This window comes from Rhizobium laguerreae (assembly GCF_002008165.1).
Lineage (GTDB): Bacteria > Pseudomonadota > Alphaproteobacteria > Rhizobiales > Rhizobiaceae > Rhizobium > Rhizobium laguerreae.
The window spans coordinates 56,336-171,678 of sequence record NZ_MRDM01000009.1; the positions used below are offsets into that span (position 1 = coordinate 56,336).

The 115,343-nt window shown below is 61.2% G+C and carries 104 protein-coding genes and 1 pseudogene (2 of these 105 running past the window's edge); 53 read left to right on the forward strand and 52 right to left on the reverse strand.

Going from position 1 to position 115,343, the window contains the following annotated elements; genetic code table 11:
• The 6 genes from BS630_RS06560 to BS630_RS06585 form a co-directional block, all read left to right on the forward strand.
• Positions 1-26, forward strand: partial view of an ArdC family protein gene (locus BS630_RS06560; protein ID WP_077976752.1) — the 3' portion only. The gene continues 895 nt to the left of window position 1, outside the view; the window shows 26 of its 921 coding nt (coding positions 896-921); its start codon lies off the left edge, out of view; the stop codon is at positions 24-26.
• Between the two features lie 207 nt (positions 27-233).
• Positions 234-713: a hypothetical protein gene (locus BS630_RS06565; RefSeq protein ID WP_077976753.1), complete on the forward strand. Its 480-nt coding sequence runs from the start codon at positions 234-236 to the stop codon at positions 711-713.
• Positions 714-1,776: 1,063 nt separating this feature from the next.
• Positions 1,777-3,225 (forward strand): hypothetical protein, encoded by a 1,449-nt coding sequence (locus tag BS630_RS06570; RefSeq protein ID WP_077976754.1) that lies wholly within the window; start codon positions 1,777-1,779, stop codon positions 3,223-3,225.
• A complete protein-coding gene (locus BS630_RS06575; RefSeq protein WP_077976755.1) occupies positions 3,203-4,027 on the forward strand; it encodes a hypothetical protein in 825 nt (274 codons plus the stop codon). The genes BS630_RS06570 and BS630_RS06575 overlap by 23 nt, the downstream gene beginning before the upstream one ends.
• Positions 4,027-5,229, forward strand: coding sequence for a hypothetical protein (locus BS630_RS06580; protein ID WP_077976756.1), 1,203 nt, complete (start codon positions 4,027-4,029; stop codon positions 5,227-5,229). Before BS630_RS06575 ends, BS630_RS06580 begins: the two co-directional genes overlap by 1 nt.
• Positions 5,214-6,188: an OmpA family protein gene (locus BS630_RS06585; protein WP_077976757.1), complete on the forward strand. Its 975-nt coding sequence runs from the start codon at positions 5,214-5,216 to the stop codon at positions 6,186-6,188. The genes BS630_RS06580 and BS630_RS06585 overlap by 16 nt, the downstream gene beginning before the upstream one ends.
• A gap of 537 nt (positions 6,189-6,725) precedes the next feature.
• On the opposite strand, the gene BS630_RS06590 is transcribed toward BS630_RS06585, so the two are convergent.
• On the reverse strand, positions 6,726-7,916 hold the full coding sequence (locus tag BS630_RS06590) for a DUF1173 domain-containing protein (protein WP_077976758.1): 1,191 nt from the start codon (positions 7,914-7,916) through the stop codon (positions 6,726-6,728).
• Positions 7,917-8,523: 607 nt separating this feature from the next.
• Here BS630_RS06590 and BS630_RS06595 point away from each other — a divergent pair.
• From BS630_RS06595 to BS630_RS37890, 4 genes are all read left to right on the forward strand, one after another.
• Entirely contained in the window at positions 8,524-8,739 is a 216-nt protein-coding gene (locus tag BS630_RS06595) for a hypothetical protein (RefSeq protein WP_077976759.1), read from the forward strand.
• Positions 8,740-9,067: 328 nt separating this feature from the next.
• Positions 9,068-9,640: a hypothetical protein gene (locus BS630_RS06605; RefSeq protein ID WP_077976760.1), complete on the forward strand. Its 573-nt coding sequence runs from the start codon at positions 9,068-9,070 to the stop codon at positions 9,638-9,640.
• 95 nt (positions 9,641-9,735) lie between these two features.
• Positions 9,736-10,110, forward strand: a complete 375-nt coding sequence (locus BS630_RS37885; RefSeq protein ID WP_245310395.1) for a hypothetical protein — start codon at positions 9,736-9,738, stop codon at positions 10,108-10,110.
• A 44-nt stretch (positions 10,111-10,154) separates the two neighbouring features.
• A complete protein-coding gene (locus BS630_RS37890; protein ID WP_245310396.1) occupies positions 10,155-10,913 on the forward strand; it encodes a hypothetical protein in 759 nt (252 codons plus the stop codon).
• A gap of 155 nt (positions 10,914-11,068) precedes the next feature.
• Here the strand turns inward: BS630_RS37890 and BS630_RS06615 are convergent, their stop codons facing one another.
• The 8 genes from BS630_RS06615 to BS630_RS06650 all read right to left on the reverse strand — a co-directional run bounded on the left by BS630_RS06615 (position 11,069) and on the right by BS630_RS06650 (position 19,641).
• The gene (locus tag BS630_RS06615) at positions 11,069-12,514 is read right to left on the reverse strand and encodes an aldehyde dehydrogenase (protein WP_077976761.1); all 1,446 of its coding nucleotides are present in this window, start codon (positions 12,512-12,514) and stop codon (positions 11,069-11,071) included.
• 23 nt (positions 12,515-12,537) lie between these two features.
• A complete protein-coding gene (locus BS630_RS06620) occupies positions 12,538-13,323 on the reverse strand; it encodes a coniferyl-alcohol dehydrogenase (protein WP_077976762.1) in 786 nt (261 codons plus the stop codon).
• A 40-nt stretch (positions 13,324-13,363) separates the two neighbouring features.
• A complete protein-coding gene (locus BS630_RS06625) occupies positions 13,364-14,401 on the reverse strand; it encodes a branched-chain amino acid ABC transporter permease (RefSeq protein WP_077976763.1) in 1,038 nt (345 codons plus the stop codon).
• Positions 14,398-15,306, reverse strand: coding sequence for a branched-chain amino acid ABC transporter permease (locus BS630_RS06630; protein ID WP_077976764.1), 909 nt, complete (start codon positions 15,304-15,306; stop codon positions 14,398-14,400). The genes BS630_RS06625 and BS630_RS06630 overlap by 4 nt, the downstream gene beginning before the upstream one ends.
• Positions 15,303-16,031 carry an ABC transporter ATP-binding protein gene (locus BS630_RS06635; RefSeq protein WP_077976765.1) on the reverse strand — a complete coding sequence of 243 codons (729 nt, stop codon included), beginning with the start codon at positions 16,029-16,031 and terminating at the stop codon, positions 15,303-15,305. Before BS630_RS06635 ends, BS630_RS06630 begins: the two co-directional genes overlap by 4 nt.
• Positions 16,028-16,783, reverse strand: coding sequence for an ABC transporter ATP-binding protein (locus BS630_RS06640; protein WP_183594537.1), 756 nt, complete (start codon positions 16,781-16,783; stop codon positions 16,028-16,030). The genes BS630_RS06635 and BS630_RS06640 overlap by 4 nt, the downstream gene beginning before the upstream one ends.
• 6 nt (positions 16,784-16,789) lie before the next feature.
• Positions 16,790-18,109 (reverse strand): ABC transporter substrate-binding protein, encoded by a 1,320-nt coding sequence (locus BS630_RS06645; RefSeq protein ID WP_077976766.1) that lies wholly within the window; start codon positions 18,107-18,109, stop codon positions 16,790-16,792.
• 68 nt (positions 18,110-18,177) lie between these two features.
• Complete coding sequence (locus tag BS630_RS06650; RefSeq protein WP_077976767.1) at positions 18,178-19,641, reverse strand: aldehyde dehydrogenase; 1,464 nt, start codon at positions 19,639-19,641, stop codon at positions 18,178-18,180.
• A 238-nt stretch (positions 19,642-19,879) separates the two neighbouring features.
• On the opposite strand from BS630_RS06650, the gene BS630_RS06655 reads away from it, so the two are divergent.
• The gene (locus tag BS630_RS06655; RefSeq protein ID WP_077976768.1) at positions 19,880-20,779 is read left to right on the forward strand and encodes a helix-turn-helix transcriptional regulator; all 900 of its coding nucleotides are present in this window, start codon (positions 19,880-19,882) and stop codon (positions 20,777-20,779) included.
• Positions 20,780-20,960: 181 nt separating this feature from the next.
• Here BS630_RS06655 and BS630_RS06660 read toward each other — a convergent pair whose 3' ends face one another.
• The 6 genes from BS630_RS06660 to BS630_RS06685 form a co-directional block, all read right to left on the reverse strand.
• On the reverse strand, positions 20,961-21,143 hold the full coding sequence (locus BS630_RS06660) for a hypothetical protein (RefSeq protein WP_020047375.1): 183 nt from the start codon (positions 21,141-21,143) through the stop codon (positions 20,961-20,963).
• Positions 21,144-21,177: 34 nt separating this feature from the next.
• On the reverse strand, positions 21,178-22,605 hold the full coding sequence (locus tag BS630_RS06665; RefSeq protein ID WP_077976769.1) for a TRAP transporter large permease: 1,428 nt from the start codon (positions 22,603-22,605) through the stop codon (positions 21,178-21,180).
• Complete coding sequence (locus BS630_RS06670; RefSeq protein WP_017959442.1) at positions 22,602-23,249, reverse strand: TRAP transporter small permease subunit; 648 nt, start codon at positions 23,247-23,249, stop codon at positions 22,602-22,604. The genes BS630_RS06665 and BS630_RS06670 overlap by 4 nt, the downstream gene beginning before the upstream one ends.
• 59 nt (positions 23,250-23,308) lie before the next feature.
• Positions 23,309-24,439, reverse strand: coding sequence for a TRAP transporter substrate-binding protein (locus BS630_RS06675; protein WP_077976770.1), 1,131 nt, complete (start codon positions 24,437-24,439; stop codon positions 23,309-23,311).
• A gap of 552 nt (positions 24,440-24,991) precedes the next feature.
• Positions 24,992-26,398: an adenylate/guanylate cyclase domain-containing protein gene (locus tag BS630_RS06680; protein WP_025397037.1), complete on the reverse strand. Its 1,407-nt coding sequence runs from the start codon at positions 26,396-26,398 to the stop codon at positions 24,992-24,994.
• A 121-nt stretch (positions 26,399-26,519) separates the two neighbouring features.
• Positions 26,520-27,005 (reverse strand): MarR family winged helix-turn-helix transcriptional regulator, encoded by a 486-nt coding sequence (locus BS630_RS06685; RefSeq protein ID WP_077976771.1) that lies wholly within the window; start codon positions 27,003-27,005, stop codon positions 26,520-26,522.
• 200 nt (positions 27,006-27,205) lie between these two features.
• Between BS630_RS06685 and BS630_RS06690 the strand changes: the two genes are divergently transcribed.
• From BS630_RS06690 to BS630_RS06720, 7 genes are all read left to right on the forward strand, one after another.
• Positions 27,206-28,795 (forward strand): AMP-binding protein, encoded by a 1,590-nt coding sequence (locus BS630_RS06690; protein ID WP_077976772.1) that lies wholly within the window; start codon positions 27,206-27,208, stop codon positions 28,793-28,795.
• A 43-nt stretch (positions 28,796-28,838) separates the two neighbouring features.
• Positions 28,839-29,663 carry a p-hydroxycinnamoyl CoA hydratase/lyase gene (locus tag BS630_RS06695; RefSeq protein WP_077976773.1) on the forward strand — a complete coding sequence of 275 codons (825 nt, stop codon included), beginning with the start codon at positions 28,839-28,841 and terminating at the stop codon, positions 29,661-29,663.
• A 56-nt stretch (positions 29,664-29,719) separates the two neighbouring features.
• Positions 29,720-30,826, forward strand: coding sequence for an NAD(P)-dependent alcohol dehydrogenase (locus BS630_RS06700; RefSeq protein WP_077976774.1), 1,107 nt, complete (start codon positions 29,720-29,722; stop codon positions 30,824-30,826).
• A gap of 21 nt (positions 30,827-30,847) precedes the next feature.
• Complete coding sequence (locus BS630_RS06705) at positions 30,848-32,287, forward strand: coniferyl aldehyde dehydrogenase (protein WP_077976775.1); 1,440 nt, start codon at positions 30,848-30,850, stop codon at positions 32,285-32,287.
• A gap of 320 nt (positions 32,288-32,607) precedes the next feature.
• Positions 32,608-34,536 carry a diguanylate cyclase gene (locus tag BS630_RS06710; RefSeq protein WP_077976776.1) on the forward strand — a complete coding sequence of 643 codons (1,929 nt, stop codon included), beginning with the start codon at positions 32,608-32,610 and terminating at the stop codon, positions 34,534-34,536.
• 76 nt (positions 34,537-34,612) lie between these two features.
• On the forward strand, positions 34,613-36,907 hold the full coding sequence (locus tag BS630_RS06715) for an FdhF/YdeP family oxidoreductase (RefSeq protein ID WP_077976777.1): 2,295 nt from the start codon (positions 34,613-34,615) through the stop codon (positions 36,905-36,907).
• Positions 36,904-37,188, forward strand: coding sequence for a hypothetical protein (locus BS630_RS06720; protein ID WP_077976778.1), 285 nt, complete (start codon positions 36,904-36,906; stop codon positions 37,186-37,188). Before BS630_RS06715 ends, BS630_RS06720 begins: the two co-directional genes overlap by 4 nt.
• Positions 37,189-37,240: 52 nt before the next feature.
• On the opposite strand, the gene BS630_RS06725 is transcribed toward BS630_RS06720, so the two are convergent.
• The 7 genes and pseudogenes from BS630_RS06725 to BS630_RS06765 form a co-directional block, all read right to left on the reverse strand.
• Positions 37,241-38,239 (reverse strand): AraC family transcriptional regulator, encoded by a 999-nt coding sequence (locus BS630_RS06725; protein WP_077976779.1) that lies wholly within the window; start codon positions 38,237-38,239, stop codon positions 37,241-37,243.
• A gap of 1,022 nt (positions 38,240-39,261) precedes the next feature.
• Positions 39,262-40,265, reverse strand: a pseudogene (locus tag BS630_RS06740) (Ldh family oxidoreductase).
• A gap of 219 nt (positions 40,266-40,484) precedes the next feature.
• Positions 40,485-41,564 (reverse strand): quaternary amine ABC transporter ATP-binding protein, encoded by a 1,080-nt coding sequence (locus BS630_RS06745; RefSeq protein ID WP_077976780.1) that lies wholly within the window; start codon positions 41,562-41,564, stop codon positions 40,485-40,487.
• Positions 41,557-42,444, reverse strand: coding sequence for an ABC transporter permease (locus tag BS630_RS06750; RefSeq protein WP_064246514.1), 888 nt, complete (start codon positions 42,442-42,444; stop codon positions 41,557-41,559). Before BS630_RS06750 ends, BS630_RS06745 begins: the two co-directional genes overlap by 8 nt.
• Before the next feature lie 94 nt (positions 42,445-42,538).
• Complete coding sequence (locus BS630_RS06755) at positions 42,539-43,540, reverse strand: ABC transporter substrate-binding protein (RefSeq protein ID WP_077976781.1); 1,002 nt, start codon at positions 43,538-43,540, stop codon at positions 42,539-42,541.
• 67 nt (positions 43,541-43,607) lie between these two features.
• Positions 43,608-44,402: a pyrroline-5-carboxylate reductase family protein gene (locus BS630_RS06760; protein ID WP_077976782.1), complete on the reverse strand. Its 795-nt coding sequence runs from the start codon at positions 44,400-44,402 to the stop codon at positions 43,608-43,610.
• An 11-nt stretch (positions 44,403-44,413) separates the two neighbouring features.
• Complete coding sequence (locus BS630_RS06765; RefSeq protein ID WP_011649280.1) at positions 44,414-45,043, reverse strand: TetR/AcrR family transcriptional regulator; 630 nt, start codon at positions 45,041-45,043, stop codon at positions 44,414-44,416.
• A 147-nt stretch (positions 45,044-45,190) separates the two neighbouring features.
• Here BS630_RS06765 and BS630_RS06770 point away from each other — a divergent pair, with 147 nt between their 5' ends.
• From BS630_RS06770 to BS630_RS06810, 9 genes are all read left to right on the forward strand, one after another.
• On the forward strand, positions 45,191-47,227 hold the full coding sequence (locus tag BS630_RS06770; protein ID WP_077976783.1) for an NADH:flavin oxidoreductase: 2,037 nt from the start codon (positions 45,191-45,193) through the stop codon (positions 47,225-47,227).
• Positions 47,228-47,275: 48 nt separating this feature from the next.
• On the forward strand, positions 47,276-47,881 hold the full coding sequence (locus BS630_RS06775) for a dimethylsulfoniopropionate lyase (protein ID WP_077976784.1): 606 nt from the start codon (positions 47,276-47,278) through the stop codon (positions 47,879-47,881).
• Between the two features lie 19 nt (positions 47,882-47,900).
• On the forward strand, positions 47,901-48,650 hold the full coding sequence (locus BS630_RS06780) for an electron transfer flavoprotein subunit beta/FixA family protein (protein ID WP_077976785.1): 750 nt from the start codon (positions 47,901-47,903) through the stop codon (positions 48,648-48,650).
• A 25-nt stretch (positions 48,651-48,675) separates the two neighbouring features.
• Entirely contained in the window at positions 48,676-49,617 is a 942-nt protein-coding gene (locus BS630_RS06785; RefSeq protein ID WP_077976786.1) for an electron transfer flavoprotein subunit alpha/FixB family protein, read from the forward strand.
• Positions 49,618-49,632: 15 nt separating this feature from the next.
• Positions 49,633-50,328: a dimethylsulfonioproprionate lyase family protein gene (locus BS630_RS06790; protein WP_077976787.1), complete on the forward strand. Its 696-nt coding sequence runs from the start codon at positions 49,633-49,635 to the stop codon at positions 50,326-50,328.
• Positions 50,329-50,478: 150 nt separating this feature from the next.
• A complete protein-coding gene (locus BS630_RS06795) occupies positions 50,479-51,606 on the forward strand; it encodes an S-(hydroxymethyl)glutathione dehydrogenase/class III alcohol dehydrogenase (protein WP_025397058.1) in 1,128 nt (375 codons plus the stop codon).
• Between the two features lie 3 nt (positions 51,607-51,609).
• Positions 51,610-52,446: an S-formylglutathione hydrolase gene (gene fghA, locus BS630_RS06800; RefSeq protein WP_077976788.1), complete on the forward strand. Its 837-nt coding sequence runs from the start codon at positions 51,610-51,612 to the stop codon at positions 52,444-52,446.
• Between the two features lie 54 nt (positions 52,447-52,500).
• Entirely contained in the window at positions 52,501-53,073 is a 573-nt protein-coding gene (gene gfa / locus BS630_RS06805; protein ID WP_077976789.1) for an S-(hydroxymethyl)glutathione synthase, read from the forward strand.
• 226 nt (positions 53,074-53,299) lie between these two features.
• Positions 53,300-54,310, forward strand: a complete 1,011-nt coding sequence (locus tag BS630_RS06810; RefSeq protein ID WP_077976790.1) for a GlxA family transcriptional regulator — start codon at positions 53,300-53,302, stop codon at positions 54,308-54,310.
• Between the two features lie 114 nt (positions 54,311-54,424).
• Here BS630_RS06810 and BS630_RS06815 read toward each other — a convergent pair whose 3' ends face one another.
• From BS630_RS06815 to BS630_RS06825, 3 genes are read right to left on the reverse strand one after another with little or no spacing between them, the layout of a single operon-like run.
• On the reverse strand, positions 54,425-55,705 hold the full coding sequence (locus BS630_RS06815; protein ID WP_077976791.1) for a M24 family metallopeptidase: 1,281 nt from the start codon (positions 55,703-55,705) through the stop codon (positions 54,425-54,427).
• Positions 55,706-55,745: 40 nt separating this feature from the next.
• The gene (locus BS630_RS06820) at positions 55,746-56,816 is read right to left on the reverse strand and encodes an FAD-binding oxidoreductase (protein ID WP_143529412.1); all 1,071 of its coding nucleotides are present in this window, start codon (positions 56,814-56,816) and stop codon (positions 55,746-55,748) included.
• A gap of 10 nt (positions 56,817-56,826) precedes the next feature.
• On the reverse strand, positions 56,827-58,080 hold the full coding sequence (locus BS630_RS06825) for an aromatic ring-hydroxylating oxygenase subunit alpha (RefSeq protein ID WP_077976793.1): 1,254 nt from the start codon (positions 58,078-58,080) through the stop codon (positions 56,827-56,829).
• 111 nt (positions 58,081-58,191) lie between these two features.
• On the opposite strand from BS630_RS06825, the gene BS630_RS06830 reads away from it, so the two are divergent.
• On the forward strand, positions 58,192-59,079 hold the full coding sequence (locus tag BS630_RS06830) for a LysR substrate-binding domain-containing protein (protein ID WP_077976794.1): 888 nt from the start codon (positions 58,192-58,194) through the stop codon (positions 59,077-59,079).
• A gap of 11 nt (positions 59,080-59,090) precedes the next feature.
• Here BS630_RS06830 and BS630_RS06835 read toward each other — a convergent pair whose 3' ends face one another.
• Entirely contained in the window at positions 59,091-60,722 is a 1,632-nt protein-coding gene (locus tag BS630_RS06835; RefSeq protein WP_077976795.1) for an acyltransferase, read from the reverse strand.
• Between the two features lie 284 nt (positions 60,723-61,006).
• The gene (locus BS630_RS06845; protein WP_077976796.1) at positions 61,007-63,004 is read right to left on the reverse strand and encodes a putative bifunctional diguanylate cyclase/phosphodiesterase; all 1,998 of its coding nucleotides are present in this window, start codon (positions 63,002-63,004) and stop codon (positions 61,007-61,009) included.
• Between the two features lie 180 nt (positions 63,005-63,184).
• Between BS630_RS06845 and BS630_RS06850 the strand changes: the two genes are divergently transcribed.
• A complete protein-coding gene (locus BS630_RS06850) occupies positions 63,185-64,222 on the forward strand; it encodes a class I SAM-dependent methyltransferase (protein ID WP_077976797.1) in 1,038 nt (345 codons plus the stop codon).
• A 164-nt stretch (positions 64,223-64,386) separates the two neighbouring features.
• Here the strand turns inward: BS630_RS06850 and BS630_RS06855 are convergent, their stop codons facing one another.
• The gene (locus tag BS630_RS06855; RefSeq protein ID WP_077976798.1) at positions 64,387-65,244 is read right to left on the reverse strand and encodes an NmrA family NAD(P)-binding protein; all 858 of its coding nucleotides are present in this window, start codon (positions 65,242-65,244) and stop codon (positions 64,387-64,389) included.
• Between the two features lie 128 nt (positions 65,245-65,372).
• Here BS630_RS06855 and BS630_RS06860 point away from each other — a divergent pair, with 128 nt between their 5' ends.
• Positions 65,373-66,269 carry a LysR family transcriptional regulator gene (locus BS630_RS06860; RefSeq protein ID WP_077976799.1) on the forward strand — a complete coding sequence of 299 codons (897 nt, stop codon included), beginning with the start codon at positions 65,373-65,375 and terminating at the stop codon, positions 66,267-66,269.
• Between the two features lie 134 nt (positions 66,270-66,403).
• Here the strand turns inward: BS630_RS06860 and BS630_RS06865 are convergent, their stop codons facing one another.
• The 3 genes from BS630_RS06865 to BS630_RS06875 are packed head-to-tail and all read right to left on the reverse strand — an operon-like array spanning position 66,404 to position 68,853.
• Positions 66,404-66,874 carry a cyclophilin-like fold protein gene (locus tag BS630_RS06865; protein ID WP_077976800.1) on the reverse strand — a complete coding sequence of 157 codons (471 nt, stop codon included), beginning with the start codon at positions 66,872-66,874 and terminating at the stop codon, positions 66,404-66,406.
• A gap of 13 nt (positions 66,875-66,887) precedes the next feature.
• Positions 66,888-67,634 (reverse strand): SDR family oxidoreductase, encoded by a 747-nt coding sequence (locus BS630_RS06870; protein ID WP_077976801.1) that lies wholly within the window; start codon positions 67,632-67,634, stop codon positions 66,888-66,890.
• Between the two features lie 31 nt (positions 67,635-67,665).
• On the reverse strand, positions 67,666-68,853 hold the full coding sequence (locus BS630_RS06875; protein WP_077976802.1) for an MFS transporter: 1,188 nt from the start codon (positions 68,851-68,853) through the stop codon (positions 67,666-67,668).
• A gap of 94 nt (positions 68,854-68,947) precedes the next feature.
• On the opposite strand from BS630_RS06875, the gene BS630_RS06880 reads away from it, so the two are divergent.
• Complete coding sequence (locus BS630_RS06880) at positions 68,948-69,844, forward strand: LysR family transcriptional regulator (RefSeq protein WP_077976803.1); 897 nt, start codon at positions 68,948-68,950, stop codon at positions 69,842-69,844.
• Between the two features lie 56 nt (positions 69,845-69,900).
• On the opposite strand, the gene BS630_RS06885 is transcribed toward BS630_RS06880, so the two are convergent.
• Together BS630_RS06885 and BS630_RS06890 are read right to left on the reverse strand one after the other, a co-directional pair.
• Positions 69,901-70,647, reverse strand: a complete 747-nt coding sequence (locus BS630_RS06885) for an SDR family NAD(P)-dependent oxidoreductase (protein ID WP_077976804.1) — start codon at positions 70,645-70,647, stop codon at positions 69,901-69,903.
• Between the two features lie 40 nt (positions 70,648-70,687).
• Positions 70,688-71,080 (reverse strand): DoxX family protein, encoded by a 393-nt coding sequence (locus BS630_RS06890; RefSeq protein ID WP_077977040.1) that lies wholly within the window; start codon positions 71,078-71,080, stop codon positions 70,688-70,690.
• Between the two features lie 157 nt (positions 71,081-71,237).
• Here BS630_RS06890 and BS630_RS06895 point away from each other — a divergent pair, with 157 nt between their 5' ends.
• Positions 71,238-71,618: a winged helix-turn-helix transcriptional regulator gene (locus tag BS630_RS06895; protein WP_077976805.1), complete on the forward strand. Its 381-nt coding sequence runs from the start codon at positions 71,238-71,240 to the stop codon at positions 71,616-71,618.
• A gap of 30 nt (positions 71,619-71,648) precedes the next feature.
• Here BS630_RS06895 and BS630_RS06900 read toward each other — a convergent pair whose 3' ends face one another.
• A complete protein-coding gene (locus BS630_RS06900; protein ID WP_077976806.1) occupies positions 71,649-72,143 on the reverse strand; it encodes an Lrp/AsnC family transcriptional regulator in 495 nt (164 codons plus the stop codon).
• A gap of 150 nt (positions 72,144-72,293) precedes the next feature.
• On the opposite strand from BS630_RS06900, the gene BS630_RS06905 reads away from it, so the two are divergent.
• The 8 genes from BS630_RS06905 (at position 72,294) to BS630_RS06940 (ending at position 83,423) form a co-directional block, all read left to right on the forward strand.
• On the forward strand, positions 72,294-72,500 hold the full coding sequence (locus BS630_RS06905; protein ID WP_077977041.1) for a hypothetical protein: 207 nt from the start codon (positions 72,294-72,296) through the stop codon (positions 72,498-72,500).
• 27 nt (positions 72,501-72,527) lie between these two features.
• On the forward strand, positions 72,528-76,235 hold the full coding sequence (gene putA, locus BS630_RS06910) for a trifunctional transcriptional regulator/proline dehydrogenase/L-glutamate gamma-semialdehyde dehydrogenase (protein ID WP_077976807.1): 3,708 nt from the start codon (positions 72,528-72,530) through the stop codon (positions 76,233-76,235).
• A 186-nt stretch (positions 76,236-76,421) separates the two neighbouring features.
• On the forward strand, positions 76,422-77,432 hold the full coding sequence (locus BS630_RS06915; RefSeq protein ID WP_077976808.1) for a LacI family DNA-binding transcriptional regulator: 1,011 nt from the start codon (positions 76,422-76,424) through the stop codon (positions 77,430-77,432).
• Between the two features lie 43 nt (positions 77,433-77,475).
• On the forward strand, positions 77,476-78,768 hold the full coding sequence (locus BS630_RS06920) for an ABC transporter substrate-binding protein (RefSeq protein WP_077977042.1): 1,293 nt from the start codon (positions 77,476-77,478) through the stop codon (positions 78,766-78,768).
• Positions 78,769-78,841: 73 nt separating this feature from the next.
• Positions 78,842-79,774, forward strand: coding sequence for a carbohydrate ABC transporter permease (locus tag BS630_RS06925; RefSeq protein WP_077976809.1), 933 nt, complete (start codon positions 78,842-78,844; stop codon positions 79,772-79,774).
• Entirely contained in the window at positions 79,767-80,660 is an 894-nt protein-coding gene (locus BS630_RS06930; protein ID WP_077976810.1) for a carbohydrate ABC transporter permease, read from the forward strand. Before BS630_RS06925 ends, BS630_RS06930 begins: the two co-directional genes overlap by 8 nt.
• Positions 80,661-80,662: 2 nt before the next feature.
• Positions 80,663-82,363 carry a beta-fructofuranosidase gene (locus BS630_RS06935; protein ID WP_077976811.1) on the forward strand — a complete coding sequence of 567 codons (1,701 nt, stop codon included), beginning with the start codon at positions 80,663-80,665 and terminating at the stop codon, positions 82,361-82,363.
• 13 nt (positions 82,364-82,376) lie between these two features.
• Positions 82,377-83,423, forward strand: a complete 1,047-nt coding sequence (locus tag BS630_RS06940) for an ABC transporter ATP-binding protein (protein WP_077976812.1) — start codon at positions 82,377-82,379, stop codon at positions 83,421-83,423.
• 179 nt (positions 83,424-83,602) lie between these two features.
• Here BS630_RS06940 and BS630_RS06945 read toward each other — a convergent pair whose 3' ends face one another.
• On the reverse strand, positions 83,603-84,454 hold the full coding sequence (locus BS630_RS06945; RefSeq protein ID WP_077977043.1) for a sugar phosphate isomerase/epimerase family protein: 852 nt from the start codon (positions 84,452-84,454) through the stop codon (positions 83,603-83,605).
• 344 nt (positions 84,455-84,798) lie between these two features.
• Between BS630_RS06945 and BS630_RS06950 the strand changes: the two genes are divergently transcribed.
• Genes BS630_RS06950 through BS630_RS06965 form a run of 4 tightly spaced genes read left to right on the forward strand, consistent with a single transcriptional unit; the run spans position 84,799 to position 88,606 of the window.
• Complete coding sequence (locus BS630_RS06950; RefSeq protein WP_077976813.1) at positions 84,799-85,686, forward strand: sugar phosphate isomerase/epimerase family protein; 888 nt, start codon at positions 84,799-84,801, stop codon at positions 85,684-85,686.
• A 59-nt stretch (positions 85,687-85,745) separates the two neighbouring features.
• A complete protein-coding gene (locus tag BS630_RS06955; protein ID WP_077977044.1) occupies positions 85,746-86,915 on the forward strand; it encodes a mandelate racemase/muconate lactonizing enzyme family protein in 1,170 nt (389 codons plus the stop codon).
• 2 nt (positions 86,916-86,917) lie between these two features.
• A complete protein-coding gene (locus tag BS630_RS06960) occupies positions 86,918-87,610 on the forward strand; it encodes a FadR/GntR family transcriptional regulator (protein ID WP_131662633.1) in 693 nt (230 codons plus the stop codon).
• Positions 87,611-87,631: 21 nt separating this feature from the next.
• Positions 87,632-88,606, forward strand: a complete 975-nt coding sequence (locus BS630_RS06965) for an NAD(P)-dependent oxidoreductase (protein WP_077976815.1) — start codon at positions 87,632-87,634, stop codon at positions 88,604-88,606.
• A gap of 79 nt (positions 88,607-88,685) precedes the next feature.
• Here the strand turns inward: BS630_RS06965 and BS630_RS06970 are convergent, their stop codons facing one another.
• The 7 genes from BS630_RS06970 to BS630_RS07000 form a co-directional block, all read right to left on the reverse strand.
• A complete protein-coding gene (locus BS630_RS06970; RefSeq protein WP_077976816.1) occupies positions 88,686-89,762 on the reverse strand; it encodes an ABC transporter ATP-binding protein in 1,077 nt (358 codons plus the stop codon).
• A complete protein-coding gene (locus BS630_RS06975) occupies positions 89,762-90,871 on the reverse strand; it encodes an ABC transporter ATP-binding protein (protein ID WP_077976817.1) in 1,110 nt (369 codons plus the stop codon). Before BS630_RS06975 ends, BS630_RS06970 begins: the two co-directional genes overlap by 1 nt.
• On the reverse strand, positions 90,868-91,071 hold the full coding sequence (locus BS630_RS06980; RefSeq protein ID WP_077976818.1) for a hypothetical protein: 204 nt from the start codon (positions 91,069-91,071) through the stop codon (positions 90,868-90,870). The genes BS630_RS06975 and BS630_RS06980 overlap by 4 nt, the downstream gene beginning before the upstream one ends.
• Complete coding sequence (locus tag BS630_RS06985; protein ID WP_077976819.1) at positions 91,068-92,027, reverse strand: carbohydrate ABC transporter permease; 960 nt, start codon at positions 92,025-92,027, stop codon at positions 91,068-91,070. Before BS630_RS06985 ends, BS630_RS06980 begins: the two co-directional genes overlap by 4 nt.
• Before the next feature lies 1 nt (position 92,028).
• Positions 92,029-92,934: a carbohydrate ABC transporter permease gene (locus BS630_RS06990; protein WP_077976820.1), complete on the reverse strand. Its 906-nt coding sequence runs from the start codon at positions 92,932-92,934 to the stop codon at positions 92,029-92,031.
• A gap of 157 nt (positions 92,935-93,091) precedes the next feature.
• Positions 93,092-94,402: an ABC transporter substrate-binding protein gene (locus BS630_RS06995; protein ID WP_017956805.1), complete on the reverse strand. Its 1,311-nt coding sequence runs from the start codon at positions 94,400-94,402 to the stop codon at positions 93,092-93,094.
• Between the two features lie 355 nt (positions 94,403-94,757).
• Positions 94,758-95,396 (reverse strand): TetR/AcrR family transcriptional regulator, encoded by a 639-nt coding sequence (locus tag BS630_RS07000; protein WP_077976821.1) that lies wholly within the window; start codon positions 95,394-95,396, stop codon positions 94,758-94,760.
• A 100-nt stretch (positions 95,397-95,496) separates the two neighbouring features.
• Between BS630_RS07000 and BS630_RS07005 the strand changes: the two genes are divergently transcribed.
• Genes BS630_RS07005 through BS630_RS07020 form a run of 4 tightly spaced genes read left to right on the forward strand, consistent with a single transcriptional unit; the run spans position 95,497 to position 99,209 of the window.
• Positions 95,497-96,693: a Tm-1-like ATP-binding domain-containing protein gene (locus BS630_RS07005; RefSeq protein WP_077976822.1), complete on the forward strand. Its 1,197-nt coding sequence runs from the start codon at positions 95,497-95,499 to the stop codon at positions 96,691-96,693.
• Positions 96,694-96,704: 11 nt separating this feature from the next.
• Positions 96,705-97,547 carry a phosphoenolpyruvate hydrolase family protein gene (locus tag BS630_RS07010; protein WP_077976823.1) on the forward strand — a complete coding sequence of 281 codons (843 nt, stop codon included), beginning with the start codon at positions 96,705-96,707 and terminating at the stop codon, positions 97,545-97,547.
• A gap of 25 nt (positions 97,548-97,572) precedes the next feature.
• Complete coding sequence (locus BS630_RS07015) at positions 97,573-97,986, forward strand: cupin domain-containing protein (protein ID WP_025397095.1); 414 nt, start codon at positions 97,573-97,575, stop codon at positions 97,984-97,986.
• A 32-nt stretch (positions 97,987-98,018) separates the two neighbouring features.
• Positions 98,019-99,209 (forward strand): M24 family metallopeptidase, encoded by a 1,191-nt coding sequence (locus BS630_RS07020; protein WP_077976824.1) that lies wholly within the window; start codon positions 98,019-98,021, stop codon positions 99,207-99,209.
• 69 nt (positions 99,210-99,278) lie between these two features.
• Here BS630_RS07020 and BS630_RS07025 read toward each other — a convergent pair whose 3' ends face one another.
• Positions 99,279-99,872: a DJ-1/PfpI family protein gene (locus BS630_RS07025; RefSeq protein WP_025397097.1), complete on the reverse strand. Its 594-nt coding sequence runs from the start codon at positions 99,870-99,872 to the stop codon at positions 99,279-99,281.
• 55 nt (positions 99,873-99,927) lie between these two features.
• On the reverse strand, positions 99,928-100,626 hold the full coding sequence (locus BS630_RS07030; RefSeq protein ID WP_027664640.1) for a GntR family transcriptional regulator: 699 nt from the start codon (positions 100,624-100,626) through the stop codon (positions 99,928-99,930).
• A gap of 96 nt (positions 100,627-100,722) precedes the next feature.
• Between BS630_RS07030 and BS630_RS07035 the strand changes: the two genes are divergently transcribed.
• Genes BS630_RS07035 through BS630_RS07050 form a run of 4 tightly spaced genes read left to right on the forward strand, consistent with a single transcriptional unit; the run spans position 100,723 to position 105,347 of the window.
• Complete coding sequence (locus BS630_RS07035; RefSeq protein WP_077976825.1) at positions 100,723-101,757, forward strand: Ldh family oxidoreductase; 1,035 nt, start codon at positions 100,723-100,725, stop codon at positions 101,755-101,757.
• A complete protein-coding gene (locus BS630_RS07040; RefSeq protein WP_077976826.1) occupies positions 101,754-102,983 on the forward strand; it encodes an iron-containing alcohol dehydrogenase in 1,230 nt (409 codons plus the stop codon). The genes BS630_RS07035 and BS630_RS07040 overlap by 4 nt, the downstream gene beginning before the upstream one ends.
• Before the next feature lie 13 nt (positions 102,984-102,996).
• A complete protein-coding gene (locus BS630_RS07045) occupies positions 102,997-104,484 on the forward strand; it encodes an NAD-dependent succinate-semialdehyde dehydrogenase (protein WP_077977045.1) in 1,488 nt (495 codons plus the stop codon).
• Positions 104,485-104,495: 11 nt separating this feature from the next.
• On the forward strand, positions 104,496-105,347 hold the full coding sequence (locus BS630_RS07050; RefSeq protein WP_077976827.1) for an alpha/beta hydrolase: 852 nt from the start codon (positions 104,496-104,498) through the stop codon (positions 105,345-105,347).
• 110 nt (positions 105,348-105,457) lie between these two features.
• Here BS630_RS07050 and BS630_RS07055 read toward each other — a convergent pair whose 3' ends face one another.
• Entirely contained in the window at positions 105,458-106,783 is a 1,326-nt protein-coding gene (locus BS630_RS07055) for an NAD(P)/FAD-dependent oxidoreductase (RefSeq protein ID WP_077976828.1), read from the reverse strand.
• A gap of 230 nt (positions 106,784-107,013) precedes the next feature.
• On the opposite strand from BS630_RS07055, the gene BS630_RS07060 reads away from it, so the two are divergent.
• Positions 107,014-107,490: an Lrp/AsnC family transcriptional regulator gene (locus tag BS630_RS07060; protein ID WP_025397104.1), complete on the forward strand. Its 477-nt coding sequence runs from the start codon at positions 107,014-107,016 to the stop codon at positions 107,488-107,490.
• 274 nt (positions 107,491-107,764) lie between these two features.
• Here the strand turns inward: BS630_RS07060 and BS630_RS07065 are convergent, their stop codons facing one another.
• From BS630_RS07065 to BS630_RS07095, 7 genes are all read right to left on the reverse strand, one after another.
• The gene (locus BS630_RS07065; protein ID WP_077976829.1) at positions 107,765-109,420 is read right to left on the reverse strand and encodes an ABC transporter ATP-binding protein; all 1,656 of its coding nucleotides are present in this window, start codon (positions 109,418-109,420) and stop codon (positions 107,765-107,767) included.
• Positions 109,417-110,283 (reverse strand): ABC transporter permease, encoded by an 867-nt coding sequence (locus BS630_RS07070; protein WP_077976830.1) that lies wholly within the window; start codon positions 110,281-110,283, stop codon positions 109,417-109,419. Before BS630_RS07070 ends, BS630_RS07065 begins: the two co-directional genes overlap by 4 nt.
• The gene (locus BS630_RS07075) at positions 110,280-111,230 is read right to left on the reverse strand and encodes an ABC transporter permease (RefSeq protein ID WP_017956789.1); all 951 of its coding nucleotides are present in this window, start codon (positions 111,228-111,230) and stop codon (positions 110,280-110,282) included. Before BS630_RS07075 ends, BS630_RS07070 begins: the two co-directional genes overlap by 4 nt.
• A 90-nt stretch (positions 111,231-111,320) precedes the next feature.
• On the reverse strand, positions 111,321-112,931 hold the full coding sequence (locus tag BS630_RS07080) for an ABC transporter substrate-binding protein (RefSeq protein ID WP_077976831.1): 1,611 nt from the start codon (positions 112,929-112,931) through the stop codon (positions 111,321-111,323).
• A gap of 63 nt (positions 112,932-112,994) precedes the next feature.
• The gene (locus BS630_RS07085; RefSeq protein ID WP_077976832.1) at positions 112,995-113,708 is read right to left on the reverse strand and encodes an HAD-IA family hydrolase; all 714 of its coding nucleotides are present in this window, start codon (positions 113,706-113,708) and stop codon (positions 112,995-112,997) included.
• 223 nt (positions 113,709-113,931) lie between these two features.
• Positions 113,932-115,308 (reverse strand): aspartate aminotransferase family protein, encoded by a 1,377-nt coding sequence (locus tag BS630_RS07090; RefSeq protein ID WP_077976833.1) that lies wholly within the window; start codon positions 115,306-115,308, stop codon positions 113,932-113,934.
• A 13-nt stretch (positions 115,309-115,321) separates the two neighbouring features.
• Positions 115,322-115,343: the 3' end of a GNAT family N-acetyltransferase gene (locus BS630_RS07095; protein ID WP_077976834.1), read on the reverse strand. The gene runs 815 nt beyond the window's last position; 22 of the gene's 837 nt are visible here — the last part of the coding sequence; the start codon falls outside the window, past its right edge; its stop codon occupies positions 115,322-115,324.

The following is a 115,343-nucleotide window of genomic DNA, read 5'->3' on the forward strand; positions in this document are numbered from 1 at the left end:
AACTCGAAGAGGAGGAGGCGGCGTAAGCCGTCTCTTCCTTGGCTGACGAATGCCTGCATGACCAGGCCGCCCTGGGCGTCGCACCCCCCCGCAGTGAAAACCTACGCGCGGCTCTGCAGCCCTGTCGCGCCGCCGACGATGAGTTGTCAGCCGTCATTGCCTTTCCGGCAGACCGATCCCGCCCTATCATTCAGAGGCGGCCAGCACGAAAGTCACTGAGATGGGAGAGAGCGATGCGGAATTGTTTTGGCCAGTTAGCGGCAGGAGTCTTTTTCCTCCAGCCATCCTGCATCGCCAACGCGCAAGTACCGAATGCCCTGGAGAGGGCCATCGAAGACGCGCAGCCATGCAGGTCGTTGAAGACCAAGGTATCGAGCTTCGGTATCAGTGTGGAGGTAGGCGTCGACAAGCTCGATTCGGTGAAGATCGAAAACCTGCAATTGTCGGTCAATGGCAACACCGCGGAGGCGAGCGCCCGCGGCACGCTTGCTTGCAAGACCTCGGACGAAGCGCTGGTAAAAGGAGGGTTTTCAGCGACCGCTGAGGTTCGGCTGAAGGTCGACCTTACGACCTGCAAGATGACCGAGACCTCCATCGAGATCGTGAAGACCGGTGGCCGGTTCGGCGACATCGTCAAAGGACTTGAGACTGAAATCTCTGGCGCCCTTCGACGAAGTCTAGCGAAGAACTTGGCCAAGCTTTGCGAGAAGTGACAGCAGATCGACGCCGACCGGTCTGTTGGCGGTCGTCGGAGGCAAGAAAAGTGCGGCATCGCACGACTTATCCACCCAGGGCCGTTCGACACAGTTTTGGATTGACGCCCCGGTCGAAACACTCAGGCCTAGTAACCGCCAATGTCGCCGCGAACTGGGCCAATTCCCTGCGGCTGCGCATAGGTTGTGTTGTCAGATCCACTTGTTGCGCATCCAGAGAGAGACATCAAGACGATTGCTGCTGCGGCCAGAATGTTTTTCAGAGGCACGGCGGTCTCCGATCATGGCAAGCTGCTCAGGCCTTAAGGGCCACGCTGAGGATTTTCGGTTAAATCGCACAGAATGGCAAGCGCCTGATCAACTGGCGGTAAGTGGCGACCCGTCTGTTCAAGCGTCCCGATGGTCGGATGGTGGCGGGGCGAGGGATCTCCAAGCGCTAACATTGATATGCTTGCTGCGGCGCCACGACCGCGACTATATGGTCCGAATTGAAGAGGCGGACATGTCGTTATTGCCCACGCATTGGAATTGCGCCAGTTTCACCGTGACGTCTTGATGGAACGGCTTGCCGGGAGCAGTCGGTCCCGGGTTCCGCTCGTTTCGAGCGGCGCTTTGCTAACCCTCCTGCGGCTGCCCTTTTAACCGGTCAAGCCGTGCGCGAACGGGCGCCGGCGCGGGCGCGCCTTTGCCTGGTATGCTCATTGTTTGGAGGGGCGCCTTGCCATGGGACCCATGGCGGCGCCTTTGAGCTTGGGCATGCGGCCGCGTCGCCTGCCACAATGCTATTCGCGAATTTTCTGCCGCCACGTGGTCAATCGCAAGCCATCCACTCGGTCGCCCCACAAGTGTTCGCCGACCTACAACGATCGGCGACTTTGCAAAGGCCGCGAACTAGCCGCGATCTGCCGTGGACGCAAGCTTTTGGTGCAGGTTCGAGAAAAATCTCGATTAACCGTATATCTCGATTAGTATTCGCGAAGGAAGCGGACGCTGGACCACGTACAACCGCTGCGATATCGAGTTCATCAGCATCATTTGGTAAACAAACCACTAAGGGTTTCGCGTGCGCTTTGAAGCATTGAACAGGCTCTGGGAGGGCGTTCGGGAATCCAGCCACGACTTCCGTGCCTCGACCGACATCTTCCCTTCGCTCGATATTGAGAAGATCAGTTCCACGCTCGATCTGCGAGCAAAGGGTGCCGAGAACGGCAAGCTCAATCGGCCCTTGCCAACCGCCGCGTCGCTGGACGAGGTCGAGCAGAGGACGGTCGGTCGTATCGAGGAGGAGAAGGCCTCCTCCTATCAGGTTCTTGAAGATCAATTTCAAACCTTCGAGGGTCGCCTGCGCAATCTCGACTTCGAGGGACAGTTTGGGCTGATCCGGCAAGCCAACGCGTCCAGCGTATCCGATTTCAAGGCCGAGGTGGCGAGTGGCGTCGACGAACTGCACGGACTGCGTCGCGATCTGAAAGCGGCCGAGGACGAGATGTCATCCTTCAAGGCGAAACACAATCTCGATCGCGCCGCGAAGATTTCGACCGCCGCCGCGCAGGCGTTCAAGATAGCCCTGATCATTTTCCTCGTGCTCTTCGAAATGATCATGAATGGAAGCTTCCTGGCGAAGGGAAGCGAGCAGGGGATCGTCGGCGGCGTGACCGAGGCGATCGCCTTCGCCGTCCTCAACATCGGATCGGCTCTGCTTTTCTCGGTCTGTTGCGTTCGCTTCCTCGTCCATCGTTCCCTGTTGTTCAAGCTGCTCGGGTTCTGTGGGCTGGTCGCCTATATCTGTATCGCCCTGGGCGTCAATCTTGCCCTTGCCCATTATCGGGAGGTGTCATCGACCGTTCTTTCCGGAGCGGGGGCGGACGTTATCTCTAGGCTCAGGAACGCGCCGCTGGACCTTGCCGAACTGAACTCCTGGATGCTCTTCGCCGTAGGGCTGTTTTTTTCAATCTTGGCCTTCATCGACGGCTGCTACTTGACGGATCCCTATCCGGGCTTTGCCGGTGTGAGGAAACGGTTGGACAGCGCGCGATCCAACTACATCGACAGAAAGCTCGAGCTCATCGACAATCTCCGTGACATAAGAGACGATCACAACGCGAAGATCGAGGAGATCGTGCGCGATCTCAGCGGGCGGCGCCAGGAATGCGCGGCCATCATCGCTCACCGGACGCGGACCGTGGGACTGTTCGCGGAGCATCAGAGCAATCTCGAGCGCGCCGCGAACGCGCTGCTGACGATCTATCGCGACGCGAACCGCGCGGCACGGACGGAACCCGAGCCCAGCTATTTTTCTCAACCCTACAAGCTCGAGCGCCTGACACCGGTGCTGCGGACCAGCGAGGAATGGGATGACGCGGTCTTGAGTGGCCGAATTCAGGCGGCTCAGGCGGAACTGTCTGAGCAAATTCGCAAGATCGGTGCCGAGTTCGAAGCTGCTGTCGAAAATTATCACAAGCTGGACAATATATTCCCGGAGGCTGGCCTTGGCGCGATCCAGCAGGCGTAGCCGCAGGCGGGGTGGCAATTCCGCCGGGCTGATTGTCGGCGCCATTGCCCTTGGCTTGGTGTCTGTCGCGATTATCGGTGCGTTCGGGTGGCTCAAATACAGGGCAAGTGGCACCGTGGTGGTCGACAAGGCCTCCCTTTGCCCGGTCACCGGCGCGACGTCCGAAACCGCTATCCTGCTTGACGTCACCGATCCCATTTCCGACACGACGGCGCTCGATCTCAAGAACCAGTTTCAGCAAATCGTGGCCAGGGTTCCAATCGGCGGTGCCATCGATATCTATTCGCTCACCGAGAAGGAAGGAAAGCCGGAGCGAACGTTCCATGGCTGCAATCCAGGCAGCGGCGAACTCGCCGATGAATGGACCAGCAATCCACGACTGATCCAGGACCGCTGGGAAAAGGGCTTTCAAAAGCCCCTGGAGGAAATCGCTGACAGGCTGGCGTCCGGCAAGGCAGGCGATGCCTCGCCGATCATGGCCGGAATTCAGCGGATCAACCTCGAGGTGTTCTCGAGCCTCCCCGCCGGAACGCCCAAGGTCCTCTTCGTCGCCTCCGACATGATCGAACACACGCCGGCCTTTTCGAATTACCGCGACGGTGTCGCCTATTCGAAATTTCAGAAAAGCGAGGCGCGTGATAAGTTCAGGACGTCTCTCGACGGGGTGTCGGTGAAGATCCTCGCGTTTCAGCGTCCAAACCTGAAATTCTCCGCCGAGGAACTGGCCGAATTCTGGAAAGAGTGGATCACGAACAATAACGGCCACTTCGACGGTTTCATCCGTCTGGAAGGAAAACGCTGATGACCTCGAGAGAGGTGACAAAGTCTGCGATCCGCGACTATGGGCCGCTGGTGCTGTTTGCGCTCACGACCATCGGCGGCATGGTGTTCATCTGGACGGCCAAGCTATGGGGATGGTCGACGGCGGTCGTCACTGTCGTGCCATTGCTGCTGATGGCGACCTACTTTCTCGCTTCTCTGCTATTGGCGGGATTCCGGCTGCTTAACGAGCAGGCCGGCGACAATCTCTACTATATGGGCTTTCTGTTCACGCTCTCGAGCCTTGGTGTGTCGCTCTATCTGTTTGCCGGTGAGACCTCCATCGACACGATCGTGCGAAACTTCGGTATCGCGGTGACGTCGACGATCGCCGGGGTGACGCTCCGGATCCTGTTCAACCAGATGCGCCGCGATCCGTTGGACATCGAGCGCAGTGCGAGGCACGAACTTGCCGAGATGACCAGGCGCGTCAGAACCGAGCTCGATTCCTCCGCGCGGGAGTTTTCGAACTACCGCAGGGTCAGCAATCAGATGCTGTCGGAGGGGTTCGACGAGATCGCCCGCCAGGCCGAGAAGAATGGCGAGGATATTCGCAAGGCGATCGAATCCCTGTCGAAAGAGGCGATCAAGCCCATTCAGGAGGCGGCGCAGCAGCTTTCTGCCATCATCGAATCCCACAACAAGACCATCAACGACAGCAACAACAACGCGGCCGCGAAATTGACTGAAACGACCGGTCAGCTCTCGACGATCATCGACAGGTTCGGCGGCGCCGTGGAAAGCGTGGGCGCACGGCTTGGCGAGATACGCGCCCCAGAAGATGTCATCAAGATCGAACTCACGCCGGTCATCGAGTCCATCAGGGAGATGACCGAGGTTCATTTAAAGCGCATGGAGGCGGATACGGAGCGGGGGCGTTCTCATATCGAACAGACAAGGCAAGCGCTCCAGCCGCTGCAGACCCTTGAAGAAAAGCTCGATCGTATCGCCAACGCTCTCGAGAAGCCCCCGATGCCGTTGCCACCTGAGACAGGCCCGATCCGGAGCACTTACGCGGAGCGTCCTCGGCCGGCCGTTCCGACCGGGATTTCAGTCTCCGAGGAAACCGCAATCGACTTGGCCAATCTTGAATCTTCAGCAGCCAAACCCGTCGAAACCGATGATAGGCCACGACCTGCATCAGCGATCGAGCGTAAGAGGTGGTTCAATTGGCAGCGCACATAGCCGAGACCCCGAAACTCGAGCATAAGGGCTACAATCGCGGCCTTATTCTGGGCTTGACCATGGCCGAATCCATGCTGCTGCTCGTCTTTTGTCTCCTGCTGGTGGCGGCCGCGCTCGTGACCGCCGAAAGGAAAAAGCGATATGAGGCCGAGCGGGAGCTGCGGGTCACCGAGCAAAAGCTCGCGGAGCTCAAGAAGGACAATTTCGACGCGACCGCCCGGGTGGTCGAACTTCAGGCCAGGCTTGGAGCCGGCAACCTCTCACCCATCGATCGGGAGAAGTTCGAGAAGGAATGGCGGGAACTGATTTCGGCCCGCCACGCCGTTGACCGCTTGCATAAAAGCGGGGTCGAGATGACCGAGCTCGAAAAACTGGCAGCGCTGCGGAAAGTCCTGATTGACAACGGCATAGATCTCGACGCCGCTCCCGCGGAGATCAAAAGGCTTGTCACCGCCAACGCGGCGGCGAAAAGCCCGCACGAGTGGCCGCCCATCATCAATCTCAGCGAAGCTGGCGGCTATTATTTCAGGTCGGGCAGCGCCGAGCTGACAAACGAATTTCAGCAGATACTCAGCACGTCCATATCTAACCAGATCGCGGATAATCTGTCTCGCTATCAGGTCGACGTCATCGAGGTCATCGGCCATACAGACGAGCAGCCGCTGGCTGGGACGGGTTCCAATCTCGACAAAACCTTCATCGATGTTCTGGACAATAAATTGCCAATCACCTCCCTGGAGTCGGCCGATAACGCCGGGCTCGGATTGGCACGGGCGATCGCCGTTGCGAATATCCTCAAGGCAAATCCGAAACTGACGCAAGCAACGGTGCTTCCGATGTCGGCGGCGCAATTGATACTTCCCGGCGATATCGTCACCGCGGGGCAGGCAGGAAATGTCGAGGCCCGACGACGCATCGAAATCAGAATCCGGAGACGGGCTCAGTCCCTTTCTCCGTGACCAATGGCCCCATTGCGGCGCAAGCCGTCCGGCCTTCCGCCTGGGCTTCGTCACAAACCAGCGCTCGCCTTTCTTGGTGTCAACCTTGGTGCGTTCGTACCCCGGAGACCATGGGGCAGTCGGTACTCACGGCGCAGTCGGCTTGCTTTGGCCGCAGACGACTTGGGATCCCTCCATGTCCAACTGAGCGTCGCCCTTCCCAGGAACCGTGGGGCGCTCACGGACAGGCGCCTATCTCCAGGTACGTGCAGACTGCGCCTTCAATTCCAACCTCACGGCGCCATCGCATTCGTTAGCCTAGATCCTCCTGCAGCGGGACGGCGAAGGAAGCACATATGAAAAAGATCTCTCTCGCAGTTTGAGCTTCGACGCCAGATACGTCGACACGGCATATTTGACCAAATGGAAAACATTTTTCGTGCACTGCAGCTCTGCACCAAGGTCGAGCCACACAGTACCGACACGAGCGGAACCTATGTGAATTGATATCTCGTTCGATTCGCCAGCATAGACGAACCGGTGCAGAGCTGGTGTCGATCATGGAAGCTGCGGCATTTCCCCTTCGGCCACCCGCCAGATCCACGGTGTAATTTCCGGTCTCGTCTCGATCATCTCAGTCAACGCCTTCTCGAAATCCTCGCCGGCACCCGGAGGCACAATGAACATGGCGACAGGAGCCGGGCGTTGTTCCGGTAAGGTGACCGAGACGATTGGTTGCTCGCGCGAGAGATTGAAACGCAGGCCTTTCACGCTCTTTCGCTTCAGCCTTGAAAGCCGTTCCAGGAGATGTTGCTCTTGCATACTCTCGAACGGGATCCAATTCTCGTTGACCACCATTATCGCGAGCTCCTCGATAGACGCGATCCCCGCGCCTGATATCCCGAAGGTCGCAATCATAGTCAGATGGAAGTCCTCGCTCGACCGCCAGAGTTCCATCTCCGTCTCATATCTGGCGCTCAACCGCTTCCAGGTCCGTTCCTCGATCATAAAGGGGAAGGGAAGGTGACGAACGACGATTTTCTGGCCGTCCCGGGAAGCCGTGAACTCCTTCACCTCCGCCACAGTTATCATCAGTTTCCGCGGCCCGGAACTGGAGGTATGGGCAGGAGCCAAGGCCGCCGCCCGGCGGCTGGCTATTCCCTCGCGCTCCTGCTGATGAAACACTTCCGGCACGAACAGAATGTCGCTCAACGGCGCGCCGCGTGCGGTCATCTGTGAGGCGGCGTTCATGAGACTTGTCCGCACCCTGCCCCAACCGCGTTTGCCGGCCCATGATGAGCGCCATTCCGTCAGTTCTCCCGCCTCCCAGAGATAGTGCAGGACGGCGCGCAACGAGAGCTTCCTTGTCTCATTGCGCAAAGCCGGCTCAGATGCCACGGTGGAGGACGCGGGCGCACTACCAGCCCTCTTTTTCGTCAGGGGAAAATCGAGCTTCAGAGCAGCCTTTCCGCTTCCATCGATCTGGATCGCGTTGCCGATCAAAGACCCAAGACCCGATAGCTCGTAGGGTGGCTCATACGACGGGCATGCGGGGTCATGGTCTCGTCCCGAAAGCGGCATGCGCTTGATGACATGGAGACCGTCGATGCGTGCAATGTACATCGGAAGCGGCGGCTCTATGCATCGGCAAAGTGGCCGTAGCTTCTGCGCGTATGCGCGTTCGAGCCTGGCCGAAAGCTCGGGATCGTCTTCATCGTACACCTGCTCGCCAATCGAAAAACGTCGCACATGGCCCCCATGATCATCTCGTCGGACCGGCTGACTCGCCTGCGAACATGTAGCATGGGTCTCGTCGATTACACTAGCGCAAAATAGACAGTATAAAGTCGATGGAACACCGCGCTTGGGACCAGTTTTGACCATGTGGTTGGAAGTCAGGACTTCAGAGATTGGAACTGACCGAACCGAAACCTGAAGGTTTGGCGACAGCATCAGCCCTTGCTTCCGCCTCACAGGGCCAAGCCTGCGGTGCAGTCTTCGCACCTGAAGACGTGACGATTCCGAAGGACGCTGTAGCATTGTGCAGTAGGCAAGCACGGGATGAAGCGATGAAGTTGGGTTTCCTCCAATCCATGACGGACACGAGTTCCGCATTGTGGGTTTCCCACACTCTGATCATCCGGCTCGCAGGCCTTATCTCGGCGGCGGGCTTCGACGAGACGAAACGGACCACCGCGCATAAGGGACTAGATATCACTGTCTACGTGGACAGTCTGCGAGGCTCGGTGCTGGCCGCGCAACAAGGGATTGCCGCCAGCGCGAACGATCCGGATGTCTTCCTGTATGGTAGGGCGTCCAAGCCTTCCGGCTGCGACTGGGTGGCGTATTACGTGCGATGCGCTACGAGGCGATCACCGGCGCATCCAACAAGCTCGACCGGTTTCTCGAGATGATCAGAGCGGCGCTTGCTGCGATTGCCCAAAAGGCCAAGGTGAAGATCATCGCATTGGATTGGTGGGAGAAGATCGTTGCTACCGTCAGGGAAGAAGTGGCCCGCGATACGTCGTTGCATTTTAATCGAAAGGAAAGCGAGGGAACCGTCGTCGTGTGATGCGGTTTTGGTCCCGTCAGCCGGCATTAGATGCCGTGCGCCGCATCAGGCGCGATTTGCGGCCACAGCGCCCCAGCTTCAAGATCAAGGGTGTCAAAGGGAATCGGAACCGACTATCTTCAGAGGATGTGCAGCGTATACGCTCACCATCGGGGAAGATGTCTTTCTGCAGGACCTGCAGAGAACGCGAGAATCGCTTTCGGAATTCTTCGAATCGGGAACTGAGCTGACGACTTGCCCGAACGGCTCACGACGGTCATGCATCGCTATTCCGGTAAGAAAAATATCTTTGCGACCAAGGCTCTGAAGCACTAGTTCCGAAAGTCGGATGATGAAGCAGATCCTATTCTTTGCGACTCCAAACGATATACAGCCGATAATTTCTGCTTTGGAGACGACCAACAAAATCGTGTTTGCACGAGTTGGAAGCTATGACATTAAAGACCCTCCGCTGATTTCCGGGGCCGAAATACCCAATCCAGGGGTTGCCACGAACGAAACCGCCAGCGGATCGGATTCATATCTCGTTGTTCCTGCCGGCTCGCGGTTGAATTTACATCCGTATACGAGCGAGGACTCCGACACGTTCGGAAGGAAGATGTGGAGTGTCTATAGCGGATTTAATGACGAGTCTGTTGAAATGACGCTCGCCGGCATTTGGGAGGACGGCACCCTTTTACCCGGAAGTGTCAGGTCAATGCACAACAATGAATTCGCAAAGAAAATAATGCGAGATTTTCAGGCTTCTCTGAAAAAGGCGAAGTTCGAAAAAGTTCAATCTTGGTGGCTGAGCACTGAGGCAGTTCAAATGCTGCGAGCTGGTAAACGGCTGAGCACCACTGCGGTTCATCGCCGCCAGAATATGACTTACGACCGGAGCATATTGGCTGAGCTGAGATAACCCGAAGCGACCTTCGCTCGATGTGGCTGAGGTGCTGAGACAAATCGAGCGGCTTCCTAAGCAATGGACGGCTTCGCGACAATTAGGGGAGCGCCATGGCCGACACCGACGCAAAGTTGCTGCGGACATTCATTGCCGATGAGAACGAAGCCTTTGCCGATCGGTGCCAGGGGAAATTTTGGCCTGCCAATCACTATCGTATCGGGCCTCTGGCGACCAAAGCTTCCGGGCTGCTCGATCCGAACGAGCAGATCGATTTCTATTTCCATTTCATGCGCATTGCCGGCGGCGCACCCTCCGTCGGAGATAAGGAAATGCCGCTGCTGCTCGAGGCCTATCGGCGGATGCTGCCGTTTCTCGATCTTGGCGGCGTCATCCAGATGTCGCGGCGGCACAAGCTGCTGTTCGTGTTCGGTTTTGACGATACTGGCGCCTTGCCAGCGGCGAGACGATTTCGGCCAAGGCGCTAAAAGCGCGGCTCAAGCTCATTGCGCAGGTCGGCAATTATACGACGATGCCTGCGCAGCGCGACAAGAAGGCAAAGTTTGTTCCCTTTGCCGACGAGGCGGTGCGCATTCTCGAGGTTTTCCGGCATCTCGACTATCGCCACGACCGACGTTACGGCGAAGACCTCTACGATGTCACCAATCTCAGCTTCTGGGGCATGGTGTTTATCTGCCTGCTCAACAAGGCGACCCGCGGCGATCTTGTTGCCGATATGATCGAGGGCAAATATGATCTCATGCGGCGCGTCGAGCAACTGGCGATGTTGCACCGCTATGTCGAGACAGTCCTGCCGGATATCGAGCCTGACGAAGAGCGTTTCCGCTCGCTGGCGCGGCAGCTCAAGGGCATCGAGCTTGCGCGCCGCAATGCCACCGAATCCGTCGCTCTGGCCCAAAGATTGGGCCTGCCATTTGGCGATGACGAGGACTGGGAAATTCATATTGCGGTCCCGCTGCGCGGTTCCGAAGGTCATCCGCTGATTGCCAAGAACGTTGTGCGATTGCAGATCCGGCCGAACCCGGACTGGCAGTGGGAACTGAATGCGCGTATCGCCGAGCGCGGAGAGTTTTCGGAAAGCGAGAAAAAGACCTACCGGAACGATCTCGGCCTTCCCGTTCTCGGTTGCGGAAATCTTTATGCCTTTCCGACATGGCTGAGACAGGTGCGCGAGAAAAACGGCCTGGATTTCGATACCGGCGCCGCCGACATTCGTGTGGGGCGCAAGCGGGCGGCAGCCAAGCTCATCGCCCAATGGCTGGAGAGCTGAACTCGGACCGATCGCAGTCGCGGGTCGCCGCCCACGCCATATCGAAGCGCTGAAGCATCTTCCTAAGGGCGGAGCGAATCTCTTTCGCCGGTCTGAGCATAGGCCGTGCCACGATCGCAATGGCGTCGTGGCACGGTGACGGCTGTAAAACCGGCTCAGAAAGGATAGTGCTGGGCGGAATCCTCGACCGTGATCCAGCGCAGATCGGTGAATTCGGCAATCGCCGCCTTGCCGCCGAAGCGGCCGTAGCCGCTGCCCTTGACGCCGCCGAAGGGCATTTGCGCCTCGTCGTGCACGGTCGGGCCATTGATGTGGCAGATGCCGGATTCGATCCGCGCCGCAACGGCCATTGCTCGCTGGACATTCCGGCTGAAGACAGCGGAGGACAGGCCGTATTCGCTGTCGTTGGCGATGCGGATGGCTTCTTCTTCACCGGAGACGCGAATGATCGGCTTGACCGGACCGAAGGATTCTTCCGAGTAGACACGCATCTCGGGCGTGACGTGATCGAGCAGCGTCGCCTCGACCACGGTGCCCGAGCGCTTGCCGCCGGCCACGAGCTTTGCACCCTTGGCGGTCGCATCGGCAATCAGCTCATCCATTTTCTTCGCCGCGTCGAGGCTGATCAGCGAACCGAGAACAACGTGGCCGCGCGGATCGCCGGCCGGGAGCTGGGTGGCGCGGGCGGCCAGTTTGGCCACGAACTGATCGGCGATCGTCTCGTCGACAATGATGCGTTCCGTCGACATGCAGATCTGGCCCTGGTTCATGAAGGCGCCGAAAATGGCGGCGTTGACGGCACCGTCGATATCGGCGTCGTCGAGGATAACCAGCGGCGCCTTGCCGCCGAGTTCGAGGAGGGCGGGTTTGAGATGCCTGCCGCAGGTCTCGGCGATGATCTTGCCGACCTTGGTCGACCCGGTGAAGTTCACGCGCTTGACGGCCGGATGGGCGATCAGCGCGGCGACGATCTCGGGCGCATCCTCCGGCGCGTTGGTGATGACATTGACGACACCGGCCGGCAGGCCGGCTTCGGTCAGCGCGGTGGCGATCAGCCGGTGCGTGCCGGGGCATTGTTCGGAGGCCTTGAGCACGACCGTATTGCCGCAGGCAATCGGCATGGCGATGGCGCGGGTGGCGAGGATGACCGGCGCGTTCCAGGGGGCGATCGCCAGGCAGACGCCCGCAGCCTGGCGAACGCCCATGGCGAGCGTGCCGGGCTTGTCGGAAGGGATGATTTCGCCTGATATCTGCGTCGTCATGGCGCCGGCCTCGCGCAGGATGTTGGCGGCGAACATGACATTGAAGCCGGCCCAGGGCGCGGTGGCGCCCGTTTCCTCGATCATCAGCTGGGTAAACTCGCCCACCTTGGAATCCATGATATCGGCGGCCTTCATCAGGATCGCGCGGCGCTGGCCGGGGCCGGTCTTCGACCAGGCGCCGAAGGCGGCGCTGGCGGCATCGACCGCAGCGGCAGCATCTTCCAGGCTTGCCGCGGCGGCGCGGCTTGCGAGCTTCTCGGTGAAGGGATCGATGCGATCATAGGTGCGGCCGCCGGAGGCCGCGCGGTCTGCGCCGTTGATGAGGAGGGAAATATTCATCGGAGGTCTCCTTGGGACAAGAACTAGAAGCCGAGGACTTCGGCGTTGATGGAAGCTTCGAGGCCGCCGTCGACGGCAAGATTGGCGCCGTTGATCCAGCGTGCGCCATCCGAGCAGAGGAAGAGCACGGCGGGTGCGATATCGGCGGAGGTGCCGGCGCGGCCGACGCGGGTAATGTCGCTGTCGACCCTGGCGTCGCCGAGCACGGCGCGGAACTGCTTGAGGATCGGCGTTTCCACCGGCCCGGGGCTGACCGCATTCACCCGGATGCCGCGGTTCTTGAACAGCGGCTGATGGGCGGCGCGCATGGTCCAGAGCAGCAGCAGCTCCTTGGAGATCGGGTAACCTTCCTCATCCTTGAGACCGTGCTCGGCGACAACCGCCGCCACTTCGGGAAAGCCTTCGATTCCGGCCAAGGATTTTGCCCGCTCGATGTTGGCGCGCCAGCCGTAGCCGGCGATCGAGGCGACGTTGACGACGGCGCCACCTTCGCGCAGGCGCGGCGCCACGGCTTCCGACAGGGCGCGAAGCCCGTAGAAATTGACGGCGAGCGTCGAGGAGATGCCGGTGCTGCCGGAGAGGCCGGCGACATTGGCGAGCGCGTCGAGGCGCACCGGAAGCTGCGCAACGATCTCGGCAACGCCTGATGCAGTCGACAGATCGCCCTTGATGAAGGCGGCCCCTCCACTGGCAGGCTCGCGCACATCGACGCCGATGACCTCGGCGCCCATCTGGCCGGCCAGTTCCGCCGTGCGGGCGCCGATGCCGGATGCGACGCCGGTCACCAGGATTGTTTCACCAAAAAGCATGAACGTCACCTTTCGCAACAGAATCCGGAAATAAGCCGGCTCATTCTTCCCATTTGATTTTATGCGGACCGGGCAATTTCAGCCGGTAGCCGACCGGCAGAAGTTGAAAATCGAAGCGGCGCTCGATTTCGCCCCAAAGGCCGCGCGGCAGGTAGAGCGAGAATATCAAGGCCGTGGCGCCGAGGCCGATCAGATACCAGACGCCGGCTCCGCCGAAGACGGTTTCGATCACGAAGAACAGGATGGCGCCGAGGATCGCGCCTTCGAACTTGCCGATCCCGCCGACCAGCACCATGAAGATCATGTAGGCCGTCCACTGGACGCTGAAATAGGTCTTCGGCTGGAAGGTCGTGGCGGTCGCCAGCCATAGGCCTCCGGCGACCGCGATACCGAAGGCGGCGAGCACGAAGAGCAGCCTTTTGGTTGCGATCACGCGCACGCCGACCGAGGTTGCCGCCTCCTCATTGTCGCGGATCGCCTGCATCGCAGCGCCGGCACGGCTGCGCATCAGGATGAAGAGAGCACCGAGCAGGGCGGCCATGGCCGTCAAGGCGAGCCAGTAGATCGTTGCCCGCCGCGTCGCGCCGTCATAGACGTTGAGCGAGATCAGCGAGGTTCCCGTTTCCCCCTGGATCAGCCGGTCGAGGTTGACGAGCAGATGGGCGAGTTCCGCGATAACCCACATGCCGATCGCGAACTCGCCGCCCTTCAGGCGCAGCATGAACAGCGAAAGCGGGATCGACAGCGCGCCGGTCACGATCGCGGCGGCAAGGAGCGCGACGAAGGGATTGAGCCCCGCATCCGCAAGCCGGATGGTGAAATAGGCGCCGAGGCCGAAGAACACCTGCTGGCCGACTGAGACCAGCCCGCCGAAACCGGCAAGCGCATTCCACATGGCGGCAAGGATCACGTAGATGAACAGGGCCGTCATCCGGTCGATCGCGCCGGCGCCGAGCACGGCTGGGGCAAACATCAGCAGGGCAAGCACCGCGGCCATGCAGCCGAGCGCCACCCGTGACGCTTTCGTCCAGCGTTCTATCGATATTCCGGTGGAGGCAAGGGTCGCGTTGGGGCTCATGTCGGGCTCCGGAGACGGGTGCGCAGGGAGGCGGCAAGTTTGTCGAGAGCCGGCATGCCGAACCGGGATAGCCTGACGAAAAGCACCAGCAGGAACACGGCATGGCCGCCGATCAGGAAGCCTTGCGGATGCAATTGCGCGCCGAGCGATTGGGCAAGGCCGAGAACGATGCCGCCGGCAAGCGTGCCCCATAGCGATCCCGCTCCGCCGATCACGGCCGCCTCGAAGGCGAAGAGAAGCTGCGGGCCGCCGGAATAGGCGCTGAAGGTTGCCCGCATCCCGAGAAAAGCACCGGCGATCCCGACCGTGACCATGGTGATCGCGGTGGCGACGGCGTTTACCCTGCGGGCATCGATGCCGACCAGCCCCGCCGTATCGGGATCTTCGGCCGTGGCGCGGATCGCGCGACCAAGTGCAAAGCGGCTCAGGAAGAACTGCAGCCCGCCGAGAACGAGGATTGCCGTCACCATCATCATGACGGCAAGCTTGCCGACGTAGATGTGGCCCGGCAGTTGCCAGGAGGCATAGGACAGGTTGCCGATAAACGGCGCGAGCGACCGGGTGTCGGCGCCGAACTGCTCGAACAGCAGGTTGTCGATGACGATCGACAGGCCGAAGGTCGTCAGGATCGGCAGCAGCGTGCCGCCGCGGGCGCTGCGCTCCAGAATGAAGCGCTGCAACAGCCAGCCGGCCGCTGCCATGATGGGCAGCACGATCAGCAGGCCGGCGAAAGGCGGAATGCCGGCTTTGGCGGCGAGCAGCCACAACCCGTAAGCGGCTGCGACCGCCAGGCTGCCATGCGCGAGATTGATGATCCGCATGACCGAGAACATGAAGGACAGTCCGCAGGCGATAACGGCGTAGTAACCGCCGAGCAGGATGCCCTGGAGCAGGGTATTGATCACGATGCGCTCCTTTCGCCAGCTGTCCGGTGCAATCCGAAATAGGCTTGAGTGACATGTTCGCGCGTGACGGCGGCGGCCGGCCGGTCGAGGACGATGCGCCCTTCCAGCATGCAGATGACACGGTTTGCGACGCTCATGGCGCGGGCGAGATCCTGCTCGACGAGCACGATGGTCGTTCCCGAGGTGAGCAGTGCCTGCAGCTGGGCATAGACGCGATCGACGACCAGAGGCGAAAGCCCGAGCGAGACCTCGTCCAGGAGAAGAATATCGGGATTGCTCATCAGCGCCCGGCCGATGGCGGTCGCCTGCTGCTCTCCGCCCGAGAGATGTCCTGTCTTGGCGTGACGGCGGGGCTTCAGGTTCGGAAAGGCGTCGAGGACGCGGTCGATGCTCCACTCGCCCTTGCGGCCGGAGCTCTTTCCGAGAAGCAGGTTCTCTTCCACCGTCATCTGTGAAAACAGGCGCCGGCCTTCCGGCACCAGGGCGATGCCCTTGGCGATCCGTTTGTGGGACGGGACGGCGGCCAGATCTTCATCGTTGAGGAGGACGCGGCCGGAGGATGGCAGATGGGCGCCGGCGATCGATCGCAGCAGCGTCGTCTTGCCGGCGCCGTTGGCGCCGACCAGCGCCAGCACTTCGCCCTTGGCAAGATCGAAACTGACGCCGCGCACCGCCTGGAGCAGGCCATGGCGGACGTCGAGGTCGCGGATGGAGAGAAGGCTCATGCGGGCGTCCCTCCGAGATAGGCCTTGACCACTTCCGCATCGCTCATGACCGTTTTCGGTTCGCCATCGGCGATGATCCTGCCGGCGTCCATGCAGATCAACCGCTGCGCCACCTGCAGGAGGATATGAACGATATGCTCGATCCAGACGATGCCGATGCCGCGGCGGCGCAATTCGAGGATGGTTTCGACGAGTTCGCTCGCCTCGCCATCGGTCAGGCCGCCGCCGATCTCGTCGAGCAGCATCAGCCTCGGCTGCGTGGCAAGCGCACGGGCAAGCTCCAGCCGTTTGCGGTCCAGCAGGCCGAGCGTATCGGCGGGGCGGTTGGCGACGCCAAGCATGCCGCAGACCGAAAGCGAATCCACCACGCGCTCATAGGCCTCGTCGCGGCTTGCGGCATTGCCGTGCGATGCGGCGACGAAAACATTTTCGAAGGTGGTCATGCCGCCGAAGGGCTTGGGAATCTGATGGGTCCGGACGAGCCCGGACCGGCAGCGCTCCGCCGCCGTCCGGCGCGTGACGTCGACGCCATCGAAACTGATGCTTCCCTCATTCGGAGGGAAGGCGCCGGCGAGCACGCTGAGCAGGGTCGTCTTGCCAGCGCCGTTCGGCCCGACAATGCCGATCGCCTCGCCATCGCTCATGGAAAAATCAAGATTCTCCAGCACCACCAGCGCGCCGAACCGCTTGTGGATCCCCTTGGCCGAGAGAAAGGCTGCCCCCGGCCGTCTTTGAGCTTCCCGCTGCAGCACTGTGCCTTACCCGTTATAGGCGGTGAGCTTGGCGCCGACCGGGACGTTGGGGTCTGTGGCGTTTTCGGTGACGACGTAGTCGAGCGCGAATTTCGAGCCCTCCGGCGCTTTCACCCATTGCGTGCCGATGATCGGTCCGGGAGAGACGTTGGCGACTGGGCCGCTGGTGAAGTCGACCTTGCCGGCGATGGTGGTGGTCTTCAGCGTGCTGATCGCCTTGGCGACGGCCTCCTTGCTTTTGACGTCGGTGCTGGCCTTCAGTGCATCGAAGCCGGCGTCGAGAAGCGCAAGGCTGGCGCCGAGCTGCTGTGTCCACTGCTTGCCGCTTGCCGTTTCATAGCCATCAGCAAGTTCGGTGCCGGAAACGCCCGTCAGCGCGGATTTGTACGGGAAGGCCTTATGCCAGTAGGCGGCGCTGCCGATGTTCAGGCCGAGATCGCCGAGCGCCTCGATGTCGGAGGGAAACAGGCCCGTCTTGGCGATCTGGCAGATCTTGATCTGCTGGGTAAGGCCCTGCTGCGCGGCCTGACGCCAGAAGGCGGCGAAGTCGGGCGGTATCGGGAACGAGTTGAAGATCTCCACGCCTTCCTGCCTGAAGAGAGCGATCTGCGCGGTAAAGTCGGTGGTTCCGGTTTCATAGGCTCCGGGATCGACGATGGTGAAGCCCGCCTTGGCGAGCGCCGGCGCCAGATGGGTGCGGATTGCATTGCCGTCCGCGTCGTTGGGATACATGACGCCGACCTTCTTGTTGGTCTCGATCAGGTTCCACTGCGAAACATAGGCCTTGTGGAACTCTTCGACGCCGAAGCCGAAATGATAGGTCCACTTGAACGGCGAGGGTGCGCCCGGCTTGGCGCCGCGGCCGAAATACCAGGCTTCCCAGGGCATGACCGTCGAGAGGCAGGGAATGCCTGCCGCTTCGCAGGCATCGGCCACCGGATTGATGGTTTCGGGCGTCGAGACGGCGAGCATCAGGTCGATCGCCTGGTTGTTGATCAGGTCCTTCGCCAGCTGGCCTGCGCGCGAGGGATCGGACTGAGTGTCCTGGTCGAGAATGTCAACCTTCCAGGTCTTGCCGCCCGCCTGCAGGCCGTTCGCCAGCGCCTTGCGCGCCAGTTCCAGCACATAACCGTCCGTTTCGCCGAAGCCGCCGAGAGGGCCGGTGCGCGGGCTGATGAAGCCGACCTTCAGCGTGTCGCTGCTTTGAGCGAAGGCCGTGCGGCCGGAAAGCGCCAGCGCCGCACCGCCCGCCACGGTCGATGCGATGAAAGAGCGGCGGCTCAGCGATGCCGCGTTGATTTTTCCGCTGCGGAAAATGCCGTTCATGAAATCATTCCTCCCTCTTGATCGGGCCTCCCGGCCCGTTCCCATTGTTCATATCGGCCGATCTCAATTCAGATCGGGTAGTGCCGTTTTCCCGACGCCATGGTGATCCATCGGAGCTCGGTGAATTCATCGATCGCCGCCTTGCCGCCGAAGCGGCCGTAGCCGCTTGATTTGACGCCGCCGAAGGGCATTTGCGGCTCGTCGGAAACGGTCGCCTCGTTGATGTGGCAGATGCCGGATTCGAGCCGCATGGCGACGGCAAGCGCTGCATTGACGTCGGCGCTGAAGACGGCGGCCGACAGCCCGTATTCGTTGTCGTTGGCAACCGTCACAGCCTCGTCGACGCTGCCGACCCGGACGATCGCCGCGACCGGTCCAAAGCTCTCCTCGCGATAGATGCGCATGGCAGGCGTCACGTGATCGATGACGGTCGCGTCCATCAGGGTGCCGTTGGCCTGGCCGCCGCAGACGAGGACCGCGCCCTTCTGGAGGGCATCATCGACGAGCGACCGGACGCGGCGGACGGCCTCAGTGTTGATCAGCGTGCCGAGCGGCGTGTTGCCGTCCCTGGGATTGCCGGCGACAAGGGTTGCGGCTTTCGTGCGGAACTTGCCGACGAAACCGTCGGCGATCTCGTCCATGAGGATGATCCGTTCGGTCGACATGCAGATCTGGCCCTGGTTCATGAAGGCGCCGAAGGCGGCAGCGCGCACGGCCTCGTCGATGTCGGCGTCGGCAAGGACGATGAACGGCGCCTTGCCGCCAAGTTCGAGCAGGCAGCGCTTGAGATGCCTTCCCGCGGATTCGGCGATGATCCTGCCGACACGGGTGGAGCCGGTGAAGTTGATGCGGCGCACGGCCGGATGGGCGATCAGCGCATCGACGACGGCGGCGGCATCGCTCGGCGCATTGGAAACGACATTGACGACGCCGCGCGGAAAGCCGGCGTCACGCAGGATGTCGCCGACCAGGCTATGGGTCTTCGGGCAGAGTTCGGACGCCTTCAGGATGACCGTGTTGCCGCAGGCAAGCGGCATGGCAACCGCGCGGGTGCCGAGGATAATAGGTGCATTCCAAGGGGCAATGCCGACGCAGACGCCTGCCGGCTGACGGACCGCCATGGCGAGGCTTCCCGGAATGCCGGAAGGAATGATCTCGCCTGATATTTGCGTGGTCATCGCCGCCGCCTCTCGAAGAATATCCGCGCCGAGCCCGCAATTGATCGCCGCCCATTGCGCGGTGGCGCCGGTTTCGCCGGTCATGGCGGCAATGAGTTCGGGTGTGCGGGCCTCGAGGATATCGGCTGCGGCATTCAGAAGTCTGCGCCGTTCGCCCGGGCCAGTCTGCGACCAGTCCGGAAAGGCGGCGGCGGCCGCATTGGCTGCCCGCGTCATGTCGGCAACGGATCCTGCCGAGGCGATCGTTGCGACGTCGCCGGTCAACGGATCGATGCGTTCGAAGGTGGCTCCTTCGGAAGCATCCATCGCCTCGTTGTTGATCATCAGCTGTGCCGAAAACACTGGTCCACCCATTCGTCCCGCATTGGCGCCATGTGATGACGCTTACATTGTTGCCATGGGAGAAAACGTGCGGACGCGGCGCCACGAGGGCCGCCTGACCGTTCCTGCATCTGTTGAAGAGCCTCCTCCCAAAGGCTTATGAAGAAGAGGTTACGCCGATCGCGTGCGGATGGAATGCGATTTATTGGGTTAATATTGTAATTATCCGGTAATATCAGCATTGTTTGACATGGGGATAGGAGGAGAAGCGTTGGCAACGGACGGGGGGATTCATCACTATGCCAGGGGCGAGTGGTACGGGCCGTCGCTGTCGCACCGGCGTATCCGTTTTCAAAAAGGGTTGTATGCCGATTTCCACCATTTCCTGCTGCTTGGGGAGGGGAGTGGGGAGCTTCATTTCGACAATGGCGAACATCGGCCGCTGCACGGACCGCTGCTTGCCTTCCTGCCGCCGCAGGCGCGATGCGACCTGTCGATATCAGCCGGAACCGCGGCTCATCTGGTCGGCGCTTCGCCGCAGATCATGGTCGATGCGATCGGCGACAAGGTGGAATCCTATTCGCTGCGCATCTTCATCGAACAGCGCAAGCTGGTCGAGGCACTGGATCCCTTGACGGTCACCGAAATCAGCCCGCTGATCTCCGGCTTCGTGCGGGAACTGGGCGACCCCTCCCGCTCCTCCTGGATGGTCGCCTCCGCCTATATCAGGCTCATCCTGATGGCGCTGTGGCGTGGCTCCGATGGCGAGAGAAGCGAGCAGCGCGGGCAGGGCGAAGTGGGTTCGATCCTGCAGAGGTATCGGCAACTGGTCGAGGCCGGTTTCCGCCAGCACCGGCCGATCAGCGATTATGCCGCGGAGTTGGGCGTCACGGCCGACCGGCTGCATTCCACCTGCCAAAGGGCGCTCGGCCGCTCGCCGATCCAACTGCTGCACGAGCGTGTGGTGCAGGAGGCAAAGCTCAGATTGGAGCGATCGGCCCGCAATATCCAGGAAATCTCCGACAGCCTCGGCTTTCGCGACCCAACCTATTTCAGCCATTTCTTCAAGCGCAAGACCGGCCTTTCACCCGCCGGCTACCGCGAGATCGCCCGCGCTTCCGCCGGCTCGGAAAACAGCATGCTGTCCTCGGGTTATGCGGATTGGCCTTAGGGCACCGACGCCTTCTCGATGCGAGTCAACCGGAAGTTCGCGTAACGCCGGTGCCTCTCGCTTTCACAGGGAGGGGCCATGGGTGACCAATTTCCAAGCCGAGAGCCCGTAGGTCGATGGACGAACGGGCTTTTTGCAGCGGATTGCCGTCACGAAAGGGCGGCGGTTGAACGATTGCAGTCTATCCGGACGATTTCGACGGGCGTCGCCGAAAGAGCTGATCCCAGATGTCGTACCCCGCAGGGACAATCCCGATCAGCAGTGCAGCGGCCAAATCGAACCGTGGAACAAACGCCAGGATGATCGCGCAGAACGCGACAAGCGTCACGAATGCAAATATTGCAAAAAACCGGCTTCTGTTCATCGGTCTATCCTTTCGGAATGGGCCAGACACTGCGTCATCTCTGTACTCCATAGAGTAGATTCGGCAGCATGTAGACGATGCTCGGGAACAGATAGATGACCACCATGCAGAGAATGACGATCAACATATACGGCATCATGCCGCGGAAGATGTCGGTCAGTTTGACATGCGGAGGCGAGACGCCCTTCAAGTAGTATGCCGACATCGCCATGGGTGGTGATAGGAAGGCCGTCTGCAGGTTGATTGCCACGAGGATACCGAAGAACAGCGGATCGATCCCGAAATGCGGCAGCAGCGGAATGAAGATCGGGATGAAGATGACGATGATTTCAGTCCATTCCAGAGGCCAGCCGAGAATGAAGATGATGATCTGGGCCAGGATCAGGAACATCAGCGGCGACATGTCCAGGCCGGTCACGAAGTCACTGATGAACTGTTGGCCGCCGAGATAGGCGAATACCGATGCGAAGGTCGCCGAACCGACGAACAACCAGCAGACCATCGCGGTCGTTCGCGCCGTCAGATACACCGACTCCTTCAGTCGCTGCCAGGTCAGCGCCCGATAGGCCGCAGCAAGCGCCAGTCCCCCCAATGCGCCGATTGCGGCGGCTTCCGACGGCGTTGCCAGGCCAAAGAGAATGGCACCCAGCACCGCAAGAATTAGAAAGGCGAGCGGCGCGAAGGATGTAAGCATCATCCAGGCGAGTTGGACCGGCGTGTGCTCGCCCACATCTTCTTTCGTTGGCCGCGGCGCCAGTTGCGGCTGCAGGATTGCTCGCACCACGACATAGATGAGATAAAACCCCGCCAGGGCGAGGCCGGGCAGGAGCGCCGCCGCATACATTCGGACAACCGAGATCCCGGAGGTGGCCGCATAGACGATCAGCAGGATGGAAGGCGGGATCAGGATCCCGAGCGTGCCGCCCGCGCAGATCACGCCCGTCGCGTAGCGCACGTCGTACTTTGCCTTCAGCATCGCTGGTAGGGCGAGCAGTCCCATCAACGTCACCACGGCCCCGACGATGCCGGTTGCCGTGGCAAAGAGTGTGCAGGTGGCCAGGGCGGCGACCGCCATCGAGCCGGGCACCCGGCGCGTGACGCTGAATAGCGTCGAGAACAGCCGATCGACGATGTTGGCTCGCTCGACGATGTAGCCCATGAACAGGAACAGCGGGATAGCCGTCAGCACGTCGTTCTGGATGACCGAGTAGGTCTGGTTGACGAACAGATCGAAGATCCGGTTGTTGAAGAAACCGCCGATCCAGGTCTGCGCCAGTGTAAAGGCATCGCCGCCGGATTCGAGCGCGCGGTCATAGCCGCGCCACATGCGGCCGGCATCGAAATAGGCATAGTATCCGAAGCCGACACCCAGAGCCATCAAGGTGAACGCCACCGGGAATCCGAGGAAGATGGCGAGGATCAGGATGAGGAGCATCCCGACGGCGATATGTGCATCCGTCATTGAGCGTCCCGATCCCGTGGTTCACGTCCAGCGTCAACTTCCCGCGACGGAAGGAAACCCTCGTCCTCGGACTTGAGCACGTCCAGGCTTTTTGTTTCCAGTAGTACCTTTTCCAGTTCTTCGACATCTTCGGCCTGCTTCGGCCATTCGCCCGTCCTTATGCAGAGAATGCAGCGGAAGACCTGCGCCACGCCCTGCAGGAACAGGAGAATGCCGGCGGCGACGATCACGGCCTTGAACTGGAAGATCGGCACACCGGCGGGACTGTTGGAACTGACCTCCAGATAGCCCCAACTGCGTGCGGCATATTTCCAGCCCGAGATCACAAGCGCGGTAATACCGGGAAAGAAAAAGATGAAGTACAACACCAGTTCCAGCCTAGCCTGGGTGCGCGGTTTCCAGAGCCGGTAGATGAAATCGCCGCGCACATGGCCATCACGCGAGAGGGTATACGCTCCCGCCATCATGAAGATCGTTCCATAGAGCATGTAGCTCAGATCGAAGGCCCAGGGGGTCGGCGCGCGAAAGAGGTAGCGTGCAACAACCTCATAGCCGACGCCGAAGGCCATGATGAGTATCCCCCACGCGAACACCTTGCCGAACCACGCCGACAATTCGTCGGCGAATGCAATGTAACGGAGCATGCAAGCGCCTCCCTAATCTCGAAGAGGGACGAGGCCCGGAAATACCGGGCCTTCCCCATCTATTTTCCGAGGTTCAATTTTCCGGGGAAATAGTGCTCATAGGCGAGTGCGAGATCGGCGGAGTTCATCAACTCGTAGTACACGACCCTCTCCACCCACTGCCGCTGACTGTCGAGCACCTTCTTCATGAACGCATCCGCTTCAAGCGTGGGGATGATCTCATCCCAGGCCTTCAGTTGCGCATCCAGAATTTCCTTTGGAGTGCGGTGCACGGTCACGCCATGTTCGGCCTGGAGTTTTTGAAGGTCGCTTGAATAGTTGTCCATCGCGGACGCTGTTATCGCCGTGCTTGCTGCCTCCACGCCATATTCCAGGATCGCCTGCAGATCTTCGGGAAGGTCGTCAAACACATCCTTGTTGAAGAGGAACTCGAAAGATTCGCTCGCTTGATGGTAGGACGACAGCATGTAGTTCTTGGCGACATCCTGCGAACCAAACCGTATGTCAGAGGAGGGATTGTTGAACTCGAAGGCGTCGATCACACCTCGCTCCATTGCCGGCACGATCTCGCCGCCCGGAAGTTGAGCGACGCTCATGCCCATATTCTGCATGAGATCGGCGGCGAGCCCGACCGTACGATATTTGAGGCCGTTGACGTCGTTCACGGTCGCGACCGGGTTCTTGAACCAGCCGAACGGCTGCGCGGGCATCGGGAAGCCATAGAAGCCGTAAAGGTTCAGCCCCATGATGTCCTGGGTGAGTTCTCGGTAGAGATCCTTGCCGCCACCTTGATGGAACCATCCGAGCATGGTGGTTGCGCTGCCGCCAAATACCGGCCCGGTACCGAAGAGGGAAGCTGCCTTGTGCTTTCCGTACCAATAGACGGGAACGGTGTGGGCTGCGTCGATCACGCCATCGTTGACGCCGTCGAGCACCTGAAACGCGCCGACGACCGTACCGGCAGGCATTAGTTCGAACTTCAGGCGTCCGCCGGACATTCGTTCGACCCGTTCGACGTACAGGCGGGCAAAATCCATCCAGATGTCCGACGCGGGCCAGGATGTTTGCATTTTAATGACGGTGGGTGCCTGGGCCAGCACGGCCGGGGCGGCAAGAGCCCCAACTGCGGTTACTCCAACGAGCGTAGAGGCTCCCAGCAACTCTCGACGCGATACTGCCTTTTTGGTCATTGTTCTTCCTCCCTGGATTGTAGTCGAATTCTCCCTGCGTTTCCTGATAGTCTGCTAAGTTGAACAAGAGGCCTCCCAACCTCTTCGCGATCAGTATCAACAACTGATTGTTCTCATTTGTCAATTATGCACACTTTTTGCAATTCTGACAGACGTTCAATTGTTGTTGATCACAGCTTGGGGCTGTGGTCCAACGTCCAAGGCACAGTACCGCTACTCCGCGTTGTCCGGACTACCTCAGCTTAGAAAGAAAGAGCTGCTTTCGCCCGTCGACGATGAACTGGAGCCATGTGCTGAACTGGAACGATGTGCTCGTTCTTGATCGCCTTCGTCCCAAGTCGATTAAGCCGAAGAGAGCCGACGTCCACACATGGCGCACGGATGTCGTCTCGCCAAACCAATGCTATGGCCGCTTTCGGGGAGCGGCAACAATTGCCTCTATGACCGAGAAGAGGCGCGAAGCTGCCGAACACTGATTGCCCAATGAAGGTCCAAAAATGGCCGTTAGCGGAAACTGCTAAAGCTGGCTCGATGTCGAAGAGCAGACCAAGCTCACGACAGCGCAAAAATCCTCACTTCCCGCCCGATGCCTTGAAGCTCCGCCATCCGGGAGGCCGATTTGATGCCGCTGTCGCGGAGGATTTCTGAAACCTGGGCATCCCCGACGATCGCCTCCGTCGTCATGATCACATTGGGATCGGCAAGGCCCTGGACGCGGGAAGCGATATTGACGGTCTGGCCGAAGTAGTCCTGCCGGTCGTTCAGGTTGACTGCGAGGCAGGGCCCCTCATGGATGCCGATCTTCAGGAGAAGATCGTCGCTGCCGTGTTCGGCATTTAAGCGAAGCATCGCCTCCCGCATCCTGAGTGCCGCCGCCACGGCGCGGTCCGGGCTCGGGAACGTCGCCATCACGGCATCGCCTATGGTCTTGACGACTGCTCCGGCCTCTGTGGCGACGATCTCGTGAAGAACCCGGAAATGCGCTCGCACCAGATCGAAGGCGGCAAGATCTCCGACGCGCTCGTAAAGCGCGGTCGAGCCTCTCAAGTCGGTGAAGAGGAAGGTCAGGCTGGTGATCTTGAGGCGCTGGTCGACATCGAGTGTATCGGTGCGATAGATGTCCCGGAAACTCTGGTTCGTCAGCAGGCGCTTGGCGGTCAGGAAAGCCTGCCTGCGGCCCAAGAGGTCGTGCAGGTCATCGCCTGCGATGCAGACGTTCGGCACCACTCTGCGATCTGTGTGGTTCTCGAGCGTCAGCCGCAGTAAGCCGGGGCGCAGCGTCAGCGTTTCGTTCAGCGCATGCGTCCGACTGATGATCATCGAGAGGGTTTGACGTTCGTCGGTGGGCTCACCCTGCACGTCGATGAACTGCGCCGAGTGTGTCACCGCATCGAAGATGATGACGAATTGCGCCGGCAGTTGCAGGGAGACGAAGGCCTTTTCGCCCGGATCCAGTTCGATCATCTCCAGCTGGATGCGCGCCAGCCTCGCTTCGAGATCGTCAGGCAGGTCAACGCCGGAGCTGAAGAAGATCTGGCGGTAGTACTCGAGTGGCGACAACCGATCGGGATCGTGAGCGGCAATCCTGCGCACGCGCGGACTGACCGTGAACGTGACCTCGACCATCTCGTCGAGGGTCGGCTCGTATCCGGCCGCGCAGAGCGCGCAATGATACGTCTCATGGACGACGGTTTTAAGGGTTGCGCCGCTGTCGAGGACGCCGCCGCATCCTGGGCAAAGGACATTCCAGGTCATCTCGAATGCGCCTATGCGGGCTGCATGGAGAAATGCGGCGATCGTTTTCTCTTCATCGAGATGGTGTTTATCGGCGAAAGCGAGCGCATTGATGCGATTGAGCTCGCGATCCGAGCCATGCATAACGACGTTTTCGATACACTCCACCGTCTGCGGGTCAGCCGCCTGTCGCAGGGAGGCAAAAAGGACGTCCACTTCGCTCATCAGACAAGTCTCCGTGCGCAGAACCCACGGCGGACGACGCCAGGACCGGGATCATAACACGGGAGTTTCCCAATAGAAATCTAGAGGCTCGGATGCCGCTCGCTTCCCGAGCGAAGCGGCTTCAGCTCCCCTTGTATATCCGCTTCAGCGCAGCCAGCAGCGCATCCAGTTCCTCGCGCGAAAACAGCTCGATGAAGCGCTGTTCATGCCTATCGATTAGTTCTCGCGCCCGTGCGAGCATTGCGCGTCCCTCCTTCGTCAAATGAAGTTCCTGGCGGCGGCGATCGGCAGCGGAGGGGCGGCGCTCGATCAGGTCACGGGCGGCCAGCCGGTTGACGAGGGCCATCATCGTCGCCCGGTCGGTGCCGAGCGTGTTGGCAAGGTCGATCTGCGATGCGCCCGGATTGCCGGCGACGAGTTCCATCACCGCCAGCTGCTTCTGCGTCAGCGCCAGCGCCGCCATTGTTTCGGCGAAGTCGCGATAGACTGCGACATGCGCCATGCGCAGATGAAATCCCAGCAGATCGCCAAGCCGGCCGACGTCGAGGCCCGGCGTCGCGGGAGCATCTTCGCCCTCGAAATCGTCCTGCGTTGGTTTTGTGCTCATCGTTCGTTCTCGCCTCATCAAGGGTCATAACCATCAAAATCAGCAGGTTAGTCAATATCCGTCGTGCGGATTTCCCCGTGCCATTGGAGCAAATCGGATTTGCCTTAAACAGCCTCTTGCATCACAGGAAAAAGATATTAGTATGTGTTGCATACAAATATGATGCCTGCTGCGGGGAGCGGTGGGCATGGGAGGAGAACATGGCGCATTCCATTTCCGGGATGGCTTCGTCGGCGGATTGCGGACTGGTGACGGATGATCCGATCCTTTACCGCGCCCGCGTCGCACCAGGCCGTCCGGCTCTGTTCGAGATCGCTACCGGCCGGCAGCTCACCTATGCCGAACTCGATGCGCGGATCGCCCGCTGCGCGGGCTTGCTGAGCGAGGCGCTCGGAGCGCGCCGCGACGGGGCGCGTGTCGCCATGCTGGCGCGCAATTCCATGGATTCGATCGTGCTTGCCTTTGCCTGCCAGCGTGCCGGCGCCATCTACGTGCCGCTCAACTGGCGCCTCAACGCCGCCGAGCTGCGACCGATCCTTGCCGATTGCGCGCCGGCCCTGCTCGTTCACGACGAAGAGTTTGCGTCAACCGTCGCCAGCCTTGCGGGCGCCGATCCGGAGATGGCGGTGATATCGACGGCTGACGGTCCGGCCCGAGGGCTCGCCGCGCGGATCGAGGCGAGCCTTCCGGCCGCTCCGGTGTCCGTCGATGCCGACGAACCCTGCGTCCTTCTCTACACCTCGGGCACGACGGGACAGCCGAAGGGCGTCGTCATCACCCGCCGCAACGCCTTCTTTGCCGCCATCAACTTTTCCGTCGTCGGAGAGATCGGACCAAAATCCGTCGCCCTGTGCGACCTGCCATTCTTCCATACGATCGGTCTGATCGCGGTGGCGCGCACCACGTTGATGCTGGGCGGCACGCTCGTCGTCTCCGACCGCTTCACACCGGCGCGCACACTCGCAGCCCTTGCCGACCGGCAGCGTGCCGTCACCCATTATTTCGCCGTGCCGCAAATCGCGCTCGCCTTGCGCAACGATCCCGCCTATAGCGCCGCGGCTCTGGCCGGCCTGCATGCGCTCTTCGTCGGCGGCGCGCCGCTGACGCAGGCGCTGATCGAAAGCTATCTCGATGACGGCGTTGCGCTGGTCAATGGTTACGGCATGAGCGAGGCGGGAACGGTGCTGCACGTGCCGATCGATCGGCGCGCCGTGCAGGACAATCCAAGCAGCGTCGGTCTGCCCGCGCCATTGCTCGACATTCGTATCGTCGGTGAGGATGGCCGCGAGGTTGATGAAGGCGAGATCGGTGAACTCTGGCTGCGCGGGCCGGCGGTGACGCCTGGCTACTGGAACAAGCCTCAGGAAACCGCTGCCGCCTTCACCGACGGCTGGTACCGCACCGGCGATCTTGGCCGACGCGAAGCGAACGGCTTCTATCGTATCGTCGACCGGCTGAAGGACATGTATATCAGCGGCGGCGAGAATGTTTATCCCGCCGAGGTCGAAGCAGTACTCGCAAGTCATCCAGATATCCTCGACGCCGCGGTCGTCGGCATTCCCGATATCCGATGGGGCGAATGCGGTGTCGCCTATGTGGTGGTGGGGCCGGGTGCCGTGGCAACGGGCGATGAGATCGCCGGCCATTGCGCGGCAAGGCTCGCCGCCTTCAAGCGTCCGGCCCGCATCCTCTTCGTCGAGGCCATTCCCCGCACCGCCTCCGGCAAGGTGCAGAAACATGTCCTGCGCCAGTTCCATTCCGACGAAACCCTTCAACGACAGGCCCTGTGACGCGGCCTCCCGGCATTCACGCCGAAACCCATGGAGTAACCTCATGACCGATATGCAATCGCCGGTTCTGGTCGAATTCGACAACGGCATCGCCTTCGTGACCCTTAACCGTCCGGAAAAGCGCAATGCGATGAACCCGGCGTTGAATGCCAGGATGCTCGAAGTGCTCGACGAGCTCGAGGGGGACGAGCGCTGCGGCGTTCTCGTCCTGCGCGGCGCCGGCGAATCCTGGTCCGCCGGCATGGATCTGAAGGAGTATTTCCGCGACAATGACGACAAGCCGCGCGATGCCACGCTGAAGGCGCGGCGGCAATCCGGCGGCTGGTGGAGCCGGCTGATGTATTTCGAAAAGCCGACGATCGCCATGGTCAACGGCTGGTGCTTCGGCGGCGCCTTCACGCCGCTCGTTTCCTGCGATCTCGCTATCGCCGCCGAGGAGGCGAATTTCGGCCTCTCCGAGATCAATTGGGGCATTCTGCCGGGCGGCAATGTCACCCGTGCGGTCGCCGAAGTGATGCGCCATCGCGATGCTCTCTATTACATCATGACCGGCGAATTGTTCGGCGGGCGCAAGGCCGCGGAAATGGGTCTGGTCAACGAGGCCGTGCCGCTGGCGGAGCTGGAAGCCCGGGTCCGCAAGATCTGCGCCAGCCTGCTCGAAAAGAACCCGGTGACGCTGAAGGCCGCCAAGGACACCTACAAGCGCGTGCGCGACCTGCCCTGGGATCTCGCCGACGATTACATCTACGCCAAGCTGGAACAGATGCTGTTTCTCGACAAGACCAAGGGGCGTGACGAGGGGCTGAAGCAGTTCCTCGACGACAAGACCTATCAGCCGGGCCTCGGCGCCTACAAGCGCGGCCGCTGAGGACGAACCCGGTTCGCCGGGCCGTTCGCGAGCCGATCATCGGGAGGAGGAAAGCAATGAAGATCCATGCCGCGGTGGCGCGTGCGCCGCATATGCCGTTTTCACTGGAAAGGCTCGATCTGGAGGAGCCGCGCGAGGGTGAAATCCTGGTTCGCGTCGTCGCAACAGGGGTTTGCCACACCGACATCGTCATGCGTGACCAGCATCTGCCGGTGCCGCAGCCGGTCGTGCTTGGCCATGAAGGCGCCGGCATTGTCGAGCGTGTCGGACCGGGCGTTGCCAAGGTCAAGCCCGGCGATCACGTGGTCATGACCTTCAATTCCTGCGGGCATTGCCCGAGCTGCAACGATCATGAGGAGACTTATTGCCACGAATTCTTCCCGCGCAACTTCTTCGGTGCGCGCGCTGACGGTTCGAGCGGGCTCTCATGCGAGGGAGAGCGGGTTCACGGCAATATTTTCGGGCAATCCTCCTTCGCCAGCCACGCATTGTGCCACGAACGCAACATCGTGAAAGTGCCTGGGGATGCCGATCTGGCGCTGCTCGGGCCGCTTGCCTGCGGCATCCAGACCGGCGCCGGCGCAGTCATGAACGCGCTGAAGGTCGAACCGGGAAAAGTGCTGGCGGTTTTCGGCATGGGCTCCGTCGGTCTTGCCGCCGTGATGGCGGCGCGGATCGTCGGCGCGTCACGGATCATCGCCGTCGACGTCAACGAGACGCGGCTGGCACTTGCGGCGGAACTCGGCGCGACCGACATCGTCAACGGCAAGGCGAGCGACGCGGTTGCCGCGATCATGGAACTGACCGGCGCCGGCGTCGATTATTCGATCGATGCCTCCGGCGTGCCCGCCGTCATCGACGAGTGCGTGCGCGTGCTGGCGCCGCGCGGCACCTGTGGGATCGTCGGGGCCTCTCCCCATGGCGCGACGCTGACGCTCGACCTCACCCATATCCTGTCCGGCGGGCGCCGGGTCCGCGGCATCGTCGAGGGCGATTCCAATCCCGACGTGTTGATCCCGTTGCTGATCGATCTGCATCGGCAGGGCCGCTTCCCCTTCGACAGGCTCATCACCTTCTATGATTTCGCCGACATCAACCAGGCGGTGGAGGATTCCGAAAAGAGCATCGTGCTGAAACCGGTCGTGCGTCAGCCGGCCGTCTGAGACCGTTCAAGGGAGGAAACAATGAACACCGTCACCCCAATCGCCACCGATACCAGCCTTGATGTCATGCAGGCGCTGCTTGGCCGGCAAAGGGCGTCTTTCCTGAGGGAAGGGCCGCCAGGCATCGACACCCGCATCGATCGCATCGATCGCGTCATCGCCCTTCTCGTCGACCATAAGGATGCGATTGCCGCTGCCCTGTCGGAAGATTTCGGCAGCCGCAGCGTCGAGGCGAGCCTGCTTCTCGACGTCTTTACCTGCGTCGGTTCGCTCAAATATGCCAAGGCCCATCTTGCCGAATGGCTGAAGCCCGAGCAGCACGAGGCATTGTTCCCGGACGCGGTGGCCGAAGTGGTCTATCAGCCGAAGGGGATTGTCGGAATCCTGAGCCCGTGGAATTTCCCTTATCAGCTCGCCCTTGCGCCGCTTGCCGGCATTCTCGCCGCCGGCAACCGCGCCATGATCAAGCCGTCGGAGGTGACGCCAGCCTCGGCCGCCTTGATGGCGAAACTCATTGCCGGCGCTTTCGACGAAACGGAAATCGCCGTCGTTCAGGGCGGACCGGCCACGGGCACGGCCTTTACATCACTTGCCTTCGACCATCTGATCTTCACCGGCGGAACCGCGATCGCCCATCACGTCATGCGCGCGGCGGCGGAAAACCTGACGCCGCTGACGCTTGAGCTCGGCGGAAAATCGCCCGTCATCATCGGCCGCTCGGCCGACCTCGCCGATGCGGCGCGCCGCATCATGACCGTCAAGACGCTGAACGCCGGCCAGATCTGCCTGGCGCCGGACTATGTCTATGTGCCCGAGGAAAGCGTCGAAGCCTTTGCCGGGCACGCTGTCGCGGCGGTCGGCGCGATGTATCCGGCGCTGAAGGAAAACCCTGATTACACCTCGATCGTCAATGCCCGCCATCACGCCCGCATCCAGGGCCTGATCGACGATGCCAGGGCCAAAGGCGCGAGGATCGTCGAGATCAACCCGGCGGCAGAGAATTTCTCCCAGCAGTCGGCCCACCGCATGCCTCCGACCCTGATCCTCGATCCGACGGAAGAGATGCGCGTGCTGCAGGAGGAAATCTTCGGACCCGTGCTGCCGGTCCTTCCCTATCGCGATATCGCCGACGTCATCGATCGTATCAATGCCAAGCCGCGCCCGCTCGCTCTCTATTACTTCAGCCAGGATCAGCAGGAGGAGGCCCGCGTCCTCGACAATACGACCTCCGGCGGGGTGACGGTTAACGACTGCATGAGCCACGTCACGGCCGAAGGCCTGCCCTTCGGTGGCGTCGGCCATTCGGGCATGGGTGCCTATCACGGCAAATTCGGCTTCCTCGCCTTCTCGCATCCGCGCGCCGTCTATCACCAGAGCAGGATGGTGGAAGCGGAATACATGATGCGGCCGCCTTATGGCGAGGCGATGCGCGGCTTCTTGGCGGCGGCGATCTGCAAATAAAAGAGAAGTGGCGGACGATGCCATTGGCAGCCGGCTGCTGACGGCATGGGATGGCGGCTCGCAACGAGTGACCCAATCGCGCAGATTTATTCCGATAACGCTATATTGCGTCATTGGGCTATGCGTCCTGACACAGAGGATGCCGTTGTTACATACGCCTTTATGCATCGGCTGCTAGCCGTTGAACCCGACCTCGTCGTTGTGGCGGACGCCCGCTTTTCCTGTCGTCGCATTGCTGCCGGTCGGCCTGGCGACGCATCTGCGAAAGAATATGCCCTGATGGGTCTTCGGTTTAACGAAGCCCAAACCAGTATTGCCATATGATTGGTTCGGATGACGTATTGGAAGGTGGATCCAACGCAGTGAATGGCATCTGGACGCAATTCGGTGGCAACCTGTCATTCGTGTGCCTGGCGATTTCGCTTTGGGCGCATTTCTCGATCCAATTTCAGAGTCGTTCGGTCACACAGGAAAAAATCGCCTTCGGAATCATAGCCGGCGGTGCCTCCATCGGATCCATATTGCTGGCCGTCGAAGTCAATCCCGGCATCTATATCGACATGCGCTTTTCGCCGCTTGCTTTGGCAGGCATGTTTGGCGGACCGATCGCGGCCGCCTTTGCGGCATCGCTGGCGATGGTCTTCCGCTTTGCTGTCGGCGGCACGGCCATGATCGATGGCGTGATCGCAATTGCTGTCGCAACCGGGATCGGCCTGGCTGCCAATGTCTGGATCCGGAAGAGATCTGCCGAGCTCATGGACGTCGCGCTGCTGAGCCTCGCGCTCGGCGTTGCACTTATCGTATTGATGGCGGTGCTTCCCACCCTGGTGCACGCCCGCGTATTGGCCATCATCGGTCTGCCGATGACGGTATTAAACTGCCTGGCGACGGCGCTGTGTGGTTTCGTTCTGTTGAAGACGCAGCAATGGGAGCTGGAGCGGAGCATCTTGGTGACCGCGTTTTCGCAGTCGCCCGACTATCTCTACGTGAAGGACAGAAACAGCCGGTTCATCACCGTCAATGAAAATATGAGCCGCCTTTTTCGTTTCAGGACCACGGCGGAGATGACCGGATTGTCGGATTTCAACCTTATATCGCGGCCGCGCGCCGAAGAATTTTATTATCTCGAACAGCAGGTCATGGACACCGGGGTGCCCCTGATCGACTCCGTCGAGCGTATCGAAGACAGATACCTGCTCGCCTCCAAGGTGCCGCTGAAGGATAGGCAGGGACGGGTGATCGGCCTTGCCGGCGTCACGCGTGACGTGACGGAGCGGACTGCTCTGGAGCGGGAATTGCGCAAGAGCAAGAACCTGCTGTCACATGCGATGGCCGGCATGTCCGATGGCATCGCCATGTACGACAGCAAGGGTTTTCTCGTTTTTTGCAACGACCAGTATCGCGCCGCCTTTCCGCTATCCGGAGACGCCCGCGTGGTTGGCGCTCATATCAGCGACATCCTTCGCCGCGTTGCCGAAACCGGCGAGCGCACGGGTATCCCGGACGCTGACCGCGAAGAGTGGATCAGGTCCGTCAGTGCTACGTTGCACAGCAACAAGGACGAAGAGGTTCAGCTTCACAACGGCGACTGGCGCAGCATCCGGACAAGGCTAGCGGAAGACGGCACGGCGATGGCCGTTGTCTCGGACATCACGGCGACCAAGCAGGCGGAAATCGCGCTCAGGCTGTCGGCGGAGCAACTGAGGAATCTCGCCGAGACCGATGGGCTCACCGGCATGGTCAACCGCCGGGCCTTCGACGAAGCTTTCGCGCGCGAGACCGCGGGCAGCGCCCGGAAAAACACGTCGTTCAGCCTTCTGATGGTCGATATAGACCGCTTCAAGGCCTATAACGACACCTATGGCCATCCCGCCGGCGACCAATGCCTGCGTATCGTCAGCAAGTGCCTCCGCCAGTCCGTAAGCCGGCCGGCCGATATCGTCGCACGCTACGGCGGAGAGGAATTCGTGGTTCTGCTCCCCGCTACCAGTGCGAAAGGGGCAATGAACGTTGCCGAGCAATTCGCGCGTCTCCTAAGCCAGGAAAATATCGTTCATTCCGGCAGCGAATTCGGACGGGTGACGGCCAGCATCGGCATATCCTGCGCGACGGGAGCCACCCTGAGGATCGACCCGAGCCGCCTTCTGACCGAGGCCGATGCCGCGCTCTACGACGCCAAGACGCAAGGCCGCAATCGCATCCTGGCACATTCGCCTGAAGAACGGCATGCCATGAAGGACGTCGGTTAGATCCTTGATAGGTTTTTCCTATCGAGCCATCGCTCGCGCGCCCTTGATGTTTTCCACGCTTCGACAATAAGGGCGCATGGACACAAAATTCATTGGTAAGAAATCGGCGGCAGCCGGCGGCTGGAGCGCTTTGAAGAGCTGCGGCAAGCAGCTGCTTCAAAGCGGCATGCCCATTTCAGGGGCGCGGACGATGCTGAAGGCGAACCAGCCCGATGGGTTCGATTGCCCGGGCTGCGCCTGGGGCGATCCGGAGCACGGATCGTCATTCGAGTTTTGCGAGAACGGCGTGAAGGCCGTTGCCTGGGAGGCAACGGAGAAGCGGGCCACGCCCGCCTTCTTCGCGGAAAAGACTGTATCGCAGCTTCGCCAGCTGACGGATTATGAACTGGAACTCAACGGGCGTCTGACGCATCCGATGCGCTACGATGCGGCGAGCGACCGTTACCTGCCGGTCGCATGGGAGGATGCTTTTGCCGAGATCGGCAGCATTCTGAGGGGTCTCGATAGCCCCAACCGGGCGGAATTCTACACGTCGGGCCGGGCGAGCAACGAGGCCGCCTTCCTGTACCAGCTGTTCGTGCGCGTCTACGGCACTAACAATTTTCCCGATTGCTCCAACATGTGCCACGAGGCGAGCGGAATCGCCATGCGTCAGGCGGTCGGTGTGGGCAAGGGTACCGTGCTGCTGGAGGATTTCGAAGAGGCCGACGCGATCTTCGTGATCGGACAGAACCCGGGCACCAACCATCCGAGGATGCTCGGCGACTTGCGCCGGGCGGCGATCCGCGGCGCACGCGTCGTCGTCTTCAATCCCATCCGCGAACGCGGCCTGGAGCGCTTCTCCGACCCGCAGGACAAGGTCGAGATGCTGCGCGGCGGTTCGACGGATATCGCGAGCCTCTACCTGCAGCCGCAGCTCGGCGGCGACATGGCCGCGGTGCGCGGGATGGCGAAGGTCGTGCTGGGCGCGGAAGAAGCAGCGGTCGCCGCCGGCCTGCCCTCCGTTCTCGACCACGCATTTCTCGCCGAACACTGTGCGGGTTTTGCAGAATACCGGGCAGCGGTCGAGGCGACGAACTGGGCAGAGATCGAGGACCAATCGGGACTGAGCCGGCAGGAGATCGAACGGGCGGCCGATGTCTATATCAACGCCGAGCGGGTCATCTGCACCTGGGCGATGGGCGTGACCCAGCATCTGCATTCCGTGGCGACGATCCGCGAGATTGCCAACTTCATGTTCCTGCGCGGCAATATCGGCCGGCGGGGGGCCGGCCTTTGCCCGGTTCGCGGCCACTCCAACGTGCAGGGCGACCGTACGGTCGGCATCAACGAAAAGCCATCGGACGATTTTCTCGATGCGCTGGAGAAGCATTTCCGTTTCACCGTTCCCCGCCAACATGGCCACAATGTCCTCGCCGCGATCGGAGCAATGCTCGACGGCTCGGCTGAGGCCTTCATCGGCCTTGGCGGCAATTTCGCCCGCGCCACGCCCGACAGCGCACTCGTTGAAAAGGCTCTTCGGCGGCTGAAACTGACGGTGCATATCGCGACCAAACCCAACCATTCGCATCTCATGCCCGGCGAGACGGCCTTCATCCTGCCGTGCCTCGGGCGCACCGAGATGGATCTGAACGCGGCAGGCAACTCACAGCTCATAAGCGTCGAGGATTCGATGAGCATGGTGCATGGGTCTGCCGGCATCAATCGTCCGGCCTCGTCGCATCTCCTCTCGGAAGTCGCCATCATTGCCGGCATTGCACAAGCGACCGTCGGCTCTGCCGTGGTCGACTGGGCAGAGCTTGCAGACGACCACGACCGCATCCGCGATCATATCGAGGCGACCATCCCAGGCTTCGAAAATTACAATACGCGCCTGCGCAAGCCGCGCGGTTTCCACCTGCGCAACACCGCCGCCCATCGGGAGTGGGATACGCCGGCAGGCAAGGCATCGTTCTCTTCGGAGGCGCTTCCTGACGAGACGGTGCATCAGCGGGCGCGAAAAGGCGAGGAGCGTTTCGCTCTGCAGACGTTCCGGTCGCACGATCAATACAATACGACGGTCTACGGTCTCGATGACCGATACCGCGGCGTCTACGGGGAGCGGCAGGTCATCTTCATTCATCCAGCCGACCTGGAGGCGATGAATGCCAAGGCCGGTGACCGCGTCGACGTGGTCGGTGAGCATGATGACGGTATCGAGCGTATCGCCGAGAATTTCCGCTTTGTGCCCTATGACATTCCGCGAGGAAGCATCGCGGGTTACTATCCCGAACTGAACGTGCTCGTGCCGCTTGGCAGCGCGGGCAGGGAAAGCGATACGCCCACCTCGAAATCCATCATGGTTTCCTTCCGCCGGCGAAAAACCGCGTGAGCGAAGAGGCCTCCGACGCTGATCGTTTTCTTGCCCTCGTCGCCGCGGCGCAAGGCAGGGAGATCAGGCTGACATCCATACAGGCCGGTCTCCTTGTCGCCGCGGAACTGGGGATTGCGCGTGACAGCCGCGCCTTTGCGCGCCTGCTGGGGATCGCGCATTCTCTCGTGCTCAGGGAACTCAACGTCCTGGCGGAACGCGAAGGGGTGCTGCAGATCGTGAAGCGGGATCTGAGGACAATGAGAGTGCATTACACCTTGCCGCCGCGGGGCGGGGCGTAAACATCCTGCGTCAGTGTCGGGTCAACCGCCTCTTCACCGCAAGCCACGGCCATTATCGATGGATCACGCGCTTCCTGGTGTCGGAGGGGTATTCTCCATATGTGGTTTTATAGACCGCGGAAAACCGGCCGAAATGAAAGAAGCCCCATTTGAGGCAGATGGCCTTCATGGTCTCCCTGCTCTCGGGATCGAGCAGATCTCGGCGCGCGGCGCGCAGCCGAAGCGTCAGCAGATAGGCCGCGGGAGAGGTTCCCCTGAATGCACGAAAACCGGTTTCGAGTGCCCGGCTGGAGACGCCGGCCGCTTCGGCCACCTTCGGCATGGTGATCGGTTGATCGATATTGGCGTGCATGAACTCGATCGCCCTGCGGACATGGCGGGGGGCGATCAGGGCGGGGCCATTCTCGAGGAAATGCGACAGCCGGTGCGGCACCAGGCGCACGACCAGATCGGCCAGCGCCTGCGTCATATGCGCCATGGCGATCGGCGACTGCAGCAAGGGGCCATCGTCGCGCATGCCCGAGATGATCGTTTCCGTGAGATTGCTGATAAGGCGGCCTTCCGGCCTGGACAGATCCAGTTCGGGCAGCAGGTCGAGGGAGCCGCTGAACGGCATCTCGAAAGTCTGGCCGATCGTCTGGAGGATGACAGGCCAGTTGATCAGCAATTCATCGATGACGTTCGATTGCCCGTGCATGATGACGCTGTCGGGCTCGAAATTGTTATAAAGAAGCAATTTTCCCTGTCCGGCCTCGGCGATGCGGGACCCATAGGCCACGCCCATGCCGCCGCTGCGCGGCACGACAATCGACAGATACTCCGACGTATCGACGGTCGGCTCGATATTGAACTGAAACTCCGCCTCGTGATAACCCGTAAGCAGGACGGCTTTGTCACAGACGGAGAAATCCAGTCCCCAATGGAAGTCCTTGGCGCGGCCGACGGGCTCGGCATCAAATGCGCCAAAAGCGCCGCCCAGCGTTTCGACCATGTTGTCGAAGGACGAACCACTAAATCGAAACGAAAATGGGGCAGTGCTATTGTCTGTCATGCTGCTCCCACTGTTCGATGCGGCTGCTTCGGCATGCGCTCCTCCACCGCTCGCAAGTGCCAGCGCGACGCGCGGCCGGCGCGGGTGTCGGATTGGTGCACGTGCCTCTGCCAGTCTTGCCGGTCGCCATGGGTGGTCGTCCTGCGCCGCGGCGGTTCATCAGAGCCCGCAGACGGGAATGGATGAGCGGAGCTTGGAGGTATATTAGACGATTGCTGAATAAAGTGCAGCAGCTTGCAGCGGAGTAGGTGGTTCTCTGCGTGATATCGGCATCGAGATCAGAGGCGTGCGGCAGCTGACGCAGGCCGATTTTTGGCGTTGCAGGCGTCAAAAAGTCCAACCCCCTGAACGCATTGTCGATCGTCCCATCCAGCGCAGAATTGTCGCGCAGACGACAGGAGCTGACAGAACCCGCCGGAAGAGGCAAGACGTCACGCTGCCGGTTATGGTGATAACGCGCTGAAAAAACGATTACGCTAAAGGAGTGATTTTACGCCTATATCCGCCACGCCACAGATTTACCCGCGGCGATCTTGCCGAGATGCGCATCATCTGAAGTCTATGGAGAACGCCCCATTCGAAGCCGCGCAGTCGCCTGCCGAAGGTTCTTAGTGGACCGCTTAAAGAGGGCCTTCGGCAGGCGACAGGCATGCAGGCATACGCACGGGATGGAGTGCGTATGTATGATCCCTTCCATCCTGTTGGGGGTGATGGGATGGACGGGCTTGGCTTTGGGACCGCAAACCATCATGGTCTTGGTCGGGTTTCATCTTACTGTTCCCTAGCTATGGAGCAATTGTCGGGTCTCGATATTGTCGGCCAACCGGCTTTTCGTGACGCAGTCTGGACTGATCTTGCGCAAAATGTATATGAACCAGCGCCGCCGAAGCCGCCTGTTCCGCGCAAGCAACTGCGCAAAGTGGATAGAAATCTTTAGTTTCTCATTTGGCACGAACGACGGGACGCCGGCATGATGCCGTCGGGCGCGATGCGTTCGTTCTTTGAGCTGAGCAATGATTTTCTCACCGAAGGCACAAGCGACGGATCGTTTCCAACACGCCGATGTCGACGTCGAGATTATCGGTTTCCACGACGCTTGCGGACTTCGCTCTGTTCCCGGGGATACGGACTCCCTTGGAACACAGCCGTTCCAATTGGGCCTTGGCGCGCTCCGGAAAGTCCGAATCTACGGCCGCCGGGAATAGCGCGATCACGGTCATTCCCGCATTCACCGGGTGCTCGCCCGAGAGAAAGTGGCTGGCATCGAGCGACCAGGCGGCCCCGGAAAGACCCGCAGCGAGCATCTCGACGATAAGGGCGATATTGCCGCCCTTATAGCCGCCGAAGGGCAGGAGAGCGCCAAGCATCGCCTTGACCGGATCGGTGGTGATGGCGCCGGTCTCGTCGATGGCCATGCCGTGAGCGATCGGCGACTGCGCCTTTGCCGCCTCGGCAAGGGTTATGAATGCCGTAGCACTCGTCGCATGGTCGATGACGAGGGGCGGCAAGGGTTCCGGCAGGGGTGCGCCGAAAGCGAGCGGATTGGTGCAGTAGACGCGCTCCCCGCCCTCGGCGGCTGCCATCAAGGCCGGTCCGTTGGCGGCGGCGATGGATATCAACCCGTCCTGAGCGAGACGCCGGACGTAGTATCCCAATTCCCCGGCGGTATAGCTGTTTCTTTGTGTGAGGACGGATATGCCGAAGGTTTCACGCGTGTCGTGAAGTCGTCGTAAATAAGGTCAAACCCGAGCTGCGCTATGCCGCCATCCGCGTCGGCCTGGATCAGGGCCGGCAGCACATGGTCGAAGCGGGGCTTGGCGTCTCCATTGATCCGCCCGTCGCGCAGGCTGGTGAGATAATCGACGAAATGCGGAAAACCGAGCTCAGTGCGCCCGAAGCAGGCGGCCGACAGCGTTACATCGACGAGCGCCTTCGCCATTGCCGGGCTGCCGCCGCAGGCGAGGCAGGCTCCGAGCGCCAGTTGGCGGAGCTCGTCGATCGGCATTCTCATCTTCTGCCCGGTCATCACAGCTCCAATGCGGCTCGTCCGCCCTCATAGACGGCATAAGGTGACGCCATTGACCCAGCATCTTCAAGGTCCGCGCCCGCGCGGGCCGATCGGCGAAACCAGACGCGGGAAGAGTTTCGGCATGGTGATCCCCAGGCGTCAGGCGGCCGACCTCTCAGTTCCGGAGATGGCGATGTGCCTCGCCAACGAGACTGAAAGACGGCCGCATTTGGAGCGTCAAAGTGCGACCGAGAGGGTGCTGTCGCGTCGGGGAGCCACCTCCTGCGAGTTCACCATCGCGCCCGCGAGCTGGCGGAAGGTGACAAGCCCCAATGCTTCCCCCGATGGTGAAACCACCCTGGCATCGTCGTGCGCCGCCGATGCCAGGATCCGAACGGCGTCTTCAACGGTCGTACCGGATGCAATCGTCAATCCGCCTGGCACCGCACCGGAATGCAGGGGTGTCATGACGGCATCGACCTGGATGACCCGGCCTCGATTGACCTCCTTGACGAAGTTGGCGATGTAGGCGTCGGCCGGACGCAGAACGATGTCCTGGCTGGTGCCCTGCTGGATGACTTCGCCATCGCGCAGGATCGCAATCTGGTCGCCCAGCCGAAGGGCCTCGTCGAGGTCATGGGTGATGAAGACGATGGTCTTCTTGATCTCCTTCTGAATGTCGAGAAGGACCGACTGCATATCCGTGCGGATCAAAGGGTCGAGCGCCGAATAGGCCTCGTCCATCAGCAGAACCGGCGCATCGTTCGAGAGGGCTCGCGCCAGCCCGACGCGCTGCTGCATGCCGCCCGATAGCTGGTTGGGATATTTGCTCTCGAAGCCCTTCAGGCCGACCCGTTCCAGCCAACCCATGGCGACGTCGACGGCTTCCGAGCGCTCCATGCCCTGCACTTCGCGGCCGAAGATGGTATTGTCGAGAACGTTCCGGTGCGGCAGAAGCGCGAATTTCTGAAACACCATTGCCGTCTGGTGCCGGCGAAACGTCCGCAACTCGGTCTCGTTCATTTTCACGACATCGACGCCGTCGACAAGCACTTCGCCGGCGGTTGGATCGATCAGACGGTTGATGTGGCGGATGAGCGTCGATTTGCCCGAACCCGAAAGGCCCATGATCACCTGGATGCGGCCCGAGGGTATCTCGACATTGATATCTTTCAGGCCGAGCACGTGGCCGTGCTTTTCGTTGAGCTCGGTCTTCGACAATCCCTTTTTGACCGCATCGACATGAGCGCCGGGATTGGGGCCGAAGATCTTGTAGAGGTGGCGGATCTTGATGCCGCCGAAACGTTGATCAGCCATGGACGATCTCCCGATGCTTCTGGAGCCGTTTGCCATACGCCTGGCTGACCCGGTCGAAGATGATGGCAATGCCGACGATGGCAAGGCCGTTGAAAATACCCAGGGTGAAGTACTGGTTGGCGATCGCCTTCAGAACCGGCTGGCCAAGGCCCTGGACGCCGATCATCGAAGCAACGACGACCATGGCAAGCGCCATCATGATAGTCTGGTTGATGCCGGCCATAATGGTGGGAAGCGCCAGCGGCAGCTGGACCTTGAACAGCTTCTGCGAACTCGACGTTCCGAACGCATCGGCTGCCTCGAGCACGTCCTTGTCGACCAGGCGGATGCCGAGGTCGGTCAGCCTTATCATCGGCGGGATGGCGTAGATGACGACGGCAATCAGTCCCGGCACCTTGCCGATGCCGAGCAGCATGACGACAGGGATCAGATAGACGAAGCTCGGCATGGTCTGCATGACGTCGAGGATCGGATTGATAACGCGCTGCAGCCGGTCGGAACGCGCCATCAATATCCCCATCGGAATGCCGATGGCGATGGAGAGCACGGTACAGACGAAGATCATCGAGACCGTCCGCATCGTATCGTCCCACATGTCGAAATAGCCGATCAGCAGCAGCGTGACGAGACAGCCGAGGACGATCTTCAGGCTGCGGCTCGCAAACCATGCGATGACAAGGATGATTGCCGTAATGATCGGCCACGGCGTCTGCGTCATGAAGCGGTCGGCGGCGATCAGGAAATGCTGCAGCGGGGAGAAGAGGCTTTCGATCGCGTCGCCGTAGCTGCGGGTAAATGCGCGAAAACCATCATCGATCGCCTTCTTCAGATTGCGAAGGGCGTCGTCATCCATATGCGGGAATTTATAAAACCATTCCATTCGGTTCCCCTTTTCTTCAAAGAGCCGTGGCAGTCTTTTTGATTTTATCGGCAGCGAGAGGCGGTGCGCATTAAGCGCACCGCAGTAGTCGGCGTTAAAGAGCAGCTTCGATCTTCGTGGCTGCCTCAGGCGAAACCCACTTGGTCCAGAGGTCCTTGTTTTCTTTGAGGAAGTGCTTGGCACCGTCCTCGCCGGTCGCCTGGTTGTCGGTCATCCAGGCCATGAGCTTGTTGACCGTTTCGTTGCTCCAGGAGCGCTTCGTCAGGTAGTCCATGACTTCAGGGCCGACATTTTCCGAGAAAGGCTTTGCAACGAGGGTGACGATCTTGTCGACCGGCCATGCGTTCGGCTTCGGATCGGGGCAATCGGCAACGGTATTGCAGCGCTTCCATTCTGCGGCATCGTTCGGCACGCCGGCTTCCAGCTTGACCATCTCATACTTGCCGAGCAGCGCGGTCGGCGCCCAGTAATAGCCGGCCCAGCCTTCCTTGCGTTCGTAGGCCTTGGAGATCGAACCATCGAGGCCGGCAGCCGAGCCGGTATCGACGAGGGTGAAGCCGGCCTTGTCGGCTTCGAAGGCCTTGTAGAGCTGCGTGGTCACCACGGTGCCGCCCCAGCCCTGCGGCCCGTTGTAGATGGCGCCCTTCTTCGGATCCTCAGGAGCGGGGAAGAGTTCCGGATGCTTCAGCACGTCGCCGATGGTCTTGATATCAGGATGGGCATCGGCCAGATATTTGGGAATCCACCAACCCTGCACGCCGCCATCGGGCAGCGGAGAGCCGACCTGGACGATCCGGCCTTCTTCCGTTCCCTTCTTGACGACATCCGGCAGCAGGTCGATCCATGCTTCCGGCGCGATATCAGGCTGGCCCTTTTCGGCCATCGAGGTAATCGTCGGGACGGTATCGCCGACGGTGATTTCGGCCTCACAGCCATAACCTTCGTTCAGGATGAACTTGTCGAGGTTGGAGAGAACCTCTGCACTCTGCCAGTTCATGCTGGCGATGGTGACAGTGCCGCATTCGGCGGCGCTGGCGAAAGACGCCCCGCCGATCAGGCCGAACGTCAGACATGTCGATGCGAATAGTTTTTTCATTCTCGTTCCCTCTATTTAGCGGCCGGTTTTGCTGAGCGGGGCGCCGCAGGACCCGCTCCAACGGTTGTCAGGAAGCGTCTCCCATACTCACCGATTTCTTGAATGCTGCCGATAGTCCTTCCGCAACCGAAGCGTTGAACCCCGCAGCGCGCATGCCTTCGATGGCTGCCGCAGTGGTGCCGCGATAGCCGACAAAGGCTTGAACGACGTCATCGGGACATTCGTCGCGGCGCTCCAGCAGGCGGCCGGCGCCTGTGATCACCGTGTTCACGGCACGGCGCGCAATCTCCGCCGGCAGGCCATTTGCGACGGCGTCGCGCATCATGGCGGCGGCGAGCAGCGCCGGGAATGCCGGTCCGGACCCGGAAAGACCGGTGAGGTAATCAATGTCGCTTTCCCTTGCGACCTCGTCCTCAGATCCGCATGCCTGAAAAACCGCGCGGACAAGCGCCCGGTCGTCTTCGCTGACATCGCTCGCGCCAATCCACGGCGTATAGGACTTGGCCACTTCGGCGGCGGCATTGGGCAAAGCGCGGATAACGCGGCCGGTGTTGTGGCGCTCGGAAAGTGCGTCCAGACGGATGCCCGCCATGACTGAGATGACGAGCTTGCCGCCGGCATCGACATCAAGAGCATGCCAGTCATCAGGACGGACGGAGAGGACGATCACGTCCGAGCGGTCGGCAAGCGCCTGATTGTCGGTAGTCAGGAAAGAATTCGGGAAACGGCGCGGCCGCTCGCTGCGATAGGAGAGGGAGAGATTTCGAGGTTCGACCAGGCCAGCATCAAGGATCGCGCCGGCGATTGCTCCGCCCAGCCAGCCGCCGCCGCCAATGATGCCGATCCTCAAGGAAACGCTCATCCCGGCCTTCCCTAACCCGGCCTGTAGCCATGCCGCGAGAAGAAGCGATCGAGCTCCCTCTGCTGCGGCACTTCGCCGGTGTAGATCGCGATATATTCGGGAATCCGTTTCATGCGGACGGCGAGTTCCTCCTTGGCTTGCATGGAGATATATCCGATCTGCACGAGGTAAGTTGTTCGCGCTCGGACATCTGATGTCGCTTCTGGTAGCCCAAACCGGATAAACATCCGCTTGAGCGCATCAAGCCGGAGTTGATCGGCTTGCCGGACCTCGGCGAGAATCTCGTCGGACTGCAGCGCCCAGCTGCGCACAGCGAATTCGAACCTGGCGTCGAACAGATCATTGTTGAGCCAGCAGTCGAAGACGTTGAGCATCGCCTCGGCAAGCGATTCCGCGTAGGCTTCGGACTGCTTGACGATGTTGCCGGTGTTTTTGTCGCGCCAGCGCGCCACGAGCCCGGCCAGAAGCTCTTCCCGGTCCTTGAAAAACCAGTAGAAACTCGTGCGCGAGAGATTGAGCTTCTTCGCCAGCGGCAGAATTTTCACCGAATCCACGCCGGAATCCAGCAGCGAGTGGTAAGCTGCTTCCAGCCATCCCTCCTGTGATCCGCGCCAGCCAGTGTCGTTCAAAGCCTGATCCATGGGCTATCTCCTATCAAATTATCAAGCCGCGCACAAGAAAAATGTACATCAGTGTCGAAAACAACGACCCAGTTGTTTTCAATGTTGACACATATGTACATTATGCTTAGCGTCTGCCCTGACGTTTTTAATCCGGAACCACGGCCCATGTCGAACGATCCCCTTCTTCAACCCTACCAGCTCAAGCATCTGACGCTACGCAACCGTATCATCGTGACCTCCCACGAACCGGCCTATCCGGAAGACGGCATGCCGAAGGAGAGGTACCGTGCCTATACGGTGGAGCGGGCAAAGGGCGGGGTGGCCCTGACGATGACGGCCGGCTCGGCTGCGGTTTCCAGAGACAGCCCGCCGGTGTTCAACAATCTGCTCGCCTATAAGGACGAGATCGTACCCTGGGTCAGGGAAATGACCGACGCCGTGCATGAAGAGGGTGCGGCGATCATGATTCAGCTCACTCATCTCGGCCGGCGCACGCGCTGGGACAAGGGCGACTGGCTGCCTGTCGTGGCGCCATCGCATCAGCGCGAGGCGTCCCACCGCGCCTTCCCGAAGAAGATGGAAGATTGGGACATCGAGCGCATCATCAAGGATTTCGCCGACGCTGCCGAGCGCATGAAGGCAGGCGGCATGGACGGTGTCGAACTGGAAGCCTACGGCCACCTGATCGATCAGTTCACGTCTCCGCTCACCAACGAGCTCGACGGTCCCTACGGCGGCTCGCTCGACAACCGTTTGCGCTTCTGCTTCGACGTCTTCAAGGCGATCCGGCAAAGGGTGGGGAACGACTTCATTCTGGGCGTGCGCTACACCGCCGACGAATGTCTTCCCGGCGGTACCGGCAAGGGCGACGGCATCGAAATCTCCAAGCGTCTGAAGGCAAGCGGCCTGATCGATTACCTGAACGTTATCCGCGGTCACATCGATACCGATGCGGGTCTCACCGACGTAATCCCGATCCAGGGCATGGCGAATTCGCCGCATCTCGATTTCGCCGGCGAAATTCGCGCCGCAACCGATTTCCCGACCTTCCATGCGGCGAAAATTCCTGACGTCGCCACTGCGCGCCACGCGATCGCCTCCGGCAAGGTCGACATGATCGGCATGACCCGCGCCCACATGACCGACCCCCATATCGTCCGCAAGATCATCGAAAAGCGGGAAGACGATATTCGTCCCTGCGTCGGCGCCAATTACTGTCTCGATCGCATCTACCAGGGCGGGGCCGCCTTCTGTATTCACAATGCCGCCACCGGCCGCGAACTGACCATGCCGCATATCGTGGCGAAAGCTGAGGCCAAGAAAAAGGTCGTCATTGTCGGCGCCGGACCGGCCGGTTTGGAAGCGGCCCGCGTCGCCGGAGAACGCGGCCACCAGGTCGTCGTTTTCGAAGCGGCGAACAATCCCGGCGGCCAGATCCGCCTCACCGCCCAGAGCGAGCGCCGCAGGGAAATGATCAGCATCATCGACTGGCGCATGAGCCAGTGCGAGAAATACGATGTCACCTTCCACTTCAACACCTGGGCGGAAGCCGATACCATCCAGGCCGAGAACCCCGATGTCGTCATCATCGCGACCGGCGGCTTGCCGCATACCGAGGTTCTCGCCAGCGGCAACGACCTGGTGGTCTCGTCATGGGACATCATCTCCGGCGACGTGAAGCCTGGAACTAACGTGCTGATCTTCGACGACGCCGGCGATCATGCCGGCCTTCAGGCAGCGGAGTTTCTTGCCAAGGCCGGCGCCAAGGTCGAGATCATGACGCCGGACCGGTCCTTCGCGCCCGAGGTCATGGCCATGAACCTGGTGCCTTATATGCGGTCTCTTCAGAAGCACGATGTGACCTTCACCGTCACCTACCGTCTCGAAGCCGTCGAGAAGAGCGGCAACCAACTCGTCGCCCATGTCGGCAGCGATTACGGCGGGATCGCCAGGCAGCACAGCTTCGACCAGATCGTCGTCAATCATGGAACCATTCCGCTCGACGAGCTCTATTTCGAACTGAAGCCCAGCTCGAGCAATCTCGGCGAGATGTCGCACGATCAGCTTCTTTCCGGAGAACCTCAGTCCGTCATTCGCAATCCTGATGGCAAGTTTCAGCTGTTCCGGATCGGCGATGCGGTCGCCGCACGCAACACGCATGCCGCCGTCTATGACGGGCTGCGCCTTGCGAAAGATATCTGATCGCAAGAGCGGACCGCTTGCCAGCCGATCGTCTCGGGAGGTGATGACATGAGTTTACGCAATGAAAGCCTGCAGGTTTTCCTGGACGCGACTTTCGTGGCTTTCGATCAGTTCGCCAAGGCCCCGGAAGCCCGCCGCTCGATCCGTCAGATTTTTGCAGCGCTGGAGCGCCCGGGGGCTGCGCGCGTGGGGGAGGGAAGCCGGTTGCCCGTTTGCGCTCAGCTTGATGTGGCGCTCTCGATCGATACGGCCTATCCTTCGCTGACGCGATTGATCGACGGGTTCAAAGGCATCGAGCCAATGCTTGAATGGCGTCGGCGCAGCAAGTATGACCACACGGCCAGCGACAATTTTGTCGGTGGGCATGCCAATGCGATGATCATCGGCCCGGGAGGATTGGAGGAGCGGAGCGACCTATGGATCGGCGTGACGTTGATGGCGCCTCAGGTGCGCTATCCCGACCACGTTCATGCGCCAGAGGAGGTCTACCTCGTACTATCCGAGGGAGAGTTCCAGCAGGGGGAAGGGGAGTGGTTTTCGCCCGGCATCGGCGGATCCTTCTACAATGTCCCCGACATCAAGCATGCTATGAGGTCGCTCGACACGCCGCTCTTCGCCTTCTGGGCATTACTTGCCGAACGGCCAGCAGTTTAGAAATAAAGGGGGGTTGCCCATGAAGATACTCGTGCCAGTCAAACGGGTTGTCGACTACAACGTGAAGATCCGGGTGAAGCCGGACGGCACGGGTGTCGAGCTTGCCAATGTGAAGATGTCGATGAACCCGTTCGACGAGATCTCGGTGGAAGAGGCGCTGCGGCTGAAGGAAGCCGGCAAGTGCGAGGAAGTGGTGGTCGTCTCGATCGGTCCGGCCAAAGCCGAGGAGACGCTGAGGACCGCCCTTGCGATGGGTGCAGACCGGGCGATCCTCATCGAGACCGACGATCAAGTCGAGCCGCTCACGGTTGCCAAGATCTTGAAGGCTGTCGCCGATGCCGAACAGCCGGGGCTGATCATATCAGGCAAGCAGGCGATCGATGACGACAGCAACCAGACCGGCCAGATGCTGGCGGCGTTGATGGGAGTTGCCCAGGCGACCTTCGCCTCGAAGATCGAGATCGGCGATGGCAAAGCAACCGTCACCCGCGAAGTCGATGGCGGCCTGCAGACGATCGAGATCAAGCTGCCGGCTGTTGTGACCACCGATCTGCGCTTGAACGAACCGCGCTATGCCTCGTTGCCTAATATCATGAAGGCGAAGAAGAAGCCGCTCGACAAGAAGACGCCAAGCGATTTCGGTGTCGACACAACGCCGCGCCTCAAGGTGTTGAAGACCGAGGAGCCGTCGGGCCGCAAGGCCGGCGTCAAGGTCAAGTCGGTCGCCGAACTGATCGACAAGCTCAAAAACGAAGCCGGCGTGCTGTAATCAGCTTGGAACAGGAGCCATCATCATGACCATTCTTCTTCTGGCTGACCACGACAATGCCAGCCTGTCCGACCAGACCGCCAAGGCGCTGACGGCAGCCGCAAAGATCGCCAAGGAACAGGCAAGCGATATTCATGTGCTCGTTGCCGGCAAGGCTGCCAAGCCCGCTGCCGAACAGGCGGCAAAACTTGCCGGCGTCTCCAAGGTGCTGCTGGCCGAAAGCGACGACCTCGCCAACAATCTGGCCGAACCGCTCGCCGACCTGATCGTCTCGCTGGCCGGCAGCTACGACACGATCCTGTCTGCCGCCACCTCGGTCGGCAAGAACGTGCTGCCGCGCGTCGCTGCCCTGCTCGATGTCGCTCAAGTCTCCGAGATCATCGAGGTGATCTCGTCCGACACCTTCAAGCGGCCGATCTATGCCGGCAACGCCATTCAGACGGTACAGGCGAGCGATGCCAAGAAGGTCATCACCGTGCGCACCGCATCCTTCGCCTCTGCACCGGAAGGCGGCTCAGCCACCGTCGAGGCGATCCCGGCGGTTTCCGATCCGGGGCTGTCGACCTTCGTCGGCGATGCGCTGTCGGCCTCCGACCGGCCGGAGCTGACCTCTGCCAAGATCATCATCTCCGGCGGCCGGGCACTCGGCTCGGCGGAAAAATTCAGGGAGGTCATCCTGCCGCTTGCCGATAAGCTCGGGGCCGCCGTTGGCGCTTCCAGAGCCGCCGTCGACGCCGGTTATGCGCCGAACGACTGGCAGGTCGGCCAGACCGGCAAGGTGGTGGCGCCGCAGCTTTACATTGCCTGCGGCATTTCAGGCGCCATTCAGCATCTGGCCGGCATGAAGGATTCGAAGGTGATCGTCGCCATCAACAAGGACGAGGAGGCGCCGATCTTCCAGGTCGCCGACTATGGCCTCGTCGCCGATCTCTTCGACGCCCTGCCGGAATTGCAAAAGGCGCTCTAACCGGGGAGACCGAACGTGGCGCGCGTCGTGGGACGTCCAATCAAACCTGGTGCCGACCTTCTTCTCAACGATGACGAGAAGCCGGCATACATACGGCTGCACGACATCGGCAGAGAGCGGCGCTCTCGGCCGCTGCAGGAATTCCTCAATGATGTCGGCGGCCTGATGCTGTCGGCGGAGGCTCCCGCCGTCGCAAGTTTCGTCGCGGGCAAGGTTCTCCAGAGGCTGCTCAAGACCGGCAAGGTGCGTCCGGAGGGCGGGCCTCTTCCCGGCGCGCCCGAAGGGCTGGAAGACGCCATCGGCCATCTCGCAAAATCGGGGCGGAAATACGAGGCGATCGCCGGCCAGTTCCAGAGTCTCGCCGATAAGCTGCTCTGGAGACGCGGCCGCTCCGGTCCGTTCGCAAGCCTGAATTTTGGCAATACGCATTCCCATGCGGTGTTGGTGGGACCCGGCGGCATGGAGGAGCGCGCCGATCTCAGGGTCGGCGTGATCTACATGGATCGCTATACAAGATTTCCCGATCATGTTCAGACGCAGCCCCGCGCCTTCATTCTGCTTTCGCCGGGCGAAATCCGCCTTGGCGATTCCCAGTGGTTCTCTGCCGGTATCGGGACGGTCTTTGCAAACGACGCGGGGCAATCCTTCGCGATAAGATGCACAGCCCGGCCGCTGCTTGCGGTCTGGTGCCAGGTTGAGCGGGAGACGTGATGAGTCCTTGGCAACACCGAGACTGAGATGAACGAGAGCCCGAAGGCGAGAGCTTGAAGTCTCGGCGGTAACGCGCCAAGCAGATCAGCGAGAGGGCGATCTACCGGAATATGCAGCATCAGAATTCAGTTTAAGAGGAAGGATATCAAAATGGACGTTCGCGCCGCCGTTGCCGTTCAGGCAGGAAAACCGCTCGAAGTGATGACCGTGCAGCTGGAGGGGCCGCGGGCCGGCGAAGTGCTGGTGGAGGTTAAGGCGACGGGCATCTGCCACACCGATGATTTCACTTTGTCGGGCGCCGATCCGGAAGGCCTCTTCCCGGCGATCCTCGGCCATGAGGGCGCCGGCATCGTCGTTGATGTCGGCCCCGGCGTCACTTCGGTGAAGAAGGGCGACCACGTCATTCCGCTCTATACCCCGGAATGCCGCGAATGCTATTCCTGCACCTCGCGCAAGACCAATCTCTGCACCTCGATCCGCGCGACCCAGGGCCAGGGCGTGATGCCGGACGGAACCAGCCGCTTCTCGATCGGCAAGGACAAAATCCACCACTATATGGGCTGCTCGACCTTTTCGAACTTCACCGTGCTGCCGGAAATCGCCCTTGCCAAGGTCAATCCCGACGCGCCATTCGACAAGATCTGCTACATCGGCTGCGGTGTCACGACAGGCATCGGCGCCGTCATCAATACCGCCAAGGTGGAGATGGGCGCGACCGCCATCGTCTTCGGTCTCGGCGGCATCGGCCTCAACGTGCTTCAGGGCCTGCGTCTTGCCGGCGCCGACATGATCATCGGCGTCGACATCAACCCTGACCGCAAGGCCTGGGGCGAAAAGTTCGGCATGACCCATTTTGTCAATCCGAAGGAAGTCGGCGACGATATCGTGCCCTATCTCGTCAATCTGACCAAGCGCCACGGCGACCTGATCGGCGGCGCCGACTACACGTTCGACTGCACCGGCAACACCAAGGTGATGCGCCAGGCGTTGGAATCTTCCCATCGCGGCTGGGGCAAGTCCATTATCATCGGCGTTGCCGGCGCCGGCCAGGAAATCTCCACCCGTCCGTTCCAGCTGGTTACCGGCCGCAACTGGATGGGCACGGCGTTTGGCGGCGCGCGCGGCCGCACCGACGTGCCGAAGATTGTTGACTGGTACATGCAGGGCAAGATCCAGATCGATCCGATGATCACCCACACCATGCCGCTCGAAGACATCAACAAGGGCTTCGAGCTGATGCACAAGGGCGAAAGCATCCGCGGCGTGGTCGTGTACTGAGCCATGAAGACGATCTCGACCGAAAATTCTCATGGCGGCACCCAGGGCGTCTACGTTGGTCGCTCGGAAGCCTGCGACTGCGACATGACCTTTGCGGTATTCCTGCCGCCGCAGGCCAAAGCACGGAAGCTGCCGGTTCTATGGTACCTTTCCGGTCTGACCTGCACCCATGCGAACGTCATGGAAAAGGGCGAGTATCGGCGTCTTGCCGCAGAACTCGGCATGATCATCGTCTGCCCCGACACCAGTCCGCGGGGCGAGGCCGTCCCGGATGAACCTGATAATTGGCAGTTCGGCAAGGGAGCCGGCTTTTACGTCGACGCCACTGAGCCGCCGTTCGCGCAGAATTATCGGATGTACAGCTACATCGTCGATGAATTGCCGAAGCTTATCGAAGCCGAATTTCCGGTCGACATGGACCGACAGGGAATCTTCGGTCACTCGATGGGCGGACATGGCGCGATCACCATTGCGCTCAAGAACCCCGGACGCTTCGGCAGCTGCTCGGCCTTCGCGCCGATCAGCCATCCCTCGGTCTCCGGCTGGTCAAAGCCGGCATTCCGGAAATACCTCGGCGCCGATGAAGCGCGCTGGCGAGCATATGATGCCTGCTCGCTGATCGAAGACGGGCACCGGTTCCCGGAATTCCTCGTCGACCAGGGGACGGCGGATAGTTTCCTGGAGGACGGATTGCGCCCCGAAGAGCTCAGGCAAGCCTGCGAGACGGCCGGCATCAGCCTGCGGCTTCGCATGCAGGAAGGCTACGGCCACTCCTACCTCTTCATTTCGACTTTCATGGAAGACCATCTGCGCTGGCACGCGCGAAGGTTGGGAGACTGATTGCAGAGCTTGGCCGGGCATATCGCAAACGGCCCAGAAGGGGAGGAGAAACCCATGACCAGCATAGCCATACATCCGGCAGTGGATTCAGGCTTTCGGGCGACTGACGCTGCTTTCGAAGGCGGGACGCTCGTCTGCAAATGCGCAAGCAACCCGGTGAAGGTCAGGATCAAAAGCGATATCGCCCACAATCACGCCTGTGGCTGCACGAAGTGCTGGAAGCCCGAGGGCGCAGTCTTTTCGGTCGTGGCAGTTGCGCCGACCGAAAGCGTCGAAGTTCAGGAGAATGGCGACAAGCTCGCCGTCGTCGATTCCACAGCCTTGATCCAGCGCCACGCCTGCAAGGAATGCGGCGTGCATATGTATGGGCCGGTCGTGCGCGAACATCCGTTCCAGGGACTGTCGTTCGTCCATCCGGAACGCTTTCAGGAAAGCGGCTGGGCGAAGCCGGGTTTTGCGGCCTTCGTGTCGTCGATCATCGAAAGCGGTTTCGACCCCGCAAAGATGGACGCTGTCAGGGCGCAACTGAGGACGTCCGGCCTCGAGCCTTACGATTGCCTAAACCCTGGCCTGATGGACTACATCGCAACCTGGATGGCCAAGAAGAGCGGCGTCCTGGCCGCGTGATTTGACCTTGGGGAGCGCCGACGCGGTGCTCCCCAGCAAAACTGCCGCTATCGGGATATAGAGATATTCCGTGATGGCCGCGCGCCGGCCTGCCGGCCGCCCGGGCTAGCCGGATCGAAGCCAAGGGAAACATTGGACAAACCCATTTTCATTGACGATCATGATCCGCTAGCGCATGTCTTTCGGATTCGATGAGCACGCTCTTACAGGCGACAGGGAGATGAGTATGCGACCCGATCAGCATCGCCAGGCAGATGACGCTGCGAAGTCGGCCAGCCGGCTCAAGGTCGGGTTCGTTCTGGCGCGATCGTTCACGCTGTCCGCCTTCGCCCTCTTCGTGGACACGCTGCGGCTCGCCAGCGACGAGCAGGATCGTTCCGGAAGGGTCCTTGCCGACTGGCAGGTGATTGGCAGCACGAGGCACCTGATCACCGCGAGCTGTGGTGTCCAAGTCGCGCCGACGTCGGATTTCGTCGACCCGTCGCGCTTCGATTACATCGTCGTCGTCGGCGGTCTGCTGACGGTGGAAAACCCCGTCGACCAGGAGACCATCGCCTTTCTCAAGCAGGCGGACGCCAAGAAGGTGCCGCTGATCGGCGTGTGCACGGGGTCGTTCATCCTTGCCGCGGCGGGCCTGATGAAGCGGCATGAATCCTGTGTAAGCTGGCTGCACTACAAGGAGTTCCGGGAGCGCTTCCCCGATCTCAACGTTCGTTCCGACCGGCTCTTCAATCTCGATCGCCAGCGTGGGTCCTGCGCCGGCGGCAGCAGTTCAGCAGACATGGCCGCGCTGTTGGTCAGGAAATACATCAGCCGCGACGCCGAACGAAACGCACTTGAGGTGCTGCAGATCGAGAGAGCCCGCGCAGCTGCGGACGTCCAGCCCCGGCGTCCGCTCTATGACGATTATGACGATGCCCGCGTCAAGGCGGCGATGATCACGATGGAACAGTTCGTCGACGGCAGCATGTCGATCGAGAAGCTTGCCTCCACAGTTGGCCTGTCGAGGCGGCAACTGGAGAGGATCTTCATCGACAAGACGGGGATGTCTCCGGCCAAGGCCTATAATCGTGTTCGCATGGAGCGGGCGAAATCGATCCTTGCCCAGTCGAAGGCGCCTCTGATCGAGATCGCGCTGGATGTCGGCTTTGAAAATGCCTCGCAGTTCACAAGAACCTTCAAGCGCACATTCGGGCAGACGCCGTCACAGCATCGTGCTGCTTCGAGAGCGCACTAGAACAGGATGATTTAGGCCGGGTCGGCCTCAATCATCCTGTTCTAAATTATATAGTTAGAGCATGATGTCGTACGAAAACCGATCACACTTTTCGGCATCATGCTCTGGGCTTATTCAGATCTCTTCCCACGGAAACGTGTCCAGCCGCTCGGCTCCCCGTGCCGTGATCAGAGCCTGGGTTTCCAGTTTGATGCTCTCGGATCCGGCTTCGGCAATCAGGCTTTCGACGTTGAGAACCATGTTCTCCTCGATGATGCCGCTGAAATCAGGGTCGAAATCCGGATGCAGAAGGATCCCCGGCCATTCGTCCGCCATTCCGGTTCCGTGCAAAGCAAGCGTGTATCGATAAGGTTGGTATTTCTCCGGAATCCGCCACGACAGCGCATTGAACTCTTCGAACGTCATGCCGGGCTTCAGGACGGCGAGATTGTGCTCGATCTGATCCCTGGCAGCGGCGTAGAGTTCCTTCTGCTTGGCGCTCATCGCCACATGTCCCGCTGTCCACGAACGCGACAGGTCGGCGCAATAGCCGTAGGGTCCGATCATATCGGTGTCGAAGGATATCATCTCCCCGCGTTTGATGACGTAGTCCGAGCATTCCTGATACCAGGGGTTTGTTCTCGGGCCTGCGGTCAAAAGCTTGGTCTCCAGCCACTCGCCGCCGCTGCGTGCGTTTTCGAAGTGAAGCTCGGCCCAGATCTCTCTTTCGGTGCGGCCCGGCTCGGATACCTCGTACATCCGCGCCATGCCTGCTTCGCAGACACGGATCGTCCATCTCATCAGCTCGATCTCGTCGGCGCTCTTGATGGATCGCGCCCGCTCGGCCAGTTCCTGGCCGTCTAAGAGCATGAAGCCGCGTTCCCGCAATTCGAACGCGCCCGCCGGTTCAAGCCTGTCCACCGCCACGCGTTTGTTGCCGCCATTGCGGCTTACGAGGTCCGCGACCTCGTCCGCCCAGGTTTTCAGTCGGGGTTCCATAAGGTTCCCTGATGTGAAGAATATCCATGACTTCGCCGGCCGGATCTCGTCGATGCCGGGAAGCCCGTCATTGACGTGTTCGGCGCCTTCGAATTCGAAAAGTATGGCCGGCCTATCGGCGAGGATCAGAGCGTAGCGCGAGGCGTTGTGCATCGTCCAGATGCTCATATTCGATGAATCGAAGGCATATCGGATGTTGACGGGATCATAGAGAAGCAGGGCGCCGCAGTCCCATTCGCGCATCTTCCCGCGCAGGCGCTCCAGACGATAGCGGCGAACCCGATCGAGCGTCGTAGCCGGCACAGGACTGATAAGAGGCCGGTCGGCTCCTTCAGGGTTGAGGTATGCCTGCTTTCGCGCGTCCTTGAAGATCGTCGAGCCGGTCGGCTCGGCGGAATCGCTTTCCTCTCGCAGCATCTCAGTCAGTCCTTGTTGCGGTGAACGACGCCCCGGATGTTCAGCGTTCGATGATCAGATCGCTGAGCGGCTTGGAGCAGCAGGGCAGGAAGAAGCCGGCGTCGATTTCCCGCTGACGAATTCCGCCATTGTGGTTCATGTCGACCGTGCCTGACGTAAGCTTCGACTTACAGGTGCCGCAGACACCGTTTGCGCAGGACGACGGGATCCTGACGCCTGACTTTTTCGCACAAGAGAGCACGCTCTGGTCGCCGGAGACGTCGATGCTGCGCGCCTGCTTCGAGAAGGTGACCTGAAAGACCTTGGCAGCTGCCTCCTGAACCACGGGGATCTCGGGTTCGTCGATGACCGCGGCGTCGAAGCTTTCCTCCAGGTAGTTCGAGCCGGGTACGCCGAGTTCGGCGGCAATGCCGCGCGCGGCGGCCATGAACGGGGCGGGGCCGCAGCACATCACAGTTCGCTCGGCGATATCGGGAACCGCAAGCCGCATGTAGTCCTTCGAAATACGGCCGGTCAGACCGGGCCAGGACGGCTCGCCGGCCACGGTCTCCGGGAGGAAATGCAGGCGAAGGCCTTTCAGCCTGCGGGCGATGCAGGCCAGTTCGTCGCGAAAGATCAGATCCTGCGGCGTCCGGCCGGCGTGCATGAAGACGACGTCGGCAGGTTCGCAACTGTCGGCGATCTCACGCAGAATGGACATGACGGGGGTAATGCCGGAGCCGCCGGACAAAAGCAGAAGCTTGCGTCCCGACGTCTCGGGCCTGACGAAGTGGCCGAGCGGTCCATTCGCCTTGACGGTCGCGCCGGGAACCAGGGTGTCATGAAGCCAGTTGGAGATCTTTCCGCCGGGGACGCGCTTCACCGTCACGGAGAAGGCGTTCGTCCGATGCGGCGAGGAGGAGATGCTGTAGCACCTGTTTTCAGCGTCTCCATTATGTTCCAGGTCGAACAGAAAATACTGCCCTGCCTTGAACACGAACCGCTTGCCCTCACGCGAGGCAAAGGTGAACGTTTTGACGTCATGCGTCTCCTGCTGGACGTCGAGGCAGACGAGCGCGTCGTCTTCTTCCGGGTTCCAGACGTCGTGAAGGGAGGCCCTGGCTACGGGCATCTGCGGGCTCCTAGTATCCATGGGCGCGCATCCGATCGATGTACCAGCTGGCGAACTTGTCGAGGTTCGTCTCGGAAAAGCGGGAGTAGGGGCCTGGCTGATAGGCCGGGTCGAGAGTGCCTGCATGGGAGCGCGCCACCAGATCGGCGTCCTGGTCCGTCGTCGCGACCCAGACATCCGTCAGCTTGTCGAGATCGTAATCCACGCCTTCGACGGCGTCCTTGTGGACCAGCCACTTGGTTCTGACCAGCGTCTTGCCCGCCGAGAGCGGGATGACGGTTGCCACCACGGCATGGTCGCCCATGAAGTGGTTCCAGCTGTTGTGGCCCCAAAGATGCGTGTCGCCGAGATCCTTGCGGGTCATGTGCCCAAGAAGCTTGGAGGATGCGGCGGTGGCGTCGTGGGTCTGGGATTCGCCGGCGCCTGCGATGATCAGCCGCTGGGTGCGGAAGTTGGTGGCGCAGTCGGCGAGCTGCTCGATGGCAGCCGAGGGGAAGCCGTCAGACTCCCACGCCTTCGTCTGCTCTTCATACAGCCTGAAGTGTTCCTCGGCCTGTTCGCGATCCTCCGGGCTCAGCGTCTCCGGGTCGAAGCCGAAGTCGAGATCGACGAAGGAGACGCAAAGCTCCGGATGGTTCGCGGAGCAATGGTAGCATTCGCGATTGTTTTCCATCGTCAGCTTCCAGTTGCCATCCTCGATGACATCCGTTTGGAAGGCAACCTTTGCGTTTCGGATGTCGTAGGGGGCGAGGCGCTCGGTCACGGCCTGTTCGAGGATGGCAATGTCCTCGGGCGGATTGTCGGAGAGACAGACATAAACCAGCCCGCCGATCGACTTGAAAGTGACGGGCTTGAGGCTCCGACACTCCTTGTCGAAGTCCTTGCCCATGTGAGGCGCGTAGCTGAGCTCACCCGTCAGTTCGTATGTCCAGGTGTGATAGGGACAGACGAGTTTTGAAACGATCGTCTTGCCCGGATCGAGAAGGCGGGAGCCGCGATGGCGGCAGACATTGTGCAGGACGCGAATTTCTCCGTCGTCGTCACGCAGAAGGATCAAGCTCGTCTTGCCGATATCGATCACGGTGGCGTCACCGGGTTCGGGAACATCGCAATCGAGACCGACACAAATCCAGTGATTGTGGAAGAAGACGTCGATGTCTGCTTCGAACACGTCTTCCCTGACGTAAAGGCCGGCCGGCAGAGAGTGACCATTGGCACGAGCGTCGAGAAGGGCGGAAATGGAAGATGGGAGCTTGTTTAGCATCAGAACCTCTTATGCGAGAGTTTCCCCAAATTGCTCTTGCAGTTGCGTTGTTTCAACGGCATAAAAAATTAGGTTCGCATGAGTTTTTATCATGCGATAAGGGGTTCTGTGATGCACTTTAGAAGACGGATCCCGTCGTTGACGGCATTGGTGACCCTGGAGGCGGTGCTCAGAAAGAAGAGCTTCACCACGGCTGCGACCGAATTGGGTGTCACCCAGGCGGCGGTCAGCAGGCAGATTGCCTTGCTGGAGGAGGAATTCGGCCTGCCCCTATTCGTGCGCAAGCATCGAGCGATCGAGCCGACGGCGGCATGCATCAACCTCGGAGCCACGCTGGCCAAGAGCTTTGCCGATATTGCCGAGAGCGTGGAAGCGCTCCAGTCGCGCAGCCAGGACGTGTTGACCATAGGGGCGACCGTTGCATTCTCTTCTTTCTGGCTGCTGCCGCGGCTGGCCGAATTTCGCCGTGCGAACCCCGGCATCCTGGTGCGGGTGATATCCCAGGACAGCTCGATCGCTCTCGATGACGGAGAAGTCGATGTGGCAATTCGATATGGTGTGCCTCCCTTCAGCGATAGCACCGTCATCGCCTCGCATGGCGACGTCATCTGCCCCGTCTGCTCTCCCGACTATCTCAAGCGTCGCGGAGATGGCCCGCTCGGCTCCGCCGACGAATTCATCGAAACGGATGTTCTCGATCGGTCCTGGTATAGCTGGGCGCAGTGGTTTTCGCTGACCGGCGCCAACCTCGAGGTAAAGCCGTCGCTTCGGTTCAACCACTATACCGAAACCATCGCAGCCGCGCGCGCAGGCCAAGGGATCGCCTTGGGATGGCGCATGCTGGTGGGCACCTTTCTGGAGGATGGAACCCTGGTGCAGATCGGCGGCGGCGAGCTTGCGGCGGAGGATCGTTACAACGTGATCGTGCCCGTCAAAGCCAAGCGAAGCAATGCGCGGGACCTTGCCGCCGCCTGGCTGACGGCATCACTGCACGGGTGATCGAAGCATAGTCACAAACCCAGTCCCACGGTTGCCGTCCGGTGAACGCCTTTCGGGACGAATGCGAAGCGATCTGCCAGGCCAAGAAAATCGGCCGCCAGGTGAATGACGGAAAGCCACATTTCCGTTCCCTGCAAACTCGGCTCACCACCATCCGCAAATGGGAATCCTTCGCCATCCTGCCATCTCTCCAGGGCCCTTGATATGAGCTTGCGGGCGATCGCTTCGCCATCGCCCCGCCTGTAGTCGGTCTGCCGGGCAATCAGCAGCAGAGGGTGTATCGTATCGAGCAGGTTGCACGCATTGTATTTTGAGGCAACGAAGCCCTTGTGGTTGCGATAGTTGAGGTGAACCGTCTCGAGCGAGGCGTGCGGGTGGGGAAGTGCCACGCCGAACTGGGCGTAGGTGCCGCGCGTCAGGCGATAAAAGCCGTTCACCGGTTGAAGCCATCCTTCCGCCGCGGTCGGTTCACCCCATAGTCCCGAAACGCTGTTGGCATTACGGCTCAGCCACTCGAAAAGCGCCTGCCGTGAATGCCTGATGCCGAAATACTTCGCATTGAAGTACATGGCAGTTCCGATTGCATCGACCACGCTTCCGGCGTGCCATGCCCGAGTCGACCAAGGCAGAGCGCTCAGCCATTCATCCAGCTCCCTGGCGACGAGCTCGACCGCATGGACCGGTTGGCGTGGACCGGAACCAAGCAGTTCAAGCGCATAGCCAACCGCAAGGACGTTATAGAGCGCCTTGCCATGCATTCGCGCATGCTCTTCCGGGAAAAGGCCGGTCTCTCGGTCCTGAAGACCTTGGAGACGCTCGACGGTCTCCGCCGCATCGAGGTAAGGCGGCAGGTAGCCGAAGCCGGCAGCGATCTCGATTGCATCGCAGAGATGCCGGATCGCCGGTCTGCGGATGCCGTCTGCTTCCAGCGATTCATAGGCTCCGTCCGTTTTCCAGCGCGCAAGAATATCAGGCCATTGGTCTTTCGCTTTCTGGCCGAGCCTGACCAATTGATCTTCGATGTCGCCAGTGCCGGATTTTTTGGGCGCCGAGCCTCGGCTCCGCAGCACCCGGGCGGGCACGCCACCGGCAATCGCCATGGCGGGAATGTCCCCCGTGACCACTGCTCCGGCGGCGATCACCGCTCCGTTTCCAATGGTGGCGCCATCGAGGATCACGCAATTGGCGCCGATCCAGACATCGTCACCGATCGTGATGCCGATGCTGACGACACCCTGGCGGTGTATGGGAATGGTCGGATCGTCGAAGCCATGATTGAAGCCGACGATCGAGGCATGCGAAGCAATCCGCACGCCATGACCGCACGTCACCGTGCCGGAAACACAGGCATAGGGATTGATGGTGCAATCGTCGCCGAGAATCACATCGCCGCGAACGAGGGCGTGCCCGGCGATCCACGACCGCTCGCCCATCGTCAGGCTTTCGGTGAAGATTGCGGCATTCTCGGCGATGTAGGACGTCTCGGCCAGCTCCGCGCCGCATGATCGCCTGAGTTCCGCCTTGCGAGAGAGGTGAGCGGGATGATCGAGATCCGACGCTATGTGTTCCCAGGTCAGGTATTGAAGCCTGCGCGCTTCCCTCTCTTCGCTTGCCGATGTTTGCTGGCTGTTGGCCTGATCCATCCTGCTCCTCATTCCCAGGTTCAACCGCCGAATATTCACCTGATTCAGCGATCCGTTGTCTCGCTGCATCAGACGGCCGGATCCGTCCAAAAGCAAGACTTCCGGCAATGGCGGCCTTCTTCAAGGTTGGCCGGCGTGATCACAAGCCGATCTTTCGTGACGTGGAATTTCCGCTCCATCTTGCGCGGCCGATACGGCTCCCGTCCGAATTCGCGATTTGCAGAGACGTCATGCGCCACCGATCATCGGCAACGTGCTGAGCCATCTGGAAACTTTGATGCGAGTTACGCCGCGTTCAGAAGTTCAGCGCTGACCGGCATTCCCATATGAAAGCCCTGGACCCGGTCGATGCGAAGATCCTTGAGAAGGGAAAACTGTGCTGCAGTTTCGACGCCTTCCACCAGGATCGTATTCCCGCGATTGCGGATGAGAGCAATCATGTCCTGAAGCATCGTCAGACCGCGTGGGTTCGAGCAGTCGTGCAGGAAGGTTCTATCGACCTTGACCGTCTGAAACTCGATTGCCCTCAGCCAAGAGAGGCCCGCGAAGCCGCAGCCGAAGTCGTCAAGCCAGATTTCGACGCCGAGTGCCCGCAGATCGGCAATGCATTTCAGCACCTCCGCCTGCATATCCATGTCCAGGCCTTCGGTGACTTCCAAGGCTAGTCGCGACCCGCAGACCCCGCAGCGATCAAGGATTTCAGCGACACTGGCAGCAAAGCCGGGGGAACGCAGCTGTATCGGCGAGACGTTGACGCTGACCGTCGCCATGCGATCGGTCATCAGTATATCCCGGCAGGCCGTCTCGATCGCCCACCTGCCCAATTCGAGGATAGCGCCACTTCGTTCTGCAACTGGAATGAATGTCTTCGGGGAAACCGCGGTGCCATCCGGCATTCTGAGGCGCATCAAAGCCTCGACAGCTCTTGCTTTCCCGTTGGTCACGTCGAAGATCGGTTGGTACACGAGCGAGACCAGTTTGCGATCGATAGCGGCCGCCAGCAGCGGGACGAGTTTGCCAGCGTGGTCGTCGGGGCGGGGTAAAAACGGATCAAAACTGCGAATGCAGTTTCGGCCACTTGCTTTGGCATTGTAGAGAGCGAGGTCGGCTTCACGGACTATTCGTTCGACTTTCTCGCCAACTTTCTCGCGGGTGAAGGCGACGCCGATGCTGACGGTTACGGTCGACATATCATCTGGTCGCTCGTCGTGAGCAATCGCAAGTGACTCGACTTCCATTCTGATCTTGTCGGCGAGGGCCATCGCAACCTTGGGAAGGGCAGCCGGCATGACCACGATAAACTCCTCGCCACCATACCTGCCGATCATGCCATCGGACGACTCTACAATCGCCTTCAGCGCATTGGCGATGACAGTCAGGCATCGGTCTCCTTCCTGATGTCCATAACGGTCATTGAAGCGTTTGAAAAAGTCTACGTCGATGAGGAACACGGAGAAGCCGCGGCGTTCATCCTTCCAGGCGGCCCAGCATTCGTCGAGCCGCCGATCCAACGCGCGTCTGTTGCTTATGCCTGTCAGGTAGTCAGTATGTGAAAGCTCGAGCAGTGACCTTCCTCGTTCGGACGCTTCCCAGTGCTGGTGGCGAGCCTCTGCCGCGTTGAGCAACACGTTTCGACGCTCCACATTCAATCGCCAATTGACGAAAGACGTGAAAACGAAGCACGAAATGTAGAATAGCCCGAAGGCAAGCTTGTAGGTTTGGCTTGAGGGGAAGAATTCCTCGATCGTAATGAAAAACGCGCATAGAACGAGGCCTGAGGTGATCACCGAAAGCCGAAACGGGAAACTGAAAAACAGGTTAGCGCCCATCATGAAGATGGCGCCGAATACCATGTAGTATGACATGGCGGTGACGTCGCGGGTGGCAATCGCCGGGTAAAGCCAGGCTACATAGCCCACAAGCAGCGCAGCGGCGCATGTGATGTCGAGCCAGACGGTTTTCGCATTTGCCAGTCGCAAGATTTCGAACGCCAGCAGAGCGATCGTCGCAACGACGAATCGAGCGGCGATCGTCATGGAAGCGACATCGGGGATCAGCCAGCGGTCGGGAAGTGCGAAGGCCACATAAACGGCGACCGCCATCCAAAGACCACACCGTGAGCTCTGCCTTCGGACAGCATCATTTTCGGTTTTCAGAGATTTGAGGGCATCGGCGAATGAAAAGCTGGCGGCTGATTCATCGCGCTGGACATTAGCGCAAGCGGCGATCATGCAACGACGCCGACCCGACAGCCATCTAAAGTATGTTGAAAAGTAAGCCATACTTCGGCGCCCTCCAAAATCGCGTTCGGCAATCTGCAACCGGTTTGTCTTATTGCTGAGCTTTGTTAGAGGGGTAGCATCTGACCCGCAAGAGTAGAATTACTCTTATCCCGTGTAGATTCTAGTCGCATCCTATTTCGAGGTTGATTATGCTTAACGCTATGTCAAGAGGATCTCGAAATGGAACAAAGCCTGGTCTTGGACGGTGAAAGTCTTGTAGCGCCCGGCGAGATTCGTCGGTCGGCCAGGAGGGTTGCTGCCCCAGATCCCGGCCACCTGATCGTTGCCAGAGCTGAGCTTGCTCTCAGCCTTGAGGTGTCGCTCCGTCAGTTCAAATCCGGCGTCGAGCCTCATGCGATCATCGAGCGTCTTACTGATGCCTTACACCAAATAAGGCGGCGCTTTCATCCGGAGGCGTGGGACGTCCTCGTTCAGATCGCGCAATCCCATCCCGTTGCTCACTATCTCCATCAAGATCCATTGACCCGCTGGTCGTTCGAAAAGCCGCGCGGCTATTCTGGCGACGCACGCCTTCTCGACTTCATCTACGGCAGACCTGAGATTGAGGACGATGTCGCATCAGCGAGCGACTTGGGACGTTCGATCTACGCCTACACTCGAAATGCTTCGTCATCCGTCGCGGTAAGGGAGCGTCGAGACATTCTGGCGCGCCGCGTTGACGAAATCGCTTCGACCCGGCCTGGTTCGACTGAAGTCCTCGCGATTGCCGCCGGGCATCTTCGTGAGGGCCCGTTGTCGCACGCTCTGAGCGCCGGCGCGATCAGACGCTGGGTAGCTTTGGATCAAGACCCGATGAGCGTTGGAACCGTCGCCCGCGATTTCGCCGGCACGTCCGTCGAGGCGGTGAACGGGTCGGTCAAATCCCTGCTCGGTGGAAGGCATGCGCTGGGAATGTTCGATTTCGTTTATGCCGCGGGCCTCTATGACTATTTGCCGCACGCGGTAGCCGTAAGGCTGACCAGAAAGTGCATCAGCATGCTGAAGCCTGGCGGTACATTCCTATTCGCAAACTTCTCCCCGGAAACGAACGTCGATGGCTATATGGAGACATTCATGAACTGGGCGCTGCTGTTGCGATCAGAACGAGAGATGGGCTTGATCGCCAGTGAAAGCGTGACCGGGGCGGATGTAAAGGTGTCTGTTTGGCCCGGCTCAAACCGCAACATTGTCTACTGTGAAATTCAAAAGCCGCAGTAGGCCGCACGCTGGCCGACATATAATGGCGTTTGAGCCAGTAACTGGGCGCTGCCGTCCGTTCCGGTAGTCTTCGGGGCAATTCCTCAGTTCAAATCCTGGGTCGACCCTATCAGAGGCTGCATGAGAAAGGTCGTGGCTGCTCTCCTCCACGGCCTTTAAGCTGTTTATCGGCCGGCGCTAATCAGGCGGCTTATGGCTGTATCCAGCGTGGTCGTGCCCTTCACCGGGTCGCCGTCGAACCGGATCCAGCCTTCGTTGAAACCATCGATCATGCGCATCCGCGGGAGGGGGTTTTGCATGCCTTGGTCGGTGAAAATCTGCTCCCAGGTGTCGCGGGCGACCGGCTCTGCCCGGACGGGTTTTCCGAGGATGGACGAGAGGACAGCGGCGATTTCGTTGGGCGTGACGCCCTCTGGCCCCGTCAATTCGATGACCTGCTTGCCCACCCAGTCGTGCTGCAGCAATTCTGCCGCCTTGGCTCCGACGTCGAAGACAGAAACCATCGGATAGGGCTGATCGAGCGGCTGGAGGAAACTTGAGAGGACACATGTCTCGCGCGCCGGCGCGATATCCCAAGCCGTGTTTTCCATGAACCAGCCGGCACGCAGAAAGGCGATCGGCATTGGCAAGGCAGATAACTTCTGTTCAACGAGACCGAGCTGGCTCAAGAGGTTAGGTTCTCTGGCCTGCGCGCCGATGGTCGAGAGGCAAACGACCTTGGCGGGATCAGCAGAAAGAAGCGCGGTCTCCAGCGCCGCAATGACCGCGCGCACTTCCGTAAAGCCGGGGGTTGGATCGAAGGTGGGCGGGATCAGCAGAAAGACGCCGTCGGCGCCGGCGAAAGCCTTGGTGAGCGCATCGGCGTCGGTCATCTCGGCCAAGGCTAGGTCCGCGCCTTTGTCCTTCCATTCTGCTGCTTTCTCCGCATTGCGCGCGACGGCGCGTATCGGCACCCCCGCCTCCAGCAGACGCGCGGCGACGATGCCTCCGACTTGGCCAGTTACTCCGCTGATCACAAACATGGCTAGACTCCTTTGCTGCTCCGCCGCCAGCAGGTTGGCGGTTTGTTATGCCGATCATGTCCTTCGGAAGCCTTTGACTGAAGCGCGCTTCTGTCACATGATTGGTGACTAAAAATCACGGATACGCGATGTTTGACGGACGATTATTGAATGGCGTGAGCGTATTGGCCGCCGTTATCGAGAGCGGAAGCTTTGCGCGGGCAGCGGAGCTAATGGGATTATCGGCGTCGGGTGTCAGCCGCGCCATTTCGCGGCTGGAGGGGCGGATCGGTCTGCGGCTGCTCGATCGGACAACACGCACGATGCGGCTGACCGATGACGGCGCGCGATTCTACGAACAGGTGGCCCCACTCTTGAGCGGCATCGAAGAGGCTGCGCAGACTGCTGTTGGCGCCAGACAGGCGGTGCGTGGGCGACTGCGAGTCAATGTCGACCCATATTTTTCACGCCTTGTGCTCGGCCCGCGGCTCGGCGCCTTCCTCGATCGTTACCCGGATATTCAGATCGAGATCTTCACCCGCAACGAGATCGGTGATCTTGTTGCTGATGGCATGGACGTCGCGGTGCGCTTTGGCGAGCCTGCACAGAGGTCGCTTATTTCGCGCCTGTTGATGCAGACGCCCGTGATCACGATTGCGGCTCCCGCTTATATCGAGCGGCATGGTTGGCCGAGCCGTCCACAGGATTTGAGCGAGCATACCTGTATCCAGTTCCAGGATCCGCTGACCGCAAGGCCTTTCGAATGGGAGCTTCGGTCGGGTGACGAGGTCGTCTCGATCGAGACCCGCAGCCGCATTTTAGTCAACGATGCCGGCACGACCTTGGCGACCTGCCTTGCGGGGATCGGCATCGCGCAAGTCTTCACACTCGGGATGGCGGATTATCTGAACAATGGGCAGCTCGTGAACCTCTTTCCCGGCTGGTCGGACGAGACATTCCCGCTCTACGCCTTCTATCCCTCGCGTCAGCATGTTCCGGCTAAGGTCAGGGCCTTTATAGATTTCTGCGTCGAGATCATCGAATAGACGGAGGCACCCCGTCGAGCGCCTCTGCTGGCTTGAGCCGGCCGCGGCTTTCTAGTTTCCGGAAGTTTATCGTCTGTTGGGTTCTTTCATGCTCGGGAGGAAGGCGTTCACATCTCCGGCCATAAAGCACCGTGTCAGATGCGTTCTACGCGGACCGGATACTCGCCGCGCACCAGCAACGGCGCGAAGCCATTGTCGAAGCGGCCGAGCCGGATCAGCCCGTCCCAGCGGTAATCCGCATGGAACAGAGCCAGGTTACCCCATGGTTTGAAGTAGCAAAGGTCGCCCGGCTGCTCGTTGCCGAAAGCACCGCTGCCTTCTTCGGTCAGCTTGCGCGGCAGATGGACGATCTTTTCGTTTCTGCCGTAATCCTCGATCTTGAGGTTCAAGGGCAGCATGGAAATGAGATCGCGCGCGGTCGGATTGTCTGAGAGTGTCGCGGTCAGGGTTAGATTGTTGAAGCCAATCCTGATCCTGACGTCTGTCGCCTTATGACCTGTCGAGCCGTGCTCGTCCTGCCCGTGCGCCACGAGAGATAGGGCGGCGGCCGCCAAGGTTCCGCCCAGCACGGCGCGACGGCTCATGAACTTGGATGTCATCGACATAGCGCGCCTCGCGTCAGACAGGTTGAGCCGTGGGCCGGAACAGGATTTCGTTGATGTCGACATCGTCCGGCTCGTTCACCGCGAAGGCGACCGTTCGGGCGAACGTGTCCGCGCCGATGGCGATGTTGCTGACGAACTCCTTGGTGCCTGCCTGGATGTCCTTCTCACTGATGTGCTCGAGCAGTTCGGTGCTCACCGCGCCGGGTGAAATGATCGTGGTGCGGATGTTGTACGGCTTCACTTCCTTCCGCAGCCCTTCGGAGAGGGCGCGCACGGCGAATTTCGTCGCGCAGTAGACGGTGGCACCCGGATCGACAACATGACCGTAGACGGAGGACACGTTGATGATGTGCCCCGACTTCTGCGCTTTCATGTGCGGAAGCGCTGCTGCGATGCCGTAGAGCACCCCTTTGATATTCACGTCGATCATGCGATCCCACTCGTCAACTTTGAGCCGTTCGAGCGGCGCAAGTGGCATCAGGCCGGCATTGTTCAGCATCACGTCGATGCGACCGAACGCGTTGACGGCCGTGTCGACGAGCTTCTTGACTTGATGTTGATCCGTGACGTCGGTTTGGACTGCTTTGGCCTTGTAGCCCCTGGCGCAAAGCTCCTCGGCCAGCTTGGCGATGCGGTCGCTACGCCGCGCGCCGAGGACGACGGAAGCGCCGCGCTCAGCAAGGTGACGCGCGGTGGCTTCGCCAAGCCCGCTGCTTGCTCCGGTGATGACGACCACTTTGTTTTGGATTCCTTGGGACATGATGATTTCCTGTTTTGAGGTTTCTAAAGGTTCAGGAACGGCGGCCGGCGAGCGCGGCGAGGACAGCCGAACCGGCGAGAAAGCAGGCGGCCAGAAGGAAGGTGCTCCACCATCCCGCGGTGTCGAACAGCATGCCGCCAGCGAAAGCGCCGCCTGCAATGGCGAGTTGGATCAGCGCCACCTGCAGTCCACCTGCCGCTTCCAATTCACCGGGAACGATAGCGACCATCCAGGTATTCCAGGCGACCGGAATCGGCGTCGAGAAAAATCCCCACATGACGAGCAGGAATGCCGTAACCGCCGCGAACGGCCCGAGAGCGATCAGCAGCAGGGCTAGGAATGCAAGAGCGGCCGGCAGGCCTACGAGAACGCGGAGGAGGTGGCGTCGGGCGACGAAGCCGATCACGGAGGTTCCAGCTAGCCCGCCGACGCCCAGGCCGAGAAGCACCATGGACAGGACATTCAATTCCAGCCCCGTGACGCCTTCGAGGAACGGGCGAAGATAAATAGACAGTGCGTTCTGGCCAATGAAGGCCAAGCCGGTCGCCGCCATTCCTATCGCCAATGTGCGATTGCGTAGCAGCCCGAATATTTTGGCCACCGAGACGGTTGATGTCGCCGGCATCCTCGGCAGAACGATCAGTTGCCAGACGAGTGCGGCAATTCCGATCGGCACGGTAATGAAGAAGGTTCCGCGCCATCCGATCAACCCGCCAAGAAAACTGCCGAGCGGTGCGGCAAGGACGAGGGCGAATGCGGTGCCACCTTGAAGAAGCGCAATGGCCTTGGGCAGGTCGCGATCCGAAGTCAGGCGTGCCAAAATAGCCGTCGACAGCGACCAGAAGCCGCCGATCGAAACGCCGACCAGGGATCGTCCGAAGAGAAAGACAAGGAAGTTGGGTGCGAGGGCAACCGCCAAGCTCGATGCGACAAGGACCGCCGTATAGAGCAGGACGACAGACTTCCGGTCGATCTTCGCCAGGAAGGCATTGCCGAAAAGGCTGGTGATAACCGCAAAGACACCCGACACGGTGATCGCCAATCCGGCTTGCCCCTCTGAAATAGAGAGGTCCCTGGCGATCGGGGTCAGAAGGCTCACAGGGAGAAATTCCAGACCCACCAGAAGGAAAGTGAGAAGTGAGAGACAGGTCACAGCAGACCATGAGGTCGCCGTGTCGTCCGTCAGTGAGGTCTCATTCAATGTCAACTCGACGGTCATTCACGTTCTCCTGTCCGTTGCCAGATAGATAACCGCACTGGTTTTGCTCGACTAGAAGCTATAATCTGAACGTCGTGATGAAGGAGATTCAACAATGCGGCGCGACGAGTTCACGGAAATGCGTGCGTTTCTGGAGGTGGCTCAGGAGCGGAGCTTCACGCGCGCTGCATCAAAGCTGGGAGTCACGCGCTCGGCGCTGAGCCATACGATCAGCGCGCTCGAAGCCCGGCTCGGCGTCCGGCTTCTCTCCCGCACGACGCGTGACGTCGCCCCGACGGCGGCCGGTACGCGCCTCGTGGAAACTATCCAGCCGCATTTCGAGAGCATCGCCGCCGGGATCAGTGCCCTCGGCGCGTTGCGCGACAAGCCTTCGGGCACAGTCCGCCTCGTATGTCCCGATGATGCCGTAGAGCTGGTCTTCCGTTCGAGGCTGCCGGCATTTTTACGGAATTACCCCGATATCACCGTGGAACTCATCGTCGACAATGGTTTCACAAATATCGTGGAGCGCCAATTCGATGCCGGCGTGCGGCTCGGCGAAGCGATTGCGCGCGACATGGTGGCCGTTCGCATCGGGCCCGATATCTCTTACGCCGTGGTTGGATCACCCGAATATTTTGCTGTCCACACTGTGCCTTCGACCCCGCATGACTTGACGGACCACAATTGCGTCAACCTGCGTCTTCCGACGTCAGGCGCTCTCTATGCCTGGGAGTTTGAAAAAGATGGCCGCGAGTTCAGCGTTCGTGTGGAAGGCCAGCTCGTGATGAGCAACATAGGGCCGGCGATCAATGCCGCTCTCGATGGGGCGGGTCTGTCTTATGTGCCGAGGGACCTCATCAGGCAATATTGTGACAGCGGTCAACTGCACGAAGTGCTCGCGGACTGGGCGCCAACATTCCAGGGGTATCATCTCTATTACCCCAGCCGGCGCCATCCATCCCCTGCTTTCTCTGCCTTCGTTGAAGCTTTCCGCTACCGGTATCGGTAGCGGAAAACAGGCCGGGCGAAGCAGCGCAAACCGTCGCGCCTCTTGCTCATCGACAATTACCGGGCGCTGTCGATGATGGCGCCGCCGTCGGGGGTAAGGCTGTAGCCCGTGATGAATTGGGAATCCTTGCTGGCCAGGAACAGCACTACCGGGGCAATGTCGTCTTCCGGCGAGCCGAAACGCGCGAGCGCGTTCGTCGGTGGAGGAACCTCCTTTTCCGCGGCACCCCAAGTGTCCGCGACTGGCAGAACGTTGTTCACGGTGATCTTGTCGGCACCCCATTCGCGTGCCGCCGTGCGAGTGAGCGCGCGCACCGCCTCCTTGGCCATGTTGTACGGACCGTAACCAGCCAACCCCACAGTGCCGGCCATCGAACCGAAATTGATGATCCGCCCTTCTCCGCCTTCTCTCAGGTGAGGATAACAAGCCTGCATGAAACGTAGATAGGCGATCGGCCCGGTGTCGAAGTTCCGTTGCAGTTGCTCGATCGAAAGGTCGATGACTGAAGACAAGACGGCAGAACCATCGAAAGCATTGTTCACGAGAATGTCGATGCGGCCGTACGCAGCGACAACCTTGTCCACCGCGGCCGTGATCTGATCGGCTTCACCGACGTCGCAGACGACGCCGAGCGCGGTGCCGCCGGCTTCGATGATATCCGCGACAACGCGTTCGACGCCTTCGGAGGTCCGCGAAAGAACTGCGACCTTCGCGCCTTCGGCCGCAAACAGTTTTGCGGTGGCGCGGCCAATGCCGCGGCTTGCGCCAGTGATAACGGCAACTTTTCCATTGAGTCGACCCATGTGTATCTCCATTTGATAAGGCTTGGGAATCTTCGAGGCGTCAGAGGACGGCAGCCTGGACGTAAGGCGAAGGGGCGTCGCGGGCGTCGTTCTGCGTCATGAACGAGGCGATCAGCAGCGCCAGGCCGATCGCCGCCGGCAGCGCGCCCACAGGTTTTCGAACGCCGATATGTGCGAGGCCCGACAGCAGCAGGTGAAAGAAGATGCCTGCATAGGCGAGGTCGCTGAGCGGGACGCTGACGCGTGAAAGGATCGCGACCGGGCCGAGGATCTTAACAATGATCATGAACGGAACGAGGTTGTTCGCCCTATATCCGAGTTCCGTCAGCGCCTCGCGAACCCACTGTTTCTTTGTGGCATACATGTAGGCTGAAGCGAGATAGAGCGCGGATAGAAGTGCCGTGCTGATCCAGTATCCGTAAAATTCAAGCATAAGTTCATCCTGTCGCTGCTCACGCAGCAACATTCCTCTCGTCGAGTCTGTCGGTTTCTATGTGAGAGGCGCTCCTTTTACTGCGCCCCTGATGCACGGATGGAAAATTTCGTCTAAGGTCTATCTTTGCAAGTAGGATGAATTACTTGCAGCTAGTATGGAAAACCAGACTATGGCCGATGGCGAAATCAATATGCATGAGGAGATGCGTCGCGCATTCGCGCTGCTCTCCGGTAAATGGAAGCTGGAAATCATGTGGCTGCTCCATCAGCGGATCCACCGGTTTGGCGAACTGAGAAAGGCTATTCCCGGCATTACTCAGCACATGCTGACGGCGCAACTGCGCGAGTTGGAGGCGGACGGCCTCGTATCCCGCACCGTCTTTGCGGAGGTTCCCCCGCGCGTCGAATATGCAATCACGCAGAAGGCGCGGGGCCTCGGCCCCACGATGGAAGCTCTGACGGCATGGTGGAACGAGTACGGCAAAAGCGTGCCGGCGAAGCCGAGCGCACGCGGGCGTAAAGCGAAAGGTGGCTGAACTGCTTCGGGTCGATAAACGACATTACCCTCACGAAAGACTGGAACCGAACTTGTCCCAGCTTTCCTTGACCGTTTCCATCGCGACGTTGGTCGAGGTGTTGGCAACGTGGGGCAGCGTCGAGATGCGCTCGCCGAGGACGCGGCGGTAGCGGCCGATATCGCGCGTGCGGATCTTCAGGAGATAGTCGAACCTGCCGGCGATCATATGGCACTCTTCGACTTCGCTGATCTTCTTGATGGCATCGTTGAAGCTTTTCAGCGCGTCCTCGCGGGTATCGGAAAGCTTCACCTCGACGAAAGCGATATGGTCGAGCTGCATTTTCGACGGATTAAGGACGGCCTTGAAGCCTTCGATATATCCGTCGCTGATCAGCCTTTTGAAGCGGATCTGGCACGGCGTCTTCGACAATCCGACACGCGCGGCCAAGTCCGTGATCGACAGCCTTCCGTCCTCGGCGAGTGCGGTGAGGATCTTTCTGTCGAACTGGTCCAATTCACTAAAGATGTCGGTTTCAGTAGCCATTTGAACTCTCGCGCGCGGATTAATAAGTTCATACAGCCTGGAAACTGTTGAAATCAAGTGAGATTGCGATTTGCGATTATGATAGATTATCCGCCGGGCAGAAGAGTGCTGAAATCGGGATCGGTGCCGCGCTCAAAACGGGGATCATACATGCATAACAAAGAAGCGGATGACGATCGGACGCAGGATTTGCTCGCTCACTACCGGCCGCTGGCGATCAGGGCTGTGGCCGCGGCGCTCACCCTCAAGCGCGACAGACCGGATGCGCGCCCGCTGCGAGAGACGGAATATTCCGGCCCCGCCTTCACTGACGATGCGCAGTGGGACGACGAGCCCGGCATCTCGTTTATCCGTTAAACCACACATCGATTGATAGGTACTTTCATGTTGAACGCAGCGATCGACCCCGCCTCTTCCAATGATCCGACCGACGGCGCGCCGTTTTCCGGCTTTGCCCCACCGATCCGGCCGCAATCCGAACTTCGCCAAGCCATCACGGCAGCCTATCGCCGGCCGGAAACCGAATGCCTGCCGCCGCTCGTTGCAGCAGCGCGCGTCTCCGAGGCAAAACGCTATGACATTCGCAGCACGGCCCGCAGCCTGATCGAGGCGTTGCGCGCCAAGCACAAGGGAACCGGTGTCGAAGGGCTGGTACAGGAATACTCGCTTTCCAGCCAGGAAGGTGTGGCGCTCATGTGCCTTGCCGAAGCGCTGCTGCGTATTCCCGATACCGAAACCCGGGATGCCTTGATCCGCGACAAGATCGCCGAGGGCAACTGGACCTCCCATATCGGCGGCGGAAAATCCATGTTCGTCAACGCCGCCACCTGGGGGCTCGTCGTTACCGGCAAGCTCACCTCGACAGTCAACGACCGAAGCCTGTCGGCAGCGCTGACGCGGCTGATCGCGCGCGCCGGTGAGCCGGTCATCCGTCGCGGTGTCGATATGGCGATGCGCATGATGGGTGAGCAGTTCGTCACCGGCGAAACGATTGCGGAGGCGCTGAAACGCGCCCGGCCGCTGGAAGCACGCGGCTTCCGTTATTCCTACGACATGCTGGGCGAGGCCGCGACGACGGGCGCCGACGCCGAGCGTTATTACCGGGATTACGAAAAGGCGATCCACGCCATCGGCAAGGCGTCGGACGGGCGCGGCATCTACGACGGCCCGGGCATTTCAATCAAGCTTTCGGCCCTGCATCCCCGTTACGTGAGGTCGCAGGCCGGCCGGGTGATGAGCGAGCTGCTGCCGAAGGTCAAGGCGCTGGCCGTTCTCGCCAAGACCTATGATATCGGCCTCAATATCGACGCCGAGGAGGCCGATCGGCTGGAGCTTTCGCTCGACCTCCTCGAGGAGCTTTGCTTTGCCCCTGATCTCGCCGGATGGAGCGGGCTGGGCTTCGTCGTGCAGGCCTATGGCAAGCGCTGCCCCTTCGTCCTCGACTATATCATCGATCTCGCACGCCGCTCCGGGCGCCGGGTCATGGTCCGTCTCGTCAAGGGCGCCTATTGGGATGCGGAGATCAAGCGCGCCCAGTTGGACGGGCTCGACGACTATCCGGTCTATACCCGCAAGATCTACACGGATGTCGCCTACGTCGCCTGCGCGCGCAAGCTGCTCGACGCTCCAGATGCGGTCTTCCCGCAATTTGCCACCCATAATGCGCAGACGCTCGCCACGATCTATCGTCTGGCGGGTCCTGATTTCACGGTCGGCAAATATGAGTTCCAATGCCTGCACGGCATGGGCGAACCGCTCTACGACGAGGTCGTCGGAAAGGAAAAACTCGACCGGCCCTGCCGCATTTATGCGCCTGTGGGAACGCATGAGACGCTGCTCGCCTATCTGGTTCGACGCCTTCTGGAAAACGGCGCCAATTCCTCCTTCGTGCACCGCATCTCCGATCCGAATGTCTCGGTCGAGGCGCTGATCGCCGATCCCGCGGAAATCGTCGCGGCCATGCCCGTTATGGGCGCGCCCCACACGCAGATCGCCTCACCAAAGGCTCTTTACGGCAACGCCCGGGCCAATTCCGAAGGTCTCGATCTCTCGAACGAGGCCACCCTTTCGGATTTGGCTGAGGCGCTCATCTCCACGGCTGCTGCCCCGTGGCATGCGCTTCCCCTCCTTGCCGACGGCTCTACGGAGGGGGTGACGCGCGATGTTCTCAATCCTGCCGATCACCGGGATGTCGTCGGCACAGTGACCGAGGTGAAGGTCGAGGAGGCTGCGCGCATCGTTCGCATGGCGGCCGAGCATGCGCCGCAATGGGCCGCCGTGCCGCCGGCCGAGCGTGCCGCCTGCCTGGAGCGGGCGGCCGACATCATGCAGGCCCGCATCAAGGTGCTGATGGGCATCGTCATGCGCGAGGCCGGCAAATCGGCGGCCAATGCCGTCGGCGAGGTGCGTGAGGCGATCGACTTCCTGCGCTACTACGCCGAGCAGGCGCGCAAGACGCTCGGCCCCTCGCATGCGCCGCTCGGCCCGGTCGTCTGCATCAGCCCGTGGAATTTCCCGCTGGCGATTTTCACCGGACAGGTCGCCGCAGCCTTGGTGGCCGGCAACCCCGTGCTTGCGAAACCTGCCGGCGTCACGCCGATCATCGCTTCGGAGAGCGTCAAGATCCTGCACGAGGCGGGCGTGCCTGTCGGTGCTTTGCAGTTCGTGCCCGGCAGCGGCCGTCTCGGCGCCGGCATGGTCGGTGCGGAGGAGACGGCAGGCGTCATGTTTACCGGGTCGACCGAAGTTGCCCGGATGATCCAGGCACAGCTGGCGGAACGACTGTCGGTGAGTGGCAGGCCGATTCCGCTGATTGCCGAGACCGGCGGCCAGAACGGCATGATCGTCGATTCCTCGGCTTTGGCCGAGCAGGTGGTGGCCGACGTCATTGCGTCTGCCTTCGACAGCGCCGGTCAGCGCTGCTCGGCGCTCCGGGTTCTCTGCCTTCAGGACGATGTGGCCGACAGGACCCTCGCCATGCTGAAGGGCGCCTTCCGCGAGCTGACGATCGGCCGTACGGACCGGCTGAGCATCGATGTCGGCCCAGTCATCAACGATAGCGCAAAGACGGAGATCGACCAGCATATCGAGCATATGCGCGGCTTGGGCCGCAAGGTGGATCAACTGCCGCTGCCCGAAAGTGCAGCGGCAGGGACCTTCGTTCCGCCGACGATCATCGAGATCAAATCCCTGGCAGACCTGACGAGGGAGATCTTCGGCCCGGTGCTGCACGTTATCCGTTTCAAGCGAAACGGGCTCGACCGTCTGATCGACGACATCAACGCGTCGGGTTATGGTCTCACATTCGGGCTTCACACCCGGCTTGATGAAACGATCGCGCATGTGACCAGCCGCATCAAGGCAGGAAACCTCTATGTCAACCGCAACATCATCGGCGCCGTCGTCGGCGTGCAGCCGTTCGGCGGCCGCGGCCTGTCGGGAACGGGTCCGAAGGCCGGCGGTCCGCTTTATATCGGCCGGCTGGTGCAGCGTGCGCCCGTGCCGCCGCAGCAGGATTCCGTCCATACGGACCTTGCCCTTCGTGACTACATTGTCTGGCTCGACAAGAAGGGCTTGTCGGGCGAGGGGGAAGTGGCGCGTGGATATGCGAGCCGCTCGGCGCTCGGGCTCGAACGCGAACTCACCGGTCCGGTGGGCGAACTCAATCTCTACGCGCTCCATCCCCGCGGTCGTATTCTCCTCGTGCCGCAGACCGAAGGCGGGCTTCATCGCCAGATTGCTGCAGCCCTATCGACCGGCAACCACATCGTCGTGGACGTGGGTTCCCTATCGAAATCCGTCCTGGCGGATCTTCCGGCGGCTGTCGCCGGCCGGATTTCCTGGACATCGGATTGGGAAAAGGACGGGCCGTTCTCCGGTGCGCTCGTCGAAGGGGATCGCGACAGGGTCCACGCGGCCAATAAAAGGATCGCGGCACTGCCCGGTCCGCTTCTGTTGGTCCAGGCCGCAAGCACCGATGAATTGGCGAGCGATCCCGAAGCCTATTGCCTGAATTGGCTGCTGGAGGAGGTGTCGACGTCGATCAACACCGCGGCCGCCGGCGGCAATGCGAGCCTCATGGCCATCGGCTGAGTAACAGGCCGAGGGCGCAGAAAATGCGCCCTCGGCCGCATATCGCATGCGCCGATGTGCCCATAAAGAAGCCCATCCCAAGGATGTTCATAGGGCAAAGGCCGTGTTCCGGCGTGCAGTGCGCGAAAAAGCCGCTTGACAAAAAGCGATCGCCGCGACTATTGGGTAATCGATCACCCAAGGAGGATGATGCCGATCGTGGCTGTATCTCTTTCTGACATCGCGGAACGTGCGGGCGTCTCTGTAAAGACGGTTTCCGGCGCATTGCACGGCGGCTCTGCCCGCATGTCGGACGATACGCGCCAAAAGGTCAAGGCCATTGCGGAAGAGCTCGGCTACGTAACCAACTTTGCGGCGCGCGGCGTGCGACAGGGCTGGCTGCCGCTGGTCGGCGTCGTCTCCGACGGTCTCATCACTTCGCCTTTCGCCACCGAGATCGTACGTGGCCTCGACGGGGCGGCCCGCAGCGCCGGCATGGCGGTCTTTGCGGTCAACCATCGCAGCGGCCAGTCTATCGGCTCGGTGCTCGACGAGGTGCAGCACTTCCGGCCGCGCGCCGTTGCATATGCCGCCATGTACCACAAGGATGTCGCCCTGCCGGACAGGTTGGCGGGCGCCGTCGGCGTCATGATCAACTGCCGAGAGGCTGCCGGCCGCGTCACCGCGCTGGTCCCGGACGAAGAGGGCGGCGCGCGGGAGATCGTGCGTTATCTCCTCGTCGCCGGCCGCCGGCGCATCGCCTTCATCAACCTGCCGGGCATTCTCGCCGGCACGCTACGCGAGATGGGGTTTCGTGCGGCGCTTAAGGAGGCGGGCATCGACCCCGTCGGCGTGTTTCCGGCGGTGCGCCGCAGCGTCTACAGCGACCGCGCGCCAAGCCTTGTTGCCTCTCATGTAGAGGCGCTTCTGAAATCCGGTCAACGGCCGGACGCCATCCTGTGCGGCAATGACCGCGTAGCGATGGAAGTCTACGCGGCGCTTGCCCGCGCCGGCCTTCGCATTCCGGATGATATCGCGGTGGCAAGCTTCGACAACCAGGTCGAGATTGCCTCGCGGCTGGACCCGCCATTGACGACGATGGCCCTGCCGCACCGCGCCATGGGCCGCCTTGCCATGGAGATCCTCCTGGCCGAGCAGCCCGAACCGCCGCATCTGCATAAACTGCCGTTCCATCTGGTCGAACGGGCATCCGTCTGAACATCGAGTGTCTAACAGGAGGAGAATATCAATGAGCATTTCAATGGGTAATCGTTTACTTTCAGCAATCCTAGCGTCCGCCGCGCTGGTCGCGACCGCCGGTTTCGCCGAGGCGAAGACCGTCATCCACGTCATGCACCAGGGCGATCCTGGCTGGGTGAAGGCCTATGGCGACGTTGCCGCCCGCTTTGAGGCCGCCAATCCCGATGTCGACATCGAGATGATCTACGCGCCGCACGATGCCTATAACGAAAAGTTCAGCGCCGCCGTCATGGCCAAGCAACTGCCCGATATCATGGAACTCGATGCTCCGTTCCTCGCCAATTATGTCTGGTCCGGCTATCTGCAGCCCGTCAAGCCGCTCATTGACAAGGACCTGCTCGATGACATGACGGATTCGAATATCGCTCAGGGCACCTATCCGATCGACAAGGACCTCTATGCGATCGGCCTCACCGACTCCTCGGTCGTGCTCTACGGCAACAAGAAGTATCTTGAAGCCATTGGCGCCCGCATTCCGAAATCGGTCGACGATGCCTGGACCCGCGAGGAATTCGAAGGCTATCTCGAAAAGCTTTCCAAGCTCGAAGGCGTGAAGTGGCCGATCGACACCTTCCGAGGTTACGGCATCAAGACCGAGTGGATCACCTATGCCTACGGCCCACTGCTCGAAAGCGCCGGCTGCGACCTGATTGACCGCAAGACTTGGAAGGCCAGCGGCACGCTCGACGGCGAGGCCTGCGTCAAGGCGCTGACGATGATGCAGGACTGGGTGAAGAAGGGCTGGGTCGTACCGACTTCGTCGGGCACCAACCAGTTCTATGCCGAGGAACAGCCGGCCGCGCTCGCCATGGGCGGCCACTGGTTCTACGCGGAGGCATCGGCAGCGATGAAGGACAATATCGTCGTCATGCCGCTGCCGAAGATCGGCGACAAGGGCGTGAGCCCGAACGGGACCTGGATCTGGGGCGTTTCCGCGACCTCGGAAAACCCTGAGATCGCCGGCAAGTTCCTGAGCTTCCTGCTGAAGGACAAGGAGTACCGGGAGTACGCCAAGACCCAGTCCGCCTATCCGGGCTTGAAGAGCTTCGCCGCCGGTTCCCCGCTCTATGCGGAAGGCGGTCCGCTCGCCGTCGCCTTTGAGCAGGCTTCCAAGACCGCGATCGCCCGTCCGCCGCACCCGGCCTATCCGACGATCACTTCGGCCTTCATGCAGGCCGTCGACAAGATCTTCAACAAAGGTGACGCGCAGGAAGCGCTGACGGCCGCCGCCAAGAAGATCGACGAGGATATCGAGGACAACGCCGGCTACCCGCCCTTCGACGAGCAGCAGTAAGGGGTTTTGACGGGCCGGCTCGTCCTGCCGGCCCCTGAACCATCTCGGGAGGATGACCGATGAGGAGGAAACAATGACTTTGCAACAGACCTCCACGCCCGCTTTGCGACGTCCGGCCAAACGCCGCGACAACAAGCGGCTCTGGCAGGAAATGGCGATGATCGCGCCTGCCTTTCTGCTTATGGCGATATTCCTGATCACGCCGTTCCTCTTGTCCTTCTGGACGGCGATGACCAACCAGCCGCTCGTGCCGCGCCCGACGCCGGTGCGCTTCGTCGGCCTCCTGAATTTCGAGCGCGTCTTCACCGATCCGCTGTTCTGGACCTCGCTGTGGAACGTCACGCGCTTCACCGTCTGGGTGCTGCCGCTGCAATGCGGCCTCGCCTTCCTGACCGCGCTGCTCTTGCATCAGAAGCTGCCGATGCAAAACCTGCTGCGCGGCCTGTTCTTCCTGCCGGCGATCACCTCCATGGTGGTGGTCTGCGTCATCTGGGGCACGCTGTTCCAGTATCCGAGCGGCCCGCTCAACCAGATCGCCGGTTTCCTTTCCGGCGGCACGATCCAGCCGATCGATTGGCTCGGCGACCCCAACTGGGCGATGTTCTCCATCGTGTTGCTTTCAGCCTGGCAGGCCTATGGCTTTCAGATGATCATCTATCTCGCCGGCCTGCAGGGCATTCCCGAAGAACTATACGATGCAGCCCGCATCGACGGGGCAAGCGCGCTGCGCCGCTTCTGGCACGTCACCATGCCCGGTCTTCGCCCGACCCATGTCTTCGTGCTGGTCATCACCACGATCCAGGCCTTCAAGCTCTATACGCAGGTGGCAATCCTCACCCAGGGCGGCCCGAACGAAAGCACCGAAACCGTTGTCCACTACATGGTGCGCGCCGGCTTCGAGGAGCAGAAACTCGGCTACGCATCGGCCGTGTCCGTCATCCTCTTCGTCATCGTTCTTCTGATCGCGCTCCTGCAACGCAAACTCCTGAGGCGCTTCGATGTCTGATCTCGCTTTGACCCAGCCCGCCTCCCTGGCAATCGCAAGGGGCAACGGCAAGAGAGGCCTGCGCATCGTGCAGAGCCTCTGCATCCTGGTCATCGCGCTGGTGATGATCTCGCCGCTGTTCATGCTGCTGATCGCCAGCCTGAAGGACGACCGCTTCCGCATCCTCGCCGACATGGGCAGCTTCCGCGCCTTCTGGGTCAGCGACCCGACGCTGTCGAACTACCAGGAGATCGCCCATTTCTCCGGCGAGTTGGCCTATGGGCGATATCTTTTCAATTCGCTGGTGATCCTCGTTGCCACAGTCGTCTCGGGTCTGGTCGTCAATTCCATGGCGGGCTTCGTTCTGGCCTGGGGCTCGCTGCGCGGCAAGGCGGCGCTCTTGGCGCTGGTCGTCGCGCTCTATGTCATCCCGCAGGAAAGCATCATCATGCCGCTCGTCGTCATGATGTCGCGGGCGGGGCTGACGGATACCTTCGCGGTGCAGATCCTGCCCTGGGTGGCAAGCCCGCTCTATGTCTTCCTCTTCTACCAGTTCTTCGCGCAGCTGCCGAAAGAACTCTATGAAGCGGCGGAAATGGACGGCGCATCGGTCTTCCGCATCTACCGGTCGATCTACATGCCGCTCAGCCTGCCGGCGCTCGCCACTGTCTCGATCCTCATGGGCATCGAAAGCTGGAACCAGTATCTCTGGCCGACGCTGGTCACCCAGACCGACTATGCTCGGCCGATTGCCGTCGCCATCGCCACCTTCTTCGGACAGGACAGCATCTACTGGGACCGCGCCATGGCCGCTTCGGTGCTGATGATGATCCCGGTCCTCATTCTCTATCTGGCTTTCCAGCGCTGGTTCGTCAGTTCATTCGTCGGCTCCGCCGTGAAAGGTTGATCATGTCTCTGCAGGCAAAATCCGAAACGTCAGCACCTCAGGCCATTGAAGCGGAGCTGCCCGAAGGCACGGTGCTGCATCTCTGGCTGAAGGCGCGCCATGCCGGCGGCGAGGCGAAGCTCTTCGTCGCCGTTGATGGCGACGACATCGGCGAGCCCTCGACCCGCCGCACGGGGGAATTTGAGTTCTTCGCTGTGACGCTCGCGAAGGGCGGTCGTGCCACGCTGTCCTATGATGCGACAACCGCTGCACTCTCCGTCGCTTATGCCTTCCGGCCGGAAACCGTGATGAAGGAGGGCATCTGCGTCTTGCACAGCGATGCCCGCACGGCCGCCCCCGACGTGCCCGACAGCTATCATTTCCGCCCGCCCTTCGGCTGGATGAACGATCCGAACGGTTTTGGACGGTTCGGCGGAAATGCTCACCTCTTCTACCAGCATTATCCCCATGAGCCGCGCTGGAACACCATGCACTGGGGCCATGCTGTCTCGAGGGATTTCGTCCGCTGGACACATCTGCCCATGTTCCTCTTTCCGGCGGCGCATCTATCGGAAAAGGACGATGGCCGCGGCGGCGCCTTCTCTGGCTCGGCGATCCCCGGCATCGGCCCAGAGGGCGAGGAAATCCGCGTCTTTTACACCGAGCATGTGCGTGACCGGCAACCGGAAGAGCAAATCCAGCTTTCAGCCGTCAGCCGCGACGGCATCGTCGCCGGCCCGTCGGAAATCGTGATGCCGCTGCGCCCGGAAGGCTTGAACCTCACCACCGATTTCCGCGACCCCTATGTCTTCAAAGGCCCGGACGGCCGCTGGAAGATGCTGCTCGGCAGCCGCGACAGGCAGGGCGGCGTCGTACTGCTCTATGAAACCGCAGACCCGCAAGGCGCCGATGGCTGGACCTTCCTCGGCATCCTCCATCGCGAGGACGGTTTCGGCATGACGGCGGCGGAATGCCCCTGCATGGTGCCGCTTTCCGACAAAAACGCAGAAACCCGCTGGGCGCTGATCTTCGGTCTGCTCACCAGCCGCGACCCGGCCACCGGCCGCCGCAACCTCACCTCCGTCACCGTCGGCGGTTTCGATGGCCGCACCTTCACTGCGGAGTTCGAGCAGGAGTTGGATTTCGGTTCGGATGCCTATGCCTTCCAGGCCTTCGTTGATGGCGACGAGCCGGTCGGCATCGCCTGGCTAGCCAACTGGACGGATTTTTCCAAGAAGGACGATTTCCCGACGGCCATGACCCTGCCGCGCCGCATGCTTCTCGACGGCGACACCGTGCTGACCCCGCCGGTCGCAGCCGTCGAAAGCCTGCGTCATCAGTTGCTGGATGACACCGCGCTTGCCGCCGGCAAGACCGTGCCGCTCGGCACCGGCGCCGTCGAGATCGTACTTGATCTCACCGAGCCGGGCGCCGCCTTCGATCTCACCTTCGATCATCCGGATGTCGATCTAGGCGTTAAACTCGATGCCGATGGTCTGGCGATTGTCTTCGACGTTCGTACCGGTATGGCGCCGCCACGTTACGTCGCCGCTGGCGCGAAACCGTCGAGCCTGCGCATCTTCCTCGATGCCGGCTCCATCGAGGTCTTCGCTGACAACGGCCGCTGGACGGGGTCCAAACGCATTCCGGGCTTTGCCGCCGCACGTTCGGCAACGCTCGCCGGCGCCGTCGCCGGGGCCAGCGTCTGGCAATTGAAACTGTGAGGGAGGACAGACAATGGCATCGGTAGCAATCGACCGGGTTCAGAAGCAATACGGCGCGGCCTCGGTTATCCACGGGGTTTCCGCAGATATCGAGGACGGTGAGTTCGTCACGCTCGTCGGGCCGTCCGGCTGCGGCAAGTCCACGCTTCTGCGCATGCTGGCGGGGCTAGAGGATATCAGCGGCGGTGAAATCCGCATCGACGGTCGCGTCGTCAACGACGTCGCGCCGAAGGAGCGCGATATCGCCATGGTGTTCCAGTCCTACGCGCTCTATCCGCACATGACGGTGCGCGAAAATATGGGCTTTGCCCTGAAGCTGCAGGGGCGCGATAAGGCGACAATCAACAAGCTGGTGAGCGAAGCCGCCGGCATTCTCGCACTTGAACCCCTGCTGGAGCGCCTGCCGAAACAGCTTTCCGGCGGCCAGCGCCAGCGCGTCGCCATGGGCCGCGCCATCGTACGCCATCCGAAAGTGTTCCTCTTCGACGAGCCGCTGTCCAACCTCGACGCCAAGCTGCGGGTGACCATGCGCAGCGAGATCAAGGAGCTGCATCAGCGCCTTGGCACGACCATCGTTTACGTCACTCACGACCAGATCGAGGCGATGACCATGGCCGACAAGATCGTCGTCATGCGCGCCGGCCGCATCGAGCAGATCGGCAAGCCGCTCGATCTCTACGACCGCCCAAATAACACCTTCGTCGCCGCCTTCATCGGCTCGCCGTCGATGAACCTCTTCGAGGGTGGCGTCAGCGGCGGCGGCTTCCGTATCGAAGGCGGCGTTTCCCTGCCGCTTCCGGCGCAATTGAGCCACAGCGTGGCACGCACCTACGGCATCCGCCCGGAAGACCTCGACATTGCAGAGACGGGCATTCCGGCCACCGTGCTGACTGTCGAGCCGACAGGTGCGGAGACCCATCTTTCGGTGCGTGTCGGCACGCAGACGGCAACCATCGTGCTGCACCGGCGGGTGGATTTAAAGCCGGACCAGCAAATCGACCTCGCGCCCAAATCCGAGAAAGTCCACCTCTTCTCCGCCGAAGGCCGACGGATAGACTGATCTCCCGGCGCCCGCCGCCGAACCGCGTCCGTCAATTGACGGACGCGGTTCGGTTTCGGAGCCATCCAGGCTTGCCACGTCTTGATTTTGGGTGTCCGGCCTTTCATTGATCGAATTGACCAACTGCGCGGCGATGTGTTGCCACGGGTCAAATCTCTTGAAGAGCAGATCGGTTGTGGTCATGCCGCCGCGCGCCATCCATTGCGGATATGGCGGTAGCCTTCGCGGTAGACCGCTTCCGGTGTCTCGGAAAAGTCGCGCCAGACCTTTGTGGCGGCGGCGAGTTCCTTGAGCGCCCGACCGAAGGCCTCGATTGTCAGCCACCCGTCGTAGCCGCTCGCGCGTAGTGCCTTGAACGTCTCGGCCCAGGGAATGTTGCCACGCCCTGGTACGCCGCGGTCGTTCTCAGAAATGTGGACATGCACGATGCGGTCACTGTTTCGTGTGAAGGCGCCGATGGGATCGGCCTCTTCAATATTGCTGTGGAAGGTGTCGTACATGGCGCGGATATTCGGGTGTCCGACCGCGTCGATATGGGCCCCAAGGTCGTCCATCGTGTTGAACAGGTAGCATTCGAAGCGGTTGAGCGCCTCAAGCCCGATCGTGACGCCGTGCTTTGCTGCATGATCGCCGATCGCGCGTTGCGAGGAAACCGAGCGCTTGAGTTCCGCCGCGCTCGGCCCGCTTCCGGAAAATTTGCCGAGCGTCGAATGCAGCGGCCCGCTCAGCATCGTCGCCCCAAGCGCATCGCTGCAGTCGATGGCCCATTTCACGAAGTCGATGCCGCGCTTGCGGGTCGCGGCGTCGGGGGCGATCAGGTTCATCTGCGGGTCGCCCATAGCGGAAACGGCGGTCCGTTCTAGGCCGATCCGGTCGAGCAAGGCCCCCAGCCGCCGGTAGTCGTCGGGTGCGCCCGAAAAGATCGGGATCTCGACACCATCAAACCCCGTGGCCTTGATATCGCGCAACAATGCCTCGTGTTTGCTGCCGACAGCTGTCGTCCAGAGGAACATGCACATCCCGATCTTCATCTCTCCCCCCTTCGCCTTGCGGCCATTGCGCGGCGGCTTAAGCCGATCAACATCCTCAGATCTGGTCATACCAAATTTGCGCATCAGGTCAAGCTGCGGTGCTCGCCGCTTGGAGCCAGGATTCCGTGCATAAGCGGTGAAATGTCGCAATAAACAACCGAATGCGCCGGATGTATCGGTGTTTCAAGGCCGTCTTGCAGAGGCTCGGGAATTGGGTTAGATCTTTCAGACAACGAGAATTGGCCAAACCAGATTGCAGCAGCAACGGGATTGGCCAGCGATAAGGTGACGTTTCGATGCCAAGCGGCTGTCGAGCGTGGCCGCAACAGCCTAGGAGGAACCTCATGCATCTTTCCACACACAACTGGATGCGGGCGGAACCGCTCGCCGTCACGTTGAAGCGCATCAAGAAATATGGCTACGAGAGCATCGAGATATCCGGCGAACCGGCACAGTACGACGTCAAGGAGACGCGTGCGCTGCTGAAGGAGCATGGCATCCGCTGCTGGGGCGCCGTTACGCTGACGCTCGGCGAGCGAAATCTTGCCGCCAGGGATGAAGGCCAGCGCGCCAAGTCGGTGGACTATGTCAAGAGCGTCATCACCATGGTCAGCGAACTCGATGGCGAGATCGTCACCCTGGTGCCGGCCACCGTCGGCAAGGTGGTGCCGGATGGGACCGAGGAGGAAGAGTGGACATGGGTGGTGGACGCTACCAAGGAGTGTTTTGCCCATGCGCAGAAGAGGGGTGTGCGCATTGCCGTCGAGCCGCTCAACCGTTTCGAGACCTATTTCTTCAACCGTGCCGCCCAAGCGCTGGCGCTCGCCGATGCCGTCAGCCCCGAATGCGGGGTGTGCCTGGATGCCTTCCACCTGAACATCGAGGAGGAAGACATGTATGAAGCGATCCGGCTCGCGGGAAAGCGCCTGTTCGATTTCCACGTCGCCGATAACAATCGTTTTGCCGCCGGCCTCGGCCATCTCGACTGGCCAAAGATCATCGGCACGCTGAAGGAGATTGGTTACGACGGCGCCGTCACCAACGAATTCGTCGCTCCGGTCGACCGGACGCCCGCCGCCAAATATCCGGACATGGTCGAGCGCAACCCCGTCGATATTCCCCCGGAGCAGCTGAAATTCATCCAGGACCACGGCTCGAGCCTTCTCACTGAGAAGTTCTACGACGATCAGATGCGGATCACTGCCGAGACGATCCTGCCGCTGATCAAGTAACGAACGGAAAGACATATGCCATGCGGCTCGCGGGCCGTGAGGGGCAGGGGATCCGAGACATGCGCATCAAGACCGTAGAGGCCTGGTGGATCAAAATTCCCATCGAGGCCAGCCGTCAACACCGCAGCGACTTCGGCCGACTGACGACCTTCGATAGCGCTATCCTGCGGATCGAAACGGACGACGGTATCGTGGGCTGGGGAGAGGGTAAGAATGCCGCGGGCAGTGCGGGCACCTACGGCACGCTGGTCCACATGATCAACCACGAGGTGGGGCCGAAGCTCATCGGCCGCGATCCTGCCGATATCTCCACCATATGGGAGATGCTTTACAACGGCGTACGCCACGAGACGGCGGCGCGTTCGGGTCACGCCATGCCCGAGATCGCGCGTCGCGGCCTTTCCGTCGCGGCGATCAGCGCGGTCGACATAGCGCTCTGGGACATTCTCGGCAAGTCGCTCGGCGTTCCCGTCTGGAAGCTGCTGGGTGGCCGCAAGGCCGACAGGTTGCCCGCCTATGCCTCGGGCGGTTGGGAGAGTGCGGAGCGGATCGGCGATCAACTCCGGTCCTATATCGCGGCCGGCGGTTTCAAGTCAGTCAAGATGCGCGTCGGCGCGATGGATCGTGCGCTGCATGTCTCGGCATCGCGCGTGCGGGCGGCTCGCAAAGCGGTCGGGCCTAACGTCGACCTGATGGTCGATGCGCACGGGACGTATACTGTTGCCGATGCCAAGCGCTTCATCCAGATGGTTGCCGATTGCGACCTCGCCTGGTTCGAGGAGCCGGTGATTGCCGATGACAAGCCGGGCATGGCGGAGGTGCGCGCGGCTGGGAACGTGCCGATCGCTGCCGGCGAGAGCGAGGCGACGCGTTTTGCCTTCCGAGATCTTGCCATGCTTCGGGCCGCCGACATATTCCAACCGGACCCTGCCTTCTGCGGCGGCATTACGGAGGCGATGCGCATCAGTTCGCTCGCCAGCGCCTTCAATCTCCGTTTCGCGCCGCATCTCTGGGCCGGTGCGCCCTGCTTCTTTTCCGGCCTGCACTTGTGCGCGGCCTCCCCGGCAAGCTTCATCATCGAATATTCGCTCGGCGCCAATCCGATGATCCATGATCTAGTCGAGGACACTGTGTCGGTGAAAGACGGTATGATAGAGATCCCGGACAGGCCTGGCCTGGGCTTCACGATCAATCAGCGGGTCCTGGAGACTCACGCGCAAAGACAGTGACGATGAAAGAAAACTCCCTCCTCTCCGATCTCGCGGCCCATCTTTTTTCGAACTCGAGCGGCAACGGCCGTACGCCTTCGGAGCGAGAGCTTGCCGAGCATTTCGGCGTCAGCCGGGGCCAGGTTCGAGAGGCACTGGCCATTCTGGAGGCAATGCGCATCGTCGAGCGCCGGGCCAAGTCGGGGATCTATCTGACGACCACAGAGGCGAGCGTGGAGGCAATGGCGCTTTTTGCCCGCGCCGGCGTGCCGCTTGATCCCATCCTGATCTATGAGACCGTGGAGCTTCGCAAGATCCATGAGATCAAGGCGGCGGAGCTCGCCTGCGATCGGGCGACGGAGGAGAATTACCAGCACTTGCGCGATATCCTCGGCGCGTCCGAGGCGAAGCTTGCCGCCGGCGAGGGGCTGGCGCGTGAGGACCGGGATTTCCATTTGGAGATCGTCCGGGCCACCAAGAATAGCGTCTTCCATCGGGTGTGCAGCGTCTATTACGTCATGGGCGAGCACCGCCTGCCGATCTATTTTGCCGATCCCGCCCGCAGCCGGCGCTCGCATGAGGAACATATCCGCATCTACGAGGCGCTGCTTGCCCGAGACGGCAATCTCGCCCAGGCGCTGATGAGCGCGCATCTTCAAGGTGCGGAAAGCTATTGGAAGGGTCTCATCGGCGGTCCAGCGACGGCAGCCGAATAGGCGCAACCGGCGGGAGGGCCGATGAGCTTCATCTTTTCCACACATCCCCTGCACCCTGCGGCCAGGTCCATGCTTGAGGCTGCGGGTGATCTGCGCGTCGCTTCCGCGCCCGATCCCGAAACGTTGCTGCGAGAAGGCCGCGGCGCGGGCATCGTCGTCGTACGCGCGCCGATCCCGCCGGCCTTCTTCGAGGATGCGCCGGCGCTTCGCGCGGCGATCCGCCATGGCGCCGGGCTCGACATGGTGCCGATGGATGCGGCGACCCGCGCCGGCGTGCTTGTCGCCAATGTCCCGGGCGCCAATGCTTCGACTGTCGCCGAGCACGTCTTCCTCGTGACACTGGCCCTGCTTCGGCGCTTCCGGCTGATGGACCGCGAACTGCGTCAGAGCGGCTGGGCGGCGGGCCGCGCCCAGTCGGACACGGCCGTCGACCTCGCCGGCCGCACCATGGGCATCGTCGGTATGGGCAATGTCGGCAAGGCGATTTTCAAGATCGCGAAGTTCGGCTTCGGTCTGGAGGTGGTCGCCACGAGCCGGTCGCCGGAAAACGTGCCGGACGGCGTGCGTTTCCTGGCGATCAATGAGCTTATGGCGACGGCCGATATCGTGGTGCTCTGTTGTCCGCTGACGCCGGAGACCACTGGCTTGCTCGATGCCGGTCGCATCGGGCGCATGAAGCCCGCGGCCATTCTGGTCAACGTCTCGCGCGGGCCGGTGATCGATGATGCGGCGTTGATCGAGGCGCTGCGCGATGGTCGCATCGGCGGAGCCGCGCTCGACGTCTTCGCAACGCAGCCGCTGCCGCTCGATCATCCCTATTTCGGCTTTGACAATGTCATCGTCACGCCGCATCTGGCTGGCCTGACGGAAGAGAGCATGATGCGCATGGGAACGGGCGCGGCGAGCGAAGCCCTGCGCGTCATCAAGGGCGACTTGCCCGTCAATTTGCGCAATCCCGAAGTGGTAGAACACTACCGCCGGCGCTTTCCCGCATAGCGCCCCGTCGCGACAACTCGAAACGCTGGCTGCCCCTGCCGTGCCGCCGAGACCGCTGGCATCTTTCGGACCGTTGAGGTCAGCCCGCGTGCCGCAAGCTTACACCGCTTCCGGCGTCAAACAGCACGACCTTTTCCGGATTCCACGAAAAGCGAACCTCATCCTCGATCCGAAGCGCCGTCTGTGTCGGCACGGTCGCGTGGATGAACTTCTCGCCGGTGCGTAGCGTCACGATCTTTTCGACACCATGGTTTTCCACGTCGTGGACCCGTGCTTCGCCGGGCGCGCCACTATCGAGGAAAATGTCCTCGGGACGGATGCCGAAGGTGAGCGGGCGACCGTCTGTCGCGATCCCGTGTCCGTTGCCGAGGGGCAGCCGGTAGCCCTCGCTGGCCACTGCCTCGCCACCGGCAAGCGTGCCGGCAATCAGGTTCATCGGCGGCGAACCGACCGCGCGCGCGACGAAGGTGTTGACCGGGTTTCGGTAGATCTCCTGCGGCGTACCCGTCTGCACCAGTTGACCATTGTTCAGGACGCCGATCTTGTCGCCCATCGACATGGCCTCTATCTGGTCGTGAGTGACGAAGAGGAAGGTCGCGCCGAGGTTCATCTGCAGGTTTTTCAGCTCGGTGCGAAGTGCTTCGCGAAGCTTGGCGTCGAGCGCCGAAAGGGGTTCGTCCATCAGGAAGACCCGCGGCTTGCGCACGATGGCCCGGCCGATCGATACGCGCTGCATCTCGCCTCCCGACAGTCGGTCCGTCTTGCGGTCGAGCAGATGCTCGATGCGCAGGGTCTTCGCAACGCGGTCGACGCGCTCCTTGATTTCTCCGGGCTCAACGCGACGGATACGGGATTTCAATGGAAATTCCAGGTTCTCCCGCACCGTATAGCGCGGGTAAAGCGAGTATTGCTGGAGCACCAGAGCCACATCGCGCTCGGCGGCACCCCAGTCGGCGACGTCCTGCCCGTCGATGAAGATCTGGCCTGCGGTCGGCTTCTCGAGACCGGCGATCAGGCGCAGCGTAGTCGTCTTGCCGGCGCCGGTCTGCCCGAGCAGCACGAAGAACTCGCCGTCAGCAATGTCGATGTTCAAGTTTTTCAGCGCCGTGTGCCTGCCGAAGGTCTTGGTGATGCCCTTGAGTTCGATATGCGCCATCAGAGTCTGATCCCCAGCGACGAGCCGGTCGCGGTGTTGAAGAAATGTGCCTGGGCGGGGTCGATGCGTGCCCAGACGGCTTCGCCGGGACCAGGCACGAAACCGCTCTTTGTGCGTGCCCTGATCATCTGGTGACCAACCTTCAGGTCCACGATGTCGTGCGAGCCGAGAGGCTCGATGATATGCGCCTCGACCGGCATGAAGCCCTCGCGGGCCTCCCGTGAAACGAGCACGCCCTCAGGCCGGACCCCGAGTGTCAGCTTGCCGTTCTCGGCCCTTGCGTCGGAGAGGCGGTTCGCCAGCACGGCGGGGAACTCGAAGCCCGTCGTCCCGTCGCCGACCTGTACGCTGGTATGGCTGCCCGTTGCGCTGATGATCGCCGGCGCCATGTTCATGACCGGGCTTCCGACGAACTGGGCGACGAACGTGTTGGCGGGTTGCGCGTAAACCTCTTCCGGCGTGCCCACCTGCTGGAGGATGCCCTCGTGCATGATGACGATGCGGTCGGCGAGCGACATCGCCTCCACCTGGTCATGCGTCACGTAGATGGTGGTTGAACCCTGCTTGATATGCAGACGCTTGATTTCCGCCCGCATTTCCTCGCGCAGCTTCGCGTCGAGCGCACCGATCGGCTCATCCATCAGCATGGCCTTTGGCCGTCGCACCAGCGCGCGGCCGATCGCGACGCGCTGCATGTCGCCGCCTGACAGCGCCGAGGGCTTGCGGGCCAGGAGACCGGTGATGCGCAGCACACCGGCGATATCGCGGACCGACGCATCGACATCGGCACGGCTCATCCGGGTCGCGCGGAGCGGGAAGGCGATGTTCTCGTAGACCGTCATGTGCGGATAAAGCGAGAAGGATTGGAATACCATGGCGATATCCCTGTCTGATGCCTTGATATGCTGCACCGGCTGCCCGTCGATCAGAATGTCGCCTTCGTCGATCGTCTCCAACCCCGCGACGGCGCGTAATGTCGTCGTCTTTCCGCAGCCCGATTGTCCAAGCAGCACAATGAATTCATTGTCGGCGATGGCGAGATTAAGGTCTTTGATGACCTGGACGGCACCGAAATATTTCTGAATCCCGCGAAGTTCGATCTGCGTCATAAATGGTTGCCTTCGTCTGGTTGCGCGTCGCGGGGGATTTTGGTCGCCACCATGAAGGCGATCAATCCGACGAGCGTCATCGTCATGCCATAGCGGTGCAGAAACAGGTTCCAGGGCTGGCAGAGCGCGACGATGCCCAAGATCATGAGATACTGCGAACCGGGTTCGAGATATTTCTGGTTGAAGGCGCGAAAGGTCATTTGCGGATCGCTCCGAAGCTCATGCCGCGCAGGAGATGGTTCCTGAGCAGGAAGGTGAAGATGGCGACCGGTAGCAGGAACAGGAACGTGCCGGCGGCAATCACCGTCCAATCCGGCAGGCCTGAGCCGACCTGGCTCGGAATGAAGGGTGGAGCCGTTTGCGCACGCCGGTTCGTCATGATCAGCGCAAATGCATATTCATTCCAGGCCGTGATGAAGCAGAAGACCGCGGTTGCGGCGATGCCGGTGGCCGCTTCCGGGATGACGATCTTGAAAAAGGCCTCCATCCGCGTGTATCCGTCGACGAGCGCGGCCTCCTCGTATTCCTTCGGGATCTCGTCGATGAAGCCCTTCATCAACCAAACGGAGAAGGAAAGGTTGAAGGCAGTGTAGAGTATGATGAGGCCCCAATGCGTGTCGTTGAGGCCGACGACGCGGTACATGAGGAACATCGGGATCGCCACGACGACGGGCGGCAGCATGCGCGTCGACAGGATGAAGAAGAGAAGGTCTGCCTCCCCCTTCACTTTGAAGCGCGAGAAACCGTAGGCTGTGAAGGTTCCCATGCCGACGGCCAGCACCGTGGACGTGATGGCGACGATCAGCGAGTTCATGAAGCGGTTCGGATAGCCGGAGGGCTGCACCTCGCCGCGGCCGGAGCGAACGATCTTCTCGCCGCCGTCGAACACCATCCGCTCCCACCAGGGGGCGGCGGCATATTCTTCAGCGGTTGGCGCCCCGCGCAGTTGCGAGCGCTTGGTGAAGAGCTTCACGAAAGGCGAGAGTTCCGGCTCGAAGAGCACCGTCGGCGGAATGGTGGTAGCGAGATTGCGCGGCTTGAAGGCCGTCGAGGTGATCCAGTAGATCGGCGCCAGGAAGATCAGCGTGATGACCAGTACGGCGGCGATCGCCACCCGGTTCAGCGCGCGTTCGGAGCGGGTTTGCACGGCAGCCATCTCAGCGCTCCTTCACTTTGTTGAGGTACTTGACGTAGATGTTGGTGATCGCAAGAACCATGATGAGCACGATGTAGGCGAGTGCGCAGGAACGCCCCGTCTGCCATTCCTGGAAGGCCATCTTGTAGAGCCGGATGGAGATCACCTCGGTCGTCGGTTGGCTGGTCAGAATGTAGGCGAGGTCAAAGGTCTTGAAGGCCTCCATCGTACGGAAGATGATTGCGATCATCAGGATCGGCGCCACCAGCGGCAGCGTGATGCGGAAGAAGGTATAGAACGGTCCCGCCCGGTCGATCGCCGCTGCCTCGTAGAGATGTTTTGGCACGGCCGAAAGGCCGGCAAGCGACAGCAGCATCACGAAGGGCGACCACATCCAGATGTCCGTGATTGCGACCGCATAGAGAGCCATGTCCGGATTCGACAGCCACTCGAAGGAGCCGAGGCCGAGCGCGTAGTTGATGATGCCGAAGGACGGGTCGTAGAGCAGCTTCCAGAAGAGGCCGACGACGGCCATCGACAGCATCATCGGCAGCAGCAGCAGCGTCGTCAGAAGACCCTTCAGCGGAATGTCACGGTTGAGCAGCATCGCGGTGCCGAAGCCGACGATCACCTGCCCCGTCACAGAGACGATCACATATTTCGCGGTGATGGCGAAATTCGACCAGATGAAAGGATCGTTCAGCAATTCGCGGTAGTTCTGCAGGCCGACGAAGTTGGCCGGCGCGTTCGTCGAGGCGCGAAAGTCCGTGAACGAATAGCCGAGCGAATAGATCAGCGGAAAGATGTTGAAGATGATCAGAAACAGGATCGTCGGGATAATGAAGAGATTGCGAATGCGGATGTCGCTCATGCCGTGGGATGCGGCACGCGATTTCGTGTCTAGCGATGTCATGACTGCGGTTGCCAATCCTCTCCTCCTCCGAGAGTCGGCGCCGGATGCCGGAAAAGGCATCACGATGCGCGAAGTGAATTCCGGGCGCCGCGCCCTCTCGAACCGCGCCTTTGGGCGCGAGATGCAGAATGCAAACGGAGGGGCGACGGAGCCCCTCCGCTGATCGCGTTTGCTATTTATTGCGTCCGTATTTCTTGAACGTCGCGTTCCAGTCCGCTGCCAGAGAGTCGAGCACTTCCTTCGCCGTGCCTTGCCCGGCGGTGACGAAGGGATAAATGCGCTGGTTCATCTGGATCAGCAGTTCGGCATATTCAGGCGTTGCCCAGAAGTCCTTCACCTTGAACATGGTCTCGTAGAAGGCCTTGTTATAGGGTGTCGCGTTCTGAAATTCCGGCGATTCAAGCACCTTGGCGCTTGCTGTGTAGCCGCCGAGTTCGGCCCAGCGCTTCTGGGTCTCGTCCTTGATGAACCATTCGAGGAATTTCATCGCCTCTTCCTGGTTTTTTGAGTAGGAGATGACCGATATGCCTTGGCCGCCGAGCGCTGCGAATTGTTCGCCGTTCGGCCCCGCCGGATTGGCAAAGAAGCCGGTAACCTTGGCGTTCGGGTTGGACGCCTCGTTCACCAGGGCCGGGAAGAAGGCGAAGTAGTTCATGCTCATCGCCGCCAGGTTCTCGGTGATCGCCTGATTGTTCTCGACGAAGAAGGATTTGGCCCAGCCCGGAGGCGTAAAGCCGTAGAGCTCGCGATACAATTCGAGCGCCTTGACGTTCTTCTCGGAATTGATGATGCCGTCGACCTTGTAGCTCTGGTAGTCGCCGAGTTCGCCTCCAAAGGAGAAGATCGCGTTCTCGACACCCATGACGAGACCGTCATAAGAATTGTCGGTGTAGATGGCGATTCCGTAGCGCTTCTGGTCTGGACGGTGGAAGAACTCGGCGATGTCGCGCATCTCGGCCCATGTCTTCGGCGGGGCGAGGTCGTAGCCGTATTTGGCCTTGAACGCCTCCATCTCCTTGGGATCTTCGAACCAGTCCTTGCGGTAGGACCAGCCGACGGCGTCGCCTTCGGCCGGAACTGACCAATACTTTTTCGAGTTCGACGGATATTCGGCGTAGTATTTCACAGTTGCCGGAGCCATCACCTGGGTCAGATTGTGCTTGGTGAAGAAGTCGGTCAGATCGACGTAATGGCCAGCTTCTGACGCCGCCCCGATCCACTGACTGTCGCCGACGACCATGTCATAGGCTGAACCCTTGGCGTTGAACTCGGTGAATGCCTTGGTCTGGAAGTCGGCCCATGGTGTGGTCTCGACCGTGACCTTTACGCCGGTTTCAGCCTCATATTCGTTCGCCAGTTCCTGAAGGTAATTTGCCGGGTCCCACTCGGCCCAGAAAATCGTCAGTTCCTGGGCCTGTGCGGATGTTCCGCAGGCCCACATCAATCCGACACCGGCAAAGAGACCGGCCATAGTTTTGCGCATAACATTTCCTCCCATTTATGCACGCTTCCCGCGTCATCGCGGGCCTCCCGATCCGGCTTCCCGATCCTCCTGGGTGATTTTCGTGCTGGGGTCCTCCCCGACCCTGGCGCGTTTCAGATCTCAAGCCTGAATGTTATTCCCTAATCTGGTAGTACCAAACGCCAATATCGTCAAGAGTGAGCCTCGGAGAGCATTTAGCAAAGGTTCATCTTCCAGACTTCTGGATACCTTCCCACAATTGCGGCTCCGCTCGCGCGGTCTTGTCAGGCAAACTCACGTTCCTGCTCGCCAATCCCGACCACATTTGCTTCATCTGGTCCAACCAATTGTTGGATTAATTTGAAGGTTCCCCACGTCATGCTTTGCTCTCCGCCTGCCGTAACGCTGTATCAACAAGCGCCCTGGCGGCCCATTCGGCAACAGACTGCGCGCTTTCGGAGGTCAGGCCCCAGATATCCTTCAACACGATCAGCACCTCGACGCCGAAGACAAGCGAAAGCGCCTGCGCAAGGCGTTCCCGGGATTCGGGCGGCACGGTGCCCTGCAGGGGAGCCGTCACGCACTTGAGCAGATCGACCCGGTGGCCGCGCGTGAATAGCGGCTCGTTGCCGAGCGTGCCGGCCTGGCGCTGCGCCCACTGGTCCAGCGAAAGTTTCAGCGCCGCCTTGAAGGTGGCTTCGAACTCATCGATGCGCGGCATTGCGGTCGCCAAGAGGTCGGCAACGCGGGTGCGTGCATCCGGACTGTCCGACGACCAGCTGAGTATCGGCCCCAGAGCCTCATCCACCACGGCATGCACGAGCGCGGCCTGGCTCGGAAAGTAACGGTAGGCCGTCGCGCGCGAGACTTCGGCAGCCTCGGCGACTTCACTTACCGACGGAGTGATGCCGGACTGCATGAGCCGCGTTGCCGTTTCGAGCATCAGTTTTCGCGTTCGGGCACGCGGGCCTCGCTCGGTCCTGGCTGTTTCGTTCTGTTGACGTGAGACATCCATGTCTTTATGATACGCACGTCTCACAAATTTGCAAGGGCCTATCGCTTTGCCCCGGACGTGGGATATGCCGGGAGGAAACCCAACCGGTCTCGGAGGGGAAATGAAGCAGATCTACGTGGTCGGCACGGCTGACACGAAGGGCGAGGAGCTTGCTTATCTGGCCGCTTGCATCAAAGCGGCGGGCGGGGCTGTCGTCCGTGTCGACGTCGGCATCCGCGAGCCTCAAACCTCCGTCGATGTGAGGGCCGAAGCAGTGGCGGCGTGCCATCCGGACGGGGCTGGAGCCGTTCTTGCCAGCGGCGACCGCGGAACGGCGGTCGAGGCGATGGGCATTGCCTTCGCGCGCTTCCTCGTGGAGCGCCAGGACATCGCCGGCGTCATCGGTATCGGTGGAGGCGGGGGCACTTCGATCATTACCGCAGGCATGCGCCAATTGCCGCTCGGTCTGCCAAAGATCATGGTCTCGACGCTCGCATCCGGCGATGTGGCTCCCTTTGTCGATGTTTCGGACATCTTGATGATGCCCTCGGTCACGGACATGGCGGGCCTGAACCGGCTGAGCCGCGTCATCCTTCACAACGCCGCCCAGGCGATCACCGCCATGGCCCGCCGGCCGGCTGAGGTGACTGCATCCAAACCAGCCCTCGGGCTTACCATGTTCGGCGTTACGACACCTGCCGTATCCGCCATAGTTGAGCGCCTCCGAGCGGACTATGACTGCCTGGTCTTCCACGCGACAGGCACGGGCGGGCGTGCGATGGAGAAGCTTGCCGACAGCGAACTCATCTCTGGCGTGCTCGACATCACGACGACCGAGGTCTGCGACCTGCTGTTCGGCGGCGTCTTGCCCGCCACCTCGGACCGTTTCGGCGCCATTGCTCGCAAAGGCCTGCCCTATGTCGGCTCGGTCGGTGCGCTCGATATGGTGAACTTCTGGGCGCCGGAGACTGTCCCGGAGCGTTATACCGGCCGGCTGTTTTACCGGCACAACCCGAACGTCACCTTGATGCGCACGACGTCGGCCGAATGCGCGCAGATCGGCCGCTGGATCGGCGACAAGCTCAATCTCTGCCACGGCCCCGTACGCCTTCTCATTCCCGAAAAGGGCGTTTCGGCCCTCGACATCGAAGACGGTCCGTTCTTCGATCCGCAAGCCGACGCCGCGCTTTTCGCCGCGCTCGAGGCGACGGTGAAGCCGACGGTGTCGCGACGTATTATTCGCCTGCCGCTCCATATCAACGATCCAGATTTCGCCGAGGCCGCCGTCGCGGCCTATCGTGACATCGCCAACCCCTGAGAGACAAATCGATGCCAGTCATACCGCGCAGCACCATCCTCGAAAAATTTCACGGCATGATCGCAGCCGGCGTGCCGATCGTCGGCGGCGGTGCCGGCACCGGCATCTCCGCCAAGGCCGAGGAAGCAGGCGGTATCGACCTCATCATTATCTACAATTCCGGGCGCTACCGCATGGCCGGGCGCGGTTCGGCGGCCGGACTGCTCGCCTATGGCAATGCCAACGAGATCGTCAAGGACATGGCGCTTGAAGTGTTGCCGGTCGTGAAAAAGACGCCGGTGCTTGCTGGCGTCAATGGCACGGACCCCTTCGTGCTGATGCCGCGCTTCCTCGCCGACCTCAAGGCAATGGGCTTTTCCGGCGTACAGAACTTCCCCACAATAGGTCTCTTCGATGGGCGGATGCGGCAGAGTTTCGAGGAAACGGGCATGAGCTACAATCTGGAGGTCGAGATGATCGCCACCGCCCACGGGCTCGACCTGCTGACGACGCCTTATGTGTTCACCGAGAGCGAGGCTATCGCCATGACGACCGCCGGCGCCGACATCGTCGTGGCGCATATGGGGGTGACGACCGGCGGCACGATCGGCGCCACATCCGGCAAGTCCCTCGATGACTGCGTCGATGAGATCGCCGCGATCGCCAAGGCGGCACGTTCCGTGCGCGACGACGTCATCGTGCTCTGCCATGGCGGCCCGATCTCCATGCCGGCGGATGCGCGCTACATTCTCGAACGCTGCCCTGGCTGCAACGGCTTTTATGGCGCAAGCTCGATGGAGCGCCTGCCGGCAGAGGCGGCAATCCGCAAGCAGACCGAAGATTTCAAGGCGCTCGCCATCGGCGCGGTCGTCTGAGGAAGGGCATGGAGGAGGTCGTTTCATGGTAAAGAACAAGTACTTTATCTATCCTGAGGATGTGAGCGCCTTCGGTTTCGACTGGGGCAAGCTGTCGCTGACTGTGGCGCCCGAGATCAACGGTGCCAGCCGCTTTTCCGGCGGCGTCGTCGAGCTGCCAAGCGGCGAGGGCCATTCCCGCCACAATCACCCGGGCGCGGAGGAAATCATTTTTGTGATTTCCGGCGAGGGCGAGCAGATGGTCGAGGACGAAAATGGTAATCCGATCACGCAGAAGGTCGCCACCGGCTGCACGATCTATATTCCGGAAAGTCGCTTTCATTCGACGAAGAACACTGGCGGCGGGAAGATGCTCCTTTTCGTGGTCTACTCACCGGCCGGGCCGGAGCTTGCGCTACGCGATTTGCCGGACTTCCGCCTGCTGCCGCCGGGCTTCTGAGGGGGCGCATCCATTTTCTGGGAGGAAAGACTATGAACGACAATGCAGGGCAAACAAGGCAGACCGCCGTGACGCCGTTCGATACGGCCAAGCTCGACCGTCTCATGGAGGAAGCCGGTATCGACGTCATCGTCGCCACCTCCAAACACAACACGCAATATCTCATGGGCGGCTATAAGTTCATCTTCTTCGCCGCCATGGATGCGATCGGGCATAGCCGCTACCTGCCGATGGTGATTTATGAGAAAGGCGCGCCCGATCACTCCGCCTATGTGGGCAACCGCATGGAGGGCGCGGAGCACCAGAACAATCCATTCTGGACGCCCGCCGTGCATACGGCGAGCTGGGGCACGCAGGATGCCGCCGGGCTCGCCGTCGAGCACTTGAAGAAAATCGGCAAGACCGGTGGGCGCATCGGCATCGAGCCAGCCTTCCTGCCCTCCGACGCCCGCGACCTGCTTGCCTCTCGGCTGGAGGGCGCTCGATTTGTCGATGCCACGCATGTGTTGGAGCGGCTAAGGGCCGTCAAGACGCCGGATGAACTGGCAAAGCTGAGACGCGCCTCCGAACTGATCACCGACTCTATGCTGGCGACGATCGCGGCGGCCCGCGCCGGCTCGACAAAGATGGAGATCATCGAGCAGCTGCGCCGGGAAGAAACGAACCGCGGCCTGCACTTCGAATATTGCCTCCTGACGCTCGGCTCCAGCCACAACCGCGCGGGCTCGCCTCAGGCCTGGGCCGAGGGCGAGATCCTGTCGATCGATTCCGGCGGCAACTATCACGGATATATTGGTGACCTCTGCCGCATGGGTGTGCTCGGCGAGCCGGATGCGGAGCTGGGGGACCTTCTGGCCGAAGTGGAATGTATCCAGCAAGCGGCCTTCGCCAAGGTCAGGGCAGGGGCTGCGGGCAGGGAGATGATTGTGGCAGCGGAGGCCGAGCTCAAGGCCTCGCCGTCGGCGGCCTTCACCGACTTCTTCTGCCATGGCATGGGCGTCATCGCCCACGAAGCGCCATTCCTCATGACGAACCACCCCGTCACCTATGATGGCATCGATGCCGACAAACCGCTGGAAGCCGGGAGCGTGATCTCGGTCGAGACGACGATGCTTCACCCGAAGCGCGGATTCATCAAGCTGGAGGATACGCTTGCCATCACTGATGGCGGCTATGAAATGTTCGGCGACCGTGGCCGCGGCTGGAACCGCGGCGGAGCGTGATTGCAGGCCCATTGCAAAAGGCCCGGCAGATGTCACCTGCCGGGCCTTTCGTTGCTTGGTGCCGTCGTCTCAGCTGTGGTGGATCTCTGTTCCCAGCACCTTCAGGCATTCGCGCATAAAGGCGGCGAGCGCCGTCCAGCCCTTGGCCGAAACCATCGTGCCATCGACATAGGCTTCGGTTGGCGACAGGTCGATATAGGTTCCGCCCGCCAGGGTGACCTCCGGTTCGCAGGCCCCAAGTGCACCAACCTTCTTGCCGCGAACGACACCGTCGACCGCGATCAGGATCTGGACCCCGTGGCAGATGGTGAAGATCGGCTTCTTCTGCTCGTGGAAATGACGCACCATTGCCTGCACCCGCTTGTCGGTGCGGATATATTCCGGTCCGCGCCCGCCGGCGCAGTAGACGGCGTGATACTGATCGAGCTGGCTCTCGGCCTCGGAAAACGTCTTGTTGATGGTGACGTTGTGCCCGAGTTTTTCGGTGTAGGTCTGGTCTCCCTCGAAATCGTGCAGCGACGTTCTGAGGATGTCGCCGGCCTTCTTATCCGGGCACACGATATGCACCGTGTGACCGACCGCCTCCATCGCCTGCTGAAAGACGAAGATTTCGTACTCCTCGGTGAAATCGCCGGTGAGCATCAGGATTTTCTTGCCTGGCATGGTTTCTCCTCCTCATTGTCAGATCGGGCAGGCACGACCTTGCCTGCCGGGTTGCTCAGATTTCGTCGAAGGCCGGTAACAGCCGGTCGCGCGAATGTTCGATATGGATGCGCATTGCGTTCGCAGCCGCGCCGGGGTCGCGCGCCGCGAAGGCATCAAGCAGCGTCTGATGCTCGCCGAGTGCCTCCTCGGTGACACGGCGATGAAACATCAGGCGGAAGATATGGAAATGCGTGTGCTGGAAGGTCAGCATCTCGCGGATCAACTCGTTGCCGGCAAACTCCATGATGCGGTCATGGAAAATAGCATCCTTGCGGGCGAAGGCCGAATAGTTCGCTCGTTCGTCCCTGTTGTCGCTGCGTGTCATCACGCCGGCGGCCTCCGTCAGAATGGCCAGCTTTTCGTCGTTCATCGCCTCGGCCGCCTTCGCAGCGCCGGCAGGTTCCAGCAGCAGGCGCAGTTCATAGAGTTCGTCGAAGCGGTGGCGCGTGATTTGCGGCGCGGCACGATAGCCGACCAGATGCTGCTTGACGACGAGGCCTTCGCCTTCGAGCCGGCCGAGGGCTTCGCGGATAGGGGTGTGTGAGACGTTAAATTCCCTCACCAGGTTGTCGACCGTGATGCGTGCCCCCGGTGCGATCTTCAGCGACATGAGCTGATTAAAGATTGCCTCATAGACGTCGCCCGCCAGGCTGTTGGCGCGCGGTATCTGGGTTGTGCCCGTCGAGGGTTCCTTCGGTCTCGTCGAAATCATCTGCTGCCTTGCCTCTTGACAGGTTCAATCGCTAGCACGATGCTGCGGCCAAGACAATCCTATATCCTATACGATTTAATATAGGGAGGAAAAATCATGCGCATATCCGAAGCCTCAGCGCTTGCACTTGCCACCCGCCTGCTGGAAGAGCATGGCGCACCGCGTGACCATGCGGCGCTGCAGGCTCGTGTCCTGGTAACGGCGGAGATGAAGGGGCACCCCTCGCATGGCCTGTACCGGCTTCCGCGGCTGGTCGAACGGATCGAGCGTGGGGTCATTGACCCGCAGACGAAGGGCACGCAGCGCTGGCGCGCGGATGCGGTGCTGGAGGTGGAGGGGTCGTCGGGGTTTGGCCCCGTCGTCGCCATGGCCGCGATCGAGCGGCTGGCGCCTCACATTCCGGATCTCGGTATCGGTCTTGTCGCCGTGCGCAATGCCAACCATCTCGGCATGCTCGCGCATTATGTGGAGGCCATCGCCGCACTGGGCTTCGTCGGCATCGCGCTCTCGTCGAGCGAGGCGCTGGTCCATCCCTTCGGCGGCACCCGTGCGATGCTCGGCACCAACCCCATCGCCATCGCCGTGCCAACCGCCGAGGAACCGCTCGTGCTCGACCTGGCCACCAGCCTCGTGCCGATGGGCAGGATTCATCATCACGCGGCGACCGGGAGGCCCATTCCCGAGGGATGGGCGCGCGATGCGGCCGGCAATCCGACGACCGATCCGGGGCGTGCGAAGGCCGGCGCGATTGCGCCCTTTGGCGACGCGAAGGGCTACGGCCTCGGCATTGCTTTGGAGCTGCTGGTGGCAGCTCTTGCCGGCTCGGCGCTCGCGCCGGATGCGCGCGGCACGCTCGACAGCCAGTCGCCGTGCAACAAAGGCGACGTCTTCATCTTGATCGAACCCAGTCTGGCGCCGGGACTGCAGGAGCGGCTGTCGACCTATCTCGATGCCGTGCGCGCTTCACCACCCGCCAGCGCCGGCGAACCGGTTCTCGTTCCGGGCGATCGTGCCCGCGGGCGGCGAGCGGCGGCAAGCCGCAATGGGCTCGAGATCGACCAGCGCCTCTGGGAAGACCTCAATGCGCTTTCGCGCCCGCGCATTCTGGCCTTCGAGGGACAAAGATCATGAGCCTGTTTGCCGCCCTGAGGTTGCCGCGGGAAATCCTGTTCGGCGTCGGCCAGCGCCACGCGCTCGCGAGCGTCGCCAGCAGGACCGGCCGGCGCGCACTCGTCTGCACGGATGCGCGTTTTGCCGCAACACCCGTCTTCGCGGAAATGATCGCCGCGCTTGAAGCGGCCGGCATCGTCGTCCTGGTGCATGACCGCACGCTGCCGGACGTGCCGCAAGATACGGTCGCGGTTTGCGTTGAAGCCGCGCGCGGCTTTGAGCCTGATATGGTGATCGGCATCGGTGGAGGCAGCTGTCTCGACATGGCCAAATGCGCTTCGCTCCTGCTCGCTCACGGAGGCGCGCTCGCCGATTATTACGGTGAGTTCAAGGTGCCGGCGCCCGTCCTGCCGGTCATCGCCGTGCCGACGACGGCAGGGACCGGCTCCGAGGTGACGCCGGTTGCGGTAGTTTCCGATCCCGATCGTATCCTGAAGGTTGGCATTTCCAGCCCATATCTCATCGCCGCAGCGGCGATCTGCGACCCGGAACTGACCTTATCCTGCCCGCCTGGGCTCACGGCGATTGCCGGTGCGGATGCGTTGACGCATGCCATCGAAGCCTTCACGGCCATGCGCCGCCCCGGCGATCCTGAACTCGCGCAGCGGCATGTCTTCATCGGAAAGAGCGATCTCTCCGACCAGTTCGCGCTGCATGCCATCCGGCTCCTCAGCCGGAGCCTGGAAAAGGCCTTCGTCGACGGTGCCGACATCGATGCGCGCGCCGATGTGATGATGGGCGCGCTCGCTGCCGGCTGCGCCTTCGGAACGGCGGGCACCGCTGCGGCCCATGCCGTGCAATATCCGGTTGGTGCCTTGACCCATACGCCGCACGGCCTCGGGGTTGCGACCATGCTGCCCTATGTCATGACCTATAATCGCCGCGTCGCTACGGCGGAATTCGCCACTGTCGGCAGGGCGCTCGGCCTTGATCCCACCGGAGTGGAGGACGACGAAACGGTTGCCGATGCCGCGATCGGCGAGGTGAGCCGTCTCTTCGCCGCGATCGGCATCGCGCCGACACTTGCCGGGCTCGGCCTGCCGGAAGACCGGATCGACTGGGCCGCAGAGCAGGCGCTCGGCATCGGCCGGCTGATCAAGAATAATCCCCGCTCCTTCGATGCGGCCGCCATGCGTGGCTTGGTGCGCGCCGCCTATGACGGCGATCTGGCCGCTTCCGCCCTCTGACTTGGAAATCATCATGAACGTCAACCAGCATTCTTCGCATCCAGACCACGATCCCTTTGGGCTCAGCACGTTCTCCGACGGCCTCTATATTGGCGGCGCCTGGCGGCCTGCGGCGGGCGAGGGACGGATCGAGGTGATCGATCCCTCGACCGAGGCGGTCATTGCCTCTGTGCCCGATGCCACGGTCGCGGATGCGGCGGCGGCAGTGGATGCTGCGGCAAGTGCGGCGGAAGGCTGGCGCGAGATGCCGCCGAGAAAGCGTTCCGAGATCCTGCGCCGCTGCTTCGAACTTATGGTGGAGCGCTCCGAAACGCTTGCCAGGCTCATTTCGCTCGAGAACGGGAAGGCGTTGCGCGACGCGCGCGGCGAGGTGGCCTATGCGGCGGAGTTCTTTCGTTGGAACGCCGAGGAGGCGGTGCGGATCTCTGGTGAGTTCGGCCTTGCCCCGGCCGGCGGAAACCGCATCGTCGTCGATTACCAGCCGATCGGCGTCTGCGTTCTCATCACACCGTGGAATTTCCCGGCTGCGATGGCGACCCGCAAGATCGCGCCTGCCCTTGCCGCAGGCTGCACCGTCATCCTGAAGCCGGCGAGCGAGACGCCGCTGACGGCCTATGCGCTTGCGGCTCTCTACGAGGAGGCTGGCGTGCCGCCGGGCGTCGTGAACGTGATGACAACATCGACGCCGGGCCCTGTCATCACCGCCATGCTGGACGACCCGCGCGTGCGAAAACTCTCCTTCACAGGTTCGACCGGCGTCGGCCGCACGCTTCTGGCGGAAGCGGCAAAAAATGTCATCTCCTGCTCCATGGAACTCGGCGGCAACGCGCCATTCGTCGTTTTCGACGATGCGGACATTGACGCGGCGATCGAGGGTCTGATGGTCGCGAAAATGCGCAATGCGGGTGAGGCCTGCACGGCTGCAAACCGCATTTATGTCCAATCCGGTATTCACGATGTCTTCGCGGAAAAATTCACCAGACGCATGGCCGCCCTCAGGGTCGGCCCGGGTGTGGATCCGGATACCGAATGTGGTCCGATGATCACGCGCAAGGCGGTGGAGAAGATCGAGCGCCTTGTTACCGACGCCATTTCGCGGGGAGCGCGTGTCCTCTGCGGCGGACGATCATTGGCAGGCCGCGGCTTTTTTTATCCGCCGACGGTGCTTGTCGATGTTTCCCCGGCCTCCGACATGGGCTGCGAGGAGATTTTCGGTCCCGTGGCGCCGCTCTACCGTTTCGAGAGCGAGGCAGAGGTCATCGCTGCCGCCAACGATACGGAATATGGCCTCGCCGCCTACATCTATACCCGCGACATTGGCCGCGGCATGCGCGTCGCCTCCAAGATCGAGGCCGGCATGATTGCGCTCAATCGTGGACTGGTCTCCGATCCCGCGGCCCCCTTTGGCGGTGTGAAACAAAGCGGCCTCGGACGTGAAGGAGGGCAGCATCACGGTATCGCGGAGTTCATGGAAGCCAAGTACATTGCCACAAGCTTCTGAGGGAGGAACCTGTGGCCGCCGATCCGTTCCGCATTCGTGACCATGTCGCAGATTTCGACGCGATCGTTGGCGATATCCGAGCTCGCAGCCTTGCAACGCGGCGCACTCTCGCCATGGAGGCCAACATCGCCTACGGGGCTGGACCTGGCGAGACGCTCGACATCTTCCTGCCAGATAGCGCCGGCTCGGACTTGCCGATCCACATGTTCATCCATGGCGGCTATTGGCGGATGTTCTCCAAGGAGGACTACTCCTGCGTCGCTGAGACCATTACCGGCGCTGGCGCGGTCGCAGCTATCGTCGATTACTCCTTGATGCCCACGGCGAGAATGGACGTCCTGGTTGGTCAGGTCCTGAAAGCCAAGGCATTCCTGCTGGCCCATGCCGATCGTTTTGGCGCCACGTCAAAGCGGTTTTCCGTCAGCGGCCACTCCGCCGGTGCACATCTTGCAACCTTTCTCTTCCATCGCTCGCCAGCGCCTTCGGGCGTAGGTGCTGCTTTCCTGCTTGGCGGGCTATACGATCTCGAACCCCTGCAGAGGTCTTTCCTGCGCGACGAGATTGCCTTGAGCGACGAGGAGGTGCGACGGTTTACGCCCATGCGTCACGAGCACGATGCTGCAACGCGTGTCGCTATCATGACCGGCGAACAGGAAACTAGTCCGTTCAAAATTCAGGCAAATGCGTTCAGGGACATTCTTGCCGACCAAGGGCTTGACGTGCGGGCATCGCAGGTCGCAGACGGCAATCACATGAGCACGGTACGCGATCTCGCCGTCGCCGGCACAGCTGTGGCGGCAGCATTGCGCGCCTTGATTGCCAATGATGCCGGCGAGGAACCGAAGCGATCAGTCTTCCTCTGATCGCCGATTTGTCGTGATCGTGGCAATCGAAACGTGATGCTCAGCTCCTGTGACCGGTACCAAGCCGTGCCGATCCGTGTTGCCGACATTGCGCAAAGGCCGACTGCTCCCTAGAAATCAGCCACTTTGCCCCAGGCGGATCCACCGAAGCGGTCGGGGTGGTAGGGCCTGGGATCAACGATCGGCTCATCGCCTGTGACGATATCGGCAATCAGATGACCGGCGCCCGGCCCGATGCCGAAGCCGTGCCCGCTGAAGCCGGCAGCGACGATGAAACCCGGGAGGGTGGCGATCTCGCCGATCCCCGGCACGCCGTCAGGCGTGCTGTCGATATAGCCTGCCCAGGCCGCGCTGATGGCGGTTTTCTTCAAGGCGGGTAGAAGCTCGAGCGCCCGCGCATGCGTAAGCGCAATGGTGGCCTCGTCGACGGTCGGATCGAGGATGCGCATGCGCTCCATCGGTGTCGGCCTGTCGAGCCGCCAGCGGGCCAGAGATTCGTGGCCGGAGCGAAACCCTTCCAACCCGCCGGGTGCGAGACTGCGCCAGCGCCGGGCGAACATCGGCAGGAACTGCCGGGCGTAGCGGAGCTGTTGCGGCGTCGGATCGACGCGGCCGCGGCCGCTGATCGCCAGCGTGTAGCCACCATCGCCGCGACGTGTCACCGAAACGGCTGATGTATGCAAGGCATCCGGCAGGCCGCTTGCGCCTGGAGATACGGAGAGGATCGAGGAGCGTATCGAGGCTTGCGGAAATCGAATGCCGAGCTGGCGGCAGAAGGAGGAGGCCCAGGCGCCACCGGCGAGGATCGCGATCTTTGTCCGGATCGTACCATGCTCGGTGACGACGCCCGAAAGCCTGCCGCCTTCGACGTCGAGGCCGCGGGCAGTACAGGATTGATGCACCGTGCCGCCGAGCTTCAGGATCGCACGCGCGACGGCGGGCGCAGCGCTTGCCGGATCGGCGGTCCCGTCGGTCGGCGAAAAGACCCCGCCTTTCCAAGAGGTGCCGGTGGCATGCCCGCGTTCGGTTGCCTCCGTGCTGCTCAGCATATGCGTCGTGACGCCGACCGAGCGGGCGAAATCGCGCCAGCGCGCCCAGCCGGACAGTTCGGCGTCGCTATTGCTGAGATAGAAAAGACCGCAACGACGGAACCCGGTGTCCTCACCGGTCTCAGTGGCGAAACGCTCCCACAGATCGAGGCTCTTCGTCGACATCGGCAGTTCACGGGCATCGCGATTCTGCTGGCGGCACCAGCCCCAGTTGCGGCTCGATTGCTCGGCGCCGATCAGGCCCTTCTCGACCAGGGCCACCTTCAATCCGCGCCGAGTGAGATAATAGGCTGCAAAAACGCCGACGATGCCGCCGCCGATGACCACGACATCAGCGGTGGAAGGCAGTTCCGGCGTGGTGTCGACGCGATTGAGAGGTGCGGGCATGGGAGAGTCTCCGTTTTAGCGTAGTGTAGCGGATCCGACGCCACGGCTTTGCCGGAGATGGGTTGGTGGCAGCAGAAGATTCCGCGTTGGGAGGATGCCAGAGCCGTTTGTGCTTCGGCCTGTCTCGCAACGCGATCGACAGGTCAACGTCATGTGCTAAGGTTGGCGTCGGGAACAAGCAGCATAATCTGCTGCGTCATTGGCGATTCCAGCAAGTGAGGGCGTGTAAGATGAAACTCGACCGGATCGACGTAAAAATCCTTTACGAACTGCAGAAGAATGGCCGCGTCACGAATGTGGAACTCGCCGAACTGGTCAATCTGTCGCCGAGCCCCTGCCTGATGCGGGTGAAGAAGCTGCAGTCGGAGGGCTACATCGAAGGTTATTCGGCTCAGATCAACGTCAGTAAACTGGGGCAGACGCTGACTGTATTCACTGAGATCACCCTGAAAAACCATCGGCAGATCGATTTCGCCCGCTTCCTGGCGGCGATCGAAAAAGTCGACCAGGTGATCGAATGCCATCTGGTCTCCGGCGGATACGATTATCTGCTGAAATTCGTCACCGCCGGGATCGACGAATACCAGACGATCATGGAGCGGCTGACTGACCTGGACGTCGGCATCGACAAATATTTCAGCTTCGTCGTCCTGAAATCGCCGATCATCAAGGCCCATATGCCGCTGACCACCTTGTTTCCGCATTAGAGCTACTCCAGCAAGTGCGTAGAGGTTTTTGAGTCTCTCACCAGTCCTGCGCGGATACGGGTGGTCTCTGCCGCAGATTGTTCTCCCTATAACTATAAGCTTCTACTGGTTGGAAGGACTTGCGACAAAATTCCGGCCTTACCTTCCAAAGCCATGTTCGCTGCCACTTGCTGGGCTCTTGCTGCGGAGTCGAGGCTTTCCAGCACGACCTGACCCGGTGCGCGCTTGATCTTGTAAGCGCCCAACTCTCGAAATTTCGCGGTGGAATCGGCGCTCAGTGCCGGCAATAGGCCCGCACCAGTTCCGGATCCTGCTGCAGCCCGTCGAGCCAGGCCGGATCGAGGGTGGGCACCGATGAGAAGAGCAGCTGCGAATAGGGATGTTGCGGCGCCTTCACCGTCGATGAGGTGATCTCCTCGACCTTCCTGCCTCCATACATCACGACGATCTCGTCGCAGATCGCCTCCACCACCGAGAGGTCGTGGCTGATGAAGATGTAGGAGAGGCCGAGTTCGCGCTGCAATTCCTTGAGCAGGTCGATCACCGCGGCTGCAACCACCGTGTCGAGCGCCGAGGTAATCTCGTCGCAGAGGATCAGCTTCGGATCGGCGGCGAGGGCCCTGGCGAAGTTGACTCGCTGCTTTTGGCCGCCCGAGAGTTCGCCCGGCCGGCGATGGCGCAGGTTGCGGGGCAGGCGTACCATGTCGAGCAGTTGATCGATCCGGGCGTTCCGCGCCTTTCGATCCATTGCGTGGTAAAAGACCAAAGGTCTGTCGAGGATGTCCTCGACCGATTTTGCCGGATTGAGTGCGGTATCGGCATATTGGAAGACGATCTGCATCTCGCGCAACTCATCACGCGAACGCTTGCGCGCGTTGCGATGCAGTTCCGTGCCGTCGAAGGTGATCTTGCCGACCGCGGCCGGCAGGATGCCGGCGATGGTACGGGCGAGTGTCGACTTGCCGCAACCGGATTCGCCGATGATGCCGAGATTGCGGCCCTTTTCCACCTTCAGGCTCACATGCTCGACCGCGCGAACGAGCGGCAGGCCATCAGCCTGGGGCTGTCCATAACCTGCGACGAGATCTTCGATGCTCAGCAGGGGAGCGGTCGCGGGTTTGGCCGGGCCTGCCGCGCCGCGCGGCTTCGGCTCGAAGGCTGCAAGCAGCTCCTTGGTATAGGGGTGCTTGGCGTTGTTGAGGATTTCGTCGGTGGTGCCGGTTTCCTGAGTCTCTCCGCCTTTCAAGACAACGATACGGTCGGCGATCTGCGCGACGACGGCAAGGTCGTGTGAGACATAAACACCTGCTATTCCGCCCTTCTTCATGACCGACTTGAAAGCACGCAGCACTTCAATCTGGGTCGTGACGTCGAGCGCCGTCGTCGGCTCGTCGAAGATGACGAGGGTCGGGTCGCCGATCAGCGCCATGGCGGCTGCCAGGCGCTGCAGCTGGCCGCCGGAAACCTGGTGCGGATAACGGCTGCCGATCGTCTCGGGTTCCGGCAGGGACAACGCCCGGAAGAGCTCGACGGCCCGGGCACGCGCCTCGTCCGGCGACATCAGCTGGTGAATACGCGTGACTTCGATCACCTGATCCATGATTGATGTGGCCGGGTTGAAGGCGGCAGCCGCCGATTGGGGGACATAGGCGACTTCGGTGCCACGCACCTTGGCGCGCTGCTTCTCGCTGAGCGTGACCATGTTCTTGCCGCCGACCGAAACGCTGCCGCCGGAGATACGACAGCCCGCACGGGTGTGGCCCATCAGGGTCAGGGCGATGGTTGTCTTGCCCGAGCCGCTCTCTCCGATCAGCGCGACGATCTCGCCCTCGGCAACATCGAGGCTGACACCTTTGATGATTTCGACACGCCGGCCGGAATCGGTGGTGGCCTCGACCTTCAGGTCACGGATTTCGATGAAATTGCTCATGACACACTCCGGTCGCGGATTTTCTGCGGCAGGTTGTCGATCAGCAGGTTGACGCTGATCGTCAGGCTGGCGATGGCAAACGAGGGAAACATCACCGCCGGCGCACCGAATGGCAGGCCGCCGATGTTCTCGCGCACGAGCGCGCCCCAATCGGCATAGGGCGGCTGGACGCCGAGGCCGAGGAAGGAAAGCCCGGAGAGCAGCAGAACGATGAAGACGAAGCGGATGCCGAGATCGGCAAGCACCGGTCCGACGATATTGGGCAGGATTTCCGAGCGGATAAGATAGAGGGTGCTTTCCCCTCGAATGCGCGCGACCGTGATGAAATCCATCGCATTGATGTTGACGGCGAGCGCCCGGGCGAAACGGTAAGCGCCAGGGATGTAGATCACCGACAGCGTCATGATCAGCACCGGGACCGAGGAGCCGACGGCAGCGACGACCACCAGGCCGAACAGTTTGCTTGGGATGGAGTTGAGGGCGTCGAGGAAGCGGCTGAGGATCGTGTCCGGCCAGCCGCCGGCGACAGCTGCGATCATGCCGAGCACGACGCCGCTGAAGCATGCGATCGTGACCGCAGCCAACGAGATACCGACCGTGTAGCGCGCGCCCATCAGAATCCGCGAGAGCATGTCGCGGCCGAGATAATCGGAGCCGAGCCAGAGTTCCCGGCTCATCGGGCCGAAATAGTCGAGATCGATAATCTCGCCGACGGGGTAGGGAATGACCCATGGCGCGAAGATCGCGACGAGCGCCCATAAGAAGATGACGGTGAAGCCGATCGCGCCGACGATGTTGAAGCGATAGCCAAACCGGGTTTCGGACAGCCGGCCGGAGGTGGTTTCGGAACTGGTCATGGTCATCGGAGCCTCGGATTGGAAAGGATGGCGATGATATCGGCGATGGTGATCAGCAGCAGGTAGCCCAGGCAGAAGATCATCGCGCAGCTCTGGATTAGCGGCAGATCGCGGGTGGCGACTGCATCCAGCATCAGCTTGGCGATACCGGGATAGTTGAAAATGGTCTCGACGATGATGACGCCTCCGAGCAGATAGGACAGCGAAAGCGCGACGGCATTGACGATCGGACCCAGCGCATTGGGCAGCGCATGGCGAAAGACGATGCGCGGCCGGGAGGCGCCCTTGAGCAATGCCATCTCGACATAAGGTGTGTTGAGCGTCTCGATGACAGCCGCCCGCGTCATGCGGATCATCTGGGCCGAGACGACGAAGGTGAGGGTGATCACCGGCATGGCATAGACACGCAACAGGTCGGCCAGACTGTGGACTTCATTGGCGAAGGACAGCGCCGGCAGCCATTTCAGATAGACGGCGAAGATGAGCGCCGCGGAGGTCGCGACCATGAACTCCGGCACGGAGATGACGCCGATGGTGATCACGGTGACGATCCGGTCGTAAAGGGTGCCGCGCAGCATCGCCGCAGTGATCCCGAGCGTCAGCGCGATCGGTACGGAGAAAAGCGCGGTGACGCCGGCAAGTTTCAGCGTGTTGACGAAGCGGCCGGCGATGAGAGCGGCGATCGGCATGTCGTTGGCGTAGGACGTGCCGAGGTCGCCTTGCAGCAGTCCGACTAACCAGCGCAGGAAACGAAAGAGGGCCGGCTCGTCGAGATGCATGGCCTTGCGCAGGCCTTCGACGGCTTCCGGCGTGGCGGCTTGGCCGAGCAGGATCGTCGCCGTATCTCCAGGCAACAGCGTTGTCGCGAAGAAGACGGCGAAGGAGACGATCACCAGGGTGATCACGGCGACGAACAATCTGCTCAGTACAAGGGATAAGACCTGGCGGTTCACGGGCGTCTTCCCTTTGCGTTCGAGTTAAGTTCCATCAATGCAGATGGAGGAACTGGGGTGCGGGCTGCAGCCCCAGTCTCCTTTGCTTAATCAGGCTTCAAGCCAGACATATTCCGCGAAAGCGTATCCCATCTGGCCGCCGAGCGGGTTGGCTTCCAGGCCCTTGAGCTTGGCGGTCGTGGCATCGACGTTCGAGATATAGGCCGGAATGATTGTACCAGCTTCCTGGGCGACCATGCCCTGCATCTCGTTATAGATCGTCTTGCGCTTGTCTTGATCGAGAGAGCCGCGCGCCTCGATCAGCATCTTGTCGAACTTCTCCGACTTGTAGTGGCTTTCGTTCCACGGAGCGTCCGAGGTGTAGAGCAGGGAGAAGAGGATATCGGGGGTCGGCCGCGGGTTGATGTTGCCGAAGTGGATCGGCGCCTTGAGCCAGTAATTGTCCCAATAACCATCAGATGGCACTCTCTGCACATCGAGCTTCATGCCGATTTCGGCGCCGGCCGCCTGGATGATCATGGCCATGTCGATCGACGAGCTCGCCGCGTCGGAAGCGATGATCGGGATGGATTGGCCAAGCACGCCGGCCTTGTCGAAGTGGAACTTCGCCTTGTCGGGATCGAAGGCCCGCGCTTTCAGCTCTGCGTCACGATAGAAGTTCGCCGGTGAAACGGGTTGATCGTTGCCGACCTCGCCGAGACCGCGCAGCGCCGATTTGACGATCTGTTCGCGGTTGACGAGATACTTCATACCCTCGATGAAGTCCCGCTTGTTGCCGGGCTCCATATCCAAGCGCATGTTGAGATTGGTATAGTTGCCGGACGTCGTCTTCGACACGGTGAAGCCGTCGCCCTGGGCCTCGACGAGGCGCATAGAACGCGGATTAATCGTGGCTGCGAGATGGATGTCGCCCGCAAGCAGTGCGTTGACGCGGGCATTGTCGTCGCTGATGGCGAAATATTCGAAGGAATCGACGTTCGGGCCGGATTTCCAGTAATTCTTGTTCTTGATCCCGACCGACCGAACACCCGGCTCGAAGACCTCCTTGACGAAAGCGCCGGTACCGTTGGCCTTGGTGAAATCGGTCGTGCCGTCGGCGACGATCATGAAATGATGCATCGACAGAATGGTCGGCAGATCGGCATTCGGGCTGGCGAACGTGATCTCGACGGTTTGTTTGTCGACCGCCTTGAAACCGGTCATCTGGGCGGCGATCTTGGCGACTTTCGAGCCGACGGACGGGTCGAGATGGCGCTTTAGCGAGAAAACCACGTCATCGGCGGTCAGCGGCTTGCCGTCATGGAAAGTAACGCCGTTCTTCAGCTTGACCGTCCAGGTCTTCGCATCCTTGGACTCGATTGCTTCGGCAAGCTCCATCTGCGGCGTGCCTGATTTGTCGAGGAAGGTAAGGCGGTTATAGAAGGAGCAGCACCGGACATAGTCGGTGGAGAGCGACGCCTTGGCGGGGTCGAGCGTATCGGCCGTCGAGGACGACCAGCCGGCCGCTTTGAGCGAGCCGCCGGAAACGGGCGTGGCGGCAAGCGCCTTGCCGGCACGGCCAAGCACGAGCCCGCCGGCAGACAGCGCCACACCGCCCGCAAGCATCATATGCAGCAACTCGCGACGAGTGGCGCCACGACGGATGGCGCTTTCGACCATGGCATCGTCCGATCTGGTCCAATTGGTGATCTTGTCGTTCATCTCATTCCCCTTTTCTTCTGTGGCGGGCTGCCCGTTGCGGGCAGGCCCGATCTGCTTTCAAAGTCAGGCGCGCGCGGCGGCCACGGCATCGGCAAGGCCGGCCATGGAGGTGAAATGGTAATCGGGTTTGGTGAACTCAGCCGGTTCGATCGTGCCGCCGTAACCCTTCTCGGCATGTCGTCGCTCGATCCAGCAATTGGTCAGCCCGAGTTTCCTGGAAATCCCGATGTCGTGGTACTGGCTCTGGGCGACATGCAGGATGTCGTCCTTCGAATGTCCTTCCGAGGCGACGTAGTCGAATACCTTCTCGAAGAATGCGGGATCGGGTTTCTCGGTCCCGGTATCATCTGCGGTGAAGGCGGCATAAAAGGGGTTGCCGAGTTCCTTCTCGAAGAAATCGAAGGCCCAGCGGCGGGCATTGGTCATCGCCACGAGGCGGTAATCCTTCGCAAGACTTGCCAGCGCCGCGGCGCTGTCTGCAAAGCCCTTCCAGCTCTTCGCCGAATCCCGCAGGCGTTCGCGATGTTTTTGCTCAGTGGGCAGGCCGAGCTTCGGCGCGATCGCAAGGTAGACGCGCACGAGGTCGTCCGGAAAGAGATCGGCATGGTCGGAATAGCGGGCTGCGCGGTAGAGGCTAAGCGCTTGCTCGCCGTCGACTGTGCTTCCGACTTCGGCCGCGATCTCGGCGAAGCAGGTCTTGAGGCCGCCCTCGAAGTCGATAAGCGTGCCGACGACGTCGAAGGTCATGTATTTGAATTCCGAAAGGCTCTTGCTCACGTGAATTCCCCAGTGTTCGGCCCCGATGGGAGCTCGGCTTCTCGAAGAAGAAAATTCTGTTCCGCTGGCGGGGTCATTGTCCCGCTCTTTTATGGGAAGGCCCGCATCTGCCGGGATCCAGGCCTTTCGTTGACTTCAGTTTGTCACCTGCACTGCGCCGGATTCGCCGAATAGACCCCATGAGGCGGCACAAAATACCGAATCTGACGGTTTCCCGATATTCTCAGGCCTGCAACGCCCGACGCACATCCGGATCCTCCAGCGTCTCGTCCAGCGTGATGCGGGTGCGCTCGATGATCGCGTCTATCTCCGTGTCTGTGCAGCAAAGCGGCGGAGCATAGCCAATTGCACCATTGCCGAAGGCGCGGATGACGAGGCCGTTTTCCCAGGCGCGATCGAAGATGCGGCGGGCGGGTTCGGCAGATGCCGGCAAGGGCGTTTTGTTCACCTTGTCGACCACCAGCTCGACGGCGGCCAGCATGCCGCGGCCGCGGACATCGCCGACGAGCGGATGATCCCTCAGCGATTCCAGGCCCCGCATCAGCCGTGCGCCGGCCCTGACGCCGTTTTCGAGAAGCCCGTTTTCGTAGAGCTTCAGGACTTCGAGGCCGACCGCGGCGCTGACGGGATGGGCCGAATAGGTATAGCCATGGCCAACGGCGGCAGCACCCGCGCCCTCGGCGATCGTTTGATAGACGTGATCGGCCATCAAGACGGCACCCATGGGAACGTAACCCGAGGTCAGGCCCTTGGCGGTCGTCATGAAGTCGGGCACGACCTCATCCTCGATGCAGGCGAAAAGCGGGCCGGTGCGGCCAAAGCCGGTGATCACCTCGTCCGCGACAAAAAGGATGTCGTGCGCGCGGCAGAATTCGCGCATGGCTTTCATCCAGCCTTTCGGCGGCACCAGAACGCCGCCCGATCCCTGGATCGGCTCGACGTAGAAAGCGGCGACGCGTTCCGGCCCGATCGCCTCGACCTTGCTTTTCAGCGCCGCAAGCGAGGCGTCGATGATCGCCTGCGGATTGTCGCCCACCGGGTTGCGATAGGCGTAGTGAGACGGAATCTTATGCTGCCAATCGAATGGAACGCCGAAGCCGGCATGGAAGGCAGGTAGCGCGGTCAGACCCGCGCCGACCGTCGAGGAACCGTGATAGCCCTGTTCGACGGAGATGAACTGATCGCGCTGAGGCTGTCCACGGGCATGCCAGTAGTAGCGGATGAAGCGGATCGTGCTGTCTACCGCATCGGAGCCGCCGAGCGTAAAATAGACGTGGTTGAGATCGCCCGGTGCGCGGTCGGCGAGTTCGCTGGCAAGTCGGATCGCGGGCTCTGAGCCGAGGCCGAAATAGGCCGTCGCATAGGGAAGCTCGCGCATCTGCCGGGCCGCCGCCTCGACGATGCTCTCGTGGCCGTAACCGGCATTGACGCACCAGAGGCCGGCGAAGCCGTCGATCAGCTGCTTGCCGGAGGCGTCGGTGACCGTCGCGCCCTTGGCCGAGGCCAGCACCCGCACGCCAAGCTTTTCATGGCCTCGATAGGAGGCGACAGGATGAATGAGGTGGGCGCGATCGAGTTCGATGAGAGAATTGCTGTACATGGAGATCTCCGGATCAGCCGAGTGCCTGGCTGGCG

Excerpts from the sequence above, each read along its gene's own strand:
- BS630_RS06565 (WP_077976753.1), top strand. The coding sequence starts at position 234 with ATGCGGAATTGTTTTGGCCAGTTAGCGGCAGGAGTCTTTTTCCTCCAG.
- BS630_RS06580 (WP_077976756.1), top strand. The coding sequence starts at position 4,027 with ATGACCTCGAGAGAGGTGACAAAGTCTGCGATCCGCGACTATGGGCCG.
- BS630_RS06595 (WP_077976759.1), top strand. The coding sequence starts at position 8,524 with ATGCGCTACGAGGCGATCACCGGCGCATCCAACAAGCTCGACCGGTTT.
- BS630_RS06605 (WP_077976760.1), top strand. The coding sequence starts at position 9,068 with ATGATGAAGCAGATCCTATTCTTTGCGACTCCAAACGATATACAGCCG.
- BS630_RS37885 (WP_245310395.1), top strand. The coding sequence starts at position 9,736 with ATGGCCGACACCGACGCAAAGTTGCTGCGGACATTCATTGCCGATGAG.
- BS630_RS37890 (WP_245310396.1), top strand. The coding sequence starts at position 10,155 with ATGCCTGCGCAGCGCGACAAGAAGGCAAAGTTTGTTCCCTTTGCCGAC.
- BS630_RS06615 (WP_077976761.1), bottom strand. The coding sequence starts at position 12,514 with ATGAATATTTCCCTCCTCATCAACGGCGCAGACCGCGCGGCCTCCGGC.
- BS630_RS06620 (WP_077976762.1), bottom strand. The coding sequence starts at position 13,323 with ATGCTTTTTGGTGAAACAATCCTGGTGACCGGCGTCGCATCCGGCATC.
- BS630_RS06625 (WP_077976763.1), bottom strand. The coding sequence starts at position 14,401 with ATGAGCCCCAACGCGACCCTTGCCTCCACCGGAATATCGATAGAACGC.
- BS630_RS06635 (WP_077976765.1), bottom strand. The coding sequence starts at position 16,031 with ATGAGCCTTCTCTCCATCCGCGACCTCGACGTCCGCCATGGCCTGCTC.
- BS630_RS06645 (WP_077976766.1), bottom strand. The coding sequence starts at position 18,109 with ATGAACGGCATTTTCCGCAGCGGAAAAATCAACGCGGCATCGCTGAGC.
- BS630_RS06650 (WP_077976767.1), bottom strand. The coding sequence starts at position 19,641 with ATGGGTGGACCAGTGTTTTCGGCACAGCTGATGATCAACAACGAGGCG.
- BS630_RS06660 (WP_020047375.1), bottom strand. The coding sequence starts at position 21,143 with ATGAACAGAAGCCGGTTTTTTGCAATATTTGCATTCGTGACGCTTGTC.
- BS630_RS06665 (WP_077976769.1), bottom strand. The coding sequence starts at position 22,605 with ATGACGGATGCACATATCGCCGTCGGGATGCTCCTCATCCTGATCCTC.
- BS630_RS06670 (WP_017959442.1), bottom strand. The coding sequence starts at position 23,249 with ATGCTCCGTTACATTGCATTCGCCGACGAATTGTCGGCGTGGTTCGGC.
- BS630_RS06675 (WP_077976770.1), bottom strand. The coding sequence starts at position 24,439 with ATGACCAAAAAGGCAGTATCGCGTCGAGAGTTGCTGGGAGCCTCTACG.
- BS630_RS06680 (WP_025397037.1), bottom strand. The coding sequence starts at position 26,398 with ATGAGCGAAGTGGACGTCCTTTTTGCCTCCCTGCGACAGGCGGCTGAC.
- BS630_RS06685 (WP_077976771.1), bottom strand. The coding sequence starts at position 27,005 with ATGAGCACAAAACCAACGCAGGACGATTTCGAGGGCGAAGATGCTCCC.
- BS630_RS06690 (WP_077976772.1), top strand. The coding sequence starts at position 27,206 with ATGGCGCATTCCATTTCCGGGATGGCTTCGTCGGCGGATTGCGGACTG.
- BS630_RS06695 (WP_077976773.1), top strand. The coding sequence starts at position 28,839 with ATGACCGATATGCAATCGCCGGTTCTGGTCGAATTCGACAACGGCATC.
- BS630_RS06700 (WP_077976774.1), top strand. The coding sequence starts at position 29,720 with ATGAAGATCCATGCCGCGGTGGCGCGTGCGCCGCATATGCCGTTTTCA.
- BS630_RS06705 (WP_077976775.1), top strand. The coding sequence starts at position 30,848 with ATGAACACCGTCACCCCAATCGCCACCGATACCAGCCTTGATGTCATG.
- BS630_RS06710 (WP_077976776.1), top strand. The coding sequence starts at position 32,608 with ATGATTGGTTCGGATGACGTATTGGAAGGTGGATCCAACGCAGTGAAT.
- BS630_RS06715 (WP_077976777.1), top strand. The coding sequence starts at position 34,613 with ATGGACACAAAATTCATTGGTAAGAAATCGGCGGCAGCCGGCGGCTGG.
- BS630_RS06725 (WP_077976779.1), bottom strand. The coding sequence starts at position 38,239 with ATGACAGACAATAGCACTGCCCCATTTTCGTTTCGATTTAGTGGTTCG.
- BS630_RS06745 (WP_077976780.1), bottom strand. The coding sequence starts at position 41,564 with ATGGCTGATCAACGTTTCGGCGGCATCAAGATCCGCCACCTCTACAAG.
- BS630_RS06750 (WP_064246514.1), bottom strand. The coding sequence starts at position 42,444 with ATGGAATGGTTTTATAAATTCCCGCATATGGATGACGACGCCCTTCGC.
- BS630_RS06755 (WP_077976781.1), bottom strand. The coding sequence starts at position 43,540 with ATGAAAAAACTATTCGCATCGACATGTCTGACGTTCGGCCTGATCGGC.
- BS630_RS06760 (WP_077976782.1), bottom strand. The coding sequence starts at position 44,402 with ATGAGCGTTTCCTTGAGGATCGGCATCATTGGCGGCGGCGGCTGGCTG.
- BS630_RS06765 (WP_011649280.1), bottom strand. The coding sequence starts at position 45,043 with ATGGATCAGGCTTTGAACGACACTGGCTGGCGCGGATCACAGGAGGGA.
- BS630_RS06770 (WP_077976783.1), top strand. The coding sequence starts at position 45,191 with ATGTCGAACGATCCCCTTCTTCAACCCTACCAGCTCAAGCATCTGACG.
- BS630_RS06775 (WP_077976784.1), top strand. The coding sequence starts at position 47,276 with ATGAGTTTACGCAATGAAAGCCTGCAGGTTTTCCTGGACGCGACTTTC.
- BS630_RS06780 (WP_077976785.1), top strand. The coding sequence starts at position 47,901 with ATGAAGATACTCGTGCCAGTCAAACGGGTTGTCGACTACAACGTGAAG.
- BS630_RS06785 (WP_077976786.1), top strand. The coding sequence starts at position 48,676 with ATGACCATTCTTCTTCTGGCTGACCACGACAATGCCAGCCTGTCCGAC.
- BS630_RS06795 (WP_025397058.1), top strand. The coding sequence starts at position 50,479 with ATGGACGTTCGCGCCGCCGTTGCCGTTCAGGCAGGAAAACCGCTCGAA.
- fghA (WP_077976788.1), top strand. The coding sequence starts at position 51,610 with ATGAAGACGATCTCGACCGAAAATTCTCATGGCGGCACCCAGGGCGTC.
- gfa (WP_077976789.1), top strand. The coding sequence starts at position 52,501 with ATGACCAGCATAGCCATACATCCGGCAGTGGATTCAGGCTTTCGGGCG.
- BS630_RS06810 (WP_077976790.1), top strand. The coding sequence starts at position 53,300 with ATGCGACCCGATCAGCATCGCCAGGCAGATGACGCTGCGAAGTCGGCC.
- BS630_RS06815 (WP_077976791.1), bottom strand. The coding sequence starts at position 55,705 with ATGCTGCGAGAGGAAAGCGATTCCGCCGAGCCGACCGGCTCGACGATC.
- BS630_RS06820 (WP_143529412.1), bottom strand. The coding sequence starts at position 56,816 with ATGCCCGTAGCCAGGGCCTCCCTTCACGACGTCTGGAACCCGGAAGAA.
- BS630_RS06825 (WP_077976793.1), bottom strand. The coding sequence starts at position 58,080 with ATGCTAAACAAGCTCCCATCTTCCATTTCCGCCCTTCTCGACGCTCGT.
- BS630_RS06830 (WP_077976794.1), top strand. The coding sequence starts at position 58,192 with ATGCACTTTAGAAGACGGATCCCGTCGTTGACGGCATTGGTGACCCTG.
- BS630_RS06835 (WP_077976795.1), bottom strand. The coding sequence starts at position 60,722 with ATGGATCAGGCCAACAGCCAGCAAACATCGGCAAGCGAAGAGAGGGAA.
- BS630_RS06845 (WP_077976796.1), bottom strand. The coding sequence starts at position 63,004 with ATGGCTTACTTTTCAACATACTTTAGATGGCTGTCGGGTCGGCGTCGT.
- BS630_RS06850 (WP_077976797.1), top strand. The coding sequence starts at position 63,185 with ATGGAACAAAGCCTGGTCTTGGACGGTGAAAGTCTTGTAGCGCCCGGC.
- BS630_RS06855 (WP_077976798.1), bottom strand. The coding sequence starts at position 65,244 with ATGTTTGTGATCAGCGGAGTAACTGGCCAAGTCGGAGGCATCGTCGCC.
- BS630_RS06860 (WP_077976799.1), top strand. The coding sequence starts at position 65,373 with ATGTTTGACGGACGATTATTGAATGGCGTGAGCGTATTGGCCGCCGTT.
- BS630_RS06865 (WP_077976800.1), bottom strand. The coding sequence starts at position 66,874 with ATGTCGATGACATCCAAGTTCATGAGCCGTCGCGCCGTGCTGGGCGGA.
- BS630_RS06870 (WP_077976801.1), bottom strand. The coding sequence starts at position 67,634 with ATGTCCCAAGGAATCCAAAACAAAGTGGTCGTCATCACCGGAGCAAGC.
- BS630_RS06875 (WP_077976802.1), bottom strand. The coding sequence starts at position 68,853 with ATGACCGTCGAGTTGACATTGAATGAGACCTCACTGACGGACGACACG.
- BS630_RS06880 (WP_077976803.1), top strand. The coding sequence starts at position 68,948 with ATGCGGCGCGACGAGTTCACGGAAATGCGTGCGTTTCTGGAGGTGGCT.
- BS630_RS06885 (WP_077976804.1), bottom strand. The coding sequence starts at position 70,647 with ATGGGTCGACTCAATGGAAAAGTTGCCGTTATCACTGGCGCAAGCCGC.
- BS630_RS06890 (WP_077977040.1), bottom strand. The coding sequence starts at position 71,080 with ATGCTTGAATTTTACGGATACTGGATCAGCACGGCACTTCTATCCGCG.
- BS630_RS06895 (WP_077976805.1), top strand. The coding sequence starts at position 71,238 with ATGGAAAACCAGACTATGGCCGATGGCGAAATCAATATGCATGAGGAG.
- BS630_RS06900 (WP_077976806.1), bottom strand. The coding sequence starts at position 72,143 with ATGGCTACTGAAACCGACATCTTTAGTGAATTGGACCAGTTCGACAGA.
- BS630_RS06905 (WP_077977041.1), top strand. The coding sequence starts at position 72,294 with ATGCATAACAAAGAAGCGGATGACGATCGGACGCAGGATTTGCTCGCT.
- putA (WP_077976807.1), top strand. The coding sequence starts at position 72,528 with ATGTTGAACGCAGCGATCGACCCCGCCTCTTCCAATGATCCGACCGAC.
- BS630_RS06915 (WP_077976808.1), top strand. The coding sequence starts at position 76,422 with ATGATGCCGATCGTGGCTGTATCTCTTTCTGACATCGCGGAACGTGCG.
- BS630_RS06920 (WP_077977042.1), top strand. The coding sequence starts at position 77,476 with ATGGGTAATCGTTTACTTTCAGCAATCCTAGCGTCCGCCGCGCTGGTC.
- BS630_RS06925 (WP_077976809.1), top strand. The coding sequence starts at position 78,842 with ATGACTTTGCAACAGACCTCCACGCCCGCTTTGCGACGTCCGGCCAAA.
- BS630_RS06930 (WP_077976810.1), top strand. The coding sequence starts at position 79,767 with ATGTCTGATCTCGCTTTGACCCAGCCCGCCTCCCTGGCAATCGCAAGG.
- BS630_RS06935 (WP_077976811.1), top strand. The coding sequence starts at position 80,663 with ATGTCTCTGCAGGCAAAATCCGAAACGTCAGCACCTCAGGCCATTGAA.
- BS630_RS06940 (WP_077976812.1), top strand. The coding sequence starts at position 82,377 with ATGGCATCGGTAGCAATCGACCGGGTTCAGAAGCAATACGGCGCGGCC.
- BS630_RS06945 (WP_077977043.1), bottom strand. The coding sequence starts at position 84,454 with ATGAAGATCGGGATGTGCATGTTCCTCTGGACGACAGCTGTCGGCAGC.
- BS630_RS06950 (WP_077976813.1), top strand. The coding sequence starts at position 84,799 with ATGCATCTTTCCACACACAACTGGATGCGGGCGGAACCGCTCGCCGTC.
- BS630_RS06955 (WP_077977044.1), top strand. The coding sequence starts at position 85,746 with ATGCGCATCAAGACCGTAGAGGCCTGGTGGATCAAAATTCCCATCGAG.
- BS630_RS06960 (WP_131662633.1), top strand. The coding sequence starts at position 86,918 with ATGAAAGAAAACTCCCTCCTCTCCGATCTCGCGGCCCATCTTTTTTCG.
- BS630_RS06965 (WP_077976815.1), top strand. The coding sequence starts at position 87,632 with ATGAGCTTCATCTTTTCCACACATCCCCTGCACCCTGCGGCCAGGTCC.
- BS630_RS06970 (WP_077976816.1), bottom strand. The coding sequence starts at position 89,762 with ATGGCGCATATCGAACTCAAGGGCATCACCAAGACCTTCGGCAGGCAC.
- BS630_RS06975 (WP_077976817.1), bottom strand. The coding sequence starts at position 90,871 with ATGACGCAGATCGAACTTCGCGGGATTCAGAAATATTTCGGTGCCGTC.
- BS630_RS06980 (WP_077976818.1), bottom strand. The coding sequence starts at position 91,071 with ATGACCTTTCGCGCCTTCAACCAGAAATATCTCGAACCCGGTTCGCAG.
- BS630_RS06985 (WP_077976819.1), bottom strand. The coding sequence starts at position 92,027 with ATGGCTGCCGTGCAAACCCGCTCCGAACGCGCGCTGAACCGGGTGGCG.
- BS630_RS06995 (WP_017956805.1), bottom strand. The coding sequence starts at position 94,402 with ATGCGCAAAACTATGGCCGGTCTCTTTGCCGGTGTCGGATTGATGTGG.
- BS630_RS07000 (WP_077976821.1), bottom strand. The coding sequence starts at position 95,396 with ATGGATGTCTCACGTCAACAGAACGAAACAGCCAGGACCGAGCGAGGC.
- BS630_RS07005 (WP_077976822.1), top strand. The coding sequence starts at position 95,497 with ATGAAGCAGATCTACGTGGTCGGCACGGCTGACACGAAGGGCGAGGAG.
- BS630_RS07010 (WP_077976823.1), top strand. The coding sequence starts at position 96,705 with ATGCCAGTCATACCGCGCAGCACCATCCTCGAAAAATTTCACGGCATG.
- BS630_RS07015 (WP_025397095.1), top strand. The coding sequence starts at position 97,573 with ATGGTAAAGAACAAGTACTTTATCTATCCTGAGGATGTGAGCGCCTTC.
- BS630_RS07020 (WP_077976824.1), top strand. The coding sequence starts at position 98,019 with ATGAACGACAATGCAGGGCAAACAAGGCAGACCGCCGTGACGCCGTTC.
- BS630_RS07025 (WP_025397097.1), bottom strand. The coding sequence starts at position 99,872 with ATGCCAGGCAAGAAAATCCTGATGCTCACCGGCGATTTCACCGAGGAG.
- BS630_RS07030 (WP_027664640.1), bottom strand. The coding sequence starts at position 100,626 with ATGATTTCGACGAGACCGAAGGAACCCTCGACGGGCACAACCCAGATA.
- BS630_RS07035 (WP_077976825.1), top strand. The coding sequence starts at position 100,723 with ATGCGCATATCCGAAGCCTCAGCGCTTGCACTTGCCACCCGCCTGCTG.
- BS630_RS07040 (WP_077976826.1), top strand. The coding sequence starts at position 101,754 with ATGAGCCTGTTTGCCGCCCTGAGGTTGCCGCGGGAAATCCTGTTCGGC.
- BS630_RS07045 (WP_077977045.1), top strand. The coding sequence starts at position 102,997 with ATGAACGTCAACCAGCATTCTTCGCATCCAGACCACGATCCCTTTGGG.
- BS630_RS07055 (WP_077976828.1), bottom strand. The coding sequence starts at position 106,783 with ATGCCCGCACCTCTCAATCGCGTCGACACCACGCCGGAACTGCCTTCC.
- BS630_RS07060 (WP_025397104.1), top strand. The coding sequence starts at position 107,014 with ATGAAACTCGACCGGATCGACGTAAAAATCCTTTACGAACTGCAGAAG.
- BS630_RS07065 (WP_077976829.1), bottom strand. The coding sequence starts at position 109,420 with ATGAGCAATTTCATCGAAATCCGTGACCTGAAGGTCGAGGCCACCACC.
- BS630_RS07070 (WP_077976830.1), bottom strand. The coding sequence starts at position 110,283 with ATGACCATGACCAGTTCCGAAACCACCTCCGGCCGGCTGTCCGAAACC.
- BS630_RS07080 (WP_077976831.1), bottom strand. The coding sequence starts at position 112,931 with ATGAACGACAAGATCACCAATTGGACCAGATCGGACGATGCCATGGTC.
- BS630_RS07090 (WP_077976833.1), bottom strand. The coding sequence starts at position 115,308 with ATGTACAGCAATTCTCTCATCGAACTCGATCGCGCCCACCTCATTCAT.